A 115343-nucleotide genomic window follows, 5' to 3' on the forward strand; every position below is an offset into this window, starting at 1 on the left:
AGGCCGCCACGGGGTCGAGGCCTTCGGCGCGCGGGCCGGTCACGAGGCCGCCTGGGTCGCGCCGCGGGCGTTGCGCCGGGCCGCGGCCCAGCGGGTCAGCGCGCTGCGCAGGCCGCCGCGCCGGACCGTCGGGCCGTCGTTGGTCTTGTTGAGCACGATGCCCAGAACGGTGCTGCCGCCCGACTCGAGGTCGTGCACGGCGGCGGCGACGTCGTCGATGCTGGTCCGGCCCGCCTCCACCACGATGATCAGGCCGTCGAGTCCGTCGAGCAGCGGCCGGAGGGTGGGGAGCTCGTCCACCGGCGGCAGGTCGACGACGACGCGGTCGAGGGCGGGGCGTCCGTCACCGACCACGGCGGCGACGCCCTCCGGCGTCATCAGGTCGCTGAAATGGGGATCGTTCGGGTGGCGGTTGCCGCAGGCGAGCAGGCGGACCTCGCCGGGCTGGGGCCGGACCGCCTCGGTGGCGCAGCAGCGGCCGGCGAGCACGTCGAGGAGGCCGCGCTGCTCGGTGGCCTGGCTGAGCCGCGAGAGCGTGGCCTGCCGCACGTCGGCGTCGATCATCAGCACCCGCCCGGAACTCGAGCGGGCGCGGGCGAGGAGCTGGCCGAAATTGCTCGCGAACAGGGTCTTGCCCGCGCCGGCCCCCACCGAGGTGACGCCGATCGCGAAGACCGGGCCGCGGCGGTCGCTGCCGAGGACGTGGGCCTTGAGGCTGTGCAGGCGCTCGACGAACACCGATTGCGGCATGAACCGCACGGCGCTCGCCCGGAACGCCTCGACGCTGGCCGGGCGCTGCGCCTCGTTGGCGTGGGCCTGCGCCAGCGCCAGGGCCGCCCGGAAGCCGGGCTCGCGCCGCAGCTCGGGGAGGGCGGCGAGGCAGGTCAGGCCGTGGCCGGTCAGCTGCCGGGGCGTGCGGATCGTCCGGTCGAACCAGTGCCGCGCGAAGGCGCCGCTGACGCCGAACCCGGTGCCGACCAGCAGACCGAGCAGCATGATCAGGCTGCCGCGGGGCGCGCTCGGGGATTCCGGCACGGTCGCGGGCGTGATCACGTGGGCGGAGGGCTGCGGGTAGGATTGCTGGTTGACGGCGTCGATGTAGCGCTGGAGCAGGTTCGTGTAGATCTGGTCGTAGGTCTCGGCGGTGCGGTCGAGTTCCTTCGCCTTGACCCGGGCGTTGCTCATGATCAGCGTCTTCGAGATCAGGGCGTCGAAGGCCGCCGTCATGCTGTCCTCGCGCGCCTTGGCGACCTCGTAATCGTGGTCGAGGGACACGGCGAGGCGCTCGAGCTCGGTGCGCAGCGACTGCTTGGCCGCCTGGATGTCCCGCTGGATCGCCTGGACCGCCTCGTGGTCGGGGCCGAGGCGGCGCTTCAGGTCGTCGGCGCGCTGCACGAGGTCGACGTACTGCCGGCGCAGCTGGATGATCACGCTGTCCTTGAAGGCCTCGGTGATCCCCGGATCGGCGATGTCGGAATCGAGGAGCCCGCGGATCTGGTCGCGCACCGCGCGGGCGTCGACGGTCTTGGACCGGGCGGCGGCCACGGCGGTGTTGAGCTCCTCGACCTGCTGCTCGCCCACGAGGCCGCGCTTGCCGAGGTCGATGATGGTGTGCTCGGCCTTGTAGGTCTGGGCCTCGCGCGAGGCCTGGCTGGCGCGCTGCTGGAGTTCCTTCAGGCGCGGCAGCATCCACTCGCCGGCGACCTTCCAGACCTGGGCCCGGTTCTCCAGCTCGGTGCTGACATAGGCCTCGGCCACCGCGTTCGCGACGGCCGCCGCCGTGGCGGGATTGTCGGCGCTGTAGCCGACCTCGATGACGTAGGCGGCGCCGATGCGGCTGGCCTCCACGTTCTCGCGCAGCGTCCGCGCCTGGCGCAGGTCCGGGCTCACGGGAGCGGGCTCGCGGACCGGCCGCTCGGCGCCGATCAGCCGGAGGGCCTGCGCCTTGGCGGCCTTCACGAACTCCCGGACCTTCGCGACGAGCGGGTGCGTCGGCGTCGCCAGATCCCGCAGGGCCGACCCGTCGAGCCTGTGCACGGCGGCGAGCGCGATCTTCTCCGAGCGGATGTACTCGACCTGGCTCTCGACCTCGGCGATCTCGAGCGGGGTCCCGGCGTTGGGCGTGTCGCGGGCCGTGACCGGGCTGGAGCGGCTCTCGATGTAGACGCGGGCCCGGGCCGTGAAGATGGCCGGCGCGGTCGCGACGTAGATCCCGGCGCAGACCAGCCCGACGGCGGCGAAGGCCAGGATCGACCGCCAGTTCTGCCGCGCGATGGTCAGGATCGAGACCTGGGACTCCGTCTCGGGCGAGAAGGGCTGGCCGCGCCAGGCTCCGGTCCCGCCGGGGCGGGTCGCACCGATCGGCAGGAAGGACGCGCTGGTCGAGTGTCGGTTCATGGATCTCTCCTCGCCGCGGCGGTCACCGCCCCGGAGCGCTCTCCGTCAAGGGGACGCCGGCTCGGCCCGATGGGCGCGTCGAGCCGGGGTGGTGGGTCAGTTCTGGCCGGCCCCGTCGCCGACGCCCCGCATGGCGGGATCCGGCTTGAGCGCGATCTCCACGACGTCGCCCGGCAGGAGCGCCGTGTCCTCGGCGGCGTCGATCTGCGTCTTGGACGGGCCGCTCTGCCGGTAGACGGCGATCGCCGCCTGCGCCCGGCTTCCGGACAGGAGCTGCGCCCGGAGGGCGCCGGTGTAGACCAGCTTGTCGTTGATGCTGTTCAGGCGCGACCGGTACGTCGCGAGGTTGTTCTCCGCGACCTGGAGCTTCTCCAGGGCGTCCATGGCCTGCACGTCGTCGACCCGCTCGAGCTTGCGGCCGACCTCGCTCTTGTCGCGCTCGAGCTGGGTGAGCTGGACCGTCGTCTGCAGGGCGCGGGTCGAGGAGAGCAGGACGGCGCGCCGCGCGTCGGTCAGGCGCGTCGTGACGACCGCGCCGCGCTGGAACAGCGCCCGCACCGTGTCGTAATCCTCGGCGTCGGCGGTGACGCCCTCCTTCTCCTTGGCCTGCTGCTCGCTGAGGCTGGCGAACTGCGTCTGCGTCCGGTTGAGGGACCGCTGCAGGTGGTCCTTCTCCTTGGCGATGTCGGTCATCTGCACCCGGAGCTGCTGCTCGGCGAGCTTCTGCGCGGGGGTCGCGCGGCTGCCCGGGGCGACGTCCGCCGGCGGCGGGGACTTGTCGCCCCGCGACGCGGCGACGATCGCCTTCAGGCGCCAGATCGTGGCGGATTCCCGCTGGATGCTCGCCCAGGTGCTGTCGTACTCGGCGCGCAGGTTCGCCGTCTCGACGACGGGGTTCTCCATCCTGAACCGCAGGAGGTTGTAGCCGCCCGCCAGGGCGATGGCCTGCCGCACGGTCATGCCCGGGTGGAACGGGTGCTCGCCCTGCTTGGTCACGTCGCCGCTCAGGTAGACCGGCTGGTACTTCGAGATCCGCACCCCGATCTCGTCGGGCTCGAGCACGGCGATCGATTCCTTGCCCTCGGAGTTGCGCTGCCGCACCGCCTTGGCGGGCAGCGCCTTCTGCAGGCTCTGGCGCAGCTCCGCGACGGTGAGCCCGGCGGCCGGCACGTCCCCGAGCAGCGGGACCATGACGGTGCCGTCCGTGGAGACCGTCGCCTCCTGCTTGAAGGTCGGGATGCTGAGGGCCGTGACCTCGATCGTGTCGCCGGGACCGATGCGGTACTCCGCGGCCGCCGGCAGCGCCGACAGGGCGAGCAGGCACGCCGCGAGACCGGTGCGGGTGGCGGCGCGGGTGGCCGCGGTCTTCGTCGACGTCTTCGACACGCATCGTCCCCTTGAGGCTCGCCCTCGGAGCCCGGGCGCGGCGGTCGAGCGGCGGGACCGCGCGCCGGCCTCACGGGCTCCTGAGGGCTGAGACGGCATGATGCGTAACGGCCGAGCCGGCCGGGACCCCTCCAAAAGGCGGGCGCGCGCATCCATGCCGGGGCGGGGGCTTCGCCTTTCGGCGTAGCCCCCCTGTCCGGAACGGCGCGCCGGGGCCGGGAGGGGCCGCCCCGGATGGGCGCCGTTCGCCTTTCGACGGACGAACCGCATCGAAAGCCTGGGTTCCCGGCCGTCCGCAGCTCTGTGCAGTTTTGACGCACAGAAGTTGTGCGGAAGGAGCGGCGGTTATGCCGATTACCGATGCGGATATTGGGTCAGATGTGGGTATCTTCTACCCGGATCTAGTCAATATTTATGGATGTCGAATCGAAAGCGGTTCGCGCATCGGCCCCTTCGTCGAGATCCAGCGCGGCAGCCGGATCGGCCCGCGCTGCAAGATCTCCTCGCACAGCTTCATCTGCGCGGGCGTCTCGATCGGGGCCGAGGTGTTCGTCGGCCACGGCGTGGTCTTCACCAACGAGCTGTATCCGGAAGCCACCAACGCGGACGGCAGCCTGAAGCGGGACGGCGAGTGGGAGCTCGTCGAGACCGTGGTCGAGGCCCGCGCCTCCATCGGCTCCAACGCCACCATCGTGGCGGGGATCACCATCGGCGAGGGCGCCCTGGTCGGCGCCGGTGCCGTCGTCACCCGGGACGTCCCGGCCTTCGCCATCGTCGCCGGATGCCCCGCGCGGGTCGTCGGCGACACGCGCACCAAGCGCGCCGAGAGCGCCGCGCGCGCCCGTTCCGTCCAGTCGCCGCGGCCCGAGCCGGCCGAGCCTCTGCAGGTTGCTTGAGGGGAATGCAGTCATGATCTCGATCGGTATCGTCGGCTACGGCTACTGGGGGCCGAACCTCGCCCGGTGCACCTCGGAGAGCGAGCGCTGCCAGCTGGTGGCCATCGCCGACCAGTCGCCCGCCGCACTCGCCCGGGCCGGCAAGCGCTACCCCGCCGTCCAGCTCCATCAGGACTGGCGCGACCTCGTGGCCGATCCCGCGATCGACGCCGTCATGGTGGCGACGCCCGTGAGCTCGCACTTCGAGATCGCCATCAACGCGCTCCGGGCCGGCAAGCACGTCTTCATCGAGAAGCCGATCACGCCCTCGGCCTTCGAGGCCCGGCTGCTGATCGAGGAGGCGGCCAAGCGCAACCTGACCCTGATGGTCGACCACACCTTCGTCTACACGGGCGCGGTCGAGAAGATCCACGAGCTCGTCACGACCGGCGCCATCGGCGACGTGTTCTACTACGACTCGACCCGTGTGAATCTCGGCCTGTTCCAGCGCGACGTGAACGTGATCTGGGACCTGGCGGTCCACGACCTCGCCATCCTCGACCACATCCTGGACCTCGCCCCGGTGGCGATCTCGGCGAGCGGCACCGGCCATTTCAGCGGTCGCCCCGAGAACATGGCCCACCTGACCGTCTTCTACCCGCGCGGCGTCGTCGCGCAGATCAACGTCAACTGGCTCGCGCCCGTGAAGGTGCGGCAGACGCTGATCGGCGGCAGCAAGAAGATGATCGTCTACAACGACCTCGACCCGATCGAGAAGGTCAAGGTCTACGACCGCGGCGTCACCGTCGGCGGCGGCTCGGACGACATCACCGAGCTGATGGTCTCCTACCGGACCGGCGACATGTGGTCGCCGCACCTGTCCTTCCGCGAGGCGCTGATCGTCGAGATCGAGCACTTCGCCGACTCCATCGAGAACGGCACCGCGCCCATGACCGACGGCCACAGCGGCCTGCGCGTCGTCGAGATGCTCGAGGCCGCCATGCGCTCCCTGCGCCAGAACGGCCACCCCATCGACCTCATGCCACTTGCGAGGGCCTCGTGATCCCCTTCCTCGACCTCAAGGCGCAGTACGCGGCGATCGGCGGCGACGTCGAGACCGCGGTTCTCAACGTCCTGCGCAGCGGCGACTTCGTCCTCGGCCCGGCGGTCAGCGCCTTCGAGGCGGCCTTCGCCGAGGCCTGCGGCGCCCGCCACGCGGTCGCCGTCAGCAGCGGCACCGCGGCCCTGCACCTCGCCCTCCTCGCCCTCGACATCGGTCCGGGCGACGAGGTGATCACGGTCTCGTCGACCTTCGTGGCGACGGTGGCGGCGGTGCTGTACGCCGGCGCCACCCCGGTCCTCGTCGACATCGACCCGGTCAACTGGACCATGGACCCGGCCCTGGTCGAGGCGGCGATCACGCCCCGCACCAAGGCGATCCTGCCGGTGCACCTCCACGGCCGGATGGCCGACCTCGACGCCCTGGGCGCCATCGCCCGGCGCCACGGGGTCGCCCTCGTCGAGGACGCCGCCCAGGCGCACCTCGCCGAGCGCGCCGGCCGCAAGGCCGGCACGATCGGGGATATCGGCTGCTTCAGCTTCTATCCCGGCAAGAATCTCGGGGCCTACGGCGAGGGCGGCGCCATCGTCACGGACCGGGACGACCTCGCCGCGGCGGCCCGCTGCCTGCGCGACTGGGGTCAGCAGGGCAAGTACAACCACGTCCGCCACGGCTTCAACCTGCGCATGGACGGCGTCCAGGGCGCGGTGCTGGGGGTCAAGCTCCCGCACCTGGAGGCCTGGACCCGCGCCCGCCAGGCGGTGGCGGCGGAGTACGGCGCCCGTCTCGCGGGCCTCGGCCTGGAGCTGCCGGCCCCCGCCGGGCTCGACCACGTGTTCCACGTCTACGCCGTGTCGACGGCGGACCGCGAGGGGCTGCGCCAGTACCTCAACGCGGCCGGCATCGCCACCGGCATCCACTACCCCGTCCCGGTCCACCGGCAGCCCGCCTACAGCCACCTCGACGACGGCGCCGGCCGGCTGCCGGTCACCGAGCGGCTGGCCGCCCGGACTCTGTCCCTCCCGATGTTCCCCGAGATGACGTCCGCGCAGATCGACACCGTCTGCCGGGCCGTCACCAGCTACTGCGAGGTCGCCGATGCCCAAGCTGCGTGAGGTCACCAAGGGAAGCCGGTTCAGCGGCGACCTGCGCGGGACCCGGATCCTGGTCACCGGCGGATCGGGCTTCATCGGCTCCCACATCATCGACCTGCTGGTCGAGGCCGGCTGCGACGAGATCGTGGCCATCGACAACATGATCCGCGGCCGCCCCGAGAATCTCGGGGACGCCCTCGGCTCCGGCCGCGTCCGCCTCGTCCAGGGCGACATCCGCGACCGCGCCCTGATGGACACGCTGATCAAGGGCACCGACGTGGTGTTCCACCAGGCGGCCCTGCGGATCACGCAGTGCGCCGCGGAGCCGCGCCACGCCTTCGAGGTGATGGCCGCCGCGACCTTCAACCTGCTGGAGAGCTGCGTCGAGGCCGGCGTCGCCAAGGTGGTGATGGCCTCCTCGGCCTCGGTCTACGGGATGGCGGAGGTCTTCCCGACGACCGAGAAGCACCACCCCTACGACAACCGGACCCTGTACGGCGCCGCCAAGTCCTTCGGCGAAGGTCTGCTGCGCTCGTTCAACGACATGCACGGGCTCGACTACGTCGCGCTCCGGTACTTCAACGCCTACGGCCCGCGGATGGACCTGACCGGCCGCTACACCGAGGTCATGGTCCGCTGGATGCAGCGCCTGGCCGAGGGCCAGTCGCCGATCGTCTTCGGCGACGGCCTGCAGACCATGGACCTCGTCCATGTCCGCGACATCGCCCGGGCCAACATCCTGTCGGCGATCTCGCCGGCCACCGACGTGGTGCTCAACGTCGGCACCGGCGTCGAGACCTCGCTGGTCGACCTCGCCGGCCACCTCACCCGGATCATGGGCCGGGACGGCACGCCGCTGATCCACGAGGCCGAGCGGGCCGTGAACCCGGTGCCCCGGCGTCTCTGCGACACGAGCCTCGCCAAGGAGCTGATCGGCTTCGAGGCGAAGATCGGGGCCGCCGAGGGCCTCGCCGACCTCGTCGCCTGGTGGCAGGACGAGTCCCGCTCCGAGCATCTGCGGCGGGCGATGGCATGATCCCGATCGCCAAGCCCGAAGTCGGCGACCCCGAGGCCGAGGCCGCCGCCGCCGTCGTCCGCTCCGGATGGCTGACCCAGGGGCCGCAGGTCGCGGCCTTCGAGACGGAGTTCGCCGCGACCGTCGGCGCGCCCCACGCCTGCGCGGTCTCGAACTGCACGACCGCGCTGCATCTCGCGCTCCTCGCCGTCGGGGTCGGCCCCGGCGACGAGGTGGTGACGGTGAGCCACAGCTTCATCGCCACCGCCAACGCCATCGCCCAGTGCGGTGCGACGCCGATCTTCGTCGACATCGACCCGGCCACCTTCAACATGGCTCCGGACGCCGCCGCGGCGGCGATCACCGCTAAGACGAAGGCGATCGTCTGCGTCCACCAGATGGGCATGCCCTGCGACCTGGAGGCGATCGCCGCGATCGGGCGCCGGTCCGGCATCCCGGTGATCGAGGACGCGGCCTGCGCCATCGGCTCCGAGCGGCTCCAGGGCGACGTCTGGCGGCCGATCGGCAGCCCGGCGGGCGACATCGCCTGCTTCTCGTTCCACCCGCGCAAGGTGCTGACCACCGGCGACGGCGGCATGATCACCACCGCCAGCGCCGCGTGGGACCGGACCTTCCGGCTGCTGCGCCAGCACGGGATGAGCGTCTCCGACATCGCCCGCCACGGCAGCGCCCGGGTGGTGGTCGAGGAGTACGCCATCGCGGGTTTCAACTACCGGATGACGGACGTGCAGGCGGCCATCGGCCGGGAGCAGCTGAAGCGGCTGCCCGACCTGATCGCCCGGCGCCGCGCCCTCGCCGACGGCTACCGCGCGCGGCTGGCCGACCTTCCCGGGGTGACGCCGCCGCCCGAGCCGATGGGGCTGCGCAGCAACTGGCAGAGCTACTGCGTCCGCCTCCCGGACGACGCGGACCAGCAGGCGGTCATGCAGGCGATGCTCGACCGGGGCATCGCCACCCGCCGGGGCATCATGTGCGCGCATCTGGAGCCGCCCTACGCGGAGGCGCCGCGGCGGTTCGCGCTGCCCGAATCCGAGCGGGCGCGCGACCACGCGATCCTGCTGCCGCTCTACGCGGCGATGACGGAGGCGGAGCAGGATCAGGTCGTCGACGCCCTGCGCGACGCCCTGCGATGATCCCCGCACCGGTCAAGAGCCTCGCCCGGACGGTCGGCCTGACGCGCCCGCGCGTCGCCGCCGCCCGGATGGCCTGCGAGCGCACGACGCTCGCCCTCGCCCGGATCCGGCGGCCGGCGCCGGGCGGCCGCATCCTCTGCTACCACTCGGTGGGCCAGTCGGAATGCGGCGTCAACGACGTCTCTCCCGCGCGCTTCCGCCACCAGCTCGAGCGCGCGCTCGGGCTCGGCTACCGCTTCGTGCCGGCGGCCACGATCGCCGACGGGCGCGGCGGCGCGCGGGACCTCGCCATCACCTTCGACGACGGCTGGCGCAGCGTCCTCAGCGGGGCGGCGCCGGTCCTCAGCGATCTCGGGATCCCCTGGACCCTGTTCGTCGTGTCGGGCTGGCTCGACCGGCCCGAGAGCGCGCCGCCCGGAATCCTGGGCTGGCGCGCCATCGAGGCGCTCGCGGCGAACGGGGTCGAGATCGGCAGCCATTCCGTGACCCACCCGGATTTCGGGCGCCTCAGCGCGGAAGAGGCGGCCGAGGAGCTGGAGGAATCCCGGCGCGCCATCGGGGCCCGCCTTGGCGTCCTGCCCGACTCCTTCGCGATCCCCCTGGGGCAGTCGGCGAACTGGACGCGGGCGGCCGCCCACGCGGCCCGGGAGGCGGGCTACCGGATCGTCTACGCGCAGGCGGTGGAGACCCGTCCCGCCGGAACCGTGGCGCGCAGCTTCGTCACGCAGTTCGACAACGATCTCGTCTTCGGTGCCCTGCTCCGGGGCGCCTACGACGCCTGGGAGGAGTGGGTATGAACCGACCCGCGCAGCGCCGCGTCTCCGTCGTGGTGCCCACCTGCAACCGGCCCGCCTTCCTGCGCGAGGCCCTGGCGAGCATCCGCGCCCTGGAAGGCCCCGACCTCGCCTTCGAGATCATCGTCGGCGACAACGGCGAGCCGGGGCCGGCCGCCGAGGTCGCCGCCGCGTTCGGCGCGATCCACGTCCCGGTCGACCGGCCCGGCGCCGGCGCGGCCCGCAACGCCGGCCTGACCCGGGCGAGCGCGCCCTACGTGGCGTTCCTCGACGACGACGACGTCTGGCAGCCGGCGCATATCCGGGAGCATCTGCGCCTGTTCGAGGCCGATCCGGAGCTCGGGGTCGTGTTCGGGCAGATCGTCACCGCCGACCACGACCTCGTGCCGACCTACGGCCCCTGGCCGCCGGAACTTCCGTCCGACAAGGGCGCGCTGCTGCGCCGCATGCTGAGCGGCTACTTCCCGCAGATCGGGGCGACCGTGGTGCGCCGGACCGTCGTGGACGCGATCGGCCTGTTCGACGAGGCCCTGCTCGGCGATCAGGACTGGGACTGGCAGCTGCGCGCGGTCCGCGGCCACGGGGTGGGCTTCGTCGCGGCGCCCTCCGTCCATTTCCGGCAGCGGCCGGCGGGGACCTTCGACCGCCTGATCGCCCGCCGGATCCACTTCACCCGCGTGGTCTTCCGACGCCACGCGCCGGCGCTCGGCGTCTCGCGGATCGCGGCCCTGCGGCTCTATTTCGGGACCGTGCAGGGTTACTACGACGCCCTGCTGGACGCCACCGAGGCCCACATGGCCCGCGGCGACCGCCGCGCGGCCGCGGGGGCCTTCCTCACGGCTTTCCGCCTGATGCCGCACCGGGCGATCCGGCAGGCCTTCCGGCCGACGCGCGTGCGCGCGGCCCTGCTGGCGCTGGCCGCCGGGCCGGCAGCCCGGCCGCTGACCGCCGACCCGAAGACGCGCTGAGCCGGACGGGACTGTCGCTCCGCGGCGCGGGCCTCCCCGGGGCCCGGCCGCCGGAGCGCGCTCGCTGTGTCCCTGTCGTACCTGGCGCGCGCCGCCGCCCGGGAGGCCGCGCCGTCCTGCGAGGCTCGACCGCCGCTCCCGGCGAAGCGCGGGCCGTCGCGGCGGACGCCCGTGAGGGCCCGGAGACGACCGCTCCGGCCTCCGGCGCCGCGCGAGGCCGAGGGGACCGCGTCGCCGGTCGCGACGCGCCCCGTCCCCGCATGACCGACTTGCGGCCGCCCGGGCCCCGGTGGCGGCCTCAGGTGCTGGGGACCTGCGCCCGGACCCGCATCGGGCCGAACCGGTCCTTCACGTTGCGGACCAGCCATTCCGGGAGGAGCAGCCGCACCGGTTCCCAGAGGCCGGAGAAGTCGCCCGCGCGGCGCAGGACGAGCCAGGAGGCGACGCGCTGGCGCAGCGGCAGCATGCCGATGTAGTTCTTGGTCATCTCCGACACGGGGAAGTCCGAGCCGAACATGTCCTGGTGGCGCAGGTCCGGCTCGCCGAGATGGGGCGTCTCGGCCGGGCCGGCCGCGTCGGTCTCCGGGGGCAGCCGGGGCAGGGCCCGCGCCTGCGCGTAGATCGCGTCGAGTCCCGCCAGCCAGGCGGCCGGCGCGTAGAGGCCGGCGACCGCGGCGGCGCTCTCGGCGCCCGCGGCGTCCCGCGCGGCGGCGTCGGTGATCAGCGCCGTGAGGTGGGCCTCGTAGGCGGCCTGGTCGTGGGCGACCCGGGCCGTGACGTCGAGCCCCGGATGGTTGATCGCCACGATCTCCGCCGCCGCGGGGGCCTCGAAGCGCGTGACCAGCGGCAGCCCGTAGGCGGCGGCCTCCAGCATCGAGGTCGACGACACGAACGGGTAGGAATCGACGTAGATGTCGGCCGCCTCGAAGAAGACCCGCGGGTCCGGCAGCTCGGCATGGGCCGTGATGCGCCCGCCGGTGGCGGCCCGGGCCCGTTCCCAGTCGGCCCGCTCGCCGGGGCCGACCACGATGAGCCGGGCCTGCGGATGCGCCGCGAGGAGGTCGACGTGGCGGTCCGCGTAGGTGACCGCCCCGACGTTGCGGTACTTCGCCCCCCGGGCCACCGAGACCAGGAGGACGCTGTCCTCCGGGACACCGAGGGCCCGCTTGGCCGCGCTGCGGGTGCGCTGGCGCTCGGGCAGGGTGATCAGGGTCGGCAGCAGGAGGCTGCGGGCCGGATCGACGCCGCGCCGCGTGACGGCCAGCCGGCGCGCGGCCTCGCGCAGGTTGATCACCGCGTGGCTGATCCGCGTCCCGATCCAGAACAGGTGGTCGGCGTGGTTGAGGAGCAGGACCGGCGGGCTCTTCGCCGGATCCGCGAAGGCGATCAGCGGGACCACGTCCTCGCAGTGGATGTGCAGGACGACGACGTCGTAGCCGCGCGCGATCTGGCGCAGCTCCCGCGCCCAGGCGAGCTTGTCGCCCTTGTGGTGGTTCAGGTGGTGGATCCCGCCGCCGCTCTCGCGCACCGCGGCGGTGATCCGCGCGTCGACCGGGCCGCGGTGCTGGGTCAGGGCGACGCCGTTGACCCGGTCGCGGTCGGCGCCGATCCAGAGCGCGAGCATCTTGGTGAGGCCGCCCACCGGGGCGAGCTGCGTGCAGACGTGGAGGACGCGCCGGTACGGGGCCCCGTCGGCGCCCGCGCCGTGCCGGGCGTCGCCGCCGCCGTCGAGGGTTCGGCCGATCCCGGTCATCAACCGTTCGAGGCGCGGGCTCGCGAACACGCCGCAGTGCCGGTGCGCCGCCAGGGTCGCCGCGATGGCGGTCTCGACGGCCGCGCCGGCCCGGTCGCCGGCTGCCGCGAGGCGCTCCGCGTGCCGCACCCGGGCATCGAAGGCGGCGAAGTTCGACCGGATCCGCCCGGCGCGGGACGCCGTCCCGCCCGCGGTTCCCCCATCGCCGTCACGGCAGAGTTCCGACGCGCCTTTGACCATCACGCCCTCCGGGCCTCAGCGCTGCGACGCGGCGCCGTACGTTGTCCAGGTCCCCGCCTCGTGGAACACGCCGAAGACGTCCGGCGCGAAGACGGGGTGCTCGATGTGGAAGCGGCCGCCGATCTTGGCCGCGAGGAGCCGCTCGAAGCCGCGCTGCCGGACCACCACCGAGACCGTGTAGGTGTCGGCGGTCAGGGTCAGCGGCGGCGTCAGCAGCTCCACCTCGCCCTCGCCCGAGAGGGCGGTCAGGCCGGCGCCGTCCGCCTGCGTGCTGAAATTGCAGCAGAGCAGCTCGTCCGACCGGGTGATCGAGAACAGGACGTGCGGGTCGGCGACCGGCTCCGCGGCGCTGTAGCGGGCCCGGATCCGCATCCGCTCGCCGTGGCGGAACAGCGTCCGCGGCGCGCCGGATTCGTCGGCGATCGTCACGTCGCTGATCCGGACCGGCAGGTCGCCGGCGTCGGGGCGGAACCACGCGGTGTCGGCGAGGTAGCTGTCCCGCTCGTAGTGGGTCAGGCCCTCGTCGGTGGGGCCGTCATAGGCGACGCGGCCGCCCTTGATGTAGATCACCCGCTCGCACATGGTCTTGATGCTGAACATGTTGTGCGAGACCAGCAGGATCGTCGAACCCTTGCCCTGGAGCCGTCGGGCGAAGTCCATGCACTTGCGCTGGAAGGTGTAGTCGCCCACCGCCAGCACCTCGTCGAGGAGCAGGATGTCGGGCTCGAGATGCGCGGCGACCGAGAAGGCCAGCCGGACATACATGCCGCTGGAGTAGCGCTTCACCGGCATGTCGATGAAGTCGCCGATCTCCGAGAACGCGACGATCGCGTCGAACTTCGCGGCGATCTCCCGGCGGTCCATCCCGAGGATCGAGCCGTAGAGGAAGATGTTCTCGCGGCCGGTCAGCTCCCGGTGGAAGCCGGTGCCGACCTCGAGCAGGGCCCCGACCCGGCCCTCGAGGCGGATCCGGCCGGTGGTCGGCGCGGCGATCCGCGACAGGAGCTTGAGGAGCGTGCTCTTGCCGGCGCCGTTGAGGCCGATGATGCCGACATTCTCGCCGTGCCGGATGCCGAAGCTGACGTCCTTCAGCGCCCAGAAGCTCTCCTGCGATGGGCGGGCGGCGGAGCGGCGGGTCACCAGGCCGCGGACGCCCTCGCTCAGCGCGTCGCGCAGCGAGTTCTGGTGCGCGGCGCGCGGGGCGCGCCAGTACTGCTTGCCGATATCCTGTACGCTGATTGCCATCGACATCAGATTACATCCGCGAAGGAGCGCTCCATGCGCTGGAAGAAGATCAGTCCGCTGACGAGCAGGGCGAGCGCGGCCGTGACCGAGACGGCGACCGCGAAAACGTCGGGCGGCGTGCCGCCCAGGATGGCGAAGCGGAACGCCTCGATCAGGCCGACCATCGGGTTGAGCGCGTAGATCCAGCGCACCGAGGCGGGCACGATGCTCGACGCGTAGACGATCGGCGAGGCGTACATCCAGATCTGGATCAGGAACGGCAGCGTGTGCTTGATGTCCCGGAAGCGGACGTTGACGGGCCCGAGCCAGAGGCTCACCCCGAGGGCGAGCATCGCCGTGACGATCAGGGTCGGGACGGCCAGGAGGAGGTGCCAGTCCGGCACCGCCCCGTACCAGGCCATCAGGGCCAGCAGCACGCCGAGGGCGATGGCGAAATCGACCATCGGCGACACCACCGTCGCCAGCGGGATGACCAGCCGCGGGAAGTAGATCTTGCGGATGAGCTCGGCCTCCGCCACGAGGCCGTTGGCGCTGCGCCGCACCGCCTCGGAGAAGTACGTCCACAGGACGACCGCGCTGCCGGCGAAGAGTGCGTAGGGGGCGCCGTCGGTGGGGATCTTGGCGAAGTGCCCGAAGATCACCGTGAAGATCAGCACGGTGAAGAGCGGCTGCGCAATCGCCCAGGAGGCGCCCATGGCGGTCTGCCGGTAGAGCACCTTCAGGTCCCGCAGGATCAGGACGCGCAGCAGGTCGCGATACTGCCAGAGGCCGACCGCGTCGAAGGCGACGATCCGGTCGTCGGGCGCGATCTCGGTCACCCGCAGCGTCGACGGGTCGGTCCGCTGTTCGGCCGGCCCGCGCTCCGACGTGCCGAGGGCAAGCGCATCCAGAGATTTCATCATTCGAGGCGGTCCCGCATGACGCTCTGAGCCCGTGGTCGAGCTCGGGGGACTCGGTGCGAATCGGAAGTTGTGCCGCCCGGTCGTCCCGCCGGAACGGGCTATCATCGCGGTGCGGCGGTCCGAATTACACCTTTCGTCGTATCGGTCCGGCCGACTGAAGTGGTGGTTGTGATCAACGACCGTAATCGTAGCCAATCACGTCAAATGAGACCTCGGGGGGCGCCGCGCGCGGCGCCGGTCCCCGTCCGGGACGACCGGCTCTGATCGGCCGGCGACCGGGGCCAGGTTTCGGGAGAACCGCCATGCAGGACCCCGTGAGCGCCGCCGGCGCTCCGCTCGTGACGATCGCCATGCCGGCCCTGAACGAGGCCGCGCACATCGCCGACGCCATCGCGTCGGTGCTGCCCGACCGGGACGCGATCGCCTGCGAGCTGCTGGTGCTGGACGGCGGCAGTCGCGACGACACCTGCGCGATCGTCGCCGCCCTGAGCGTCCGGGACCCGCGCATCCGGCTCGTCCACAACGAGCGCCGCATCCAGGCGGCGGCGATCAATCTCGCCGCGCGGCTGGCGCATCCCGCCTCCACCTACCTCGTCCGCGCCGATTGCCACGCCGTCTATCCGGAGGGGTTCGTGCAGAATCTCGTCGGCACGATACGCCTGCGCGAGGCCGTCTCGGTGGTCGTGCCGCTCCGGACCGTCGGGGTCACACCGCTGCAGCGGGCGATCGCGGCCGCGCAGAACAGCCGCCTCGGCAACGGCGGCTCGGCCCACCGGCAGGGTGGGATCTCGGGCTACGTCGCCCACGGCCATCACGCGGTCTTCGACCGGCGCGAGTTCCTGCGGGTGGGCGGCTACGACGAGACCTTCACCCACAACGAGGATGCCGAACTCGACCGGCGGCTCTGCGCCGCGGGCGGGCGGATCTACCTCGCCGCCGAGCTCGCCATCACGTACTTCCCGCGCGCCTGCCTGGGCAGCCTCGCCCGGCAGTACCTCCACTACGGGCGCGGCTGCGCGCGGACCCTCGAGAAGCACGCCAGCCTGCCGCGCCCGCGCCAGATCCTGCCGGCCCTGGTCCTGCTCTACGCCGTCGCGGCCCTGCCGCTGGCGGCCCTGATGCCCGCCCTGCTGCTTCCCCTGCTGCTCTATGCCGGAGGCTGCGCCCTGAGCGGCCTCGCCCTGGCGCTGAAGGCGCGGGAGCCCGTCCTGGTGATGAGCGGCCCGGCGGCCGTGACCATGCACCTGTCCTGGGCGGCGGGGTTCCTGTCCTACCCGGGCTACCGGCGGACGCTGTTCCGGGCCGCCCTGCGCCGGAAGCGCCGCCTGCTCGGCCTGCCGCCGGGATCCGACGCGGCGCGCGTCAATTGACCGGCTGAGGCCCCGTCGTCCGCGCGCCCGGCCTGTTCGGGGCGCGGACGAGGCGTGTCAGAAGCCCGACGCTCTCACGCATCCGTCGCCCGTTGGCCCTTCGGGGCGGTGGTCTCGCGCGGCCAAGGCGATTATCGACACGCGCAACGATCCGGCCGCGCAGAGGGCCCGGAGACCGGCCGCGCGCCGCGCGCGGCAGCCCAGGAGAGTTGTGACCGTGCCCGACAGTACCCCGCGTCCCGTGATGCTCGTGATCCTCGACGGCTGGGGTCTGCGGGACGCCGTGGCCGACAACGCCGTCCACCAGGCCAGGACCCCGGTCTTCGACGCGCTGATGCGGGAGCGTCCCCGGGCGCGGCTGAAGACCTTCGGCGCCGATGTCGGCCTGCCCGAGGGTCAGATGGGCAATTCCGAAGTCGGCCACCTCAATATCGGCGCGGGCCGGGTGGTCCTGCAGGACCTGCCGCGGATCGACGCGGCGGTCGCCGACGGCTCCCTCGCCCGGAACCCGGCCCTGATCCGGTTCATCGAGGCGCTGCGCGCGTCGGGGGGAACCTGCCACCTCGTCGGCCTGCTGTCGCCCGGCGGCGTCCACGCGCACCAGGACCACGCCGTGGCGCTGGCGCGCGCGCTGACGACGGCCGGCATCCCGGTCCGGCTCCACGGCTTCACCGACGGGCGCGACATGCCGCCCCGCTCCGCCGCCGCCTGCATCGCCGACGTCGAGGCGGCCCTCCCGAAGGGCGCCCGCATCGCCACCCTGTGCGGCCGCTATTTCGGGATGGACCGCGACCGGCGCTGGGAGCGGGTCCAGAGAGCCTACGACGCCCTCACGGAGGCGCGGGGAACCCGGTTCGAGCGGGCCGGGCAGGCCGTCGCCGCGTCCTACGCGCAGGACGTGTCCGACGAGTTCATGCAGCCCGCGATCATCGGCGACTATGCCGGCATGCGGGACGGCGACGGCATCCTGAGCTTCAACTTCCGCGCCGACCGGACCCGGCAGATCCTGGAGGCGCTCCTCGACCCGGCCTTCGCGGGCTTCGAGCGCGCGCGCGCGGTTCGGTTCGCCGCCGCCCTGGGGATCGTCCAGTACAGCGTCGAGATCGACGCCTTCGCCGAGACCCTGTTCGGGGCCCTCGACCTGCCCAACGGCCTCGGCGAGACCGTGGCCCGGGCCGGGCGCGCGCAGCTGCGCATGGCCGAGACCGAGAAGTACCCGCACGTCACCTACTTCATGAACGGCGGCCGCGAGGAGCCCTTCGCGGGGCAGGACGCGGTCCTCGTGCCCTCGCCGAAGGTCGCGACCTACGACCTGCAGCCGGAGATGTCGGCGCCGGAGCTCACCGACCGCGCCGTGGAGGCGATCGGCTCCGGGCGCTACGACCTCATCATCCTGAACTTCGCCAACCCCGACATGGTCGGCCATACCGGCAGCCTCGCGGCGGCCGTGAAGGCGGTGGAGACCGTCGACACCTGCCTCGGCCGCGTCGTCGAGGCGGTGACGGCCCAGGGCGGGGCGCTGCTGGTGACCGCCGATCACGGCAATTGCGAGATGATGCGCGATCCCGAGACCGGCGAGCCCCACACCGCCCACACCCTCAACCCGGTGCCCGCCGCGCTCGTCGGCGTCGACGGCGTGACCCTGGCCGACGGACGGCTCGCCGACGTGGCGCCGACGCTCCTCGACCTGATGGGACTGGACCAGCCGGCCGAGATGACCGGCACGTCGCTGATCCGCCCGCGGGGCCAGGGCTGAGGGCCGGCGGCACGCCGCCTGCAACGGCCGGGCTGTCATGCGCGCCGTCCCTGCGTTACCTCCCGCCACGGGCCGGTCTGTCCCAGCGTGGTGCGAGGTCGTGGTGCGTCTGACCGGTTCTAGGACATGATCGCCCGGCACAGCCTGATCTACGTCGGCTCCCGGGGCTTCGCGGCCGCCCTGAACATGGCCTCCGTGGCGGTGTTCACGCGGCTCGCGCCGGTGGAGAGCTACGGCACCTACCTGTACGTCCTGTCCTGGGCACTCGTGCTCTACGGGGCGACCTGCCAGTGGCCGAAATTCGCGTTCTTCGCCCTCTACGACGAGGCGCGCGAGCCCGCGCAGGTCGGCACCGTGGTGCGGATCCTGGGCGGCACGCTGCTCCTCGCCGGGCTCGGCAGCGCGCTCGCCGCCGCCCTCGGCCTGATGCCGGCGCGGATGGCGGCCGCGATCCTGGCGCTGGCCTTCGGGACCACCCTGTTCGAGGGCTCCACCGAGATCGCCCGGACCCGCCTGCGGGCCGGGGCGGTGGCGGCCTCGGTGATGAGCCGCGCCGTCCTGATCCTGGCCCTCGGCAGCCTGGCGCTGCACCTCTCGCAGGATCCCCTGCACCTCGCCTGCGCGGTGGCGGCCGCGAACGCCCTGGCGTCGCTCCCGGCCGCCGCCACGATCGCCCCGATGATGCCCGGCCGCGGCAGCCGGGCGGAGGCCCTGCGGTTGTTCGCCTACGGCTGGCCGCTGGTGCTGTCCTTCGGGACGGCGGCGCTCGCCCAGAGCCTCGACCGGCTGATCATCGCCAAGACGGTGGGGCCGGCGGGGCTCGGCGCCTACGGGGCCCTGGCCGACTTCCTGAAGCAGAGCTTCATCGTGTTCGGCGAGGCGATCGCCCTGTCGCTGATCTCGATCGCCAAGCGCGAGGCGCGGGTCGGCGGGATGGCGGCGGCCTCCGGGGTGCTGCGCGACGCCGCCCGGGCCATGACGCTGATCGCGGCCTTCGGGGCGGTGTTCTTCCTGTGCTTCGACGATCTGGTCGTGGCGGTGCTGCTCGGGCCCGACTACCGGGCCGAGGCGCGCGAGCTCGCCCCGGTGCTGATCCTGGCGAGCATCCTGATGATGTTCCGCGCCTACTATTTCGGGCAGGTGATCTACTTCGCCCGCTCCAGCGGCCTGGAGGCGGCCGCCGCCTTCGCGACCCTCGCCACCGTCGCGGCGCTGTCGCTCCTGCTGATCCCGCGCTTCGGCGCCGCCGGGGCGGCGCTCGCCTTCGCGGGCGGCCAGAGCGCGGCCTGCCTCGTGCTGGTGCTCGGCGCCCGCCGGACCGGCACGACGATGCCGCTGCCGCTCGCCGACATGGCCGGCATCGCCGGGATCGCGCTGGCCTGCGGCGCGGTGAATGCCGGCATCGCCCTGGTCCCCGGCGGCCTGCTGCCGCCGGGACAGGCCCTGCGCCTCGTCCTGCTCGCCGCCGTCGCCGGGGTGACGGCGTGGCGCTACGACGTGCTCGGCTTCGCCGGCGCGATCCGTCACCGTCTCGCGGCCTGACGGTCCCGCGATGGCAGGCCCCACGTCAGGCACCCCATCGGACACGGCCGCGCTTCCCGGGGGCCTCGTGGCGGCGGTCCGGCCCCTCGACGGGGCGGCGCCCTGGGTCCCGGCCTGGCGGGCCCTGGGCCCGGCATCCCTGATCCGGAACCCGTTCTACGAGGCGGGCTACGCCCTGGCGGCCCGCGACGCGTTCGGGGCGGGCGTCCGGCTCCTCCTCGTCGCCGACCGGCCCCCCGAGGCCGCCGGGGCCCGGCTCGTCGCCGCTTGGCCGTTCCGGCCGTCGCGCCGCCGCTGGGGCGTGCCGCTGCCGCTGCTCATGGGCTGGACTCACGGCTACGCCCCGTTCGGGGCGCCGCTCCTCGACGGCACCGCCCCGGAGGCCGCCCTGGCGGGGCTGCTCGCTGCGCCGGGCGCCCTCGGCCTGCCGCCGCGCCTCCTCCTGCCGAACGCCCCGGCCGACGGCCCCCTGCCGGAGCTCCTGGCGGCGCGGGGCGGGCGCCGCGCCGCCTTCTGGCCGCACGACCGCGGGCTGCTCGACCTGACCGGACTCGGGCCAGAGGCGCGGGCCGCCTATCTCGGGCACCTCTCCGGGCAGCGCCGCCGCAAGCTCCGCCGCGCCCGCGCGCGGCTGGAGGCTGCGGGGCCCGTGACCTTCGACATCCTCGCCGCGCCCGACGCCCTCGGCCCGGCCCTCGAGGCCCACGTCGCCCTCGAGGCCGCCGGCTGGAAGGGGGAGGCCGGCACGAGCCTGGCGCAGCGGCCGGCGGAGGTCGCGTTCCTGCGCGCCGCGCTGGCCGATCTCAGTGCCGATCTCGGGGCCGATCGCGGGGCCGCGGACGGCGTGCGGATCGCGCGCCTGCGCCGGGGCGACCGGCTCCTGGCCTCCCTGATCCTGCCGGTCACCGGCCGGGAGGCCTGGGTTCTGAAGATCGCCAACGACGAGACGCGGCCGGAGACCGCGCCGGGCGTCCAGCTCGTCCACCGGCTGACCGAGGCGGTGGCCGCGGGCGACTGGCCGATCGACCGGATCGATTCCTGCGCGCCGCCGGGCTTCGCCCTCGGCACCACCTTCTGGTCCGCGCGCCGGCCGATCGCCCATCTCCTGGTGGAGGCGGGCCGCGATCCGCTGTTCCCGGTGGCCCGGATCCTGGAGCGGGCCCGGGAGGGCGTCGCCCGGGCCCGCGTCACCATCCGAAGCGGGCGATCTGCTCCAGCCGCGCCCGCGTCGCCGCCGCGTCGCGGCCCATGACGGCGATCCGCCCGGACAGGTCGTAGCAGGTCGCGCAGAACGGCAGCTGCAGCAGCGCGTACCCGTCGTCGCGCGCCCGGGCGACGGAGGCGACGAGGCAGGGCAGGACCGGCCCGTCGGGCGGTCCGGCGAGGCAGTCGGCCCGGGGGCTGCCGAAGGCCGGGCGGTTCGGCCAGGTCAGGAGGAGCGTGGTGCCGCCCCGGCGGTCCGGGGCCGGCGGCAGGGTGTAGCTGCGCAGGAACAGCGCGCAGGCCGCGAGGACGAGGATCGGCAGGATCAGGGCTGTGCGCATCGGCGGGCTCCGGACGCCTCAATCCCCCACGTCGAAGCGCGTCCGATAGAACACCTCGCGGCCGGCGCCGTCGATCACCCGGACGGCCTCGGCCGGCTCGCCCGAGCGCTGCGGCACCCGCGCGCGGGCGAACAGCCGCAGGGCCCGTTCCTGCGCGCTCTCCAGGCTGCCGACCCGCACGGAGATCCGCGTCTGGATCTCGTCCGGCTCCGGTCCGAGGACTTCGATGTGGAAGGTCTCGCGCACGGGTATCCGCCTGATCGAGGGACGTTCAGCGCCGGATATCGGGATCCGGCCGGCGGCCGCCATAGCATGTTCCGGTCGGATACCGGGTTCGGCGCCCCGCGCGGGCTGACCGCGCCGCGCTGTCGGGGCGCCGCGCGGCGATTCCTGGGCGCCGCGCCGCAGGCTCGATCTCGGCACGAAGGCCAATTGCCCCGCGGCCCGCCGCGGCCCTAAGAGGACCGCTCCGCCCGAGGAGACATCACCGGAGCAACCCCGTGGACCCGCTCAAGGCCGCCGCAGCGACCCTGCTCTGCCTCGCCCTGTTCTGGCTGGCCTTCCGGCTGACCCGGCGCCTGGTCGATCTCGCCATCGCGGGGGGCTACGCCGAGGAGCGCCGGCGACTCGCCGAGGAGGAGGCCGCTCAGGCCGAGGCGGGCACCGTCCCGCAGGCCTCGGCCATCCGGGCCACCGCTTCGAGCTTGGCCTCGAACAGGGACCAGTCGTCGGCCGCGGCGATGGGCGCCCACAACGCCTCCACCTCGTCGATCAGGAGCGTGCAGGGCGCCTCCGCGAAGTAGGGGTGGTCGAGCCGCGCCCCCGGGGCGGGCGCGAGTGGCTCCAGCGCGGCCCGCACCGGCGCGAAGGCCTCGGACCGGTACTGCGCGGCGGCCGGCCCGGCCTCCGCCCGCCCGGCGCTGGCGCGGCCGCCGTACCAGTCGAAGAAGAACCGCTCGAAGGGCGCCCGCGTCTCGGCGAGGAACCGCCAGACCGCCGAGACCAGCCGGTCGGTCTCCGGCCGCGGCGCCGCGGCGAGGCCGAGCCGGCGGAACAGCGCCTCGGCGAACGCCTCCTGCAGGGCCGGGCCGAAGTTCGAGAGGGCGGTTTCGAGGCGCGCCTGGGGGGCCAGCACCAGCAGGCAGTCGGCGAGCCGGGCGAGGTTCCAGAACAGCGCCTCCGGCTGGCGGCCGAAGCTGTAGAGCCCGGTCTCGTCGAAGTAGGCGGCCGTGAAGTCCGGGTCGAAGTGCGGCAGGAAGCGCCACGGCCCGTAATCGAAGCTCTCGCCGGTGACGTTGATGTTGTCGCTGTTGAGCACCCCGTGGACGAAGCCGGCCGCCGCCCACTGCGCCCCCATCCGGGCGACCCGGGCGACCACGTCGTCCAGGAAGGCGACGGCGCGATCCTCCGCGCCGTCGCGCCAGAGTTCCGGCCGGTGGGTCGCGATCGCGTGGTCGAGGAGCCGGGCGATGTTGTCCGGCTCGCCGAGCGCCAGGAAGCGCTGGAAGGTCCCGATGCGGATATGGCCGTGGGACAGGCGCACCAGCACCGAGGAGCGCGCCGGCGAGGGCTCGTCGCCGCGCACGAGGTCCTCGCCGGTCTCGATCAGGCTGAAGCTCTTCGAGGTGTAGACGCCCTGCGCCTCCAGGAGGGCGGTGGCCAGCACCTCGCGCACCCCGCCCTTGAGGGTGAGCCGCCCGTCGGCCCCGCGCGACCAGGGCGTCGTGCCGCTGCCCTTGGTGCCGAGGTCGAGGAGGCGCCCGTCCAGCCGGTCGTGCAGCTGCGCGAACAGGAAGCCGCGCCCGTCGCCGAGGTCCGGATTGTAGGAGCGGAACTGATGGCCGTGGTAGCGCAGGGCCAGCGGCGTCTCGAAGCTGCCCGGTAAGGGCTCGAACCGGCCGAAATGGGCGATCCACGCTTCGTCGGACAGGTTGCCCAGGCCGACCCGCTCCGCCCAGGCCTGATTGCGGTAGCGCAGGATGGTCCGCGGGAACCGGGCCGGGGTGACGGGATCGAAGAAGGCGGGCCCGAGATCGGCGTGGCGCCGGGAAGGCGTGAAGGCGATGTCGTCCATGCGGCGGCGCGTCTCTCCAGTCGGAAGGTAGACCACGTCCTACCAAGCCGGCGGAACGGGATCCGTTGCGGTTTCCGTCCTTGCGAGCGGAGCGGAGCAAGCCAGCCGGCGCCCCGGTCACGGAGGGCGCGCGGCCCTGGATCGCTTCCGTCCGCTCGCGAAAACGGCGGGAAGCCGTCATCGTGCGCGCTGTCTTCGGCGGCGGTCAGCCCACCTGACGCAGGGCCTCGCCGGCGATCATCGCGGCCGCGACCGCGACGTTGAGCGAGCGCAGGCCCGGCCGGATCGGCACCACGATCCGCGCGTCGGCCGCCGCGTGCACCGCCTCCGGCACGCCGGCGGATTCGCGCCCGACCATCAGGCAATCGTCCGGGCGGAAGGCGAAGTCCGTGTAGGGTACGGCGCCCGCCGTGGTGGCGAGGACGAGCCGGATCCCGGCCTCGGCCCGCCACGCCGCGAAGGCCGCGAACGAGCGGTGCCGGGTGATCGCCACGTGGTCGAGGTAGTCGAGGCCCGAGCGCCGCAGGTGGCGGTCCGAGACGTCGAAGCCCGCGGGCTCCACGATCTCCACCGCCAGCCCGAGGCAGGCGGCCATGCGCAGCATCGTGCCGGTGTTCTGGGGAATGTCGGGCTGGTAGAGGGCGAGGCGGAGCATGGCGCCGGCCTTGTGCGGGGCGCGGGCCCGGCCGTCAAAGGCGCGCCGCGCCGACGCGCAGCCGGCAAACCGCCGCGGCAGCCCCGGCCGGCGCCGAGACCGCGCGGAACTTAAGCCCCGCCAGAACCTTGAGGCGGCGCCACCCCGTGTTCGGCCTCTCTGAAAGACCTGCTCCGATGCGCACCCCGCTCCTCGCCTCGGCCCTCCTGCTGGCCGGCCTCGCCACCGCCTCGGCGCAGACCGACGGCGCCAAGCCGGACGGCGGCAGCGCCGCGACCCCGGTTCCCGGTGCGCCCGCCACCATGGCCGACAACCTGCGCCCGACCTTCGTGGCGCAGACCCCCGACGACATGGTCGCCAGCAAGCTGATCGGCTCCAGCGTCGTCAACGGCGCCAACGAGACGATCGGGCAGATCGCGGATTTCGTCCTCGACCAGAAGGGCGCCGTGAAGGCCTGGATCATCGGGGTCGGCGGCTTCCTGGGGATCGGCTCGAAATACGTCGCGGTCGACCCGTCCGTGCTCAAGCTCGACCGCACCGACGGCAAGACCCTCCAGGCGCGGATCGACACGACCAAGGATCAGCTCCGGGCGGCGCCGGAATACGTCTATCTCGGCAAGGAGCCGCCGAAGGGCGCCGCCCCGGCGAGCCCCGCGGGGGAGCCGGCGTCGAAGCCGTAGCGGTCGCGCCGGCGCGGCGCCGGGCGGCCGGCGGCACCGCGCCGGCTTGCCTCCGCGCGCCGTTGTGTGCTGTGCCGGCCTCCCCCGGAGGTCGGAACCCGTCCCATGCGCCGCGCCCTCGTCCCGCTTGTCGCCTTCTGCCTCGGCCTCGTCGGCCTCACCGGGGCGGCGGTGTTCGCGTTCCTGCCCGACAAGGCGCCGGTGGGCGTGCCGAGCGTCGGCGGCCCGTTCACGCTGGTGAACCAGGACGGCCGCACCGTCACCGAGCGCGACTTCGCCGGCGCGACGCACCTCGTGTTCTTCGGCTTCACCCACTGCCCGGACGTGTGCCCGACCACCCTGCAGCAGATCTCCGACGTGCTGGCCGCCCTGGGCCCGAAGGGCAAGACCATGCGGGTCGCCTTCGTCACGGTCGATCCCGAGCGGGACGATCCGGCGAGCCTCAAGACCTACCTGTCGAGCTTCGACCCGCGCATCACCGGCCTCACCGGCACGCCCGAGCAGGTCACCGCCACCGAGAAGGCGTACCGGGCCTACGCCCGCAAGGTTCCGGCCAAGGACGGGGACTACACGATGGAGCACACCGCGCTCGTCTACGTCATGGACGCGCAGAACCGCTTCGTCGGCGCCCTCGACCTGACCCGGCCGGCCGACGAGGTCGCCGCGCAGCTCGCCAAGAAGATCTGACCGCGGGCCGGTCCGGCCGGAGGCGCGTCAGAGCGTCATCCCGGCGTGGAAGCGGTCGGGGGAGAGCGGCAGCAGGAACTGCACGCCGAAGCCGCCCTCGAAGTAGCGCACCAGCCGTCCCGGCGTGCTGCCCACCGTGACGGCGGCGCCGAGGGGCAGCGGCACCGGGCAGGAGATCGCCACGCCCGACATCGAGATGTCGATGAGGCGCGCCCGGATCTCGCGGCCGCCCTCGACGCGCAGGACGACCGCCGTGTTGGTCGGCACGAGGCGCTCGTGCGAGCGTCCCTCCGGCAGGCCCAGCATCTCCCGGTTCGCCAGCCAGGTGAGCTGGGAGGCGAGCTTGTCGCGCTTGCGGGAGGTGGCGTTGAGCTGGACCGCGAACCCGTCCGGGCAGGTGCGGGCGACGACGCCCTCGATCCGGCCGATATGCTCCAGGTAGAGCACCACGCGCTCGCCGACCTCGCCCTTGACCGCGCAGGTCAGCCGCACGCCGCCCGGTGACATGTCCACGGTCTGACAGGGATATTCCCGGCGGTCGGCCAGCATGTAGCGGCCGAGCACGGCGACCCGCACGCGCTGGTGGCGGCGCTGGTCGGCGGCGCCGCGCGCCGGCTCGGCGGCGAGGCCGCGCAGATCAGTTCCAGCGGTGGCCGCGACCGCGATCATTCCGAGTTTGGTCCTGCGCCGGGAGAATGGCCGGTGCAGACTAGGCGCGGACTGTTACGAAACCCTTTTTTCCTGTCTCGCGGTCTATCGGCCTTGTAGAAACATCCACTATCGAGCGCCGTCGCGGCGCGCGCGATCGACTTGTGCGCCGAAGATTTTCGCGGGCGCGCGCGCTGATTCGATCGAACTGGCCGGTGCGGCCCGGGCGTAACCTTGGACGAATACGGTTCTCAGGCGCGCCCGCCGGCATGGACGAGGAGGTGGCCGTGGCGGACCGGGCCGGGATAGCCCGCGCTCGTGCGCACGGCGGTGCGGGCGGGCGGGACCGGCTCGGTCCGGCGGCTCGGCAGGATGCGCAGGGAGGTGGTCTCGGCCTCCACCAGCGGGCGCAGGCCGAGCCAGTGCGGCGCGCCGTCGAGGCTGAGGGTGCCGAGGGCGCGGACCTGCGTCCGGCCGCGGTGGCGCAGGGGCAGGAGCAGGAGTTCGAGATCCGCCGCCTCGCCGGCCGCGTTGGTCCCGCGCAGGCCCGCCACGACGCCGAGGGTGTCGCTGGCCACGATCTCGACGATCCGCCACGGATCCGTCGCCCGGGAGCCCCACAGCCGGGCGAAGGGCTCGCCCTTCAGCTCGCGGCCGTACAGGGCGCAGACCCGCGTCCCCGCGAGCCGGATGCTCGCCGAGCGGCTCGGCATGTCGAGCTCCAGGATCAGGCTGTCGGCGAGAAGGTGCCGGATCTCGCCCGGCTCGATCTCGGCGCGTTCCGGCGCGGCCCGTTCTCCGCGCAGGCGCTCCCAATAGGCATGGAGCATGCGGCTGGTGGGATGCTTCATCGGTGTCCCGATTCTCAACGCCTGTGGTTCATCCCCGGATCATTCTGGCACATCCGCGGGGATGCGACCGGCCGATCCGGGCGTTCACCGCGTCCGGGCGCACGGGCCGTGCCGGCCCCGCACCCGCGCGTCGCCGGGCCACCGGCGACGCACCGGGCGGGGGGTAGCGCGTCGTGGCCGGCGACACAATCGTCGCACCCCGCCGGGCCCGCCGCGGTTGCCCGCGGTGGATCCGGCTCGGAGACGGGCCGGTCCGGTGTGGCGGACCGGTATCCGGCCGGTCTTCGCGAGCTTCAATACGTCGCCGGGGCTTGCCCCATCGCGCCGCACCCCGACATGGTGCCGCGATGGATGCCTCCCCCGATTTCCCGCGGCAGAGCCGCGTGCCCGTGTTCAACATGCCGGGCATCGTCACCGCGTCGATCGGGCTGCTCCTGGCGATCCAGGCGGTCCGCGAGTTCCTGCTGCCGGACACCTGGGACATCCGCCTGGTCCTGGACCTCGCGCTGGTGCCGGCGCGCTGGACCCTCTGGTTCGATCCCGGCCGGGCCTCCGAGGTGATCCGCGCCGCCGCCGATACGGGCGATCCCGGCCTGGAGGCCGCCCGCGAGGCCTTCGCCCGCTACATCGTGGGCGAGCACGCGCTCCAGCCCTGGACGCTCGTCACCTACGGGCTGCTGCACGGCTCGTGGATGCACGTGATCTTCAACAGCGTCTGGCTCGCGGCCTTCGGAGCCCCGGTGGCGCGCCGCTGCGGCGCCCTGCGCTGGTGCGTGCTCGCGCTGGCCGGCACGGCGGCCGGCGGGCTTCTCCACATCCTGATCGACCCGCTGAGCGCGGGACCGCTGGTCGGCGCCTCGGCGGGGATCTCCGCCCTGATGGCGGCCGCCGCCCGGTTCGTGTTCCAGCCGCCGGTCTCCGGCTACGGCGCGCCGGCCTGGCAGGTGCCGCCGCCCCGGCCCGCCGAGACGATCCCGGAGCTGCTGCGCAACCGCACCGCGGTGTCGTTCCTGGTGATCTGGCTCCTGACCAACCTGCTCTTCGGCCTCGTCAGCGTGCCGCTCGTCGGCGAGAACGCCGCCATCGCCTGGGACGCGCATCTCGGCGGCTTCATCGCGGGCTTCTTCCTGTTCCCCCTGGTGGATCCCCGGGAGCCGCGCCGGCACTGAGTCCCGGCCCCGGCGCCCGGCACCTTGCCATCCGGCCGGATCGGTCACACACTCGCCACAATGTGAACGAGCCGGGCCAACCCGGCCGAGAACGCCATCAGGGCGCCGCGGGCTGACGGCGCACCGGACGCGTCACATAGGGAGAGAGCCATGACCGTCGCACGCATCCTCGCCGAGAAGGGCAGCTCCGTCGTCACCGTGGGCCCCGACAAGACCCTCGATGAGGTGATCCAGATCCTCGCCGACAAGCGCATCGGCGCCCTCGTGGTCGCCCAGGCCGACGGGACGGTGGCGGGCATCATCTCCGAGCGGGACATCATGCGGGCGCTCGCCCGGCACGGGGGCTCGGCCTTCGACGCGCCGGTCTCGGCGCACATGACCGCGGAGGTCACGACCTGCGGCCGGAGCGCGACGATCGAGGAGGTCATGACGCTGATGACCGACGGGCGCTTCCGCCACGTGCCGGTCTGCGAGGACGGGCGGCTGATCGGCCTCGTGTCGATCGGCGACGTGGTGGCGCGCAAGATCGCCACCGTCGAGGCCGAGCACCAGGCCCTGCGCGACTACATCACGATGGCGTAGCGGCGCCGGAACCGCGCGTCTCTCTCGCCCTCCGCCCCCGGGCCTCGCCGGTTCTGGGCAGGCCGCCGGGGCCGGGGCGCGACGCGCTCCCTCTCCCGTGCGGGAGAGGGTTGGGGTGAGGGATCAGGTCTTTCCGGAGCGGTCGCACCCCTCACCCTGTCCCTCTCCCGCACGGGAGAGGGGACCCGCGCCCCTTCGCGTCGACGGGCCAGCAGGCCGACATCGCGAGCCCGTATCACCCGCGGTCCGACTCAGGCCTTCACGGGATCGAGCGTGACGTGCCAGAGGTCGGTGTCGGCCGCGTCCTTGAGGGTCACGGTCATCTGCTCGGTCCGACCGTCCACCGCCACGTGGCCGAAGAACTGGTAGCCGGCGGCCGGCGACAGGTTCACCTGCCCCTTGTCGGGCGCCTTCACGTAGCGCAGCTGCGGCCCGAACGTGTTGTCCAGCGCGTTCGGCCCGAAGGTGCCCGCGTGCAGCGGCCCGGAGACGAACTCCCAGAACGGCTCGAAATCCTGGAACTGCGCCTTGTCGGGGTCGTAGTAGTGGGCGGCCGTGTAGTGCACGTCGGCCGTGAGCCAGACCGTGTTGCGGATGCCCGCGCTCTTGATGAAGCGCAGGAGGTCGGCGATCTCCAGTTCGCGCCCGAGGGGCGGGCCGTCGCCCTGCGCCACCGCCTCGGAGCCGAAGTTGCGGTCCGTGTCGTAGGTGACCACGAGGCCGAGCGGCATGTCGGCGGCGATCACCTTCCAGGTGGCCCGGGATTCGAGCAGCGCCCGCTTCAGCCACGCGATCTGCTGCGGCCCGAGGAAGTGGGACTCGGGCCCGTACGCCGTCTGCCGGTTCTCGCCGTTCGGCCCCCGGTAGGAGCGCATGTCGAGCATGAACACGTCGACCAGCGGGCCGTAGCCGATCTTGCGGTAGACCCGGCCGGGCTCCGACGGCTCGAAGCGCATCGGCATGTACTCGTGGAAGGCCTTCGCCGCCCGCAGCTGCAGGGCCAGCACGTTCGGGTCGGCGTACTTCTTCTTCAGGTGCTCGGCCCGGGTGAGGGGCTCGCCCGGCCACCAGTTGTTGGTGACCTCGTGGTCGTCCCACTGCGCCAGGATCGGCACGGCGGCGTTCATCGCCAGCACGTTCCGGTCGGTGAGGTTGTACTTGTGCCGGCCCCGGAACTCCGCGAGCGTCTCGGCGGGCTTGGCGACCTCCTCGGTCACCCGGTTGCGCCACAGGCTGCCGTCGGGGAGCTTCACCTCGGACTGGATCGGCCCGTCGGCGTAGATCGTGTCGCCGGAATGGATGAAGAAGTCCGGCCGGTTCTTCAGGATGGCGGAGTAGATCGTCATGCCGCCACGGGCCTCGTCGATGCCCCAGCCCTGGCCCGCCGTGTCGCCCGACCAGCAGAACGACACCGAGCGCCGGTCCGCCGGCGCGGTCCGGAACCGCCCGACCTGGGCCGGTCCGACGATGGTCGGCGCGGCGACGTCTTCCAGGCGGACCCGGTAGAACACGTCCTGGCCGGCCGGCAGCCCGGTCAGCGCCACCTTCACGGTGCCGTCGGTCTCCGGCAGGGCGTCGGCGAAGACGCCGCCGCGGATGTCGGCGAAGCTCTCGGTGGTCGCCCACTCGACGATCGCCCGGGCGGGCCGGTCGGACCGGGCCCAGACCACCGCCGAGTCGGTGCCGACATCGCCCGACTGGAGACCGTGGGTCAGGACCGGCCGGTCGGCGGCGCGGCTCAGGCCGGGCCGTCCGAGGCCCGAGGCCAGCCCGACGAGGCCCGCGCCTCCGGACAGCAGGATCTGACGGCGACTCGTATACATTGGAGGTCCTCCAGCATGCACGGCGCCCATCGCAGGCGGCCACGACAGCCGGATGACGGCCTCCTCCGAAGGGGCGCGCCCGGACCTTTCAGGCCCGCGCGGCCGCACCCTCCAGCACGGCCCGGATCCGGGGCAGGGCGGCGCGGGCGGCGCGGTGCCCGAGGGCGATGCCCTCCGCGGCCCGGTGGAAGTCGAACAGCCCGAAGGCGGCGAGATCCGGGCCGATGGCCACGTCCGGCGGGTCGCGCTCCAGCCGCGCCCGCGAGATCCGGTCCTGCGTGGTGTTGAAGGCGTCGAGCACCACCCGGGCGATGCCCGGCACGGCGATCTCGGGCTCCGGCCGGTCGAAGCCCGGCAGGCGCCCGCGCACCCCCTGCAGGAAGCCCCGGCGCGGGGGCGGGTGCGGTGCCTCGCGCACCACCGGTCCGCCGGTGTCGCCGTTGAGGTTCACGCAGATGACCAAGTCGGCTCCGAGCGCGCGGGCGAGCGCCACCGGCACCGGGTTGACCAGTGTCCCGTCCATCAGCACGCGGCCGTCATGGGCCACCGGCGGGAACAGGCCGGGGATCGCGTAGGAGGCGCGCACCGCGTCCACCGCCGGGCCCGCGGTCAGGCTGACCTCGTGGCCGGTGCCGTACTCGGTGGCGACGCAGCCGAAGCGGACCGGCAGCGTCTCGATCCGGCGCTCGCCGAGATCGGCGGCGAGGCGCTGGCGGAGGCGGTTGCCGGCGATCAGCCCGGAGCCCGGCAGGCGGGGATCGATGAGCCCGACGACCCGGCGCCGGGTCAGCGCCCGGGCGAAGGCCTCGAGCCGGTCGAGGCGCCCGGCCGCGTAGCAGGCGCCGACCACGGCGCCGATGGAGCAGCCCGCCACCACGGACGGGTGGATGCCGGCCTCCTCCAGGGCGCGGATCACCCCGATATGCGCCCAGCCCCGGGCCGAGCCGCCCCCGAGGGCGAGCCCGACGAGCGGACCGGGGCTCGGCGGCGGCCGGAGCGGCTCGACGGTTCCGGGCGGGAAATGCGGGTCGGCGGACTCGTCTTGCCACCGGGTGGCAAGAGGGCGGCTCATCGCCCGGCGGCTTTCAGGACCACCCGGCCGTCCGCCTCCCGGACGACGCTGCGGTAGAAGCAGTCGCGCCGGCCGGTGTGGCAGCAGCCGCCGTCGCCGCCGACCTCGACGCGGATCAGCAGGGCGTCCTGGTCGCAGTCGACCCGCATCTCGACGATGCGCTGGATCTGGCCGCTGGTCGCCCCCTTGTGCCAGAGTTCCCGGCGCGAGCGCGACCAGTACCACGCCTCGCCGGTCTCGAGGGTGCGCGCCAGCGATTCGGCGTTCATGTGGGCGAGCATCAGCACCTGCCCGTCCCGCGCGTCCACCGCGATGCAGGCGACGAGGCCGTCGCGGTCGAAGCGCGGCGTGAGGGCCGCGCCCTCCTCGACCTCGGCGCGGGTGCCGGGGGGATCGAAGGCGATGTCGCGCGCGGTCATGGCAGGGTGATCCGGCTCGCTCGTCGGAGCTACTTGGCGCCGCCGCGCACCAGGGTCAGGAAGCGGACCTGCTCGTTGGCGTTGTCCTTGAAGACGCCGCGGAACTGGCTCGTGATGGTCGAGACGCCGGCCTTCTGGACGCCGCGCATCGCCATGCAGAGATGCTCGGCCTCCACCATCACGGCGACGCCGCGGGGCTTGAGGATGCTCTCGATCACGTCGGCGATCTGGGCGGTCATGGTCTCCTGCGTCTGCAGGCGGCGGGCGAAGGTGTCGACCACGCGGGCGAGCTTCGACAGGCCGACCACGCCCCGGGTCGGATAGTAGGCGATGTGGGCGAGCCCCATGAACGGCACCATGTGGTGCTCGCAGTGGGAGTGGAACGGGATGTCGCGCACCAGCACGATGTCCGAGTAGCCCTCGACCTCCTCGAAGACGCGCTCCAGCAACTTCTCGGCGTCGACCGCGTAGCCGCCGAACAGCTGCTCGTAGGCCTTGGTGACCCGGGCCGGGGTGTCGAGCAGACCCTCGCGGGTCGGGTCGTCGCCGGCCCAGCGCAGGAGGGTGCGGACGGCGGCCTCGGCCTCGGCGCGGCTCGGGCGGCCGGTCTCGATCCCGTCCGGGACGCGGGTCGCGGAGGCCGGCTCGGGCGCCACCTCGACGGGCCGCCCGTCATCGGCGGGCCGATTGTCATTGCGCATGCCGTTCAGACCTTGCCCCTCGATCCCGTTCCGGTCGAAACCCTGGCCGTCACCCTGGTAGGACAAGGATTTGAGCGCGGCATCCATGGCATCTCCGGCCCGCGCGATGCGGGATTTCATCGGGGTGCTGTCGGGCTTGGCGTACATCGTCGGATCGCGTCGGGCGTTCGAGGGAAGATCCCGGGCTCGAAAAGGTTTCAAGCCGGCGCCCCGGGATGGACGAAAGGCCGTGGGAACCACCGTGGCCGTGGGCGCGACCCTGGTCGACGGCCCGCCTCCTCGCGAAGCGGCCGCATCGCGCCTATATCATCGTTCGCGGGGCAACGCGCAATGCGCGTCGCACGCGGCAGAGTCCCGATGGACATTGTGCCTCCGGCCGAGGACCCGATGCTCGACGACATCTACAACCGCCGTATCCTGGAACTCGCCGCCGACATCCCCCGGCTCGGCCGGCTCGAGAATCCGGACGCGACCGCCACGGCCCATTCCCGCCTGTGCGGCTCGACCGTGACGGTCGACCTCGTCCTGGGCGAGGACGGCCGGGTCGCGGATTTCGCCCAGGAGGTCCGGGCCTGCGCCCTCGGGCAGGCCTCCTCGTCGCTGATGGGCCGGCACGTGGTCGGCGCCAGCGCGGAGGAGCTGCGCGGCGTCCGCGAGACCATGCGGTCCATGCTCAAGGAGAACGGTCCGGCGCCCGACGGCGCGTGGTCCGACCTCGCGGTGCTCGAGCCGGTGCGGGACTTCAAGGCGCGCCACGCCTCGACGCTCCTGACCTTCGACGCGGTGGTGGACGCCCTCGACCAGATCGCCGCCAAGCGGCAGGCCGCCTGACGGGATGGTCCGGCGCGCCGCCCACTGGGCGATCCGCGGCTACCAGCTGACGCTGTCGGGCCTGGTCGGCCGCCAGTGCCGCCACTGGCCGAGCTGCTCCGAGTACACCGACACGGCCATCACCCGGCACGGGCTCTGGCCCGGCGGCTGGATGGGCTTCGCCCGGATCTGCCGCTGCGGGCCGTTCGGCACGCACGGCATCGACCTCGTGCCGGAGCGCCTGCCCGCGGGAGCGGCGTGGTATCGCCCCTGGACCTACGGCCGCTGGCGCGGCGTCGAGGCGCCGCCGTCGCCCTTCGCCTGCGAGGCGGTGGGGCAGGAGGCCGACATCCGCTAGGCCGATGTTCCTGGTTTGTTTCACGTGAAACACGCCCGCCAAGCCCGTGGCCCGGGACGACCGGCTCGCGTTCCACGGAGGCCGGCTCCGGCGATGATCGCGACCGCCGCGGCACCTCGGGACGGGGGCGCGGATCGCCGCCCCCGTCATCCGCCGAGTCTCACGCCGCCGAGTCTCACGCCGCTCGGCTGGCTGCGAGCTTCTCGGCGAACTCGATCGCCTCGATGAGGCTGCGCTCGTTGGCGACGCCGGTGCCGGCGATGTCGAAGGCGGTGCCGTGATCGACCGAGGTGCGGATGATCGGCAGGCCCAGGGTGATGTTCACGCCCGACAGGTCCATCCACTTCCCCGTGGCCGGGTCGATCTCGAAGCCGAGCAGCTTCACCGGGATGTGCCCCTGGTCGTGGTACATGGCCACCACCGCGTCGTACTGGCCCGCGCGCAGCTTCACGAACACCGTGTCGCCCGGCACCGGCCCGTGCACGTCGAGACCCTCGGCATTGGCCTTCTCAATCACCGGCGTGCTGACGTCGATGTCCTGGCGCCCGAACAGGCCGCCCTCGCCGGCGTGAGGGTTCATCGCGGCGACCGCGATCTTAGGCTTGGCGAGGCCGAGCCCCTTCAGGGCCTTGTCGGTGAGGTCGATGACGAGGCGCAGCCGCTCCGGGGTCAGGCGCTTCGGCACGTCCTCCAGGGCGACGTGGGTGGTGACGTGGGAGACCCGCATGTTGCCGTGGGCCAGCATCATCACCGACCCGCGCACCCCGGTCAGCTCCGCCAGCATCTCGGTATGGCCGGCATAGTGGTAGCCGGCCTTGTTGAGCGCCTCCTTGTTGAGCGGCGCCGTGACGATGCCGCCGATCCGCCCCGCCATGGCCAGGCGGACGCCGGCCTCGATCGCCTTGTAGGCGAAGCGCCCGCCGTCGGCGGAGAGCCGGCCGGGCTCGATGGGCGCGCCCTCGGCGTCGGCCTGGAGGCAGCACAGCGCCGGCCAGTCGCCGGCCTCGGCGACCTCCGGGATGGCCTCCGGCAGGAGGCCGAGCGCCTGCTCGGCCCGGCGCAGGGCCGGGGCGCTGCCGATGACCACGAGCTTCAGGTCGCCCGCCGCGATCCGGTCCTTCAGCCGGGCCGCGGCCTTGACGATGATCTCGGGGCCGATGCCGGCGGGATCGCCCATGGTGATGGCGAGATGTTGGGTCACGGGGCGCTCCTGTCGTGCGGGAAGCCGTTCTGGTGGAGGAGGTCGCGCCAGACGCCCTCTGTTCCGAAGGCGCCGGACTTCGACACGACCGGCAGCCCGTCCCAGCGGCCGCCCCGCAGGGTCGAGCGGGGCAGGCCGGGCGCGATCTGCCCGGTGACGTCGAGGTGCGCGACGGCGAGGGCGAGGCAGAGCGCCTTCAGGGTCTCGCCGCCGGCGACCAGCAGCGTGCCGGGCCGCGGGATGCGGTCGATCACGCCCGCGAAGGTCGCGGCGATATGCGCCGCGGCGTCCTCCCGGGCGGTGCCGGCGGGCAGCGCGAGGCTCGCCAGGACAGCGCCGTCCCGGTCGAGGCGCGCGGCCACCGCGCCGGCATGGTCGGGATCGTCCGCCGACAGGACGAGGTGGTGGGTGCCGCAGGCCGCGAGCTGCGTCGCGGTCTCGGGCCGGTCGGAGCCGAACAGCCCGAGCACGGGACCGGTCAGCCGGGCGTCGCCCGGCGGCGCCGCGCCCCGCGCCAGGGCGGCGGCGAGTCCGCCGCTGCCGCACCAGAGCACCGGGCCGCCGCCACCGAGATCCGCCACCCGGGCGAGATCGGCATCGCTCGCCGCGTCGTAGACGGCGACGCCCGCCACGGGGCCGTCGGCCGGGTCGACCCGGCGCGCCGGCAGCCCGACCGCCCGCAGGGCCTCGGCGATGTCGCCCGAGACCGGCTCGAAGCCCGCGCCGCGCCGGGCGAGCTGCCGCCCGCCCGCCGTGCGGCGTCCCTGGTACGGGAAGGCCGGCGCCACGACGCAGCGCTCCCAGGTCCCGGTCCGCAGCACCGCCGCGAGTTCCGCCGCCCAGGGGCCGCGCAGGAGGCTGTCGACCTTCTTGAAGGCGATGCCGGCTCCGTCCAGCCGGGGCGCGAGGGCGCCGACGATCCGCCCGGCGGCCTCCGCCGACAGTTCCCGCGTGCCGGAATCGATCGCCAGGCACCCGCGCGAGCCCCCGGCGGCCTCCGCGGCCAGGATCTCGGGCCACGCCACAGGGATCGACCCGCACAGGCCGGTGAAGCCCGCGGCCGTGTCGAGGGTGCCGGTGAGATCGTCGGCGATGAGGCGCAGGCGGGTCATGTCGGGCGGATCATGGCGGGAGCCTCGCCGGCCGCGCCGCCCGGCCGAGCGCGGCTCGCGTCCTTGTTGTCAGGTTGTCGCGAGGCATACAGACCGGCCGGCGCGGCGGTCAAGCGGGCGGCGCGGCGGCGCCGGCCTCCGCGGGCCGTCCGAGCGAGAGATCGAGGAGCCGCCCCTCGAACAGCCGGTCGCGGGACCCGGCGATATGGGCGGCCATGCGGCTGCGGGCGCCCGCGCCGTCGCGGCCCTCGATCGCCGCGAAGATCCCGCGATGCTCCTCCAGCACGCCGCGCAGGCCGGAGCGCGGGCCCCGCAGGGCGAGGCCGTGGATCGTCATGCCCACGGCGATGTGGGATTGCAGCGCCTCCAGGCAGGCCGCGTAGTAGTGGTTGTTCGACGCCGCCGCGATCGCGTGGTGGAAGGCGAAATCGGCGTCCGCCCGGTGCTGCTCCTGCCGGGTCGCGACCGCCAGCCGGTCGAGGGCCGCCGCGATCCGGTCGAGGGCCGCCGCGTCGTGGCGCAGCGCCGCGTGGTAGGCCGCCTCCGGCTCGAGGGTGAGGCGGAACTCGTAGCAGCGCTGGATGTCGGCGACGCTCTCCACGGGGGCGAAGCCCAGGGCCGGGCGCACCGGCCGCGCCCGCACGAAGCTGCCGGCCCCCTGCCGCGAGACGATCGCGCCCTCCCGGCGCAGCCGGTCGAGGGCGGCCCGCACCACCGGCCGCGAGACCTGGAAGCGTCCCGCGAGGTCGTGCTCGCTCGGGAGCCGCGCGTCGGGCCCGTAGGTGCCGTTCGCGATGCCGGTGCGGATCGCCTGATAGAGGCCGTCGGCCAGGGAGGCGGGCCGTGCCGGCTCCGCGCCGCGGAGCGCCCGCTGCCCGGGCGCCTCCGCCGGATCAGGGGAGCCGGATAGGGAAGGGGACATCGCTGACGACATCCGGGGACGCCTCCGTGGATCGAGCCGATCCGCGCCGAGTCAGCGTTGCGCCGGCGGACTTGTCAACATTTGTGCTGATCCGGGCGCCAGTTGCGCCGACTTGTCGAAAGGTTGTAGCAGCCCGCCCGGGGGGAAGAGTGGGTGCCAGGGCCCGGGCAGGGCGGCACCGGAAGGGCGACCTATGCAGATACCCATCAAGCGCTCCCTGGAGCGCGTGCCCGGCGGCCTGATGGTCGTGCCGCTGTTCCTCGGCGCGATCCTCCACACGCTCTTCCCGAACACCGCGACCTTCTTCGGCTCGTTCACCGGCGCGCTGTTCAACGGCGCGCTGCCGATCCTGGCGGTGTTCTTCGTCTGCATGGGCGCGGGCATCGATTTCCGCGCCACCCCGGCGATCGCCCGCAAGGGCGGCGTCCTGCTGGCCGCCAAGGTCGGCATCGCGGCGATCATGGGCGTGGTGTTCGGCCAGCTCCTCGGCGAGGCGCCGGTGGTGGGCGGGGCTTTCGCGGGGATCTCGACGCTGGCGATCGTCGCCGCCATGAACGACACCAACGGCGGTCTCTACCTCGCGCTGATGGGGCAGTTCGGCCGCCCGAAGGATGCCGGCGCCTACGCGATCATGAGCCTCGAATCCGGGCCGTTCCTCACCATGGTGACCCTCGGGCTGGCGGGTCTGTCGGCCTTCCCGTGGCCGACGCTGGTGGGCAGCATCCTGCCGCTGCTGATCGGGATGATCCTCGGCAACCTCGACCGCGACATGCGCGCTTTCCTGTCGGGGGCGGCGCCGGTGATGATCCCGTTCTTCGCCTTCGCCCTCGGCTTCGGACTCGACCTCGCCAAGATCTGGCAGGCGGGCCTCCTCGGCATCGGTCTCGGCGTGGCGGTGGTGGCGATCACCGGGGCGGCCCTGTTCGTCGCCGACCGGCTCACCGGGGGCAACGGCGTGGCGGGCGTCGCGGCCGCCTCGACGGCGGGCAACGCCGCCGCCGTGCCGGCGATCATCGCCGCCGCCAACCCGGCCTACAGGGAGGCCGCCGGTCCCGCCACCGTGCTGGTGGCGGCGAGCGTGGTGGTCACGGCGCTGCTGGTGCCGCTGCTGACCGCCTTCGTGGCGGCGCGGGTCCGCCCGGACGCGGCCGAAGCGGATCCGGCGCCGGTCCCGAGCCCCGCGCCGACCGCACCCTGATCCGCCGCGCGCCCCGGCCGCCCGTCCCGCGCGACCGGCGGCAACCGAAGTCTCCGAGCCCGGTTGTCCCTCCAGGGCGCGCGGCACGGCCGCGCCTGACGGCGAACCGGAGCGGGCACAGCATGTCGACCGAGGCCAGAGGCAAGACGCATATCGACATCTACGACCGCGCCACCCGCGAGGAGTGGGCGCAGCGTTTCGGCGTCAGCGAGGAGCGGCTGCGCAAGGCGGTGACGATGGTCGGGAGCCGGATCACCAGCGTCGCCGCCTATCTCGACAAGCCGGCCTCCTGAGGCCGGCGCCATGGAAGTGCCCCCCGATTTCCGTCCGCCTCCGGATCACCCGATGGCGGGGACACAGGCGCCCGCGTCCGAGACCGGCACCGCGCCGGAACCCGCATCCGGGGTCGAGGCGGCGGCACCGCGGCCCCCGCCGCGGTCGCCCGACACGATCACCTTCGAGCAGATCCGCGAGCGGGCCTACGAACTCTGGGAGCGCAACCACCGGCCCGAGGGCTTCGAGATCGAGTTCTGGCTGCTGGCCGAGCGGGAATTGCGCAAGGAGCGGGATCGCCAGAGGGCCGACGCGGCGCCGGCAGCTCCGGGATCCGAGCCGCCGGGCTGACGGCGTCCGATCGTCTCCTGAGACGGCCCCGGGTCGCGGCGGACCCGGGGCCGGCCGGCCTTCAGGCCTCGATCGCCGCCCGGGCTTCCTTCACCGCCGCCTCGAACGCCACGAACGCCGTGGTCGCCGAGTCCCAGGCCTGGCTGCGCACGTGGCGGACCAGGGCGGCCGCCTGCTCGCGGGCCTGCGCCAGGGGCGTCTCGATGGCGGCCGGCCGCGTCGCGTCGGCGGGGATCCCCTCCGGCGGCGTGTCGGTCGAGCGCATGCCGACCAGCGTCGCCGCGACGGCGCGCCGCCACGCGGCGCAATCCGCCGACAGGCGGATCACCCGCTGATCCGCGGTGGTTCCGGTCTGCCGGTCGAGCAGGGTGCGGCCGAGATCCTCGATCCGTCCGAGCTGCGCGAGTGCGTCGCCGATCTCCCGGCGCGCCTTGTCGGTCCCTTCCGCGATGCGGCCGACGTTCTGGGCGATGTCGCCGGTGGCCTGCATCTGCTGGCCGAGGATCTCCGAGGCCTCGCGCATCTGCGCGGCGACGTTCGCGACGGCGCCGCTCTCGGCCTCGACGCGGGCATTGGCCCGCACCATCGCGGCCGCGCCGGCCTCGACGGCGTTGCGGCTGCGCGACACGGCCGCCTGCATCGCGGCCATCTCCTCGCGCAGGCCGCTGACCCGCGCCCGGATCTCGTCCGTCGCCTTCGCGGTCTGCGCCGACAGCGTCTTCACCTCGGCGGCGACCACCGCGAAGCCGCGCCCGGCCTCGCCGGCCCGGGCCGCCTCGATCGTGGCGTTGAGCGCGAGCAGGTTGGTCTGGGCCGAGATCGCCGCGATCGTGCCGGCCATCTCCTCGATCCGCAGCGCGGCGGTCGAGAAGCTGTCGAGACGGCTGCCGATCTCCTCGGTGCCCTCCTCGATCCCGCGCATGCCGTCGGTGGCCCGGTGCAGGTCGCCCACGCAGGTGGCGATGCCCGCCCGGGCGGTCTCGGCCATCTCGGCCGCCGACGAGGAGCGGGCCGCGATCTCACCGGTGGTCGCGGCGAGTTCCTCGCTGGCGGCCGCGATGAGACGGGCCTGCTCGGCGGTGCCGGAGGCGTCGTGGGTCATCCAGCCGATCGAGGTGCCGGCATCGGACGCGGAGGCGGACAGGCGCGCCAGGAGGGTCAGCCATTCCCGGTCGACGGCCAGTTCCGCGACGGGATTCGGTGCCGTCTCGACCGGCGCGGCAACGGCCGTCTCGACCGGTGCGATCGCCGTCACCGGGGTTGCTAGCGCGTCAGGGGTCTGACGCTGCCGGCGCAAACTGAACATGCGGGCCTCTCCGACATTCTAATCGGAGCGCATGGTCACACAGAACCTTCAACCAATGGTGAAGGATAGACTAGTCTCCGAACAAGCGTTGCGGGGCATCCCTGCGGCGCAACAGCTTTTCTTCGAGAAGTTGCGCCCCCGGATAGCGCTCTATCGAGGGGCGCAATGCTTCATTCGCCGGTCAGGGCCGCCTTGGTGCGGGACCACCAGCCGGCGCGCTTCGGCCGATCCGGGTCGGACGGGGGCGTCAGCACGATCGCCACGGGCTCGGGCGCCGGCTCGGCGGGGGCGGCCTCGGGCGACGCGGGCTCCGGCGACGGGGCTTCGGCCTGCTGGCCGACGCTCGCCCGGTCGGTCGCCGGCGCCGCGGACTCGGCCGGCGCCACCGGCAGGTCCACCGCGGTCTCGGCGTCGGCGGCCGGTGCCGGCGCCGATCCGACCGCCTCGGCCACCGCCTCAGCGCTCACCGGCTCCTCCGCCGACAGGGCGACGACGTCGCCCGCGGCCTCCGAAGCGTCGTCCGTCGCGGACGCGTCGCGGGAGCGGCCCTCGCTGCGCCCGCGCCCGCCGCGGCGTCCGCGGCGACGGCGACGGCCGCCCTCGTCCTCGGACCGGGCCGCCTCGTCCGAACCGGCCACCGTCTCGTCGGCCTCGCCGGCCTCGCCGGCCTCCGCGGCGACGGCCGCGGCGGGGGCCTCGGTCCCGGCCGGCTGCTCGCCGTCCCAGTCCCCGTCGCCTCTCTCCGCGTCCGAACGGGCGCCGTCCTGCGGGTCGTCCTGCGAGTCGTCCTGATCGTCGTCGCCGCGATCGTCCTCGGCGCGGCCCTCCTCGCCGCGGCCCTCCTGGCGACCGCCGCGCCGCCGCCGCCGGCGGCGGCGGCGACGGCCCTCGCCGTCCTCGCGCGACCCGTCCTCGCGGGCCTCGGCCCGGCCCTCGTCGGCCTCGCCCTCGGATTCCGTCTCGGCCTCGGCCTCGTCGGCCTCCTCGTCCTCGTCGTCGAACTCCATCGCGGGCGAGATCGCCTGGGCGCGCACGCCCGTCACCGGGCCCTCCGCCCGCTGGGCCGGCTCGCCGCGGTCGAGCTGGAACGGGGTGGTGGCCGCCAGCCGCTCGTCGGCCGCGATCGTGATCGTCACGCCGAAGCGCACCTCGAGCTCGCGCAGGTGCCCGCGCTTCTGGTTGAGGATGTAGAGCGCGATCTCGGTGCGGGTGCGCAGGACGAGGTTGTGCGAGGCCGACTTGAGCAGCACCTCCTCGATCGAGCGCAGGATGTGCAGGGCCACCGACGCGGTGGCGCGCACGAAGCCCGAGCCGCCGCAATGGGCGCAGGGGATCGAGGAGGATTCGAGCACGCCCGTGCGGATCCGCTGGCGGCTCATCTCCAGCAGGCCGAACGGCGAGATCCGGCCGACCTGGATGCGCGCCCGGTCGTTCTTCAGGCACTCGTTGAGCTTCTTCTCGACGGCGCGGTTGTTCCGCTTCTCCTCCATGTCGATGAAGTCGATGACGATCAGGCCCGCGAGGTCGCGCAGCCGCAGCTGGCGGGCGACCTCCTCGGCGGCCTCCAGGTTCGTCTTGAGGGCGGTGTCCTCGATGTCGTGCTCGCGGGTGGCGCGGCCGGAGTTGACGTCGATCGAGACCAGCGCCTCGGTCGGGTTGATCACGAGGTAGCCGCCGGATTTCAGCGAGACGTGCGTGGAGAACATCGCGTCGAGCTGCTGCTCGACGCCGAAGCGGGCGAAGATCGGCGTCGAGTCGCGGTAGGGCTTCACGACCTTGGACTGGCCGGGCATCAGCATCCGCATGAAGTCCTTGGCCTCGCGGTAGGCGTCCTCGCCGGCGACCAGAACCTCGTCCAGATCCTTGTTGTAGAGGTCGCGGATGGCGCGCTTGATCAGCGAGCCCTCCTCGTAGACCAGCGCCGGGGCCATGGAGGTCAGGGTCAGCTCACGGACCGACTCCCACAGCCGCATCAGGTACTCGAAATCGCGGGCGATCTCGGGCTTGGAGCGCGAGGCGCCGGCGGTGCGCAGGATGACGCCCATCCCCTCGGGCACCTCCAGGTCCTGCACGACCTCCTTGAGGCGCTTGCGGTCGGCCGCCGAGGTGATCTTGCGGGAGATGCCGCCGCCGCGGCCCGTGTTGGGCATCAGCACCGAGTAGCGGCCGGCGAGCGACAGGTAGGTGGTGAGCGCCGCGCCCTTCGTGCCGCGCTCCTCCTTGACGACCTGCACCAGGATGATCTGGCGGCGCTTGATCACCTCCTGGATCTTGTACTGGCGGCGGTAGTGGCGCGGACGCTCGGGGATCTCGGCCAGCGCGTCGCCGTTGCCGCCGACCTGGGCGATCTTGGGCTCGGCGTCGGGATCGTCCGACTCCTCGTCCGACTCCTCGTCGTCGTCGGACTCGTCCTCGTCGTCCTCCGACTCGTCCTCATCCTCGTCGTCGTCGGACTCCTCGTCGTCCTCCTCGGAGGCCTCGTCCGCCGCGTCGGCGGCGGTCGGCGCGGCGGACTCCTCCGCCTCGCTCGCCTCCGTCGCGAGCGCGTCCGCGACGGTCTCGCCCGGCGCGTCGGACACGGTCAGCGCCTCCGCGACGGCGATGCGGGCCTCCGGCTCGGATGGGGCGTCCTCGGACGGGGCGGAGTCGGCGGCGACCGGATCCGACGCGGCGGGGGCCTCCTGCGCCTCGACCGGCGCGGACTCGATCGCGGGCTCGGCGGCCTGCGCCGGCTCGCCTTCCGGAAGGTCGCCGGCGGCGGCCTCGGAGGCGAGGGCCTCCTGCACGGCCTCGGGGTTCTCGGCGAGCGTGTCGGGCTGGACGGCCGGGTCGATCCCCGACTCGTTCCGGACCTCGGCCTGATCCTCGCCCTCGGCGGCCGCGTGCGTGTCCTCGGCGCTCACGGTCTCGTCGGCGCCGCGGGCACGGGCCTCGGCGCGGCGGCCGCGGGACCGGCGCGACGACGACCGGCGGCGACGCTCCTCGCGCTCGCGGTGCTCCTCGGCGTCGCGGGCCTCCTCCTCGAGGAGCGCCTGCCGGTCGGCCAGCGGGATCTGGTAGTAGTCGGGATGGATCTCGTTGAAGGCCAGGAAGCCGTGGCGGTTGCCGCCATACTCGACGAACGCCGCCTGGAGCGACGGCTCCACCCGGGTGACCTTGGCGAGGTAGATGTTGCCGCGCAGCTGGCGCCGGTTGGCGGCTTCGAAGTCGAACTCCTCGACCCTAGACCCGTGGACCGTGACGACCCGGGTCTCCTCCGGGTGCATCGCGTCGATCAGCATTTTGTTGGCCATGTCGGACTCTCGGCATGGCGGCCGACGTCGTTCTCCGTGCCCGTGGTCCCGGCGGCGCCTCGCCCGACGTCAAACCTGTCGGGCGGGATGCCGGCCTCGTCGCCGAGGCGGATGGGTTCGAGGGGAAATTGCCGTCAACCGCCGTTCGGCGCCCTGGGCGCCTGGGGTTGAAACAGGCCGGGCGGACGGACGGACCGGTGCGACGCGCCTCGTGCGCCTCCGGGGCACGCGCAGCTCTATGCTGGGCCGTGCGTCCGTCCATCGTGGTCCCGACCTCGCGAAACAATCTCGGCCGGCGGGGGACCGGCCGTGAATTCCTGGGTGCGACGGAGGAACTCCGCCGCGTCGTGCGACACCTGCCCGATCGCGGGCGGCACGGGCCGCCGCCAGGCGGACCGACAGGGCCCGCCGCGACACCACGACCGATTTCGCGAGGAATTCGGTCACGTCCGCGGGCCGTTGCGGCGACCGGCGGGACCGGAGAGGGGTCGACATCATTACAGACCGCTGCGCGGATTTGGCAAGGGTCAACGTGAATAGATGTCACGGGCCTGTCACGGCGCGGAGGCGGCCGGTCCGCGGTCGCGAGCGCGGCCAAGCGATCCAGGGCGGCGCTGACGATCGCGGATGGGCCGCATCCCTGGGCCGCATCCCTGGGCCGCATCGCCGGATCGCCTCGCTGCGCGCGCGATGACGGCCTGCCGCGTCGCGACAGGCGTGTGCCTACTCCGCCGCTTCGAGCCGCGGCGCCACCCCGGCCAGCGCCGCGGGCTTCGGGCCGCCGGTGGCCCAGTCGAGCAGCTCGACCGTGTGGACGATCGGGATGCCGGTGCCCTTCCCGATCTGCGTGGCGCAGCCGATGTTGCCGGTGGCGATCACGTCGGGGCGCACGCGCTCGATATTGGCGACCTTCCGGGCGCGCAGCTTCGCGGCCAGCTCCGGCTGCAGGATGTTGTAGGTCCCCGCCGAGCCGCAGCAGATGTGGCCCTCGGGCACGTCCTTCACGGTGAAGCCCGCGCGCTTCAGCAGCGTCTTGGGCTCCAGCCGGATGCCCTGGCCGTGCTGCATCGAGCAGGCCGAGTGGTAGGCCACCACCAGGTCGGTCTCGGCGACGGGGGCCAGGTCGAGCAGCGCGAGGTACTCGGTCACGTCCTTGGCCAGGCTCGAGACCCGCAGCGCCTTCTCGGCGTAGGCCGGGTCGTCGCGGAACATGAAGCCGTAATCCTTGATGGTCGTGCCGCAGCCCGAGGCCGTGACCAGGATCGCGTCGAGGCCCTTGGCGATCTCGGCGTCCCAGGCGTCGATCGCCTGCTTGGCGTGGGCGTGGGCCGAGTCCTCCTTGCCCATGTGGTGGGTCAGTGCCCCGCAGCAGCCCTCGTTCGCGTGGACGACCTCGATCCCGTGCCGGTTGAGCAGCCGGATCGCGGCGGCGTTGAAGTCCGGCCGCAGCACGCTCTGGGCGCAGCCGCGCAGCAGGGCGACGCGCTTGGGGGCCGTCCCGGCCGCCCCCGCGCCCGCCGGCGGGAACCGGCCGGGCCGGTTCGTCGGCTCGCGGGGCGGCGTCCCGGCCGGCGCGAGGTCGAGCATGGCCGCGAGGCGGTTGCCGACCCGCGGCAGCCGGGCCACCAGGCCCCGGAACGGCGCGCCGAGCCTGGCGGCGGTGAGCGCGAGGCGGAAGCGGCCCGGATAGGGCAGGACCTGGGCGAGCAGCGCCCGCAGGAACCGGTCGCCGGCGGGGCGGGTGTAGGTCTCCTCGATATGCGCCCGGGCGTGGTCGACGAGGTGCATGTAGTGCACCCCCGACGGGCAGGTGGTCATGCAGGACAGGCACGAGAGGCAGCGGTCGACGTGCTTGACCACCTCCTGCGAGGCCGGCTTGCCGCCCTCCAGCATGTCCTTGATCAGGTAGATCCGCCCGCGCGGGGAATCGAGCTCGTCCCCGAGAAGCAGGTAGGTCGGGCAGGTCGCCGTGCAGAAGCCGCAATGCACGCAGGTCCGCAGGATCTTCTCCGACGCCGCCATGGCGGGATCGGCGAGCTGGGCGGGGGCGAAGTTGGTCTGCACGGGTCGCGTCCTCGGCGCCACGCCTCCCCACGGTCGGGGAGGGGCGAAATCTGATGCTTACAGTCCGGCGTACATCCGGCCGGGGTTGAGCACCCCGGCGGGATCGTGCGCCGCCTTGATGCCGGCGGTGAGCCGCATCAGCGGCTCGGCCAGCGGCTCGAACACCGGCACGGCGGCGCGCACGGCGTCGGGTGCGCGCACCAGCGTGGCGTGGCCGCCCTGGGCCTTCACCGCCCGGCGCACCGTCGCGGCGCCGGCATCGCCCGCCGAGCCGGTGGCGAGCCAGATCAGGCCGCCGCCCCAGTCGAAGAACCAGCGCGCCTCGCGCTCGGCCGCGACCGCCGCCGCCAGGGCCGGCCCGCGGGTCGGCGCGGTGGAGATCCGCCAGAGGGCGGCCTCCCGGGGCTCGGCGAGCGGCGCCGCGTCGCGCACCGACCGCCAGAGGGCGGCGCCGGCCTCACCGTCCACGGTCTCGGGCTGACCGTAGCGCTTCAGCAGGCGGCGCAGCGCGCCCGCGCGGTAGTCGATGGAGTCGGAGAAGCCCTCGAGGCGCATCAGCGTCCGCGCCTCCGGGGCGCCGATCCCCGCCGGCAGGTGCGCGGCCCCCGTGAGCTCGAAGGGCGAGCCCAGCGCCTCCGCCAGGGCGGTCACCGCCCGGGCGTCCTCCAGGCCGGAGAAGACCAGGGTCGCCACCCGCTCGCAGGCGGGCAGCACCTTGAAGGTGATCTCGGTGAGCAGGCCCAGCGTGCCGTGGGCGCCGGCCATCAGCTTCACGAGGTCGAGGCCGGTGACGTTCTTCATCACCCGGCCGCCCGACTTGATCGCCTCGCCGCGCCCGTTGACGAAGCGGACGCCGATCAGGCTGTCCCGGGCCGCGCCGGCGTTGATCCGCCGGGGACCGGCATTGTTGATCGCCGCGACCGCCCCGAGGGTCGGCTCCCCGGCGCTGCCGTAGAGGCCGCGCAGGTCCATCGGCTCGAAGGGCAGCATCTGGCCGCGGGAGGCGAGCAGCGCCTCGACCTCGGCGAGCGGCGTCCCGGCCCGGGCCGCCACCACCATCTCGGCGGGCTCGTAGAGCGTGACGCCGGTGAGGGCCTTCGCCGAGAGGGTCGCGCTGTCCTGCGCGGGCCGGCCGAGCCCCGCGGCGGTGCCGCCGCCGGCGAGGCGCAGGCGCTCGCCGCGCCCCGCGGCCGCCCGCACGATCTCCCCGGCCTCCGCCTCGGTGCCGGGCTCGTACACGCCCATCGTTCCCGCCCCGGTCCTGTTTGTATCCATTCCAGGACGGGTGTCGCCGGATCCGGCGGCGGATTCAAGCGGAGGTGGAGTCGCGGGGTTTCAGCGGCGGGATTTCCACTGCGGCGGCGGCGCGCGAGCCTACTCCGCCGCCACGGTCCCTGCCGGGCGCAGGCGCGCCAGGACCTGGCGGCGCAGGCCGGCGATGTCGAGGATCCAGACCAGGGTCCCGTAGAGAACCATCCCGGCCGGAACCAGGACCGCCAGCGCGGTGGCGGGCGGCAGCTGCCGGAAGGGGGCGAGGGCGAGCCCCATCGCCGCGCAGGCGAGCGCCGCGACGCCGATCTCCCCCCAGGGCAGCGCGATCCGCTCCGCGCCGGTCAGGGCGCGCCAGCCGAGCCACGTTCCGGCGGCGGCGAGCCCGGCGCTCTGCGCCAGCGCGACGCCGAGACCGCCCATCCGGTCCGGCAGGACGAGGAGGCCGGCGCCGTTCACCGCGAGGCCGACCAGGGCGGCGGCGACCACCGGCAGGGTCCGGCGGCGGATCTGGAAGACCGGGTTGAGGGCGTAGAACATCATCGCGAGGCAGAACAGGCCCGGCATCAGCACGGTGCTGTAGGTCTCGAACGGCCCGCGATAGGCGTCCGGCACCACCAGCCCCTGGAGGGCCGGCAGCACCGCCCAGAAGCCGACCGCGCAGGGCGCCAGCAGGGCGAACACGGTGCCGGCATTGGCGGCGACCTGCGCCTCGGCGGCGGCGCGGCCGCTCTGCTCCTCGGCCTGCACGGCGAGCTGGAACAGCAGCAGGTCGAGGGCGGTGCCCAGCGTCATCAGCGCGCGCGAGGTGACGTCGGCCGCCAGGGCGAAGTAGCCGGCCTCGGCGAAGCCGGCCTGGCCCGCGATGGCGCCACGATTGACGAAGGTGAGGCACTGGTAGGCGGTGTTGGCGGCGATGAGCGGCAGGCCGTAGCGCGCGAAGACCCGCCAGGTCGCCGACAGGCGCGGCCGCTCGAGGGGCGTGCGCGGGTCCCGCAGGGGGTGGCGCAGCACCACCACCGCGAGGAGCTGGCTCAGTCCCGCCGCCGCCAGCACCCAGGCCGGCTGGGGCAGCCACCACGCCGCCGCCGCCATCAGGGCGAAGGACAGGACGTTCTTCACCGCGACGAGGCCGAGATAGAGCTTGCCGTCGAAGCGCGCCCGGGCGAGGGCCGCGTGATAGTCGAACACGCCGATGCCCAGGGCCGCGAGGCCGGTGCCGCACAGGACCGCCTCGCGCCCGTCGGCGCCGCCGGCGAAGCCGAAGGCCCCGCACAGGGCCGCGGCGGCCAGGAGCAGGGCGCCGATGCGCAGGTAGGCCCGGTCGAGCCCGTGGCGGATCCACGGCTCGTCGACGCGCACGCGCCCCGAGTAGAACCGCGTCGCCGACAGGCGCAGCCACTCGAACAGCACCGTGTTCAGCACGATGGCGCCGGTGGTCGCGAGGGCGAACCGGCCGAAATCCGCCGGGCCCAGCAGCTTGGCGATCAGCAGGCCGAGGACGAAGTTGAGCCCCGCATTGATGACGAAGGCGACGATCACGGCCATGGACGGCGACTCATGCGCGGCGGGATTGCGCCCGCCCGTTGCGTACGCTGTAGCGCGCGAGCCGTAAGACTCCCCTAAACGGGCGAGATCGGGGCGGAGGCCCGCGCCCCCCCCGGCACCGTTCGGTCAGGCGGCCCGGACGGTGTCGAGGAAGCGCGCGACCTCGGCGGTGAGCGTCTCGGATTGCCGCGACAGCGCGGACGCCGCCGCGAGTACCGCGGCGGCCGCCCGGCCGGTCTCCTCGGCGGCCCCGGCGACCCCCAGAATGGTGCTGGTCACCGCGCCGGTGCCGACGGCCGCCTGCCCGACGTTGCGGACGATCTCCCGGGTGGCCGATCCCTGCTCCTCCACCGCCGCCGCGATCGCGCTCGCCACGCCGCTGATCTCCTGGATCCGCCCCGTGATCGCGCCGATCGCCGCGACGGCCCCGCCGGTCGCGCCCTGGATGCCGGCGATCTGGCCGGCGATCTCCTCGGTCGCCCGGGCGGTCTGCGCCGCCAGCGCCTTCACCTCGCCGGCGACGACCGCGAAGCCCCGGCCCGCCTCGCCGGCGCGGGCGGCCTCGATGGTGGCGTTGAGCGCCAGCAGATTGGTCTGCCCGGCGATCGCCGCGATCAGCCCGACCACGTCGCCGATCCGCGCGACCGCGCCGCTCAGGTCGCGGACCAGCGCGCCCGTCTGCCCGGCCTCCGAGACTGCCCCCTGGGCGAGCCTGGTCGATCCCTCGACCTGCCGGCCGATCTCCTCCACGGAGGCGCCGAGTTCCTCGGCCGCCGCCGCCACGGTGCTGACGTTGGCGGCGGCCTCCTCGGCGGCGGCCGCCACCGTGCTGGACTGGCTGGCGGTCCGGGTCGCGGTGGCCGTCATGGTCTGGGCCGTACCCTGCAGCGCGGTGGCCGAGTCCGAGACCTGGGCGATGATGCCGCCGACCGTCCGCTCGAACCGCTCGGCCATCGCCCGCAGGTCGGACCGGCGCCGCGCCTCCGCCGCCAGCCGCGCCTCCGCGGCCTCGGACTCGAGCTGCCGGCTGCGGATGAGGTTGTCCTTGAACACCTGGACGGCCCGCGCCATCGCGCCGATCTCGTTGCGGTAGGTGCGCGCCGAAACTGTGACGGAGGCGTCCCCGTCGGCCAGCGCCCGCATCGTCGCGGTCAGCGCCCGGAGCGGGCGCAGCACGCCGCCGAACAGGGTCCACAGGCCGAGGGCCACCAGCAGGATCACCGCCAGCAGCGCCGCCCCGCTGCGCGCGACGTCGCTCCGGGCCGCGTCGGCGAGGGCCTCGGCGCGCGCCACCATCGCGTCCAGGGCCGCGTCGCAGAGGGCCACGAGGGAGCGCTGGTTCTCGGTGTTGCGGTCGCGCAGCTCCGCGAACGAGTGGCGCGGGGGCGTGTGCGTGCTGAGCGCGTCGAAGACCGCCTGCGCGATGGCCCTGGTCTCGCCCTCGAAATTGCTGGCCTTCGCCCGCTCGAACGCGGCCCGCACCGCCTCCGAGACGCCGGTCGCGGCCTCGGTCGTGCGCCGCCACGCCGCCAGAAGTTCGGTCCGCTCCTCGGCCGCCGCGATCGTCTCGGGCAGGGACCACGACGCGCCGGCGACCAGCGAGCTCTGCACCCGCACCGCGACGTTGCCGCTGGCCACGCGCGTGTCCCAGGCCGCCTGCTTGAGGGCGAGATAGCGCTGCAGGGCGGGATCGGAGCGGGGAATGGACGCGTCGACCGCCTTCAGCGTGGCCGTCAGCGCCTCGAGCAGGTCCTGGAAGGCGGCCATCGCGGCCTCCCGCAGCGCCGGGTCGCGCTGCGCCTTCGGCAGCCGGAGGGCCTCGTCGATGCGGGGGCGCAGGGCCGCCATCGCCTCCTGCGCCGTGGTCAGGCGGTCGAGCGTCGCGCTGACCGCCGGCTCGGCCAGATCGCTCAGGCTGCGCTGAGCCCGGCGGTAATTCTCGGTCAGCGCCTGCCGGCTGCCCGCGACGGTCGACAGGGTCTTCGCGTCCGCGGGCGCCTCACCCCCGAGGGCGAGGGACGATCCGCGCTCGAGCCGCAGCGGCAGGATCGCCCTGAGGAGGCCCTGACTCGCCTCCGTCAGGGTCACGGCGCGGGCCGCGCGCGCCGCCTGCGCCCGCGCGTCGACGAGCGACCTGACCGCGTTGCCCAGCGCCATGCAGGCCATGATGACGATCACCAGGCACAGCAAGGTCCGGATCGAGAAGCGTCCCAGCCAGCGACTCATGGGAGAAAATCTCAGGATCTGCGATGCTCGGTCCTATAACGTCAGGTTTCGTCGGGCAATCGAGCGATCGCGCTGTCCGTAATAAAGATTAGGATATTTTATGATCCGCCGTTTATATGGATAAATACAGAGATTATCAGCGCGAAGACTTGTCTGACGAAATCGCGCCGAATTTCGACGGGCCGAAATCGGCCCGCTCTTCGGCGGCGCGGCGGTGCGGCTCCCGCCCCTGGAGCGGCGGGGAGCGGATCTGGCGCCCCGCGCCGCATCCGCGAGGAGCCCCGGGCCGGGCCCGGGGCCGCGCGGGGCCGGCCTGCCGGCGTCCTGCCAGCGTCCTGACCGTCCGGCCGTCGCGCGCCCTCGTCATGGCGGATCGGGTCGCGAGAACGGACCGTTCGATCGGGGCCGGATTTCGGCGGGGTCCTGCCGGCTTGCGGGCCGCCCGCGGACCGGCGGCACCCCGCGCGTCGCCTACAGCGCGCGCTCGTAGCGCCAGGCCTCCATCCCGTCCTCGTAATAGTCCGGCCGCACGGCGAAGCGGGTGTAGCCCCGGCGCTCGTAGAGCCGGATGCCGGCGCCGTTGTCCGCGCGCACCTCCAGCCGCAGCCGGTCGCAGCCCTGGGCGCGGGCGCGGGCCTCCGCGGCGTCGAGGAGCCGGCCGCCGAGGCCGAGGCCGCCGCGATTCGGTGCCACCGCGATCGAGGCCAGCCGGGCGATCCGGCTGCCGCGCCGCCGCTCCAGCACCGCGGCGCCCACGAGCACCGGAATCGGATCCCGGTCCGGCGGGTCGATCAGGGCCGCCAGCACGTCCATGGTGGGCGAGCGGATCGCGTGGCGGATCGCCCGGCGCTCGGCCCGGTCCGTGGCGAAGGCGGCGTGCTCCAGGGCGACCAGGGCGTCGAGATCGGCGAGGGTGGCGGTGCGGATCGTCGGCTCGGGGAGCCCGTCGCCGACCGGGCTGCGCAAGGGAGCGCTCACAGGGGGGCGCTCACGCCCGCGCCGTCGCGGTGGATCTGATCGGCCCGGCCATCGCTCGCTCGCCTGAGTCCTCTGCCCCCTCCGGTCAGATGCCCGCTTCCGCCGCGCTTGGGAAGCCCGCGCGGCCCGCCGCGCGCCGGCGGGATGCGTCGTTTTTGCAACGGAGCGCGCGGGGTGTGGATTGCGGGCGGAAAAGCGGGCGTTTCGGGGCGGTTTCCCCTTGTCGCGCGGGACCCGTCTCCGTATATGCGCCGTGCCCAATTTCGCACGTGCCTGTGGCCGCGTGTCGGTTGGTGGGCATCCGGTCAACTGCCGGACAGCCGCCAGGGGTCTTAAAGGATCGATGGTCGCAAGGGTGGATCCCTACGGCCGGCATCCAGGTGGCAACACCGGACCCCGACAACAACCGGCAGCCGGAGGCGAAACCGGCGAACCCCGCTCTCCACGGGGGACGCAGCTTAAAGCAACGACGAACGGGCTTTTTTGGTCTCGTCGGCCCTCCAAAGGCCGGCACCGAAGAGGCTTGTTTCTCTTTGCCCGGCGTGCGGTGGGGGTCCTCCCTTCCAATCCACGGCAGCTTCCGGGTGCTCTGCGCCCGCACTGACGCACGCGTCTCCAAAGCGCGTGGGTCCGCGCGACGCATCGCCCCCTGACGCCGGCGGCCTGTCAGGCCGTCATCTTCGACAGCGCGCCCCGCGTAGGGCGCCCGCGAACCCGTGCCGGGAGACGACCATGACCGACCGCATCCGTGACTACCTGCGCGTGCGCCGCGACCTCGGTCAGGACGAGGGCCCCGTGATGGTCCTCGACCTCGACGTCGTGCGCGACAACTACACCGCCTTCGCGCGCTCCCTGCCGGACACCCGGGTGTTCTACGCCGTGAAGGCGAACCCGGCTCCCGAGGTGCTGCGCCTTCTCGCCGAGATGGGCTCGTGCTTCGACACGGCCTCCGTCGCCGAGATGGAGATGGTGCTGGCCGCCGGCGCCACCGCCGACCGGATCTCCTTCGGCAACACCATCAAGAAGGAGCGCTGCATCGGCCGCGCCCTGAAGCTCGGCATCCGCCTGTTCGCGGTCGACTGCCAGGCCGAGGTCGAGAAGATCGCCCGGGCCGCCGAGGCCGTGGACGTGCCGGCCGGCGAGATCCGGGTGTTCTGCCGCATCCTCTGCGACGGCGCGGGCGCCGATTGGCCGCTCTCCCGCAAGTTCGGCTGCGTGCCCGAGATGGCCGCGGACGTGCTGGAGCACGCCCACCGCCAGGGGCTGGAGGCCTACGGGATCTCGTTCCATGTCGGCTCGCAGCAGGGCAACACCGAGGCCTGGGACGGGGCCCTCGGCTCCGCGGCGGCGGTCTTCCGCGAGTGCGCGGAGCGCGGCATCGGCCTGTCGATGGTCAATCTCGGCGGCGGCTTCCCGACCAAGTACCTCAAGGCGGTGCCGGGCGTGGAGAGCTACGGCGAGGCGATCTTCCGGGGCCTGACCAAGCATTTCGGCAACCAGATCCCCGAGACGATCATCGAGCCGGGCCGCGGCATGGTCGGCAATGCCGGCCTGATCGAGGCGGAAGTTGTTCTCGTGTCGCGCAAGTCCGCGGATGCCGACGAGGTCCGATGGGTCTACCTCGACATCGGCAAGTTCGGCGGGCTGGCCGAGACCATGGACGAGGCGATCCGCTACCCGATCCGCACCGCGCGGGACGGGGACGCGACCGAGCCCTGCGTCATCGCCGGCCCGACCTGCGACTCGGTGGACGTGCTCTACGAGCGGCAGCTCTACCCGCTGCCGGTCTCGCTCTCGATCGGCGACAAGGTGCTGATCGAGGGCGCGGGCGCCTACACCACGACCTACGCGGCGGTGGCCTTCAACGGCTTCCCGCCCCTTCAGCAGATCGTGATCTGATCGCGCGCGCCGCCCGGGACACTCCGGGCGGCATCCTTCCGAGACTTCTCCCGGCGGGTGACAGGCGGCAGGAGGCGGACGCACGGATCCCGTGCGTCTGGAACCACCCTGCGGTCACGCTGCGTTAAGGGCCGCTGCCGTTTCTCCGGAAGCGGCGGCCAGCCCTGATCGCTCGCCGAGACGATCCATCGCTTCTCCCGCTTGCCGGCCCGGGGAGGGCATAGCCATGATCGAGATCCGCGCGGAGCACCTTCACGACGTCCCGGCGCGCGAGCGCCTGCTCGACGCGTGCTTTCCCGGCAATCGACGCGCCAAGACCTCGGAGCGCCTGCGCGAGGGCCGGCTGCCGGCCCGCGGCCTCGCCTTCGCGGCGACCCGGGCGGGGCGCCTCGTCGGCACCCTGCGGCTGTGGCACGTCGAGGCCGGGCTCGCCCGCCCGGCGCTGCTGCTCGGCCCGCTCGCCGTCGATCCGGCGATCCAGGGGCAGGGGCTCGGCTCGGTGATGATGCAGGCGGCGCTCGGCCGTGCCGAATCCCTCGGCCACGGCGCCGTGCTGCTGGTCGGCGACGCGCCCTACTACGCCCGCTTCGGCTTCGACCGGGCGCTCGCGGACGGCCTGACCCTGCCGGGACCGTTCGAGCGCGCGCGCTTCCTCGGTCTGGAGCTGCGCGCGGGGGCGCTGGCGGGCGCCGCGGGGATGGTCCGGGCGACCGGCGTGCTGTCGCCGGCGGGCGCGGTGGCCAACGAGGCGGGGGTGGCGCGACGACGCGCCGCCTGAGCGGGATCGACAGGCGCCGAAAGCCTGAGGCGACGACCGCGCCGTCCCTGCGAGCGCCGCGAAGCTATCCGGGGCAGCGCGGTCCCCGAGCGCCGCGAATGCCCGGGTCGCCTCGCTGCGCCCGCGACGACGGTGTGCAGGCCAGGCATGTTGGGGATGCGGCCGCATCTGCGCGCCTGGCCGGCCTCGTGCATTGCGCCGGGCGCCCGCGATCCCGCATAGACGGTCCGCCGGCCTCCCGGAGAAGGTTGCTCGACCGATGCAGATCGCCACGCCCTACCTGATGTTCCTGGGCGACGTGCCCGACACGCTGGCGGCGAAGACCGCCTACGGGATCAAGGACTGGCGCCCCGAGTGGTGCGTCGGCCAGATGCGCCTGCCCGGCTGCGCCGCCGATCTCGGCATCCCCGACATGACCCTGGCCGAGGCCCTGGCGAAGGGCTGCCGGACCCTGGTGATCGGCGTCGTCAACGCCGGCGGCGTGCTGCCGGACCACTGGGTGAAGGAGATCGTCGCGGCGATCGAGGCCGGGCTCGACGTGGCGAGCGGCCTGCACGTCAAGCTCGGCACGGTCCCGGCCATCGCCGAGGCCGCGGCACGGCGCGGCCGCCAGCTCCACGACGTCCGCCACACCGACGAGCGCTTCCCCACCGGCAAGGGCACCAAGCGGGCCGGGCGGCGCCTGCTCACCGTCGGCACCGACTGCTCCGTCGGCAAGAAGTACACCGTGCTGGCCCTGGAGCGCGGCATGCGCGCGCGCGGCCTGGACGCCGATTTCCGCGCCACCGGCCAGACCGGCGTGTTCATCTCCGGCCGGGGCGTCGCCATCGACGCCGTCGTGGCCGACTTCATCTCCGGCGCCGTCGAGACGATCGCGCCCGAAGCCGCCCCGAACCACTGGGACCTGATCGAGGGCCAGGGCTCGCTCTACCACCCGTCCTTCGCGGGCGTGAGCCTCGGCCTGCTCCACGGCGCGCAGGCTGACGCCTTCGTGGTCTGCCACGAGCCGACCCGCACCAACATGCGCGGCGTGAAGCACCCGCTGCCGACCATCCGGCAGGTGATCGACCTCACCGTGCAGCTCGGCAGCCTGACCAACCCGGCGATCCGGCCGGTCGGCATCGCGGTGAACACGCAGGCGCTCGCCGAGGGCGAGGCGCGGGCCCTCCTCGACAAGCTCGCGTCCGAGCACGGCCTGCCCGCCACCGACCCGGTGCGCTTCGGCGTCGACGGGCTGGTCGACCGGATCGTCGCCGACTTCCCGGAGGCCTGACATGGCGCGCCGCCTGACCCTCGCCGTCGAGCGCTTTCCCATCGCCGGCGCCTTCACGATCTCGCGCGGCAGCCGCACCGAGATCGCCGTCGTGGTGGCGACGATCGCGGACGGCGACGCGGTCGGGCGCGGCGAGTGCGTGCCCTATCCGCGCTACGGCGAGAGCGTCGAGAGCGTCAGCGCCCTGATCGAGGGCCAGGCAGAGGCGATCGCCGCCGGGATCGAGCGGGACGCGCTCATGGCCCGCATGAAGGCGGGCGCCGCGCGCAACGCCCTGGACTGCGCGCTGTTCGACCTCGAGGCGAAGCGCCAGGGCCGCCCCGCCTGGGAGATCGCGGGTCTCGCCGAGCCCCGGCCGGCGATCACCGCCTACACGCTGAGCCTCGGCACGCCGGAGAGCATGGCGGAGGCCGCCCGCAAGGCCGCCCACCGGCCGCTGCTCAAGGTCAAGCTCGGCGGGGACGGCGATCCGGAGCGCATCGCCGCGGTGCGGGCCGGCGCGCCGGAATCCCGGCTGATCGTCGACGCCAACGAGGCGTGGCGGCCCGCGAACGTCGAGGCCAACCTCGCGGCCTGCCTGAAGGCGGGCGTCGCGCTGATCGAGCAGCCGCTGCCGGCCGACGCCGATGCCCTGCTGGCCGAGATCCCCCACCCGGTGCCGGTCTGCGCCGACGAGAGCCTGCACGACCGTGCCGGACTCGACGCGCTGGCCGGGCGCTACGACGCGATCAACATCAAGCTCGACAAGACCGGCGGCCTGACCGAGGCGGTGCTCCTCGCCCGCGAGGCGCGGGCCCGGGGGCTCTCGATCATGGTCGGCTGCATGCTCGGCACCTCGCTGGGCATGGCGCCGGCGGCCCTGCTCGCCAACGACGCGGAGTTCGTCGACCTCGACGGGCCGCTGCTGCTGGCCCGCGACCGCGACCCGCCGCTGCGCTACGAGGGCAGCCTGATGCACCCGCCGACGTCGGAGCTCTGGGGCTAGGGCACGCGGGCGGAGCGGTCGCCGTCCGCGGTCCGAGACCGCCCAGCGCGAGATCCCGGAGGCTCCGCCCTGTGGAGATCCCAGGTGCGGACGATAGGGATCGCCCCGCCTGTCACCGGCGGGGCCTCACAAAGGGTTTGGGATTAGGTATACCAGAAGGCTTGCCTTCCTCTCGCCCGGCTGCCATCCATCGCGTGTGCGCTCGGGGCGTGGCGTGGACGCGCTGTTCCCAGCAGCCAGACAACACACAGCAAGTCTTCAATGCTGGGGAGGAAAGACGTGGCCAGAAACATCCTGATCCTGGGGGCCTCCTACGGCTCGCTCCTGGGGACCAAGCTCCTGATGGCCGGTCACAACGTGACCCTGGTGTGCCGGCGGAAGACCGCGGACCTGATCAACCGCGAGGGGACCGAGGTCCGCATCAAGCTGCGCGACGAGAAGGAGCACCGCGCGATCCACTCGCGCGATCTGCCCGGCAAGGTCGACGCGATGCCGCCGGAAGAGGTTGACGTGTCGCGCTACGACCTCGTCGGCCTCGCCATGCAGGAGCCGCAGTACAACAACCACACGATCCGCGTCCTGATGATCAAGATCGCGGCGGCGAGGCTGCCGTGCCTGTCGATCATGAACATGCCGCCGCTGCCCTACCTCAAGCGGATCCCGGCGCTCGCCGCCATGGACCTCGAGGATGCCTACACCAATGCCGGCGTGTGGGACCGGTTCGAGCCGGGGCTGGTGTCGCTCTGCTCCCCCGATCCGCAGGCCTTCCGGCCGCCGGAGGAGGAGGCGAACGTCCTCCACGTCGGCCTGCCGACGAATTTCAAGGCCGCGACCTTCGCGGACGAGGCCCACAACCGGCTGCTCCGGGAGCTGGAGGCGGATATCGACGCCGTGCGCCTCGACGGGCACGACGTGCCGGTGAAGCTCAAGGTGTTCGACTCGCTGTTCGTGCCGCTCGCCAAGTGGTCGATGCTGCTCACCGGCAATTACCGCTGCATCACCCCGGGCGAGCCGCAATCGATCCACGACGCCGTCCACGGCGACCTGGCGCGCTCGCGGGCGATCTACGACCACGTCGACGGCATCGCCCGGAAGCTCGGCGCCGACCCGGCCGACCAAGTGCCGTTCGAGAAGTACGCCAAGGCCGCCGAGAGCCTGCTGAAGCCGTCCTCGGCGGCGCGGGCGGTGGCGAACGGCGCGCCCTACATCGAGCGGGTCGACCTGCTGGTAAAGCTGATCTCGCACCAGCTCGGCGAGCCGAACGCCGAGATCGACCGCACCGTCGAGACCGTCGATCGCAAGCTCGACGAGCGCATCATCGAGGGCTGATCGGCCCCGTCACTGTCACGCGGTGCGGAGCGCCGCGCGGCGTTTGCTGTGCTCTCGTCTTCACGAGCGGAGCGAAGTGACCCCAGGGCGGCGCGCCGTCGGTCGGCGTGGCGCCTCCGGGTCGCTTCGCTCTCGCTCGCAGAGACGGTCGCCGCGCCTTCGCCTTACTCCGCCAGATCCAGGAAATGCCGCCCCTGGCGGTCGTCGATCTCGATGATCCAGAGGTCGGAATCGAACCGGATCTCCTTGGTCAGGCGCTCCTCCACGTCGAGCGGGCTGCCGCCGGTGACGATCGCGGTGAAACGGCGGTCACCGCTCTCCTCGGCCTCGAACAGGGCCTGCGGCGCCGGCCCGTAGAGATCGGCGCTGCCGTCGAGGCGGTCGACCTTCACGAAGATCGCGCCCGCCTCCGCGGACCCGCGCCGGCGCAGCACGGCCGGGATGCCCGCGACGTCCAGGCGCCGCAGATGGGCCGAGACCCAGAAATCGGAGCGCAGGCGCATGCGTCTGTAGCCCTGTGAACCTCGGCTCGCCGCGGGAGGCGGTCCGACGCGGCGGTCGTCCCTCGAACCCCGCGGGCTCGGAGCGGTGCGGCCTCCGCCATGCGCGAAAGCGCCGGCGCGGGCAAGCGCGGGCCAGCGCGGACGCGCCGCGTCGGCCATCTGGCATGAACGCTTCAGCGCGCAAAATATTCCGTCAGAAAAAACAGTATTCTTCGGGATTAAAAAAGGATTGATCCGTGTGCGTCAGCGCACATCTACAGTATTTTTTGCTGATTAACTGAGCAAAGGGCGCCCGAATTCGCAGCTCACGATGATTCAAGGAGCACTCCGATGCGGAGAATGACCTCGCGCGCGACGCTGATCGTCGCCTGCCTGTGCGGTGTTGTGCCGTCGGCCCACGCCCGTCCGGAGACGCTCATGGATTTACTGGGCAACCGCGACTCCACGTCCTGCCCGCGCTACCAGCGGACCCCGAGCGATGCCTGCAACATCGTCGTGCATCGGCCCGGCGGTAATCCCACGCAGGACATGACCGGATCGATCGGCCACGCGAAGTCCTGGCAGGCCAATGGCGGCCCGCGCTGCAAGACGATCTGCCGGTTCACCGGCACGCAGTACTGAGGGGCGGCGCACCGACTTGTCGCGACGATCGGCACCCGCGCCGCCCCTCCGGCGCGGGTGCCGCCGGGTCTCGCTAGCCGTGGCCCGCCCGCGCCACCAGTTCGCGCAGGGTCCGGCCGGTCGCCTCTCCGGTCACCGGCAGCTTGGCGCCGCGCTCGAACTTCTCGATCGCCGCGCGGGTGCCGGGGCCCATCGCGCCGTCGGGCTTCACCGCGTAGCCGAGCTTCGACAGCGCCTTCTGGGCGCGCAGCACCGGATCGCCGTCCTTCTCGGGCTTGGCCGCCTTCGCGTCCTTCGTGTCCTTCGGGGTCGGCTTGGCGGCCGGCCGGACCGGCGACCCCTTCGGGGTGACCGAGGCGGTGGTCTCCTCGGACCGGATCAGCTCGCCGATCGCGTCCCGGGCCGCCGGCTTGGCTTGGAGCGGTGCGGCGGCACGGTCGGCCTCGACGACGCGCACCGGCTCCCGGGCCGGTTCCCGGGCGGGTTCCCGGGTGGCCTCCTTGGCGGCCGGCGCCGCCTCGCGGGGGGCGGGCGCTTTCTGGGCGAGCTTCGGCAGGATCGGCGCCGGGTGGCGCCCGGTCTGGTAGCCGAGGGCGTTGACGCAGACGAAACCCGCCGCGCCGAGGGCGACGAGGCTGCCGAGAACGGTGCCCGGACTGGTGCGGCAGGTGGCGCCCGTCGCCTTCAGCGCGCCGACGAGCACGGCGCGCCAGTCGCCCTGGACCGCGGCGCGGCGCGGCGCGGACCGGCGGGCGCGGCCGGGTTCGCCCGGTACGGTGATCTCGCGGTAGCCTGACATCATGTCTCCTTCCGGGGATCTTCGGGTCAGCCGGTGCGGCGCAGGACCGGCTCGGCCGGGGCCGCGGCGGGGCCCGGCTCCGCGTCGAACAGGCCGAGCGGCAGGCGCACCACGCGGCGCGGCGCCGGGGCGCCCCGCACGGCCGTGCGGATCGGGGCCGGGCCGTGCGCGGTCGCGGGGGCCTGGCAGACGAGGGGCAGGGTGACGGTCACCACGGTCCCGGCCTGCGGGGCGCTCTCGATCAGCAGGGAGCCGCCGTGGAGGCCGACGAGGCCCTGGACCACCGACAGGCCGAGGCCGGTGCCCTCGTGCTGCCGCTTGTAGCCGCCGCTCCCGGCCTGGAAGAACGGGGTGCCGAGCTTGGGCAGGTCGTCCGCGCCGATGCCGACGCCGGTATCGGCCACGACGATGTCCAGGCTGCCCGCGCCGCGCCGCAGGGAGAGGTCGATGCGGCCGCCCGACGGGGTGAACTTCACGGCGTTCGAGATGAGGTTGATCAGGACCTGCCGGCAGGCGGCGGGATCGGCCGTGATCTCCACCGGTCCCGACGGGGCGGCGGTGAGGGCGACGCCGGCGGCGTCGGCCTTCAGCCGCATCAGGTCGCAGCAGCCCCGGAGCAGGTCCGCGACGTCGAAGGTCTCGGGCGCGCAGTCGAAGTTGCCGCTCTGGATCCGGCTCATGTCGAGCAGCGTGTTGACAACGCCGAGCAGGTGGTGGCCGGAGGCGCCGATGATGCCGGCATATTCCCGCGCCTGGACCGGCCCGAGGCTGACGGCGCCTTCGCCCGCCAGGACCTCGGAGAAGCCGATGATCGCGTTGAGCGGCGTGCGCAACTCGTGGGTGACGTTGGCCAGGAACCGGCCCTTGATCGCGTCGGCCCGCTCGGCCTCGGCGCGGGCGCGCTCCAGTTCCGCGGCGTGCCGGTGGTGCTCGGTCATGTCGCGGGTGACCGCCACGACCGCCATGGCGGCGTCGTGCGGGCCGTGCTCGATCCGGTGGGCGCGCATCTCGGCGTAGATCAGGCTCGCGCCGTCGGCGCGGCCGGTCTCGGGCTCGACGTGCAGGCGCAGGGGCAGCGTCGCGGGGCGCCCGGTCGCGGCGACGTCGCTCACCGCCTTGAGGAAGGCCGGACGGTCGGCGACGTGGACGCGCTCCAGCAGGCCGTGGCCGCGCAGCCGGGCCGGGTCGCTGCCGAGGAGCCGCACGGCCGAGACCGAGGCCTCCAGGACGCGGCCGTTGCGGTCGTGCCAGGTCACGAGGTCGTCGATCGCCGAGAGCAGCAGCCGGTCGCGGGCCTCGTTGTCGCGCAGCCGCTCGCGCCAGACGCCCTCGTTGCGCATGTGCTCCAGGGCCTGGGCGGCGACGTGGCCGATCGCCGTGATCGCGAAGGCCGGCAGGGCGATCGCGGCCGAGATGTCCATGACCGGCAGGGAGCCGGCCCAGGCCCCGAGGGCCACCACGGCCAGCACGCCGAGGACCGCCATCGCGGCGGCCGCGATCGTCGCGCGGAGCGAGCCGGAGACCAGCGCCTCCAGGGGGATCGCCACGAGCCAGACCGCGGCGGGCGAGGTGACGCCGCCGGTGACGCCCGCCAGGGCGACGACGAGGCCGGTCAGGCCCGCCGACGAGACCGCGTGGGCGACCCAGAGGGAGCCGGTGCGGGTGAGGAGGACGGCGGCGAGGACCGGCAGCAGCAGGCTCGCGATCGCCAGGACCTCGAAGCCCGACGGCACCCCCCGCCAGAGCAGGTAGGGCGGCAGCCCGGCCATCATCACGGCGCCGGTCGCCAGCCGCGACACCAGGAAGCGCTGGTGGCGCGCGCGGGCGGCCGGATTGTCGGCCACGGATTCGTGGACGAGACCCGCGAGCCGGTCGTCGATCAGAGACGTCAGGACAGTCTTGATGGTCAAGGTTGGCACGCGTCGCGCTGGCTGCGTTCCCGCATCCGTCGCGCCTCCGGTTCGACTTCGAACGACTACCGGACGGTCGCAGAGCCGGCTTAAACGAGTGTTGCGGGACTTGTCCGAATGGTCGGGATGCTTTCCGCGAGGTAACCAGCCGATCGCGAACAAGCTTCGTTCACCATCGTGCGGGAAAGCTCGGGTTGGTAGAGGCCCGGTTCACGAAATCCGTCGAATGCTTCGCGCGATCTCGAGCGGAGGAACCGTCTCATGACCGTCCTGCTGCGCGCCGCGCTGGTGATCGGCGTGCTCTCCTACTTCGCCATGCTTCGCACCGGCGCGGATCCGGCCGCGGAGGCCCGTAAGCTCGCCGGGGCGGTCCCGAGCGCCCAGGCGGTCGTGCCGGCCGCCCTGGAGGCGGTCCCGCCCGAGACCCGGGACCGGGCGGTGCGCGCCGTGCTGGCCCGCGGCCTGATGGCGGAGCTGAGCCGCCGCGCCGCGGAGGCGCCGCCCTCGAACGACACCCTGCAGGAGACCGACCGGCAGCCCGCTTGGCGGGGCGCCGAGCCGCAGAGCGATCCGAAGAGTGGTCCGAAGGGCGATCTCCGGACCGAGCCGCGCTGACGGCCGGCCGGTCAGGCCGGCTCCCCGCCGCTCGCCGTCCGGGCCCGCGCCGGCACGGGTGGCCGCTGCGCGGCGACGCGCTCGGCGCCCTGGCGCAGCTTGGCCTCCGGGCCGTGCGCCGGCTGGTGGGCCTCGCTCCGCCCGCGCTCGGCCAGCGGCCGGTCGAGGATCGCGGCGATCAGGTCCCGGGAGGCGGGGCGGCTCACGGTGCGGAACAGCCGGACGAGGTCGGCCACGCGCTCGGCCGAGCGAGCCACCCCCTGGTTGAGGGTCAGGAAGATGTAGACCGCTTCCTCCTCGTGCAGGCCGGCGGCCCGCAGGCCGAGGGTCAGCAGATCGTAGCGGGCGCTCGCGTCGGCGACCACCGTCAGGAAATCGCGGGGCAGGCCGAGTCCGTCGGCCAGCGCCGCCATGAAGGCCGGCACGTCGCGGGCCGCGGACAGGCCGGTCAGGGTCTCGCCGAGGCCGCGGGGAGGCGGCGGGCAGGGGCGCAGGGCGGCGGTCGCCTCCACGGCCCGGCCGATCACCGTGCGGCGCATCGGGTCGGCGTGCAGGTACAGGGGCACGAGGTCGGCGGCCGACACGTCGGGCCGGACCAGCAGCAGCCGGGCGAGGTCGGGGGCGCCGCGGCCGCGGTCCACGAGCCGCGACAGGGCCGCGCCCCGCAGGGTGTGGCCGAGATTGGCCGCCAGCGCGCGGTCGATCTCGGGGCGGCCCTCGCGGGACAGTTCGTCCACCGCCTCCCGGCTCAGCCCGGCCCGGGCGGCGATGCGGGCGGCGATGTCCGACCCCTCGGCCAGGGCCGCCTCGATCAGGCGGTGGCTCAGGGTCGGGGCCAGCTCCACCACCGCGTCGCGGGCGCCGCCGCCGCGCAGGGCGAGCGCCTCCAGCACCGCGGGTGGCGTCTCGGGGCAGGGGGCCAGCTTGCGGGCCACGACCCGGGCGGTCTCCTCGTCCACCGTCGGGATCAGGCCGCAGGCCAGGGACTCGAAGATCTCGATCTCGGTCCGGTCCCGGGCCGCGGCCCGGACGAACAGGTCCGTCTGAACCCGGAGGATCACCGGCTTGAGATCGAGATTCTCGATGCGCGACAGTTCGAGGAGCCCGGACAGGTCCGGCGGAGCATCGACGGATGGGGGCATGGAGGATCGGTTACGCAAGACTGCAGTAAGGTCACGCTAACCGCATCGACGTGAATCGACCTTTAAGCCGCCTCCGCCGCGACCGTGCCGTCCTGCGCCAGGATGGCACCGGCCCGGTTCCGCCCCGGCCCCGCCGTCAGCGCGTCAGCCAGAGCACGAGGCCGAGCCCCACGGCGGCCGCGACGATGAGGCCGGCGTAGAGCGGCAGGACCCAGGGCTGCCGCTGGTGCGGGTAGCCCTGGGCCACCCGCTCCGAGGGCGCCCGCTCGTTCTGTCTGGCGATCCGGACCTCCCGGGGCGTCGGCGGCGTCCCGCCGGCCTCCTCGCAGGTCCCGAGCGGGGCCGCGCCGATATCCATGTGCGGGGTCTTGTCGGCGGTGCGGCCGCTGTCGATGTCGCCCTTGAGCTGCGCGGCGGTCGGCGCCTCGGAATCCGGCGGCGGATCGACGGGCAGGTTCGCGGGGGGCGGCGGGGTCTCGGATCGCAGCGTCATCGGGGGGCTCCACTCTCCGAGATCAACGCCCAGTGAGCCGTGTCGGCTTCGGCCAGGATGTCGCGGATCTCACCCGTCCCCGGCGCCCCGCTTCAGCAGCGGCCGCGCGAGCATCGTCCCTTCTGCGGCGAAGCCGGCGGCGGCGCAGAAGGCGCGCAGGGCCTCCTGGTCCGGCCCCGCGGCCAGGAGCAGCCGGTCGCAGCCCGCCTGCCGCGCCGCCCGGCCGGCCGCCTTCAGCAGGACCCGTCCGATGCCGCGGCGGCGGGACTCGGCGGCGACCGCAAGGCCGGTGATCAGGCCGAAGGGCCGCGGCGCGTCGAGGGTCCGCACGGGGGCGACGGCGATGACGCCGCTCGGCGGTCCCCATTCCACGGCGACGAGGGCGCTGCCGCCGTCCCGCTGCAGGGCTTCGAGCCGGGCCGCGAGGTCGGCGGCACCGACCGAGACCCCCGCCTCGCCCAGCAGGGCCGCGAGGCCCGCGGCATCGGCCCCCGCGGCGGCGCGGATCTCCAGCCCGTAGCGATTGCCCAAATCCCGCTCCCGATCGGCCTGTCCGGCCGTTCAACGCATCGCGACGCCTCTCGGCGCCTCGCGGTGCCTCTCAGCATGGCGCGGCGTGTCTCCGCCCGGGTGTGTCGATCATCGGGCATTCCGTCGCCGATGCCGGAGGCCCGTCGGGCGCGTCCGCTCCGACAGCGCCGACCTCCCGGATCTCCCCTCCGGCCAGCCCGATCAAGCCGGCGCGATCGCCCTGGGCGGAACGCGGAGGGCCGTCCGCGCTTTGCCCTCCGGTCGTCGGGTCGGGGAGCGCGCAGCATGGCGGGGCGGGTGACGGATCGATTCCCCGAGGCGGAGGCCGATCAGGCGCGGCCGGAGCCCGCGCCGGTGCCCGAGCGGCCGGTGCCGCGGCCCGGGAGGACCGAGGCGGAGGCCGAGCCGGACGAGCGGCACAGGGCCGAGACGGAGATCGCCGCGGGCGACGTGGCCGACGACCTCGCCGACTTCGCGTAACGGACCGACGCGCGGGGCGCGCGCCGGCCGGTATCCACGAGCCCCGGGCGGGTGCCGGGCTCGGGCCTGCGTCGGGCGGTCTCAGGCCGTCTCTTTGGCCTTGCGGGAGCGGCTGGCGCGCTTCGGCTTCTCGGTCGCCTCCGCGACGGGCTCGGGAGCCGGCGCCGGAGCGGCGGACTTGCGGCGCTGCTGGCCGAGGCCGAGGCTGCGGGCGAGTTCCGAGCGCTGGGCCGAGTAGCTCGCGGCCGTCGACGGATAGTCGCGCGGCAGCCCGAAGCGCTCGCGATACTGCTCGATCGTCAGGCCGTTGCGCGACAGGTGCCGCTTCAGTGTCTTGTACGGCTTGCCGTCGATGAACGAGATCAGGGCGTCCGGTGTCACAGACTTGCGGATCTGGGCCGGCGTCGGCTTGTCGGCCGTCTCGGTGACGGCCGCCGCGGGGGCGGACAGCTTCGTCAGCGCGGCGTGAACGCCGGCGAGCAGACCGGGCAATTCGCTGATCGGCACGGAGTTGTTCGAGACGTACGCCGAGACGATGTCGGACGCCTGCTCGATAAAGGTCTGCTGCTGCTCAGTGGCGTTGTCGTCCATCGATGATTCCCTCTATCCGACCGTGGTGAGACGGTTCTAACGTCTGTGCAGCAAAATCAAGTCGTCGTCGAGCATTTCCCTACACAATGCCCCCGCCATGAACACGCATATTATTCAAACCGAGGGTCGAGCTGAAATCGACGGTGGAGCAAACCGACACCCCGGAGCCGAGGTTGGATGAGACCGGGCTACGCGGACGGGCATCGATTATGCCTTCTGCCGCGATCTCGCCGCCGGCTTCCTCTGCGAAGATCCGTCTCCGGTCAGATGAGAGGCGCAGAACTTCACGCGGGGGCCCGCCGGGACGGCCCGTGAGCCGGTCGGGGCGGGACGAACGTTTCGGCCCGACTGTCACGTGATCTGCGGCGGTCCGGTCATGGCCTCGGGGGCGGCCGGGCGATAAGGATCCGGGCGGGGCAGGAGCCGGGGCGATCGACGTGGACCAGCAATCGGAACCGGGCACCGTCTTCGGCGCCACCATCCCGTTCGTGGATTACTGCGGGATCGAGGCGCTCGACGTCCGCGCGGGCCGGACGCGGCTGCGCCTCCCCCTGCGACCGGAGCACGCCAACAACCTCGGCATCGCCCATGGCGGCGCGCTCTGCACCCTGCTCGACGTCGCCCTCGGGACGGCGGCGCGGCTGCGGGCGGGGCGCCCCGTGGTGACCCTCGACATGCAGACCCGCTTCCTCGCGCCCGGCCGCGGCGTCCTGACGGCCGAGGGACGGGTCACCCGGGCCGGGCGGTCGGTGATCTTCTGCGAGGCCGAGATCCGCGACGAGGCCGGGGAACTGGTGGCGACCGCGACGGGGCTGCTCAAGCCCGTCGGCGAGCGGTCGGCGCCCGCGTAGGGCGGCGCTCCGCGGCCGGGAGGCCGGCGCGGGAGCCCCGCGCGGTCACGCGGGGTCGCGACCGCATTGACGTGCGCCCGGCAGGGTGGAAAAGCCTGTGCCATGACGATGCCGGACGACGCGCGCGCAGCCCTGGCTGCGCCTCCCTCCGAGGCCGACGTGACGGCCATGAAGTCCGAGGCCGCGGCGTGGTTCGAGACGCTGCGCGACCGGATCGTCGCCGCCTTGGAGACCCTCGAGGCGGAGGCGGCGGGTCCGTTCCACCCCGACGCGCCCGAGGCCCCGGGGACGTTCGAGAAGACGCCGTGGAACCGGACCGACCATACCGGGCGGCCGGGCGGCGGCGGCGTCATGGCGATGCTGCGGGGCCGCGTCTTCGAGAAGGCCGGCGTGCACATCTCGACGGTGCACGGCGAGTTCGCGCCGGAATTCCGCGCCCAGATGCCCGGCGCCGCCGAGGATCCGCGCTTCTTCGCCACCGGCATCTCGCTGATCGCCCATCCGTGGAACCCGCACGTGCCGACGGTGCACATGAACACCCGGTTCGTCGCCACGACGCGGGCGTGGTTCGGGGGCGGGGCCGATCTGACGCCGGTGCTCGACCGGCGCCGCACGCAGGAGGATCCCGACAGCCGCCACTTCCACGCCTGCCTGGAGCGGGCCTGCGCGGCGCACGGCATCGATCACGCCCGCTACAAGGCGTGGTGCGACGAGTACTTCCACCTCAAGCACCGGAACGAGCCGCGCGGCATCGGCGGGATCTTCTACGATTACCTCTGGAGCGGGACGCCGCAGGCCGACCTCGCCTACACCCGCGACGTGGGCCGGGCCTTCCTGGAGGCCTACCCGAAGATCGTGCGCGACAATCTCGGCACGCCCTGGACCGAGGCGGACCGCCACGAGCAGCAGGTGCGGCGGGGCCGCTACGTGGAGTTCAACCTGCTCTACGACCGGGGCACGATCTTCGGCCTGAAGACGGGCGGCAACGTCGCCTCCATCCTCTCCTCGATGCCGCCGACTGTGCGCTGGCCGTGAGTGCGGGTCTGCCGGCCGCCTACGCGCCGCAGCAGGACGCGGCGCTGAAGGCGATCGCCGCGTGGCGGCGGGACGGGGGATCGCAGGTGTTCCGGCTGTTCGGCTATGCCGGCACCGGCAAGACGACGCTCGCCCGCCGCATCGCCGAGGACGTCGACGGCACGGTGGTCTACGGGGCCTTCACCGGCAAGGCGGCCTCGGTGATGCGCCAGAAGGGCTGCTACGACGCCGCCACGATCCACTCGCTGATCTACCGCACCAAGGAGGCGGAGGAGGGCGGGCCCACCTTCACGCTGAACCGGTCGGGCCCGGCCGCCAAGGCGGACCTGATCATCATCGACGAGTGCTCGATGGTCGATTCCGACCTCGGCAACGATCTCCTGTCCTTCGAGCGGCCGGTCCTCGTTCTGGGCGACCCGGCGCAGCTGCCGCCGGTGCGCGGCGGCGGCTTCTTCACCGAGGCGGAGCCCGACGTGATGCTCACCGAGGTCCACCGGCAGGCCAAGGACGACCCGATCGTCCGCATGGCGATGACGGTGCGCGAGGGCGGCCGGCTGGAGCTCGGCAGCTACGGGCAGAGCCGGATCGTGTCACGCCGCGCCCTGGATCCGGCCGAGGTGCTCGAGTGCGACCAGGTTCTGGTCGGTCTGAACAAGACCCGCCGCCTCTACAATGCCCGGCTCCGGGAACTCGCGGGCCACACGGACCCGATGCCGGCGATCGGCGAGAAGCTGGTCTGCCTGCGCAACGACCGGGTGAAGGGCTTGCTCAACGGCTCGACCTGGACCGTGCAGGCCCTGCGCGCGCCGCCGCGTCCGGACCTGATCCGCCTCGACGTGGTGCCGGAGGACGACCCGGCGCTCCGCCGGAAGCCCACCGACATCAAGGTGCTGCGCGCGATGATCTCCGGCACGGACGAGGAGATCCCGCTGTTCCTGCGACGCGAGACGGACGAGTTCACCTACGGCTACGCGCTGACGGTGCACAAGGCACAGGGGTCGCAGTGGGATCGGGTGACGCTGTTCGACGAATCCTACGCGTTCCGCGAGCACCGGGCGCGCTGGCTGTACACCGGCCTGACCCGCGCCGCGCAGGCGATCACCGTGGTGGTCTGAGCTGGCGCCGGCGCGCGACGTCTCGCTTGTGAAGCCGGACCGCGCGTGCTACGCACCGCCCGTCTCATCGAGGCACCTTGCGGAGAGGTGGCAGAGCGGTTGAATGCACCGCACTCGAAATGCGGCATGCCTGCAAGGGCATCGGGGGTTCGAATCCCCCCCTCTCCGCCACACCAGTTTGAAACGCGCACCATAGATTGGCACTTCTGGGCGCTTTTCGTACACCGATCTCAGCATAATTTGGTACGGCCGCACGAGCGCCGTTGATAGATCAGCGCTTTTTCAGCAGCTGACGAAGTGCGAGCACAAGCTCGCTGCAGCACTTCCTGTTACGCGATTCGTTCCTTCGTACCGCCGGTTTGGCTTGCCAGAAACGGAAGCTCTGGTTGCCCTGTGGGCCACACTTGCCCACCAACCACCGTGTAATCCGTCGTTCACGGCCGTCAGCCGAGCTTTCCGCTACCTGAATGCAAGCACCTGGGGTAGCGTCGCAGGCAGGGGTGGAATGGTCGGACTTATCGGCCGTCATGCAGGGGACATGACACTGTGGATGCGTTCGGTCTCGACCAGACCCTGATCCGGGACTACGACGCGTTCGCGCGGTCCTTCAACAAGATCGCTGCCGACGACATCCGGACCGAGGTCGATCGCCTCTACGACGACAAGGCGTTCTGGCCGGATCCGCTGATCACCATCAACCCGCATTTCGCGCGCGGGGAGACACTGCAGGATCTCGTCAAGGACGGTGTCCTTCACCCGCTCACGACGCAGATCTTCCGTGAACGCGGCCGGATCCTTGAGCCGCATCTCCATCAGGTCGAAGCGCTGACGAAGGCGAAAGCCAACAAGAGCTTCGTCGTCACGACCGGCACCGGATCGGGAAAGTCACTCTGCTACTTCCTGCCGATCATCGACGAGGCGATCCGGGAGCGCCAAAAGCCCGACTTCAAGCCGCGTACTCGCGCCATCGTCGTCTATCCCATGAACGCGCTGGCGAACTCGCAGTACGAGGGTCTGACCGAGTTCCTGAACCAGTGCGGCATCCCGGAGGCGCAACGCCCGCGCGTGCGCATTTACACGGGCCAGGAGAGCCGCGAGAAGCGCGAGGAGGTCCGGGACAATCCGCCCGATATCCTGCTCACGAACTTCATGATGCTCGAATTGCTGCTGACGCGGCAGAGCGAGCTCGACGCGCAGGTGATCGGGAACGCCCGTGGCCTGCGCTGGATCGTGCTCGACGAATTGCACACCTACCGCGGGCGTCAGGGTGCCGATGTCGCCGTCCTGGTGCGCCGCCTGCGCGATCAGCTGTGCCGCGGTACCGGTGAGCCCGTCTGCATCGGCACGTCGGCGACCATGGCGACGCCGGACCAGGGCGATCCGGTCAAGGCGGTGGCGAAGGTCGCCAGCGACCTGTTCGGCGTGGCGGTCACGGACGACTGTGTGATCGAGGAGACCCTCCAGCGCGCCACCGATGAGGATCTGACGGTCGCCAGCGTGCAGGGGCAGCTCGCCGCCTGCATCCAGAACCCGGTGCCGACGAAAGCCACCGACGCCGAGCTAAAGACCCATCCGCTCGCCGTCTGGATCGAACTTCGGATCGGGCTGGAATACACCAGCCGCCTGAAGCGGCGTCCGCCGATGACCCTGGTTCAGGCAGCGCGGGATCTCGCGGGCGAGACTGGGTGCGACGTGGCGCTGTGCGAGCTGCGTCTGCGCGAGATGCTCAGCCTGCTGGCCCGTCCCGGAGCCGAGCGCGGCGGCACAGGATCCCGCGCGTTCCTGGCGTTCAAACTGCACCGGTTCATCTCCGGTGCCGGCCTCGTCTACACGACCCTTCGTACGGCCGGACCCTCCGGCATCCGCCGCGTTACGCTGAAGGGTCAGACCCACCATCCGGAGGACAAGACCGCGCTGCTGTTCTCGACCCACTTCTGTCGGGATTGCGGGCACGAGTACCACCCCGTCATGCGCCTCGACGACGAGGACGGCGACCACTTCGTGGCGCGCTCGATCGACGATCCGATCAACGAGAAGGAGACGGATAGCGGCATCGCCGGCTATCTCGTGCCCGAGCCCAAGACGATCAACGAGTTCTTCCACGGCGCGTTGGACGACTATCCAGACGAGTGGGTCGAGCAGACGCCGCGGGGATCGCGCCTCAAATCCACGCGCCGGAAACAGCAGGTCACGGCGGCCTTCGTGCTCCCGAACGGGCGCGTCGATGCCGCCGGCCGCCAAGCCTGGTTCATCCCCGGCCGTTGGCGGTTCTGCCTGAACTGCAAGCTGGAGGCGCAGCCCGGAACCCGCGAGCAGAACAAGCTCGCCGGCCTGACCGCCGAGGGCCGTTCCTCGGCCACGACGCTCATCGTCAGTAGCCTCCTGCGCTTCATGCATCGGCCCGACGCGAACATCGCCGTCGACAAGCGCAAGGTGCTGGGCTTCTCCGACAACCGCCAGGACGCGGCGCTCCAAGCCGGCCACTTCAACGACTTCATCTTCACGACGCTGTTGCGCGCGGCCGTCCTGTCAGCCGTGCAGGCCGCAGGTCCCGACGGCCTCGCGGAGGCCGAGTACGGCACGGCGGTCCAGAAGGCGCTCGGTTTCGAGGACAACAACGACGATCGCCGTCGCCATTGGATGCGCTCGCCCGATGCCGTCGGCCCGTCCCGGGCGCGCGCCATCACCGATCTCACGCGCGTGCTCAGCCACCGCGTGTGGAGCGATCAGCGTCGCGGTTGGCGGTACACCAACCTCAACCTCGAGAACCTTCAACTCATCCGCGCGCACTACCCGGGCCTCGAGAGCTGCGCCGACGAGGACCTGTTCAAGGATGCCCCTCTGCTACGCGGCATCAAGCCGGATGCGCGCCGACGGGTCTTTCACGCCCTGTTCGAAGTCATGCGCGGGGAACTCGCCGTCGAGAGCGATTTCCTGAAGAAGGCGACGACCGAGAGCCTGGGGCGCTCCTCGCGCGACAACCTGCGCACGCCCTGGGCGATTTCGGAACAGGAGGCGGTCTCGAATGCCGGGCTGCTGATCGTCCCGGAGGGAGCCGGCGGCAAGGCTCAGCCGAGCGGTCGCGGGCCAGACAGCCGCCTGATCACGGCCGGGCCCAACAGCCGCGTCGGCAAAAAGCTACGGCACGGCCACCTCTGGGGCGGTCGACGCCTCACGGTCCACGAGTACAACGAACTTTTGGAGAGCGTCGTCCGGATCGCCAAGGCCCAGAACTGGGTCCGGGAGGTTTCAGAATACGGGATCACCGGACTGCGGCTGCTGCCCTCCGCCATTCGGCTCGTCGCCGACGCTCCCAAGGCGGACGTGAACACCTACTTCACGCGCCTCTACCGCGAGACCGCGAACATCCTCGCAAGCGACGACGACAGCTTGCTCGGCTTCGAAAGCCGTGAGCATACGGCGCAGGTCGACAAGGATCTGCGGCTCTGGCGCGAGGCGCGATTTCGCTGGGGCGATGCCGGCAAGCGCAACCTCGACGTGATGCGCGCGGATCAGACCAATCCGCTGGAGGCTGACACCTTCCTGCCGGTGCTGTTCTGCTCGCCGACGATGGAGCTCGGCGTCGACATCTCGGTGCTGAACGCCGTCTACCTGCGCAACGCACCGCCGACGCCGGCGAACTACGCGCAGCGCTCGGGCCGGGCTGGGCGCTCGGGTCAAGCCGCGCTCATCGTCACCTACTGCGCGGCCCAGAGCCCGCACGATCAGTACTACTTCGCCCGGCGCGAGCAGTTGGTCGCCGGTTCCGTGCGACCGCCCGGCATCGATCTCGCCAACCGCGACCTCATTGAGGCGCATCTCAACGCCATTTGGCTCGCGAAGGCCGGCGTGGACGGGCGGCTACGGCAGGAACTGCCCGACGCCATCCCGGACATCTTGGACCTCGATGCGCCCAAGCGCACGGTGCGGGCCGAGATCACCGACCGGCTGACCAATCCGGACCGCGTCGTCGGCGTCGAGGACGACTTCGAGCGGATCCTGGGCAACGTCCGCACGTCCATTCCGCCGGCGGTCCTCAACGACCCGGGCAGCGACTGGCTGAAGAACTCCAAGCCGTTCGTGGCGGATGTCGCCAGGACGGCGGCGCAGCGCTTCAACGACGCCTTCGGGCGTTGGCGCGATCTCTACAACGCCGCCTTCGCGCAGATGGAGGAGGCGAGCCGACAGATCATGAAGCATGGCCTGACGAAGCAGGCCCGCGACGCTGCCGAGCGCGCCTTGCGCATCGCCAACAGCCAGATCCGATTGCTGGAGCACGGCGGCAAATCGGACAATTCCGACTTCGCCTCACACCGCTATCTCGCGACCGAAGGGTATCTGCCCGGGTACAACTTCCCGCGGCTGCCGCTCTACGCGTACGTGCCCGAGCAGGGCTCCACCGGACCGCGAGCGGCCTACCTGCAGCGGGCCCGCTTCCTGGCGATCGCCGAGTTCGGACCGGGCTCGCTGATCTACCACGAGGGCCGCGCCTTCAAGGTCGTTCGGGCCAAGATCCCACCAGACGTGCGCGACCCGCAGGGGATGCTGGCCGAGGGTAACCTCGCGATCTGGCGGGTGTGCCGCTCTTGCGGTGCGGGTCACGAGGGTGAGGGACAGAATCTGTGCCACGCCTGCGGCACACAGCTCGGCGGCGCGAAGCGTATCCAGAAGGTTCTGCGCATCGAGAACGTTGAGACAGTCCCGTCCGAGCGCATTACCGCGAATGAGGAGGCGCGCCGGGGTCGCGGGTTCGAGATCCAGACCACTTTCACCTGGGCCAAGCGCAACGGGCAAAGCGACGTCCTGACCGCCATCGCGGAGGATGACGACGGCACAGTCCTAGATCTGACCTATGCCCCTCGCGCCCAGATCAGCCGGCTCAACCTCGGTCTGCGCAAGCGCAAGGACAAGGACCTCTACGGCTACCCAATCGATCCGCAGAATGGTCAATGGGTCGGGGCCGACCGCGAGCAAGACGATGATGATGCCGATCCGACCGAGCCCGATCGTCCCGGAGCCGTGCGCGTCGTACCCATCGTCCAGGACCACAAGAATGCGGCCCTGCTGAAGCTCTTCGGCCCGGAAGCCGAGGAGACCACGCTCGCCACGCTCCAGTACGCGATCGCCCGGGGTCTGAGCCTCGTGTTCCAGGTCGAGGAAGGCGAAATTGCCACCGAGGCCGTTCCAGATCGCCGGAAGCGCAAGGCGATCCTCGCATACGAGTCCAGCGAGGGCGGTGCCGGCGTGCTTCGCCGCCTCGTCAGCGAACCGGAGCGCTTGGCAGAGGTCGCCCATCGTGCCCTGGAGGTTATGCACTTTACGCCGGAGAGCATCGAGGACGCGCTGATCACCCGCGACGCCTCAAAGCTGCAGGATCTCGACGACGCCTTCTGCGTGCGCGGCTGCTATCGCTGCCTGCTGTCGTACTACAACCAGATGGACCACGCCCTCATCGACCGCACGGACGACGGCGCTCGCACGACCCTCGTCCGCCTCGCGGCCGGCGCGATCCGGTCGACCTCCGTAGTGTGCACGGCATCGCCGGCGGCGGCGAGCACGGAGACCTGGCCGCAGGCTCTCGGTCGTTGGGGGTTGCCACCGTTCGATGCCAAGCGGTTGAAGTTCGACGCCGACGGCATCCTGGACGTTTGGCGCAGCCACCACGTCGCGATCGCCTACGCGCCGCCGCCGCAAGACATCGTCGATGAACTCGAAGACGGCGGTTGGACGCTCGTGGTGCTCACAGGAGCCCCCGAGCAAGACCCGCCTTCTACCCTCTCGTCGCTGTTCAAGGTCGCGGCATGACCGTCCAGTTCTCCCCCGGCGACCTCGTGCGTGCGCGCGGCCGGGAATGGGTCACGCTGCCCCACGACGATCCGGCTGCGCTCCGCTTGCGCCCGCTCTCCGGCACTGAGGCCGACGCGCTGACGATCCTGCCGGCTCTGGAACGGATGCCGGTCGAGGCCGCGCACTTCGCGCCGCCGGAGGTCGACGTGCGCGGCACGCAGGAGAGCGCCCGCCTTTTGGCAGAGGCGCTCCGCCTGTCCCTGCGCCGTGGCGCTGGCCCGTTCCGCTCATCGGCGCGCGTCAGCTTCGAGCCGCGCGCGTATCAGCTTGTGCCGCTGCTGATGGCGATGCGCTTAGACGTTGTACGTCTGCTCATCGCCGACGACGTCGGCATCGGCAAGACCGTCGAGGCCGGCCTCATCCTCCGCGAACTCCTCGACCGCGGCGAGATCGAACGCTTCTGTGTCCTGTGCCCGCCGCATCTCGTCGATCAATGGGTTGGCGAGCTGCGCGCCAAGTTCGACATCGAGGCCGTTGCCGTCACCTCCGCGTCCGCGCCGCGCCTGGAGCGGAAGGTCGTCGGGACCCAGAGCCTGTTCGAGGTCCATCCCTTCACGGTCGTCAGCCTGGACTACATCAAGGCCGAGAAGCGCCGGGAGAGCTTCGCGGCCTCGTGTCCGCCCTGCGTCGTCATCGATGAAGCTCACGCCTGCGTCGGTACCCACGGCAGTCGGCAGCGTCGCTATCGCCTGTTGCAACGTCTCGCCAAGGATGCGGCGCGGCATATGCTGCTTCTCACCGCGACCCCACACAGCGGCGACGAGGAAGCCTTCGATCGGTTGCTGAAGCTGCTTGATGAGAGCTTCGCGATGTCCGGCCTCGAAATCAATGCCGGCCGAATTGCGCTAGCGCGCCACTTCGTGCAGCGCCGCCGGAAGGACATCCTCGAGCAGAAGTGGGAAGCCGATCAGATCTTCCCCCGGCACGAGAAGCTCGATCGCCCGTACTCCCTCGGCACGGAGCACGGCGCGTTCCACGACGCCGTCCTCGACTACTGCCTCGACCGCATCGAGGACGCGGGCGACGGTACGCACCGGCAGCGGCTTACGCTCTGGTCGACGTTGGCGCTGCTTCGCTGCGTTGGGTCATCGCCGGCGGCCGCCCTCAACGCGCTTCGCAACCGCCAAGACGGTGATCCCGAGCGCCTGTCGATGCAGGTCCTCGACGAGGAGGATGAGGATACTGAAGCCGTCGACGCCGAGCCGAGCGCCTACCTCGGAACCGATCCGGCGCTCGCCAAGCTGGTCCGGCAGTCGGAGGCTCTGGTCGGAAAGCCAGATCCCAAGCTCGCGATGATGATCAAGGAGCTCAAGCCCCTGATCGCCGCCGGCGCAAACCCGGTCGTGTTCTGCCGGTACATCGCCACGGCCGAGTATGTCGCCGCTGCGCTCCGCAAGGCCTTCCCGGGCCTCGCCGTGGAGAGCGTCACGGGTCTGCTCGTACCGGACGATCGCCGCGACCGGGTCGAAGGCATGGCCGAGGAGCCCCAACGCCTCTTGGTCGCGACGGACTGTCTGTCCGAAGGCATCAACCTGCAGATGCTGTTCGACGCCGTCGTTCACTACGACCTTTCGTGGAACCCGACACGGCATCAGCAGCGCGAAGGGCGTGTCGATCGCTTCGGTCAGCCAGCCCCCCTGGTGAAGTCGATGCTGCTGTTCGGATCGGACAGCCTCATCGACAGCGCGGTCCTCAGCGTGATCCTGAGGAAGGCCGAGCGGATCCGCAAAGATCTCGGCGTCATCATCGCCCTGCCCGAGGATCGTCAGGTGATCTCCGGGGCGCTTCTGAACGCGATGTTGGAACACCGCGGGCGACCTGGTGCGCAGAGACAGTTCGATCTGTTCGCCAAGGAAGCCGATGCCCTCTCGGCATCCTGGCGCGACGCAGAAGAGGGCGAAAAGCGCTCCCGCGCGCGCTACGCGCAGAACGCCCTCAAGCCTGCCGAAGTGATGCCTGAATGGGAAAGCTGGCGCGCGATCATCGGCGGACCCGATCGGGTCGAACGGTTCGTCGCCCATGCCATGAACCACTTCAACACAGCGCTGGAGCCCGCGCGCGGTGCGACGTTCCGCGCCGATCTCGCCAAGCTGCCACCGGCGATCACCGAGCGTCTGGACGCCAGTGGCGTCAGGGGCGAGGTGCGGATCGGATTTGAGGCCAAAGCGCCAGCTGGTGCCGTCACAGTCGGCCGGGCTCATCCGATCACCGCGACCCTGGCCGAGAGCTTGTTAGAGACAGCGCTCGATCCGAAGAGCGAGACCGGCTTTGAACTTGCCCGGACAGGGGTTTGGAGCACCACCGGGGTCAACGCGATGACCACGGTCGTGCTGATTCGCTTGCGCCACAAGCTTACCGTGCACGGGCGTTCCGAGCGCATGCTGCTCGCGGAGGAGGCCGTTACCCTGGCCTTTGTGGGAGCGAGCACGACGCCCATCGCCGACGGCGAGGGCGCGCAGCAGTTGATCGAGGCACCCGCCAGTGGCGATCTCGCCGAGACCGCACGCCACCGCCTGATCGAGCGGGCCCGCGAGCGCGTCTTAAGCGTGTACATGCCGGCGATCGACGCCTACGGCACGCAGCGCGGCGAAGCGCTCGAGGCCGACCACCGCCGCGTTCGTGCGGCAGCCCAGGGTACGCCTAGGGTCACAGTCGAGCCGATCCTGCCCGCCGACATCGTCGGCCTCTACGTCCTCACGCCGGGAGATCTGTGATGGCCCGCCAGCCGAGGACTGCTACGCGGGCTCGCCGCGCAAAGCGCACGCCCGCCATCGCATTCGATGCGATCACCCTAGAAGGTGGCCTGATCGCGCCGGCGATGCTGACGCAGATCGCCCGCATCGAAGCCGATGAGCAGACCGCGAACGACTATGGCATCGCGCGCGGCCTCATTCTGCGCGACGAGATCGCGCGCGCCTACCGGATCGCCCAAGCGCACTACGCCGATCTCACGGCCCATCCGGAGCCGTCGCTCGCCGCCACGCAGCGCTTCACCGAAGCCCTGCTGCGCGACGTCCTGGAATTTCGAGACCTCGTCCCGGTCGGGCGGCATGACCGCGATGGCGACATCTACCCCGTGACCTTCGAGGGTCTCGGTGGTCGCGTGCCGGTGGTCGTGGTCCCGCCGGCCGACGGCATTGATCGCGTGAGCGCGAGCATGACGGCAGCTGGACGGCGCGGGTCCGCGGCCAGCGTCGTCCAGGATTGGCTCAACGCCGACGACGCCGCCCTTTGGGGCCTCGCCTGCTGCGGCACGCGGCTGCGCCTGCTGCGAGACAACCCAAGCCTGACCCGACCCGCCTACATCGAGGCCGACCTTGACGCGATCTTCACAAACGAGGGCCGGGTCGACTTCGCCGTGCTCTGGCTGCTCCTGCACGCGACGCGCTTCGGCAAGCCCACTGACGCGGTCACGGATTGCACGCTGGAACGGTGGCGGCTCGCCGGACTGAAAGAGGGCGAAGTTGCACGCGATCGGCTCCGCGACGGCGTCGAGGAAGCCCTCCTCGCCCTCGGTACCGGCTTCCTGAGCCATCCCGCCAATGGAGCGTTGCGCAAGTTCGTCGGCAGCGGCGTCATCCCCGCTCAGGCCTACTTCGAGCAATGCCTGCACCTCGTCTACCGCCTGATCTTCCTGTTCGTAGCAGAGGATCGCGACCTCCTGCATCCGAGGCAGACGGCAGCGATCAAGCGCCAGCGCTACGCACAAGGCTACAGCGTCGGTGCTCTGCGCCAAGCGTCGATCCGGCGCAGTGGGTACGACGCCTACAGCGATCGTTGGGAGGCGCTGAAGATCGTTTTCGAGGCGCTCGCTGACGGGCAGGACGAACTCGGTCTCCCACCGCTCGCCGGTCTGTTCGTGTCGCAGCACATGGACGATCTCGAAGGGAACGCCTTGAGCAACCGCGACCTGCTCAAAGCAATCTACCGCCTCGCTTGGCTGAAGACCGACGACGGCGTCATGCCGGTCAACTGGCGCGACATGCAGACCGAGGAACTCGGCTCGGTCTACGAGAGCCTGCTGGAGCTGACCCCGCGCATCACGGCCGACGGACGGGAGATGCTTTTCGCCGAGGGCTTGGAGACACGTGGAAACGCGCGAAAGACCACGGGTAGCTACTACACGCCCGACAGCTTGGTTCAGGTTCTGCTGGACACCACAATCGACCCGGTCATGGATCAGGTTGTTGCCGGTGCCGCCGATCCGGTTCGCGCTCTGCTCGGACTGCGCGTGATCGATCCGGCTTGCGGGTCTGGGCACTTCCTGCTCGCCGCAGCGCGCCGCTTGGCCGCCCGGGTTGCTCGCGCGCGCAATGATGGCATCGCCTCAGCGGAGCAGTACCGGGACGCCGTGCGCGATGTCGTGCGCCAGTGCATCCATGGGGTCGACCGCAACCCGATGGCGGTCGACCTCACGAAGGTCGCGCTCTGGATTGAGTCCATCGAGCCCGGCAAGCCGTTGGGCTTTCTTGACGGCAACATCGTTTGCGGTGACGCCTTGCTCGGCACCTTTGGCTATGGCGAGAAACTCGACGCCGTACTCGATGCTGGCATTCCGGAGGAGGCCTATAAGCCCCTGACCGGCGATGACCGGGATGCCTGCCGCAGGTTCGTGCTCGCCGAACGCGACAATCGCGCCGGCGCGCTGAACCTGTTCGATCAGAAGGGCTGGAAGCCGCTCGAAGAGCACACGGCCGAGCTAATCAGCGCCTTCAAGGCGATGTCCGAGGACACGCCGGGGCAGATCAAGGAGCGCCAGGACCTCTGGATCAGGGCAATGAGCGATCCCGGCCTTGTCGCGAAGAAGCAAGCCGCAGATCTTTACCTTGGTGCCTTCCTGATGCGGAAGGGCGTAGACGATGATCCCTACGGAAAAACGCTGGTGCCGCGCACGGTCGACACTATTCATGCCCTCCACCAGGGCCGTGTCGATACTGACATGCTTCTTGCCTGCCAAGAATGCACTGCGAAGGCTCGGGTGCTTCATTGGGGACTTACTTTTGGTGACGTTTTCAATCGTGGCGGCTTTGACGCCGTAATTGGAAATCCGCCTTGGGAGCGCATCAAGCTTCAGGAGCGCGAATACTTCGCAAAGTATGACACAGACATCGCGGAAGCTCCGACAGCTGCTGCACGTGAAGCTTTGATCGAAAAACTGAAGGGTTCGGACGTAGATATTTCTAAACGCGCTATATATAATTCTTATATAGATGCAAAAAGAACGTCAGAGGCATCTTCAACGTTCATGCGCTTGGATGGTAGCAAGGGAGGCCGCTTTCCTCGCGCAGGAAGGGGTGATGTCAATACGTATGCTTTATTTTCAGAGCTATTTACGCAGCTTCTTTCTAAGCGTGGGCGAGCAGGTATCATAGTACCAACAGGCATAGCAACAGAAGCAACGACTGCACCGTTCTTTGCAGCTCTTGTGACTGAAAAGAAATTAGCAAGACTTTTGGATTTCGAGAACAAAGAAGGTATATTTCCGGCAGTTCATCGAAGCTACCGGTTTAGTGTCTTATCTATCGCACACAGAGTAGACCTACCTCGATACGCATTCTCTTTAACAAGCGTAACGCAGATCAACGATTCTGAGCGGCTGTTTATGCTGACAGCCGAGGATATCGAACGCATTAATCCAAACACTAAGACGGCACCGGTTTTTCGCACCAAGGCGGATGCGGATATAGTTGCCGGTATCTACAAAAGAAACGCCGTTTTGATAGACGAAACTGGTGCATCCAGCGATGCGGCGTGGCGGGTTAGGTCGCATACTCGCCTATGGCACATCGCTGAGGATTCCAATTGGTTTCGTACGGCTGAGCAGCTAGCTAAAACCGAATACGAACCTGCAGGAAATAAATGGATTGCAAAACAGGAAAACGGTTCAGGAAATACAATATATGTTCCCGTCTACGAAGCGAAAATGATGCACCAGTTCGATCATCGTTGGTTCTCGTATGGAAAGGAAATCGCATCAAGCGACCCAGTGAGTGCCAAGCAGAACGTCAAAGCGGAACCGATGCCGCGTTTCTGGGTGCCTCAGCTCGAGGTTGATGCTCGACTTAATGCGCAAAAGTGGAGACGCGGGTGGCTAATGGGTTGGCGCAATATCACTCGTTCCACCGACGAAAGGACGGCGATATTTAGCATTCTACCGAGAGTAGCCGTGGTTGACACCTGTCCTCTACTTTTTGTTGAAGACGATGCACGAATGTGCGCTGCTTTGTACGCGAACATGAATTCGCTGGTTTTTGATTTCGTAACGAGGACAAAGGTCGGAGGTACGCATCTCACATTTAGTCACCTAAAGCAGCTTCCAGTTCTTGGTCGCAATTCATATAATAATAGGGAAATTGATTTCATTGCGCAAAGGGTTCTTGAACTGACTTATACAAGCAGTTCAATGGAGCCGTTTGCGTCTGAGATCGGTTACTCTGGAAATCCGTTCTCTTGGGACGAACTTCGGCGCGCAGAACTGCGCGCCGAACTCGATGCATGGTATGCACGAGCGTATGGATTAAGCAGAGATGAACTTGTCTATGTTCTCGATCCCGCTGAGGCGAAAGGATCCGGGTATCCGTCTGAGACATTTCGTGTGCTAAAAAACAACGATATTTCGCGTTACAAGTCTTATCGGACTAGGGATTTAGCACTCCAGGCGTTTGACAAACTTGCCAGTGGAGCAGTTAATCTGGTCGCTGCTGAATGATGTTAATCAATTATCAACATCACACCTCGGCTGCTATATGGATTGATATCCGTCAGGCTGCTTACAGAAACGGATTTCATAAAGGTCTCGATCAGCCTGTCATCCAAGACGGCTGGTACCTGCTGCGCTCTGCTACGACGCCGTTCCAGGTCTACGCCGCTGCTTGCGGTGAAGGCGGACCATGGATCCTATCGTTCAGCGAACCGCGGATCGACACAGCGATCCTCCCGGGCACCCATTACATCGGTCCGATGCCTGGTCAGAGTGCCCGCGTAGTCAGCAGCCTTTCTGAACTCGGCGACGCGCTTTCTCGGATCTACCACCTGGTCACCGAGGAGCTACAGCCTTCAGCATATCAGGAGTTTCTCGAAGTCACCCAGTCAATGCCCGCAGCAACGGAGGCCGAGAAGATGGTCATCGTGCGCATCGCGCAGGGCATCTTCCGACGTCACCTAGACAGATACTGGAAGCAGGCTTGTGCGGTCACGGGGTTGCGGGACCGGGAGCTACTCCGGGCCTCGCATATCAAGCCTTGGGCGGCGTCCAGCGACTACGAGCGGGTCGACGTCCACAACGGTATCCTGCTCTCGGCGTTGTGGGATGCCGCCTTCGACCAGGGCCTCATCAGCTTCAGCGACGAGGGCAAGCTCCTCGTGAGTTCGAGGCTCTCAGAGAGAGCGATCGCCGTCCTGACCGATGGGCGGCCGGTCACGGTGCCTGTCAGGGCGGGGCATGCCCCATATCTGAAGGACCACAGGCTACGGCACGGTTTCAGCGCGCGGGATTCCTAGACCCACTTGCTTGAGTGCGGATGACGCGTACCCAACATGTACACGCCGCTGTGAACATCGATGAGGCTCCAGGCAGAGAGGCCGGCGCAGAGATCCGCCAGATGCTTGTTGTTCTCATATAGGGACCCGGGCTCAAATGCCTGGTCATCCAATTCGCTGCCGGACGGGGGTTCCTTGAGAAGCCCGGCTTTGTGCAGCATCTGCAAGCCTTTGAAGATCGGGCCACCAGGCGGCAGCATCGGCCTCGGTTCGGTCTGTATGGCAGCCAGCGACGGTTGAGCGAACAGCGCGGCCATGAACATCGCTGTCGCGTTCCAGCTGCCGATGTAGCGCGGCCGATCTGACCCGGTGAGGATCGGGGAGATCCAGCGCTGCTGCGCAGTGTCCAGGCGATCCAGGGTGCTCGGTAATGTCTTCGGAAGGATAACGCGGCCAAAGAGATTGTGAGCCCCACGTAGCGATTGTTCGATGGGCTCGGGACCACGCTCCATGTGGAACGACTTCGCGGCGGCGAGATCACCGCTGTTCCAGTTCGCGAGCACGCCGGCCACTGCACCTGTGAAGTCCACATCCAAGCGCGCCAAGTGTCCCCACGAGAGACCGATCGCGAAGCAGAGGTGCCAAGGGTTCGCATCCGGGTAGGCTGCAAGGTGAGCCTGCGCTTCCGCATGCGCGAGCATATTGAGACTCTTGCCGCTTGCCCGCAGCACCTCGAGGACCTTGCCACGCGGGGGACCACCACGAGCGCCCCCGCCTAGCTCACACAGACGCAGGAACTCGCGTTGCGTGTCGTTGATCGGCTTCGGGAACCCTTTCGTATCCATCACGTCTGCCCGGCACCTGAGGTTGTCCTTTCCAGGACTCCTACCGCTAAGCTAGGGCAAGCGGTAGGTCCGCAACTCGCGTGGTATAACAGGGCGTGCGCATCTCGAACTTCGTATTCCACTCGCGCTTCGTCGCGAGGCCAGCGCGCGCGGGCACCACGGACCCTCGGCCCCAGCGGGCGTTGCACGCATCGAGCGCGGCCATCAGCGGTCCCGACCGCTCCCGGTTGAGCCGGCCGATCAGCGCGCGGGGGCTGTCGGCCAGCGCGACGAGATCGGTGGTGATCACCCCGGCCTTGGAATAGCGCCACGGAATCTGACCTCGCTCGCGCCAGGTCTTGGCGACACCGTGGGTCGCGGCCTTGATGAGAGCAAGGCTGTCGTTCGTCGCCTCGGGCAGGGTCACTACTGTTGAGACGGACCGCATCGGATCCCCGCGGTCGTGCTCGCTGGTGTGATAGAACACCGTCACCTGATCGGTGCCGAGCCCGTCGCGGCGGAGTTTCTCGCCGAGCCGCGACGCGTGCGCGGCCACCGCCTCGTCGAGCGTCGCACGGTCCGTCACACGGCCCGAGAACGACCGGGTGACCGCGCAGCCCTTCCGGCGCGCCGGCACCAGTTCCAGCGGCAGGCAGGCGGTCCCACGCAGCTCGTGGATGATGCGCTCGCCGACGACCGTCAGCGCCTTGCGTGCGGGCCGGGGATCGAGGTCGCGGAGATCCGCGACGCTGTCGACGCCCATCGCCTCGAGCTTGGCGAGCGAGGCCCGCCCGACACCCCAGAGCTCGCCGACGTGGATGCGGCAGAGCCAGTGGTCGTACTGAACCGGATCGGTGAGATCGCAGACGCCGTTCAACGCCGGCACCGTCTTGGCGATGTGGTTGGCGAGCTTCGCCAGCGTCTTCGTCGTACCCAAGCCGACACAGGTCGGGATCCCGGTCCAGGCGCGCACGGTCGCCCGGAGATCCTGCGCCAGCGTCAAGCGATCGCGCTCACGCACGTCCGAGAGGTCCAAGAAGCTCTCATCGATGGAATAGATCTCCACGTCGCGCGCGAAGTCGCGGTAGACCGCGTTCGTCCGGGCCGACATGTCGCCGTAGAGCGTGTAGTTCGACGAGAACACGCGCACGCCCTGGGCGCGACACATCTCCCGGATCTTGAAGTACGGATCGCCCATCTTGATGCCGAGCGCCTTGGCCTCGGCGGTGCGGGCGATGGCGCAGCCGTCGTTGTTCGACAGCACGATCACCGGCACCCGCGCGAGCTTGGGGTCGAAGACGCGCTCGCACGAGCAGTAGAAGCTATTGCCGTCGATGAGCGCGATCGCGCGAGGCATTGAGGAATATCCTCGCATCATGCGCCGCTATCGAAAGTTGAAGTTTACAACGGACCGACTGTGGTTCGGGCTATCTATACTCTCGTTGGCTTTGGCTTCCGATTGAAGTGCATCGTATGCATCCGAAAAATTGCATCGAAACAGCTCATAGCACTGCTGCAATTTGCCTTCTTTGGTGTAGCTCCCAACGACGGAAAACTCGACAAGCTGGCTCTGGACATCAGCCTCAAGGCGACCAGATCTGTCGCTCAGAACTTTGACAAGCATTTCCCAGTCAGAGCATGAACCGTACCGCTGATCGTTCAACGATTTGGCGCGGTAATCGACGTTCTCGGTCGATCCAATCTTGATCAGCCGTCCTTTCTGAGAAGCGGCAATGTACACATAGGCTCGCTTCTGTGCTCGGATCATAAATCCGATGCGGGAATGATCGCACTGGATGCAATGCCCTGGACGGGTCCGAAGCGTGTGATTGCCCGCTTTGCACGGCGTAACGCCATAGGCGAAGAGCTTTTCCTCGCTTTTCATTTGCGCTTGGTAGGCTTCCTTGCGCAGCCCAGACGCATCGAAAAGACTTCCCATCGGAATTTTCTGCTGCCGCAAGAAAGTGAGTTGCTCGTCCGTGAGAATCGCCATCTATTTTGCCTTCATCACCGCTGATGAACTTGATCGCACGCGTTGATCGAGATCAAGAGCATCAGCTATCGGGACGTAGCAACAGCCCTATGGAACGTCCCCATCATCGCTTCAGGGCCGCCTTCGCCGTGTGCCAGCGGATCGTGAACCGGACGACGCCCCAGATGACCCCGTCGGCGAGGTCCTCGACCGCGAAGACCGGCAGGTCGCGGTTCTCGAAAGCGAGCCAGGCGCGGTTGCCCTCCCTGCGGTAGCGCTTGATCGACATCTCCCCGTCGATCGCCGCGACGACGACGCTGCCGTCGCTCGGCTCGAGGCTGCGATCGACGCAGGCGAGGTCGCCGTCAAAGATGCCGGCTCCGCGCATGCTGTCGCCCGAGATGCGCCAGAGGAAGGTCGCCGGCGGGTTCGGGGCGAGCCACCGCGGCAGTTCGAGTGCGCCTTCCAGGAAATCGTCGGCCGGCGACGGGAAGCCTGCACACAGGCTCTGGCCCATGATCGGAATCCGAGCAACCGGGCCGCCCGGGGGCAGCTCCTCGATCCGCGCAATGGCCACGCTGCACCCCGTTCGCCACAAGAACAAAGAAGGAACAGAAAGGCCGTCGGTTCCGACGCGGCAAGCGGAAAGCGATGCGACCGCGCCAGCCTTTGGAAACCTGTGGAAAGCGGGGACAAGCGCAATCGAAGGTTGCGACCGACCTCTTGTGTCTCGCGCCGTCTTCGACCGCGAATCTGCGAGTCGGTGACTCGGGATAGCGGAAATCGACAGCAAAATATGGTTAACGCGGCACACCCCGGCTGCGTGGTTTCTACCGATTTGTTCCGCTTTCGTTCTCGTTCCAGTTCTAGGACATCAGCCCGACGCGCTTGGCATTTGTTCCTAGGCGCACTCGGACCGTTCGGATTCGAGGAGCGGGCTCATGGATCGGTTTCAGGCCGAGCTGCACGCGATCGCCCTGCAGAGCTCGTCGCACTACCGCGTCCTGCGCAAGCTCGAGCGGCGCGGTCTCTATGAGTGGCCGCTGCCGGATCGCGTGAAGATCGCGATCCTCCTCGATTGCGAGACCACTGGCCTCAACCCGCACACCGACGAGATCATCGAACTCGGGATGCTGCGGGTCGCCTACAACCCGACCGGCACCATCCTCGGGCCGATCGCCGAGTTCCAGAGTTTCCGGGAGCCGTCGCGGCCGATCCCGTCCCAGATCACCCCTCTGACGGGGATCACCGACGCCATGGTCGCCGGCCATCGCATCGACGAGACCGCGCTCCGCGCGTTCGTCGCGGACGCCGACCTCATCATCGCCCACAACGCGAACTTCGATCGGCGGTTCTGCGAGCGCCTCTGCCCCGTCTTCATCGACAAGGCTTGGGCGTGTTCACAGACCCAAATCCCATGGTTGGCCGAGGGCGTCGAGGGCACGAAGCTCTTCTACATCGGCTTCCAGCAGGGCTTCTGGTTCGAAGGTCATCGCGCCAGCGACGACTGCTACGCACTCTTGGAGATCCTCGAGATGCCGCTGCCGCGATCCCACGCGATCGCCATGGGCAAGCTCCTGGAGAACGCCCGCCGGCCGACCGTCCGGGTCTGGGCGCTCGGCGCGCCGTTCGAGGTCAAGGACCTCCTGCGCGAGCGCGGATACCGCTGGAACGTCGGCGAGGACGGACGGCCGCGCGCCTGGCACCGGGAGGTCGAGCGCGATCAGGTCGAGGCCGAGCTCCGCTACCTCGACGATCTCGGCTTCCCGGACGCCCTGGAGCCAATGGTCACCGAGGTGGACGCGTATATCCGCTTCTCGGACCGGCTGTTCTGAGATCCGGCCATGCGAACGATTCAGCCTCATCTCGACCACTACTTGCGAGCCATCGCCCGCGACTCATTGCCGCGAATCGTGCGCAGATCAGGGCGAGATCAGCCGAATCCGACCCGAATCCGGGCGATGCCCGTCTTCTTAGATCATCTTGGTTCGATCTCGCGGCAGATCAGCAAAGTCGAGATGCGCCGAGATGCGGTCGAGATCGCGCGGAATGGCGATGACAGTCATTCCGTTGCTTGGAAATCCAAGCACAGCGCCCGGCGCGAGCAGTCGTTCGAGGGTTATTCGCAGAATCGACGCGTTGACTCTAACCGTTCTGCGAGCCGATCCTCGTGCGTGCAACCGAGGGGAGGCCCGCCGATGCCGTGAACCGAATGCCGAGCCCGAAAATGACGAAAGCGCCCAATCGCGAGACTGGACGCTCTCGAAGCTAAGCCGCGTCGACCCCCCGATTTCTTGGAGGAACTCAGGGTCGGCGTGACAGGAGCGCACCTGCGAACTGGCGACCAGCGCCAGGGCGTCGGGAGCCCTTTGCAGAGGTTAGATTCTCACAGGCGGACTCCGCCTGCAAGCCCCTCTGCCCACGGCCCACGCGCACCCGCTCTCCGCTGCCGGAGCCCGACGCCTGCCCCTCGCAGGCGAACGCCCCCGGCTGCCTCCGTCCGACCGCTCGCCTCGAGCGAAGCCCGACGCACCAGGAGATGACGATGCCCCGTACAATCGATCCGTCCGCCCCCGACTGGGAGCACCCCCGCGACAGCGTGGCCGACCGCCCGCTGACGAAGTTCCGCTCCCGCGCCTCGACCCAAGGGGTGCTCGTCACGAACGAGGATGCGCCGCGCCAGGTCTTCTTCGAGAGCCTCGGTGAGTTCGGCCTGCTCACCACCCTGCTCGCCCGCCAGGACGTCGTCGACATCCGGGAGCAGCAGGAGGCGGTCTACCGCGACCACGCCGGCGTGACGCGGCGGCACTACTTCGACTTCATCGTGCGGATGCGCGACGGCCTGCGCAAGGCTCTGGCCTACAAGCCGAGCGAGCGGGTCGAGGCGCGCGACTTCGAGGCGTTCCTGCACGACCTCGCCAGCCGGATCTCGCCCGAGGTCGCCGACGAGATCGTGCTCATCACCGAGGCCGACATCCCGCGCGCGACCATCCGCAACGCGGCGCTCCTCCATGACTGCCGCCGGGATCCGCCCGGCGAGGCCGACGCCGCGGTCCTGGCCGCGCTCTCGACCGTGGTCGGCCAGATCAGCATCGGCGATCTGCGCGACGCGACCGGCTACGGCGGCGAGGCGTTCCGCGCCATCGTTCGCCTCATCGGCTCTCGAAGGATCGCCACGAAGGGTTTTGCCGCGATCACGGCCGACACCCTCGTCTGGGCGGCGGGTGAGGAGGGCGCGCGATGACCGCCGGCACCCCGATCACACCGCGCTACCGGGTCGACCCGACCGATCGCCTCGTCTTCGGCGGCGGCCAGATCCTTACCTGCAAAGGACTGACGGCGGCCGGCTACCTGCTGCAGCCCTTCGGCTCGGATAGCACCGACCACGTCTCGTTCGAGCAGTTCGAGCGGGAACGGCAGCACCCCGACTTCCGCCAGGACACGATGTTCTACACCGAGCCGCGGGCGCGGGCCCGGGGGCGCACACTCATCGAGAGCGACGACGAGATCCCGGCCGAGGAGCTCCCGGAGGTGCGCTGGCGGGAAGCCTGCGTGCGCGCCTACTACGACGAAAAGACCAAGGATCAGCGCAACCCGCCGCCGGCCGGTGAGCAACGGATCAATCGGACCCTGCCCGGTCTTGCCGAGGCGATGCGGCGCGCCGGGTCGCATCTGATGCAGCTCGACTACGCCAAGAAGGCGAAGGCTCAAGGGGCGGTGCAGGAGCGTCCGAGCCTGAACAAGTCCGGCCAGCCTCGGAAGCTTCGCGTGGGCCGAACGGTCGTCCTCCGTTCACCGCCCGGCCCAAGGACGTTGCAGCGCTGGATCCTGGCGTACGAGGAAGCGGGCTGCCAAGCGTGGGGTCTGCGGCAGTGTCACTGCAACAGCGGCAACCACAGATCGCGCTTCGAGCCCAACGAATACGCGGTGATGATGGAGGCCGTGTACGCCTTCATGAGTCGAAAGCGCCCGTCTCGCCGGCAGTGCTACAGCGATTACAAGGACGCGCTCGATCAAGAGAATAGGAAGCGCGCCGAGACAGGTTTGCCGCCGCTGCGCCAAATCGGTGCCTCGACCTTCCAAGCCCAGATCGCCCGGTTCTCACGCTTCCAACAGGACAGCGCCCGTCACGGCATCGAATACGCCATCCGCCGGAACTGCGGTGTCCGGCGAAAATTCGAGGTCACCCGCATCGGCGAGCTCGTCCAGGTGGACGGCTGCAAGGTGTCGCTCATCAACATGGCCGTCGAGAGCGGCCTCTGGGCGACGCTGACCCCCGAACAGCAGAAGGCCGTGCCAAAGGAGCGATGGATCCTGCTCCGGGCGATCGATGTCGCCTCTCGCTGCATCCTCGCGGAGGTCCTCGCGCCGACCGAGACCACTGCGGCGGCCGCGGTCCTCTTGCGGATGATGATCAACGACAAGACTCCGCTCGCTGTCGCGATGGGGGCGAGGACGCCGTGGGACTATGCCTGCGTCCCCCACGCAATCGCGACCGATGCCGGGGCCGCGTTCCGGTCAGACCGGTTTCGGCAGATACTCGCGGACCTCGGGATTACGTTCGTCGCACCCCAGGTCGGACAGCCGAATAAGCGGGCGCATGTCGAACGCAGCTTCGGCACGACCCGGACGCAGTTCCTGACGCACTTCGCCGGTCAGACCTTTGCGAATATCGGCGACAAAGGGGACTACGACCCTGGCAAGAATGCCAACCTCTTCGTCGACGAGCTCGCCCGCGCCCTCGTCCTGTACGATGTCGACATCTACCACCACACGCCCCACGAGGGCTTGTACGGCGAGACCCCGCGAAACTGCTGGCAGCGCCTCATGGTCGAGAGCGGGTGCTCCCGGGTCACGCCCGGCGCGCACCAGCTGAGGGCGATCTTCGGGATCCCTCTCACCCGGACCGTCGGCAAGCGAGGGATCCGGTTCCTCGGTCTGCACTACCAATCCAGCGACCTCGCGGCGCTGCTCGCCGACAAGGGCGAGATCGAGATCCCCGTCCGCGTCGACCCGGACAATCTCGGCTGGATCTCCGTCCAGATCGGCAGGACCTGGAAATCCGTCGCCTGTGCGACCAGCGGCCTTGAGGGAGCTTCGATCCAGGAATGGCTCGCTGTCGTCCAGGACCAGCGACGACGCCACGCCATCGCCGCAGCCGCCAGCCGACCGATCGTCACCGAGGCGCTCCGGCAGATCCGCGCGATCGCGGCCAAGGCCGAGCGCCGCTTCAAGATCGCGCCGCATACCTACGACGCCGACGCGATCGGCCGCGCCGAGCACGAGATTCTGAAGGGGTTCGACATCCCCGAAGACACGAGCCGTCAGGTTCGTGCGCCCGGCGCTGATCCCCTCGCCGCCGGCATCCCGGTCACAGGCCAGACCCATCCAGACGCCGAGACGAAGCGGTCCACACAGCGGCCGCGGGGTGAGGCAACGCCGCCACCCGTCGCGCCACCACCGCCCGACGACGAAGACGACAACGACTGGACGATGGAGACGCCCGATGCCTGAGAATCATTTCGATCCGCTGGATCAGTTCCGCAGCGTCGCCTCCGCGCAGCAGCTACAGCGCGTCGGGGTCATGCAAGGTGTGCGGGGAGCCTACTTCCGGCACCCGCGGCACGACGAGGTCACCGATCACATCGACGACCTGCTCGCGCTCCTCCTCGAGCATCGCGATCCCCGCCTGCCGGCGGGCCAGCACGAAGGCCGGGGCATCGCGGTCATCGGCGAGCCGCGCGCCGGCAAGACCACGATGCTGCGCCGGATCTTCCAGGAGCATCCGGCCTTCCCGGGTTACGGCCAGGAGGGATCACGCTGCCCGCTTGTGTCGGTGATCCCGCAGGGGGCCTGCACTCTCAGCCGCTTCACCATCGACACCCTGCGCAAGCTCGGGATGCCGGTGTCGGACGTGCCCCGGCAGGAGCAACGGATCGCTCACATGGTGCGCGATCACATGCGGCTGATGGGCGTGAAGGTGCTGCACGTCGACGAAGCCCACCACATCACCCAGCCGGCGAACGCCATTCAGATCAAGAAGATCATCAACGTCTTCAAATGCCTGATGATCGATGACGAGTGGCCCATCGGCCTGGTCTTTTCCGGCATCCCCGAGATCATCGGCGCGATCCGGCAGGACCGCCAGCTCCAGGCGCGCTTCAAGTTCATCTTCATGGCCGGGCTGACCGTGGCAGGCGACGCCCGCAAGATCGGAGGCATCGTTCGGCAACTCGCCGGCCTCGCGAAGCTGGAGATCGCCGCCGAGCACGTCGATGCCCTCGCACCACGCCTGATCCACGCCGGCGGGTATCAACTCGGCCGGACGATCGAGTACGTGCAGGACGCCATCGAGGTCCGGCTCAAGCGGAATGGCCGCCTCGCCGCAGAGGGCCGGGCGTCCGATCAGCCGCTCTGCCCGGAGGATTTCGCTCAGGCCTACGCACGCAGCACCGGCGTCCAGGCCGACGACAATCCGTTCGTGGCGGACGACTGGGAAGCGACCGATCCCTTCCAGACGCTCGACAGCCTGGCCGATCGCGACGGGCCTCCGGCTCCGGCGAAGCGCGCCGCCAGACGGAAGGGTGGTTGAGCCATGAGCAAGCTTCGCCCGTTCGTCCCACTGATGCCGGGGGAGAGCGTGACGAGCTTCTGCGCTCGCCTCGCCGCCCTTCACGGCCTCTCCTCGGTGCGAACCTTCTGCCGCTATCTCGGACTGCGGTTCTCCAGGATCGTCGCCGGCGATCCGTCCGCCCTCGACCAGCTCGCGGATCTGACGGCGGTACCGGTCGACGAGTTCGCGCGGCGGAGCCTCCGGCGCGAGGGCGGGATCTACTCGTATCAGGGTGAGATCGCGCCCCAGCCGATGATGCGGCGCAGCCGCATGTACGTCTGCCCGCGGTGCCTCCTCGAGGACATCGCCGGGTCACGCTTCCCGCCGATCGCCGCCTGCTATGGGCGCGCGGCTTGGCAGTTCGGGCCGATCCGCGCATGCGACCGGCACGGGGTTCTCCTGCAGCAATTCGGCCGGCCTCTCCACCGCTCGATCGCCCACGACTTCGCGCGGACGATCTGGCCCTTGCTGCACACCCTGCAGAGGTGCGCTGACGAGGCCGTCGCCGTCCCGCCTTCAGCCGCCGAGGCGTACCTGAGGGCCCGGCTCGACGGATCCCCCAGGTCGTCGCCCCTGCTCGATCAGATGCCGTGGTACGCCGCGGCGCGGACGTGCGAGGCGGTCGGAGCCGTTGCCCTGTTCAGGGCGTCGGTCACGCTCGCCGGCCTCGACGAGACCGACCGGCGGCGCGCTGCCGACGCCGGCTTCGAGATCATCGATGCCGGCCGGCGCTCGGTCGAGAATCTCCTCGACGATCTGCGCGATGGCCTCAGGTCGACGGGGACCGGCCGGGAAGGCGCGCCGACCGTGTACGGTCTCCTGAACGAGCTTCTCACGCGCCCCACACCCGATCCCGCTTACGCGCCCCTGCGGGAGATCGTGTTCCGGCATGCCCTGCGCACGATCCCGTACGGACCTGGGGCAGTCGTCGTCGGGCTGCCGGTCAAGCGACGTCAGACGCACTCCCTCGTCACGGCCGCTGCCGCGGCTCAACAGCATCAGAGGCGGCTGCGGAAGCTCCTCGTCGCCGAGGGGATCATCGCGGCGGACGCGCCACGGAGGGATGCCGACGTCTTGTTCGACGCCAGGCTCGCGACCCCGATCCTGCGCCGCATCGCCAAGGGCATGAACCTTCATAGCGTAAGGGAGCATCTCAAGACCCGATACGCCCATACGCTGACGCTCGCGCGGAACGGCTTCATCAAGCCCATCGTCGCGAGCGTCGGCGAGACGGACATCCGGCCCAGGTACGCGGCCTTCGACCTCGACGATTTCATCGCCAGCCTGATCGAAGAGGCCGTCGTCCACCCCCAGCCCGAGCGGCCGATCATGGACATCCCACGAGCCGCCAAGCGAGCCTACTGTACGACCCCCGACATCCTGCGGATGATCCTGGCGCGGCAGCTCCGCTGGGTCGGGCTCGACCCGGACGTCTCCGGATTTCATGCCATCCTCGTCAACGCCGACGAGGTGCTCGATCGCGTCCGCGGGCCAGCCCACGACGGCTTCACCATGCAGAAGCTCCGAGTACGGCTCGGCGTCCACCAACGCGTCGTCGAGGCGCTCATCGCGCAGAGCCACCTGCCTCAGGTCGAGCGCATCAACCCGGTCAACCACTGCCCCAACCGCATCGTGTTGCCCGAGACGGTGGAGGCCTTCGAGCGCAGCTACGTGTCGCTGTCCGAACTCGCCCAGCACTGGAGGACGAACGCCTTCCGGTTGAAGAAGGATCTCGATCGGCGAGGAATCGAACCGGCGCTGCGGAATGACCAAGTCGGCGCGACGTTCTATTCAAGACGTCAGCTTCTGTAGCCCAACGAAAAGACGATCCCCTCGAAAGCCTTGGCGAAAGCTGGGGCTTTTTCTTTGCGCGAACCACATTATGGGTTGCGCAGGTGCCAGATTACGCCGTATTCGGACGCAAATTATGCTCTCGCAATCGAATGCGAAGGACCAAACCCCAAAAAGGAAACGTGTGAAAACAATGGGTTAGATGGAGAAATCGGACAAACTTTGGTGTTCGCTACACCAGTCCCTAGAGGGATCACCCTCGGGCGCGTGCCGAATTCGCGGACCGTCGCAGCAGCTCACCCGACTGGAGACGGAGTTGCTGGCCTGGCATCGTCTCGGCGACCGCGCTGGCCGCCTCGGTGAGCGAGCCCGAGCGCTGCCGCTCCGGTCGGCAGTTCGCGGCCTCGTGCGGCACCTGCCGCGGACCTGCGGCCGCGGCCGCCTGGCAGCAGGACGAGGAGGTTCTTCCCGGTCGCGAGGACGATGAGCGTCGATGGCGCATCGGTCAGACCGGGAGCCGGGATACTCCGCGTAAGGTCTCGGACGTCGTAGCCCGCGAAGCAGAGCGGGGCCCAGCTCGCGAAGACCGTGAGGGCCAGCGGTCAACACGAGCGACTGCATGGACAGGCCGGACACAGGACTGCACCCGACCCACGCGCCAGAAGCTCTGTTCGCCAGCGGCGATGCGGGAGCCATCCACACAGGGCTCCGCGAGGAGAGGAGCCGATCCTGAAGCGCTGGCGCCATCCTTGCCTTGGGTGACCCGTCCCCGAGCAGGAGCCGGATGTCATGGCTATCACAGATCATGCCCTCGCTTGGACGCAGCTGTTTGGCGAGCTTGACCGGAGCGGCTTGGCGCTACACCTGCAGATCCGCCGGGCGATCGTGACGGCCATCGAACGGGGGCTGTTCACCGCGGAGGCCCGGCTGCCTTCGACGCGCCAGCTGGCGTCCCTGCTCGGTGTCGCCCGCAACACAGTGGTGAACGCGTATCAGCAGCTCATCGACGAGGGTTTCCTGGTCGCTCACGAGCGCAGCGGGATCTTCCTGGCGCCGGATCTGACCGTCTCCGAAACACGCGGCCCGTCCCACGGACGGACGATCGCGTGGTCGCGGCGCTTCGCGGTCCGGCCCGCGCAGCTGCGGCAGATCACCAAGCCCCGGGACTGGCTCGACTATCCCTATCCCTTCCTGTTCGGCCAGTTCGATCCGTCCCTGTTCCCGGCCAACGACTGGCGCGAGAGTGTGCGGGCAGCCTCCGGGGTGTCCGAGATCAACGCCTGGGCGGGCGACCTGATCGACGAGGACGATGCCGATCTCGTGGAGCAGCTTCGCCTGCAGGTGCTGCCGCGGCGGGGCATCTTCGCGAGCGCCGACGAGGTGATGGTCACCATCGGCTCGCAGCAGGCGCTCTCGCTGCTGATCCAGCTGCTGGTCGGCCGCGACACGCCGGTGGGCGTCGAGGACCCGAGCTATCCCGATACCCGCAACATGCTGACCCTCGCCACCGACGACCTCGCGGCGCTCGCCATCGACCGGCACGGGGTCGTGCCCGATGCCGCCTTCGCCAGCCGGAACGTGGCGTTCGTCACCGTGGGGCATCAGTGCCCGACCACCGCGGTGATGCCGCTGGAGCGGCGCCGTGCCCTCCTCGAGGCCGCGCGGCGCCACGACGTCGTCCTGGTCGAGGACGATTACGAGGCCGACCTCGCCCTGGCGGACGAGATCCCGTCCCTCAAGAGCCTCGATGCGGACGGCCGCGTGATCTATGTCGGCAGCTTCTCGAAGGTGCTCGCCCCGGGCCTGCGGGTCGGCTACGTGGTGGCGCCCCGGGCCGTGATCGCGGAGCTGCGCGTGCTGCGGCGGCTGATGCTGCGCCACCCGCCGTCGAACAATCAGCGCGCCACCGCGATGTTCGTGGCGCTCGGGCATTACCGCACGCATCTGCGCCGGACCGCCGGCGTGCTGGAGGAGCGCGCCGTCCGGATCGCCGGTCTGCTGCCCCGCCTCCTGCCCGCGTTCCGCTGGCGGCGCGACCCGGGGGCCACGAGCTTCTGGGTGGAGGGGCCTGCCGACCTCGATGCCCGGGATCTCAGCGTGCGCGCCCGCGCCCGCGGCGTCCTGATCGAGCCGGGCGATATCTTCTACGCCGATCCGGAGGCCGGCCGGGCCTGCTTCCGCCTGGGCTTCGCCTCGATCCGCACCGACCGGATCGAGGCGGGCCTCACCCGCCTCGCGGAGCTGGTCACGCCGGCCGGAATCCCCGCGTCACAGGGGATGGCCGAGCAGGTCTGAGACCGCCTGCACCGCGCTCGTGACGGCGACGGTGCAGAGCAGCAGGATCGACAGGGCTCGATGACCCCGTCCGGCACCGAGCCTGAGAACCGCTTCGCCGAGCCGGCTGCCGGCGACGATGAGCGGGATGCCGACCATCACCGGGAGCACCAGGGAGGCCCCGAAGAGCCCGGCGGTCGCGAGGCTGACGGCGCTGGCGATCGACGTCGCCAGGAAGAACACCAGCAGCGAGGCGCGCCCCTGCTGCGGCGAGAGCGGCGTCGCGAGATAGTAGGCGACCACGGGCGGACCCGGCATCGCCGCGAGCCCGTTGCACAGGCCGGCGGCCAGCCCGACCGCCAGGGTCGCGCCGCCGCGCGGGAGCCCGGCGAAGCGAAAGCCGCGCAGGAGAGCGACGGTCCCGCAGCCGCAGACCAGCGCGATGCCGAGCCGGGCGACGTCCGGGCTCGCCGCAGCCAGCGCGGCGACGCCGAGCGGCGATCCGACCACCGTGCCGGCGACGAGCCAGCCGAGCGACGGCCAATGGCAGGTTCGGCGCGCCCGCGGCAGGTCGGACAGGCTCGCGCAGAACTGGAGGGCGACGGCGAGCGGGACGCACTGGCTCGGCGGGAGCGTGAAGCCGAGCAGCGGCACGGCAGCCAGGGCGAACCCGAAGCCCGTGAAGCCGCGGATGAGCGCCGCGGCGAAGATTGCGGCGGCGATCGCGATCAGGGTTGCCGGTTCAGCCATCGGTAGAGCGGGCGCCACCGCCCTAGCGCATGTCGACCACGATGGTCTTCTTGCGGGTGAAGTGCTCCAGCATCGACTCCAGGGAGGCCTCCTTGCCGAGGCCGGACTTCTTGAATCCGCCGTAGCTGAGGTTCGGCTGGATCGTCAGGTTCTGGTTGACTTGCACATAGCCGGCATCCAGCGCGTGCGACACCCGCAGCGCCCGGCGCAGGTCCCGGGTCCACACCGTCGCGGCGAGGCCGAATTCCCCCGCATTCGCGGCCTCCAGGACGTCGTCCTCGTCGGAGAACGGGACGATGCAGGCGACCGGTCCGAAGATCTCGTCGCGCATGAGCGGGCTGTCCTCGGTCAGACCGGTGAACAGGACCGGCTCGACGAACAGGCCCGCGGCGAGATCCGGCGCGGCCGGCAGGTGCCCGCAGCGCACGGCCCGCGCGCCCGGCGTCGCCTCGCCCCGGGCGATGTAGTCCATGATCTTGGCGCGCTGCCGGGCGTTGATCACGGTGCCGATGTCGGTGGCCTCGTCCAGGGGATCGCCCATCCGGAGATTCGAGACGGCGGCGGCCAGCCGCTCGACGAACCGGTCGTGCAGCTCAGCGTCGACATAGATCCGGCTCGAGGCGGTGCAGCTCTGGCCCTGTCGGGTGAAGCGCATCCCGGCCACCGCGCCCGCGACGGCCCGGTCGAGCTCCGCATCCGCGAAGACCAGCATCGGGCTCTTGCCGCCGAGTTCCAGGCTCACCGGGATCAGCTTGTCGGCGGCCTCGCGGTAGATCGCCTCGCCCACCGCCTGCGAGCCCGTGAAGGTGACCTTGGCGACGTCGGGGTGCCGGACCAGCGGCGCCCCGCAGGCGGGACCGGTGCCGCAGATCACGTTGAGGACTCCGGGCGGCAGGAGATCGGCCAGGAGGCGCGCCGCCTCGATCGTCGCGAAGGGAGCCTCCTCGGAGGCCTTCACCACCACGGTATTCCCGGCGACCAGGGCCGGACCGATCTTGAGCGCCATCAGCACGAGGGGCACGTTCCAAGGCAGGATCGCCGCCACCACGCCCAGGGGCTCGCGCGTGGTCAGCGCGAGCATGTCAGGGCTGAAGGGCAGCGTCTCGCCCTTCAGCTCCGTGGCGAGACCGCCGAACATCGCGAGGATATCGGCCGCGGTGGCGATCTCGGGGCGACACTCGGTGCGGATCGCCTTGCCGGTCTCGGCGGCGAGCAGGGGGGCGAGATCCGGAGACGCCGCCGCGATCCGGCGCCCGCCCTCGGCCACCAACCGCCCGCGCTCGCGGGCCGGAACCCGCGCCCAGGCCTGTCCAGCAGCACGGGCGGCCGCGACCGCCGTCTGGACGTCCGCCGGGCCGGCCGCGGGCGCCTGGGCCAGGGCGCGCCCGGTGGCCGGATCGAGGACGGTGAGGCAGGCTCCGTCCACCGGGCCGACCAGCGCGTTCCCGACGAGGTGGCGCCCGGCGAGGGCGGCCAGGAGGTCACGCACGCCCTGGGGGAGGCGCGCGCGGCCACCCGCCAGGCTCTCGGATTCATTCGACATGGGCGGCTCGCTCGCGGTCGGACTGGGGCGTCCGGGCGTCGATACGAGCGCCCCGGGCGTCGCGACAGGTCCAGGCGGTGGCGAGTGAGCGGGCCAGGCGCAGCCCGGTGTCCTCGGGCTCCGGCCGACCGGACCCGCTCCGCCGCTCCTGTCGGGCGCCTCGGCTGACCCGCCAACTGGATGCGTCGTTGGCCTCCGTCTGGACCTCGTCGGGCGGACGGCGGCGGCGCTAGGTCGTGGCGGACGATGGCCGCCTGCGGGCGCGCAAGGGGAGCGCAGTGCGATGACTGAAGCGACGACCGAGGCGGAGCGCCACGCCCTCCTGGAGCGCCTGTTCGCGGCCTTCAACCGCCACGACGCCGACGGCGTCATGGCCTGCTTCACGCCGGGGGTCGTGTTCGACACGGCAGCCGGACCGGAGGCGCACGGCCGCCGGCTGACCGGCCAGGACGCGGTTCGGGCGGCCTTCGTGGCGGTGTGGACCGACATGCCGGACGTGGCCTGGACGGTGTCGCGCCACACGCTGGCCGGGGAGCGGGCCACGTCGGAATGGCTGTTCACCGGCACCCGGGCCGACGGTGGCCGGGTGGCCGTGGAGGGCGTCGACCTGTTCGTGTTCGAGGGCCGGCTGATCGCCCGCAAGAGCGCCTTCCGCAAGGACCGCCCGGTCCAGGCGGTCTGAGGGAGGCGGATCGTGAGCCTGACCCCCGATCCCGTTCCGAGCCCGACCGGCGCGCCCTACGATCCGACCTACGACCCGCTGACCAGCGTCACCCCGGGGACGGACCGCGCCTACGCGCCGACCTACTGGGTGGCCACCGCCGGCCCGCCGCCGGCGGATGACGGCCCGATCACGGGGGACGTCGACGCGGACGTGGTGATCGTCGGCTCGGGCTTCACCGGCTTGTCCTGCGCCCTCAGCCTCGCCCGGGACCACGGCATCAAGGCCACCGTGCTGGAGGCCAACCGGGTCGCCTGGGGCTGCAGCACCCGCAATGGCGGCCAGGGCCAGAACGCCTCGGGCCGGCTCAGCCGCTCGCAGTGGATCGCCCGCTACGGCCGCGAGACCGCGCTCCGGCTCCACGCCGAGATCCTGGAGGGCTTCGCGTATTTCACCGGCCTCGTGCGCGAATTCGACCCCGATCCCCAGCCCGGCGGCCACATCTACGTCGCCCATCGGCCCCGCACCTTCGCCAAGCTCTCGGCCGAGTCCGAGGTGGCCAACACGGTCTTCGGCTACCGCACCCGGATGCTCGGCGCGGACGAGCTGCGCCGCGACTGGATGGACGAGGCCGGGGCCGTCGGCGCGCTCCACGAGCCGCTGGGGATCGGCATCCATCCGGCCAAGTTCGCCTTCGGTTACCTCCGGGCCGCGCGGGCGGCCGGGGCCAAGGTCCATCCGGCCAGTCCGGTGCTCGGGATCGACCGCGACGGCGGCGGTTTCCGGGTGCGGACGCCCCACGGGACCGTGCGGGCCCGCGCGGTGGCGATCGCCACCGGCGGCTATACCAGCCAGGGGCTGCACCCGCGCCTGCGCAGCCGGATCATGCCGATCCTGTCGAATTCCCTGGTCACGCGGCCCCTGACCGCCGACGAGATCGCGGCGACGCTGCGCACCACCACCTTCGTCACCGACACGCGCACCCTGCGGTTCTACTATCGCCGGCTCCCCGACGGCCGGGTGCAGATCGGCAGCCGCAGCGCGATCACGGGGGCGGACGCGACCCATCCGCGCCATCTGCGCCTGCTGGTCGATGGCCTGCACCAGAAGTTCCCGGCCCTCGCGGGGATCGAGATCGACTATTCGTGGTGGGGCTGGGTCGATGTCAGCCACGACATGATGCCCCGCATCGTCCAGCCCGAACCGGGCGAGCCCCTGTTCTACGCCCTGGGCTACGGCGGCAACGGCGTCTCGTTCTCGGCCCAGGCCGGCCGCCGGCTCGCCGGGCTGGTGGCCGGGCGCAGGCCCGCGGGCCTGCCGATCTTCGAGGGCGCGCTGCCGGGCCACCCGTTCGCCCCGTTCCGGCGGATCGGGCAGCGGATGCTGTATCGCTGGTACCACCACCGCGACGAGGCGGCCTGAGCCGGCTACAGAACGGATTGAACGGGCCGCCCCGCGCATTCGGGGCGGCCTTTCTCGTACGGGGAACCCGGCGGGATCAGGCGGCCTGGGCCCGGTCGAAGTCCGGCGCCTCGATCTCGCCGACCCGGTGACAGGCGACGTAGTGGCCCGGGCCGGTCGCCAGCAGGGCGGGATCCTCGGCGCGGCAGCGCTCGACCGCGAACGGGCAGCGCGCAGCGAACCGGCAGCCGGCGGGCGGATCGATCGGGCTCGGCGGCTCGCCGCGCACGAGGTAGCGCGCCTTCAGGGCATCCCGCGCCGGACCGGCCGGCACCGCCGCCGAGATCAGCGACCAGCTGTAGGGATGGCGCGGGGCGGAGAAGAACGTCCGGGTCGGCGCCTGCTCGACGATGCGGCCGAGATACATCACCGCGACCTCGTCGCAGAGATGCTGCACGACGCCGAGGTCGTGCGAGATGAAGATGTAGGCGAGGCCGCGCTCCGCCTGGAGCTTGGCCAGGAGGTTGAGGATCTGCGCCTGGATCGCGACGTCGAGGGCCGAGACCGCCTCGTCGCAGACGATGATGTCGGGCTCGGTCGCCAGCGCCCGGGCGATGCACAGGCGCTGGCGCTGCCCGCCCGAGAACTGGTGCGGGAACAGGCTCCGGGCCTCGGCCGGCAGGCCCACCGCGGCGAACAGCGCGTCGAGCCGCGCCGCCGCCTGCCTGCGCGACAGGCCCTCCAGCAGCCGCAGCGGCTCGGCCACGAGGTCGCCGGCGCAGCGGCGGGGATCGAGCGACGCGAACGGGTCCTGGAAGACCATCTGGATGTGGCGCCGCGCCTGCCGGAGCCGGGCGCCCCGGAGGCCGATTATGTCCTCGCCGCGCAGGACCACCTGACCCGCGGCCGCCGGGACGAGGCGCATGATCCCCTGCGCCGTGGTGGACTTGCCCGAGCCGGATTCGCCGACGATGCCGAAGCTCGCGCCCCGCCGCACGACGAAGCTCACGCCGTCGACGGCGTGGACCCGCCCTCCGCCCGGGACCGGGAAATGGACCTTCAGGTCGTTGACCTGCAGGAGGTCGGCCCCGATCGGGGCCGATGCGGCGTCCGTCGTCATGCGGCGCGGTCCTCCGGGTGCCAGCAGGCCACCGCCCGGGCCGGGCCGGCCTCGGCCAGGGGCGGCTGGGGATTGTCCAGGCAGGTGGCGTCGGCCCGGCCGCACCGGTCCGCGAAGGCGCAGATCGCCGGCCGCCGGCCCAGCGGCGGGACGAGACCCGGGATCTCCCGCAGCATCCCCGCACCCGCATCGGCCGCCGCGCCGAGGCGCAGGTGCGGCGTGCAGCCCATCAGCCCCCGCGTGTAGGGATGCTGCGGCGCGCGCATGACCGACCGGGTGTCGCCCTGCTCGATGCAGCGCCCGGCGTAGAGCACCGCCACGGTGTCGGCGATGTCGGCCACCGCCCCGAGGTCGTGGGTGATCAGCACGATGGCGGTGCCCATCTCGTCCTGCAGGGCCTTCAGCAGGTCGAAGACCTGCGCCTGGACGGTGACGTCGAGGGCCGTGGTCGGCTCGTCGGCGATCAGGAGCTTGGGCCGGCAGGCCAGTGCCATGGCGATCATCACCCGCTGGCGCATGCCGCCGGAGAGTTCGTGCGGGTAGGCGTGCAGGCGCCGCTCGGCCGCCGGGATCTGCACGGCCCTGAGCATCGCCAGCGCCCGCTCCAGGGCGGCGCGGTGCCCGAGCCGCTGGTGCAGCCGCAGCGCCTCGGCGATCTGGTCGCCGACCGTGTAGACCGGGTTCAGGGCCGTCATCGGCTCCTGGAAGATCATCGACAGGGCGCTGCCGCGCAGGGCCCGCAGCCGGGCCGGCTTGGCGGCCGCGATGTCCTCCCCGGCGAGCCGGATGCGGCCGCCGGTGCGGGCGAAGCCCTCCGGCAGCAGGCCCATGATCGCCAGCGCGGTCATGCTCTTGCCGCAGCCGGATTCGCCGACCAGCGCGACGGTGCGGCCGGCCTCGACGGAGAAGCTGAGCCGCTCCAGGACCGGCACGCGGCCGCCCGGCCGCGTCAGGGTCACGGTCAGATCCTCGACGGCGAGTACGGGGGCCATCGCTCAGCTCCGCTTGCGCAGGCGCGGATTGACCGCGTCGTTGACCGCGTCGCCCACGAGGCTGACCCCGAGGACCGCGAGGAAGATCGCCGCGCCGGGCAGCAGCACGGTCCACCACGCCTCCAGGGCGTAGGCGCGGTTCTGCCCGATCATCAGCCCCCAGCTCATCACGTTGGGGTCGCCCAGGCCGAGGAAACTCAAGGCCCCCTCGAACAGCACGGCGGTGCCGATCGCCAGCGTCGCGGAGACCACGATCGGCGGCGCGGCGTTCGGCAGGATCACCCGTCCGATCAGGTAGAGCGGTCCGGCACCGGCCGCCCGGGCTGCCTTGACGAAGTCGAGGCCGCGCAGGCGCAGGAACTCGGCCCGGGTCAACCGGGCGGTCGGCGGCCACGACACGATGCCGATCGCGATCGTGGTGATGGCGATCTTCTGGCCGAACAGGGTGACCAGAACCATCGCGAACAGCAGGGTCGGCAGCACCTGGAAGAACTCGGTGACCTTCATCAGCGCCGCGTCGACCCGGCCGCCGAAGAAGCCCGCGAGCGCCCCGAAGGTCACGCCGATCACCACGGTGATGAGCGCCGCCGAGAACCCGACCAGCAGGGTCGCGCGGCCGCCCTGGAGCAGGGCCGCCAGGATATCCTGACCCAGGTAATCGGTGCCCAGCACCGGGTCGCCGCCGGGCGGCTGGAACGGGGCGCCGACGATCTCGAACGGGTCGACCCCGTAGAGGTGCGGGCCCGCCAGCGCGGCGAACAGCAGGCCGATCAGGATGGCCAGGCCCAGGAGCCCGCTCGGGTTGCGCAGGAACAGGCGCAAGGCGGCGAGGCCGGGATCCGCCGCCGGGCGCGGCATCGGTGGCGCGGTCTCGGATCGCACCGGCTGGGGCCGCACCGCCGGTTCGGCCGCGGCGAGGGCGCTCATGCCGGCCTCCCGGCGCGGATCCGCGGGTCGATCAGGCGGTAGAGGAGGTCGGTGACGAGGTTCGCGGCGATGACCAGCAGCGCCGAGCAGAACAGGATGCCGAGCAGCGTCGGGTAGTCGCGCCGCAGGATCGAGTCGAAAGTCAGCCGGCCGAGACCCGGCCACGCGAACACGGTCTCGACCAGGATCGCCCCCGCGAAGAGCTGCCCGAACTGGAGCCCGACCATGGTGACGAGGGGGATCAGCGCGTTGCGCAGCGCGTGCTTGCCGATCACGGTCCGCTCCGGCAGGCCCTTGGCCCGGGCGGTGCGGACGTAGTCGGCGTTGAGCGCGTCGATCATGCTGGCGCGCATCAGGCGGCTGTACTGCGCGACGTAGACGATGCCGAGGGTCAGCGCCGGCAGGACCAGGTGGCGGGCGACGTCCAGGGCGTAGGCGAGGCCGTGGCGTGGGGTGGCCACGTCCTCCATCCCGGCGACCGGGAGCACCGGCCACAGGGATGCGAACACGACCAGCAGCATCAGGCCGGTCCAGAACACCGGAGCGGCGTTGCCGGCGATCGCCACCAGGGAGACGGCGTGACTGACGAGGCCGTTCGGCCTGCGGGCACCCAGGATCCCGAGGCCGGCCCCGGCCAGCACCGCGAGGGCGAGGGAACTCAGAACCAGCAGCGCGGTGGCCGGCAGACGACCCAGGATCAGGCGCGAGACCGGCTCGTTGAAGTAGAACGAGTAGCCGAGATCCCCCCGCACCACCTTGCCGACATAGGTCGCGAGCTGCTCGGGGAGGCCGCGGTCGAGGCCGTAGCGGGTGCGGATCTCGGCCATGATCTCCGGCGAGGCGCCGCCCATCTCCCCGGCGATGACCTGCGCCGGATCGCCCGGCGCCGCCTGGATCAGCAGGAAGTTCAGCACCACCACGGCGAGCAGCAGGCCGGCGGCGTTCGCCGCCGTCGCGCCGAGCCTGCGCAGGCCCGTCATCGCTCGGCTCCGGCGGCGCCCTGCGCCCAGGCGACCTCGTCGAGGGGCGAGAGCGGCCCCCAGATCGACAGGGGCAGGTTCGTCAGGCGCTTGTCGTAGACCGCCTTGTAGGGGGTGAGGTTGATATAGGCGATCGGCGCCTCGGACACGACGATCTTCTGGAATTCGCTGTAGAGCGCCTTGCGCTTCTCCAGGTCGGTCTCGACCGCGGCGGCGTTCAGCAGCTCGTCGACCTTCGGATTCTTGTACTGCTGCGTGTTCGACCAGATGACGCCCTTGCGGATGTTGGTCGACAGGTAGGTCCGCGCCACGCCGATCACCGGGTCGCCCCAGTTGAAGACGTTGTCCATGGTCAGGTCGAAGTCGAAGTTGGAGACGCGCTGCGCCCAGGTCGGGAAGTCCGGCGCGGCCCGGACCTGAAGGGCGATGCCGATCCGCTTGAGGCCGGCCCGCAGGTACTCGGCGACGTTGCGCTGCTGGTCGTTGTCGTTGGGGATGTAGTCGATGGTGAGCGGGAACCGCGTGCCGTCCGGCCCCTTCTTCAGCCCGGCCTCGTCGAGCAGGGCGTCCGCCTTGGCGATGTCGAGCGTGTAGAGGTCGACGGCCGGCTCGTAGAACGGCGAGCCCGGCACGATCGGGCCGGTGGCGGGTTTCGCCACGCCGCCGAGCAGCTTGCCGGTGATGAAAGCGCGGTTGGCCGCCAGCGCGATGGCCCGACGGACGCGCACGTCGTCGAGGGGCTTCTTCCCGCAGTTGAAGGCCAGCCAGTTGATCGGGCCGATCCCCTCGAAGCCGCGATCCGTCACCGTCAGGGTCGGCGCCTTGGCGAGGCGCTCGATGTCCCGCACCGAGGAGAGGAACGGCAGCATGCCGATCTCGCGCCGCTCGGTGGCGATGACGAGGCTGTTCTGGTCCGGCAGGATCCGGTAGACGAGCCGCGCCAGCTTGGGCCGCCCGGGGATGAAGAACCGGTCGAACCGCTCGAGCTGGATCGACTCGCCCTGCTTGTACTCGACGAACTTGAACGGGCCCGATCCGACGGGCTTCAGGTTGGCCGGATGGGTCTTGATGTCCTGGCCGTCGCCGTAGACGTGCTTGGGCAGGATCGGCATCAGGCCGGGCGACATGGCCAGCAGCAGCGCCGGGTGCGGGCGCGCGAGCCGGATGATGACCGTGTGGGCGTCGGGGGTCTCGACCGTCGAGACCGGCTCCAGCATGGTCTGGAACGGATGGTTGGCTTTGATCACCCCGATCGAGAAGGCGACATCCTCTGCGGTGAGCGGGTGCCCGTCGTGGAAGACGGCGTCCTCTACGAGGTGGAGCGTCACGCTCAAGTTGTCGGGGGCGATAGTCCAGGATTTCGCCAGATAGGGTTGCGGGTTCCACTGATCGTCGTAGCGCAGCGGGCTCGCGAAGATCTGCGTCGAGACCATCCCGGTGGCGATGCCGGACTGCACGGCGCCGTTGAAGTGGCGCGGCACTTGGTTGGTGCCGATCACCAGCGGCGCGATCGCGTCGTCGGCCAGCGCCTTCGGCAGGTCGAGGATCGGGGCCGTCAGGGGCGCGGCGAGGACCGAGAGGCCGGCGCCGAGGAGCGTGCGTTTGGTCAGGCGCATCGGGTTCGGTCTCCGTGTGGGGTTTGCGGGGGTCGCAGCGCGGCGTCGAGGAGGCCGGCCAGCGCCGGGCCGGCTTCGGGATCGGTCGCCGCGATGCCGACGAGCTCGGCCCCGTCCGGCGCGGGCTCCGGCAGCGGCGACAGGCTCCAGCGGCGCCCGACCATCTGAAGCAGATGCGTCTCGGATCGGCCGGCCAGACCGAGGCGCCCCTTCAGCCGCAGGAGCGAGGCCGGCATGCCGGCGAGCGCGCGCTCGAGCCCGACGCGGTCGAACGCGCCCGCGCGCCGGTAGAGCAGGCGCTGGAAGGTCTCCTCGTGCGGGACCGCCTCGGCCCGCAGCCCGCTCGATCCCGGCCGGACCCGCTCCGGACCCGCGCCGCTGAGATCGAAGACCGCCGCGGGCAGCGCGGCCGCCACGGTCTCGACCACCGGGACGCCCGGCGCGAGGGCGGCGAGCGTGTCCCGGGCGGCCGCGCGGCCAGACGCGTCCACGAGGTCGCGCTTGTTGAGCACGAGGAGGTCGGCGGCGCGGATCTGGCGGGCGAGCGTGTCGCCCAGGCGCGGGTCGGCGGCGAGGCCGGGCAGGCGCTCGGCATCCGCCAGCACGACGACGCCGCGCAGGACGAGGCCTGGCTCCACCAGGGCGATCTCCGCGATGGCGCCCGGATCGCCGACGCCGCTCGCCTCGATGACGATGTGGTCGAAGGGCTCGGGCTCCGCGAGGACGCGCATCAGCGTGTCGAGGAAGCCGTCGGCGAGGCTGCAGCAGACGCAGCCATTGGTCAGCCGCAGGGTCTGGCCGTCATGGTCCCGGATCAGGCCCGCATCGACGTTGATCGCCCCGAAATCGTTGACCAGCACCGCGTAGCGGCCCTGCGAGCCGGCGAGCAGCCGGTTCAGCAGCGTCGTCTTGCCGGCTCCGAGGAAGCCGCCGACGACCGTGAGCGGGCAGCGCGTCGCGGGCGCGGGAAGCCCGCGCCTCATGCCGGCGGCACCGCGAAGACGCGGCCGCCGAGCACCGTGGCGTGGACCGGGACGTCCTTGAGCGCCTCCGGGGGCACTTCGTACGGGTCCGCGTCGAGCACGGCGAAGTCGGCGAACTTCCCGGCCTCGATGGAGCCGACGCAATGGTCCATCCGCAGGGTGTAGGCGGCCCCCAGCGTCACGGCGTGCAGGGCCTCGGCGACGCTCAGCCGCTCCTCGGGGCCGAGCAGGCGCCCCGACGACGTGGTCCGGTTGACGGCGCACCAGGCGGTGAACAGCGGCCCGAGCGGCGTCACCGGGGCGTCCGAATGGATCGCCAGCGGGATGCCGAGCCGCGCCGCGCTCCCGGCGGCGTCGATCCGGGCCGCCCGTTCCGGTCCCATCGTCAGGTCGTGATGGGCGTCGCCCCAGTAATAGAGGTGGTTCGAGAACAGGTTGAGGCACAGGCCCAGGGCCTTGACCCGCCGCAGCTGCGCCTCGGTCGCCATCTGGCAGTGCTGAAGGGTGTGCCGATGGTCGGGACGGGGATGGGCGATCTGCGCCTTCTCGACCGCGTCGAGGGCCGCCTCGGTGGCCTCGTTGCCGTTGGTGTGGATGTGAAGCTGGATGCCGGCGGCGTGGTAGACGCCGACGATCCGGTCGAGATCCTCGGGGGCGACGTACCAGAGGCCGTTCGGAGCGCCGTTGTGATAGCCCGGCGGCAGGAGCCGGGCGGTGAAGCCCTGGATCGACCCGTCGACGACGATCTTGACGATGCCGAAGCGGAGGCGATCGGTGTTGGCGGCGACGAGGCGGCCGATCTTGGCGACGCCGTCTTCCGGGGGACACGAGACCGAGGCCAGAGCCGGCACGATCCGCACCGGCAGGCCCTCGACGCAGGCGGCGCCGTAGACCGCCACGGTCGCGTCGGTGAGGTCGTTGTGCAGGTCGGCGATGGTGGTGATGCCCTGCAGCTGCGCGGCCGCACCGAACCGGGCCACGTCGGCGGCGTCGAGGGTCCCGCTCATCGGGTTGTAGCCGAGCCCCCGGAACAGGCGCAGCCGGGCGGCGATCCCCTGCAGTTCGCCGGACGGGGTGCCGTCCGGCAGCTTCGGCACGCCGTCGATGGCGGTGGTTTCATCGAAGCCCGCCATCTCCAGGAGCAGGCTGTTGACGTTGGTGATGTGCAGGCTGGCGTGGTGGACCATCACCGGCCGGGTGGTCGAGACCCGGTCGAGGTCGTGCCGGGTCAGGCGCGCGCCGCCGAGATGCAGCGGATCGAAGCCCCAGCCGTAGAGCAGCTGGTCCGGATCGGCGATGGACCGGTCCGCCTCCGAGAGCCGGTCCACGACGGAGCCGATGTCGTGCAGGCCCGGCACGCGGCGCCCGTCCGGGCTGCGGCGGTCGCCGGCGCCGACATAGGTCTGGCGCCAGAGGGTGCCCTCCATCACGTGGGCGTGCCCCTCGACGAAGCCGGGGAGGATGACCTTGTCGGCGAAGCGGCGGTCCGGAACCGCGTCGAGCCCGTCGAACTCGGCCTGCGTCCCGACCATCAGCACGCGCCCGTCTTGCACGGCGATATGCGTCGCGTCCGGCCGCGACGGGTTCATCGTGATGACCCGCCGGGCCTCGAAGAGGGTGATCTCGCTCGGCATGGCTGTCCTCGGCACGGCGCCCAGGATGTCGGCCGTTCGCCCGGGCCGCTAGCGCCAGACGTCGGGGATGAAGGGAGCCAGGGCGCGGCGGTGCCACTTCAGAGCTTCGGCCTGAGCGGCGATGCGGGGCTGCCGGAGACGACGTGGCCGGTGCGGGCGTCTTCGGCAACAGGTGGCAGTAGGCGTCAGCGTGGCTTAGCTGTCCTCTGCTCGCGTCAGGACCCGCTCCGGCGTTCCACCGGCGACACCGCGCGCGTCGCGATCAGACGCCTCGGCTCAAGCCCTCCGGCAGCCTTGATCGCTCTCCCGGCGACCCATCATACGGTCGCGTTCCCGAGATGGTCCGATACGGTCGAGACGAACGCACGAAGACGCCGAAGACGCCGTAGATCCCGGTGGTATCCCACCCAGATATCTCGCGCTGGCGGTTGCGTCGGCAGGTCCAGCCTGCGGATACCCGGGATCTGCGTGCCGACGACGCGGGGCAGGACCGCGATGCCGACGCCTTGCCTGCACATGCGCCCTTGGACGTTGCGGTTGTTCGAGCGCAGGACCGGTCTTGCGTTGGGGAAAGTCTCGATGAGCCACGCGATGTCCGGGAAGTGACCCGTCGATGTCTCGTGGGTGATCAGCCGGAAACCCGTGCCATCGCCGTATCTGGGGTCATGTGATTCCTCGGCGATGTAGACGCCGTACTCGAGCCTGAAGAGTCGCCGCTGGACCACATCGGCGGTGTTGAACGGCACGATACGGAAAGCGAGGTCGGCCTCCCGCTGGGCGAGGTTGAACAGGCGCGTGCCGGTCAGGATCTCGACGTCGACATGGGGGTAGGCCCTCGAGAAGTCCGCCAGGATGGGAGGCAGAACATAGGCCCCGAACCAGTCCGCCGATGAGATGCGGAGACTGCCCTTGAGGTTCTGCTCCTGCCCTGCGAGCCGGCGCTCCATGGCCAGCGCGCCTTCTTCCATCTGCTCCGCCAGCGCGATGATCCCGTGACCCTCTTCGGTCAGAACGAGACCGTCCGCAGTCCGCTGGAAGAGCGTGTGACCGATCGCCTGCTCAAGCGCGCGCAGACGCCGGCCGACGGTGGGATGGCTTGTCTGAAGAGACCGCGCGGCGCCGCCGAGCGTGCCGGATCGCGCGATAGCGAGAAAGATTCTGACGTCACTCCATTCCATCGCGGCACCCACACAAAACTGAACGCTAGGAATACAGTTCTGTCACTTCAAGAACGATTCTGACCATCTAGGTTGCTGCCGATATCTGAGGGCGCGGGTCTCAGCCCGATGATCGCTCAACAGCCTGCGTCCGATCCCGCGCACGGCCCTCGTCCGAACGGCAGGAGATAGATCATGCAGATCGGGTTCATCGGTCTCGGCAGTATGGGTTCAGCCATGGCCCTGAACTTGGTGAAGGCAGGCCATGAGGTGCGGGCCTGGAACCGTAGCAGGATCGTCCAGGATCGCGTTCCCGGAATAACGCTGGTCCCGGTCGCGGCTGATGCATTCCAGGCTGACGCAGTCTTCACGATGCTGTCCGACGATCCTGCCATTCGAGAAGTCATCCTCGATGCCGGTCTGCTCGCAAAGGCGCGTCCAGGGCTGACCCATGTCATCACATCGACGATCTCGGTCGCTCTCGCGCGAGAGCTGGAGGTGCTGCACGAGAAGGTTGCCCTCGGCTATGTGTCCGCGCCCGTGCTCGGGCGGCCGAACGTAGCGGCGAGCGGCCAGCTCAACATCCTGGCAGCCGGGAAGGCCGATGCGGTTGCCGCGATCGAGCCGTTGCTCGCTTCGATCGGCAAGAGAGTCTGGAAGTTGGGGGAGGATCCGGCGCGCGCGAACGCCGCCAAGATCGCCTGCAACATGATGATCGCCATGGCGATCGAGGCGATGGCTGAGGGTGTCGTGCTGACCGAGAGCGTGGGCTTGGACCGCGCGGACTTCTTCGAGCTCATCCTGGGCACCCTTTTCTCGGGCCGTGCCTACGAGAGCTACAGCGCGCAGATCACGGACCGATCGTTCGAGCCCGGCTTCAAAGCCAAGCTCGCGCTCAAGGACATGCGCCTGGCGGTCGAGGCCGGCAACCAGATCGGACGCACGCTCCCGATGCTTGAGGCTGTCCGAGAAGGACTCGCCAACGCTGTCTCAGCGGGCCTCGGCGAGAAGGACTGGTCGATCATGGCCGACATGACGGTTCGTAACATCGCGACCGCCACCGATTCCGGCGAGCGCTGAGCGCCGGCCGCGAGCTCTGTCCGAACTTCAACATCGTGTGGAATGCGATCATGATCGCGACTTTGAAGGGATTTACCCAGCAGTCGATGCCGGTGAATGGCATCAAGATCAACGCCGTCACAGGGGGCTCAGGCCCGCCGATCCTTCTGCTTCACGGCTGGCCGGAAACATGGTGGGAATGGCACCATGTGATGCCGCTGCTGGCCGAGCGTTTCAGCGTGGTGGCCATGGACCTGCGCGGCGCGGGCTTTTCCGACTGCCCGCTCGGCGGCTACGACAAGGCGACGATGGCGCGCGACGCGCACGAAGTCATGGTCGCCCTCGGACACGAACGCTATGCCGTGTGCGGACACGACATCGGCGGCATGGTGGCGTTGCCGCAGGCGGCCCTTCATCGAAGGGCTGTCACGCATCTCGCCGTCCTCGACGTGCCGCTTCCCGGCTGGACCGAGTGGGAGGCGACGACCGCGAGGCTCTGGCATTTCAGCTTCCATGTGAACCGGGATCTGCCCGAGCGTCTGATCCATGGCCGCGAATATGACTATGTATCGGCCTTCATGGCTGAGCGGTTCTACGACCACAGCACCTTCAATCCGGCGGACATCGAGATCTACGCGAAAGCGATGGCGCTTCCTGGCCGCACCCGCGGCGGCATGGAATGGTATCGCACCCTCGCCGCCGACCATGCGGCCGCGCTCGAGTACAAGAAGCAGCCGCTCGAAATACCGGTGCTGGGTCTCGGCGGCGATCAGCGTTTCGGTGCGGAGATGGTGCCGATGCTCAAGGAATTCGCGATCAACGTGACCGGCGGCTCGATTGCGCGGTGCAGCCATTATGTCGCGGATGAGCGGCCGAACGAAGTCGCGGCCGCTCTGATCGATTTCCTCGAGGCCGATTGAGGTTCTGCTCCCGCGCCCGTGTCGCCAGGGCGAATCGCGGTTGATCAATCAAGAAGGGAACACTGTCATGACGGCACCTGTCACGCGCGGGGTCAATCATATCGGCATCACGGTGCCCGACATCGAAGCGGCAAAGTCGTTTCTGGTGGAAGCTCTCGGCGCCCGAGTGATCTACCAGTCCTTCGGACCGCAGGATCCACCGCGGCAGGGGCCCGAGTTCGAGCGGGCCGTCGGCGCATACCCAGGAACGGTCGTGCGCGGGCAGGCGATGGTCAAGATCGGAACCGGACCCGATATCGAGCTCTTCGAAATGCACGGCCCCGAGCAAGCCCAGCCGGTCCGAGCGAGCGACTTCGGCATCACGCACTTCGGTCTCTACACCGACGACATCGACGCCTCGGTCGAGCGCTTCGAGAGAGCCGGTGGGACCCCTCTCACCGCGCCACGCGTCATTCCCTATGCAACCGAGAAAGGTCCGGGAAACAAGGTCTGCTACTGCCGTATGCCCTGGGGCACGACGGTAGAATTCATCACCACGCCGGACCGCATGGCCTATCATGACCAAACTGATCTGCGCCGATGGCAAGACGAGGAGTGAGTAGGAGAGAAGGCGGCTCGCATCAGCAGCGGCTTCCACGATCGTCGGTGTCGTTGAAGCGACGCGCGCATCGATCCTGGGGGGCGCCCGGGCGCGACGGCCTGTGCGTAGAGCCACGGCCTGCGGATCTGCGCTGTGAACGCCGTGGGCGCCGGCCGGCCATTCTCACCCTGCGGCAGCCCGCTACCGGTGAGCACCGCCGCTGTGATCTGGTGGGCGGCTCGTGTGACGGTCACGGCAGACAACGGCTCAGCGCGAGAGCCGTTAGCCCGGCTCCAAGCTCGAAGCCTCCATCCTGCTCGCCCCCTCCCGGCCCTCTGCGCTCAGTCGGCACGGCGAGGCTGAGACTGCATCAGGCCTCAATGTCGGCCATCGAGGCCGCGATGATCCGCCTGTTGCCGAGCCTGCCCGCCGCTTGCTCGAAAGGACCGGTTCATGTGCAAGTGGTGCAGGCGGATACGGGCCGAACTGCAATTTATGCGGATCATGTAAGTTGATGCTCTCACTCCGTTGCGAAGATATGGTCGCGTGATAGATCGACGCTCGCATCATTCGAAGAAACGATCTCAGAAAATTGGCCTATAGCTTCGTGATCGCTGCGACTCCGGCGCCAAGGTGCCGGCTGTCGAAGAAGCATGACGCGATGACAGGAGACGACTGCGAAGCCATGATGCCTGATCTCTGCAATGGTCCGCGCTCGGCCCGTGCCCGAGCGCTGCGCGGCGCTTCCGTGCTGTCGCTCACGCTGCTGGCGGCGGGCTGCATGGCGACCGATCGTGATGTTGGGGCGATCGCGCGCGTCGCGCCGGTGCACCCGAGCTTCCTCGCCATGTACGCGGCGAAGCCCGCCGAACGCTTCCCGCTGCCGGCGACCGACATCAGCGCGGTCGATCCGCGCTACTTCCGCCAGGAGGTCGCATACCCGCGCAGCGAGCCGCCGGGTACCGTGGTCGTCGATCCGGGCAACAAGTTTCTCTACCTCGTACGCGAGAACGGCAGGGCCCTGCGTTACGGGGTGGGTGTCGGCAAGGCCGGTCTCGCGTGGAACGGGACCGCCGAGATCAAGCGCAAAGCGGAATGGCCGCGCTGGACGCCGACCGCCGACATGATCCGGCGCGAGCCCGAGCGGAACGGCCCTTGGCGCAACGGCATGGCGCCGGGCCTGACGAACCCGCTCGGCCCGCGCGCGCTCTACCTGTTCGACGGCGATCGGGACACCCTCTACCGCATTCACGGCACGACCGAGCCGCAAACCATCGGCACGAACGTCTCGTCCGGTTGCATCCGGATGTTTAACCAGGACATCATCAACCTCTACGAGCGCGTGCCCGTGAATACGAAGGTCGTGGTGCTGCGGCCCGACGCGCACGTCGAGCCGCTAGAGGCCTTCGCGACAGCGCGCGAAGAAGAGGGGCCTGGACATCTCAGTGCCGTTCCGAAGCCTTGATGATGCAGGGATACATTACGTATCCGAAAGCCGTCATTCTTGAGGAGGAAGGTTCGCTCTTGCACCGATCCTCCTTCGTGAGCGCCCGCCACACCGATCGTCCCGTCGACTGCTCGCTTCCCCGATACACCTCGGCATCTCCGCTCCTGAGCGAAGCGCGTCGGACCACAGCTGGCCGGGTGGGTCGTTCTCTGCCCGTCCGCTCCGGCTCGGCGGTGAGCCGTGAGCGGACACACGATGGTTCCGTCAACCGCTCGTGCCCTCGCGAGGGATCCGGCGATGCTGTTGAGACCATCGCCGGCCTCGGTGACGGCTCGGCGGCGCGATCAGAGGATTTGCATGCTGCTGCGCTCCCGGGTCACGGGATCGTCCGGCTCACAGCGGCCGCCAAGATGCGCAGCCAGGAACGCCTCGGCCTGGGCATAGAAGCTGAGAGTGTTCTCCGGCCGCTCGAACCCGTGTCCCTCGTCGGGGAACAGCAGATAGCTGACAGGGATGCCCTTGCTGCGCAGGGCCGCGACCATCTGGTCGCTCTCTGCCCGCTTCACCCGCGGATCGTTGGCGCCCTGCGCGATCATGAGCGGCCGGCGAATGCGGTCCGCCTGATGAAGCGGCGAGCGATCTCGCAGGCGTGCCAGGCCCTCGGCGGTGTCCGGGTCACCGATCATCCGCTTCAACTGATGGCGGCCCGCCTCCCAGTAAGGAGGAATCGTCTCTAGTAAGGTCTCCAAGTTCGACGGTCCGACGATGTCGACACCGCAGGCGTAGAGATCCGGGTTTCGGGTGAGCCCGACGAGGGTAGCGTAGCCGCCGTAGGACGCGCCGTAGATGGCGATCCGGCTCGGATCGATGGGCAGGTTATCCTTGGCCCAAGTCACGGCCTCGATGAGGTCGTCGTCCATCCGCCGCCCCCACTCACCCTCGGCGGCGTTGACGAACGCCTTCCCGAATCCGGCAGAGCCGCGGAAGTTGACGCTGAGCGCAGCGTAACCGCGATTGGCAAGCCATTGATGCTCCCGGTTGCAACCGAACTCGTCACGGGCCGTGGGGCCGCCGTGGACGACGAGCACGAGCGGAACGCGCTCACTCGGGCCCGCGCGTTCCGGCAGGGTCGCGTACGAGATCAAGTTCAGCCCGTCCCGGGTCGGGATCGTGTGCGGCTCCATCGGACGGAGACCTGCCGCTGCCAGCTCCGGCGAGCTTGGCGGCAGCCGCGTGAGCGTGCGGTTCGGCCGGTCGAACACGAAGACCTCGCCCGGGGAGACGTCGGAATAGGTCCCGACGAGCCAGATGTCGTCGGCCTCGGTGCGACCGACCACGACGGGGTTCTCGAGGCCTTGATCTGCCAGCCACGCGAAATCGCCGGCGCGCGGATCGACCGTATGGAACTCGCGAACGAGGTAGGAGACGCCGTAGCCCAGGATCTCCTGCGTCTCGGCGTCGGTGAAGGTCTCGGTGATGTCGGCCCGCGGGTCGCTCGCAATCAGGGTCCGCTCACCCGTGGCGAGGGTGATCGCGCTGAGCGCGGCGGTGTCGCGACCGCGGCTGTCGGCCATGTAGAGGATCGACCCATCGGCGCTCAGGTGGAGCGGGAACGTGGTGCGTGCATCCTCGCGGGGGATGGTCTGCCACGGCTGCCAGTCCTCGGGCGCGGGTGGCCCCTCGGCGCGTGCATTGCGCAGCAGGTGCATCTCGCCGTTCGGGTGCAGGGCGACCGCGAGGGTCGGCCGGAACGCCGCGTCGACCATGATGTCGGCAAAGCCGGGATTGTCAGCGAGCTTGCGCCGCTCGCCTGTTGCCGGGTTGATCGCGTATAGATCGTGAAACCGCGGATCCCGGTCGTTGAGATAGACCATGATCATGTCGCGGATCTTGCGACTCACACCGCCGAGGTTCGCCTTCACATCGGGTTCGGGCGTCAGGTTGCGCACGCTCCCGTCGGCGATGTTCAGCGCGTAGAGGCGGGTGTTTTCGTCGCCGTCAGTGTCCTGGCCGTAGACAAGATGCGTCGCACCCATCGTCCAGCAGTAGGCGGTGACGCCGCGGCCCTGATCGAAGGTCAGCTGCCGAGCGCGGTCGGGAGTCGCGCGCGGCGCGATGAAAATGTTCATCACCCCATTGGCGGGTGCGACCCAGGTCAACCACTCGCCGTCCGGGCTGATTTGCCGAAAGGCACGCTCGGGATTTCCGAACAGGATGCGCCGTGGGATCAGATCGCCTTGCATTTGAGAGCCTTCGATGGAGGAAGAGGGATTTGTTCTCGACCGGTAAATAGAGATCTACTGTACGCTGAGGTGAGGATAATCGTGTGGCGATTGTGGCGCGGCCTGTCGGTGCGATTTGTTTCATTGGGTGATGGTTTAAATTCTCGCACCGAATTCGGTCGACGCGAGTAGTCAGATAAACTGGGCGCCGTTGCGAGGCCGTAAAATCGTTGATT

General features: G+C 70.8%; 95 protein-coding genes, 1 tRNA gene and 1 pseudogene. 49 read left to right on the forward strand and 48 right to left on the reverse strand.

What is annotated here, in order from left to right:
- Nucleotides 1-39: 39 nt before the first annotated feature.
- Together ME121_RS07460 and ME121_RS07465 are read right to left on the reverse strand one after the other, a co-directional pair.
- On the reverse strand, nt 40-2397 hold the full coding sequence (locus tag ME121_RS07460) for a GumC family protein (RefSeq protein WP_059408603.1): 2358 nt from the start codon (nt 2395-2397) through the stop codon (nt 40-42).
- Nucleotides 2398-2493: 96 nt separating this feature from the next.
- The gene (locus ME121_RS07465; RefSeq protein WP_059408604.1) at nt 2494-3783 is read right to left on the reverse strand and encodes a polysaccharide biosynthesis/export family protein; all 1290 of its coding nucleotides are present in this window, start codon (nt 3781-3783) and stop codon (nt 2494-2496) included.
- A 347-nt stretch (nt 3784-4130) separates the two neighbouring features.
- On the opposite strand from ME121_RS07465, the gene ME121_RS07470 reads away from it, so the two are divergent.
- Genes ME121_RS07470 through ME121_RS07500 form a run of 7 tightly spaced genes read left to right on the forward strand, consistent with a single transcriptional unit; the run spans nt 4131 to nt 10743 of the window.
- Nucleotides 4131-4679: an acyltransferase gene (locus ME121_RS07470; protein ID WP_012321531.1), complete on the forward strand. Its 549-nt coding sequence runs from the start codon at nt 4131-4133 to the stop codon at nt 4677-4679.
- 13 nt (nt 4680-4692) lie between these two features.
- Complete coding sequence (locus tag ME121_RS07475; RefSeq protein ID WP_012321532.1) at nt 4693-5721, forward strand: Gfo/Idh/MocA family protein; 1029 nt, start codon at nt 4693-4695, stop codon at nt 5719-5721.
- The gene (locus ME121_RS07480) at nt 5718-6833 is read left to right on the forward strand and encodes a DegT/DnrJ/EryC1/StrS family aminotransferase (protein ID WP_029361105.1); all 1116 of its coding nucleotides are present in this window, start codon (nt 5718-5720) and stop codon (nt 6831-6833) included. The genes ME121_RS07475 and ME121_RS07480 overlap by 4 nt, the downstream gene beginning before the upstream one ends.
- The gene (locus ME121_RS07485) at nt 6817-7848 is read left to right on the forward strand and encodes an NAD-dependent epimerase/dehydratase family protein (protein WP_024828698.1); all 1032 of its coding nucleotides are present in this window, start codon (nt 6817-6819) and stop codon (nt 7846-7848) included. The genes ME121_RS07480 and ME121_RS07485 overlap by 17 nt, the downstream gene beginning before the upstream one ends.
- A complete protein-coding gene (locus ME121_RS07490; protein ID WP_012321535.1) occupies nt 7845-8981 on the forward strand; it encodes a DegT/DnrJ/EryC1/StrS family aminotransferase in 1137 nt (378 codons plus the stop codon). The genes ME121_RS07485 and ME121_RS07490 overlap by 4 nt, the downstream gene beginning before the upstream one ends.
- A complete protein-coding gene (locus ME121_RS07495) occupies nt 8978-9778 on the forward strand; it encodes a polysaccharide deacetylase family protein (RefSeq protein ID WP_012321536.1) in 801 nt (266 codons plus the stop codon). Before ME121_RS07490 ends, ME121_RS07495 begins: the two co-directional genes overlap by 4 nt.
- Nucleotides 9775-10743 (forward strand): glycosyltransferase family 2 protein, encoded by a 969-nt coding sequence (locus tag ME121_RS07500; RefSeq protein WP_029361106.1) that lies wholly within the window; start codon nt 9775-9777, stop codon nt 10741-10743. Before ME121_RS07495 ends, ME121_RS07500 begins: the two co-directional genes overlap by 4 nt.
- A gap of 298 nt (nt 10744-11041) precedes the next feature.
- On the opposite strand, the gene ME121_RS07505 is transcribed toward ME121_RS07500, so the two are convergent.
- Genes ME121_RS07505 through ME121_RS07515 form a run of 3 tightly spaced genes read right to left on the reverse strand, consistent with a single transcriptional unit; the run spans nt 11042 to nt 14883 of the window.
- Nucleotides 11042-12736, reverse strand: a complete 1695-nt coding sequence (locus tag ME121_RS07505; RefSeq protein WP_012321538.1) for a glycosyltransferase — start codon at nt 12734-12736, stop codon at nt 11042-11044.
- A 15-nt stretch (nt 12737-12751) separates the two neighbouring features.
- Nucleotides 12752-13987 (reverse strand): ABC transporter ATP-binding protein, encoded by a 1236-nt coding sequence (locus ME121_RS07510; RefSeq protein ID WP_029361107.1) that lies wholly within the window; start codon nt 13985-13987, stop codon nt 12752-12754.
- Nucleotides 13987-14883: an ABC transporter permease gene (locus ME121_RS07515; RefSeq protein WP_024828696.1), complete on the reverse strand. Its 897-nt coding sequence runs from the start codon at nt 14881-14883 to the stop codon at nt 13987-13989. The genes ME121_RS07510 and ME121_RS07515 overlap by 1 nt, the downstream gene beginning before the upstream one ends.
- 302 nt (nt 14884-15185) lie before the next feature.
- Between ME121_RS07515 and ME121_RS07520 the strand changes: the two genes are divergently transcribed.
- From ME121_RS07520 to ME121_RS07535, 4 genes are all read left to right on the forward strand, one after another.
- Nucleotides 15186-16253: a glycosyltransferase family 2 protein gene (locus ME121_RS07520; RefSeq protein WP_024828695.1), complete on the forward strand. Its 1068-nt coding sequence runs from the start codon at nt 15186-15188 to the stop codon at nt 16251-16253.
- Nucleotides 16254-16497: 244 nt separating this feature from the next.
- On the forward strand, nt 16498-18009 hold the full coding sequence (gene gpmI, locus ME121_RS07525; protein WP_041372804.1) for a 2,3-bisphosphoglycerate-independent phosphoglycerate mutase: 1512 nt from the start codon (nt 16498-16500) through the stop codon (nt 18007-18009).
- A 126-nt stretch (nt 18010-18135) separates the two neighbouring features.
- A complete protein-coding gene (locus tag ME121_RS07530) occupies nt 18136-19551 on the forward strand; it encodes a lipopolysaccharide biosynthesis protein (RefSeq protein ID WP_024828693.1) in 1416 nt (471 codons plus the stop codon).
- A 10-nt stretch (nt 19552-19561) separates the two neighbouring features.
- The gene (locus ME121_RS07535; protein ID WP_059408605.1) at nt 19562-20803 is read left to right on the forward strand and encodes a GNAT family N-acetyltransferase; all 1242 of its coding nucleotides are present in this window, start codon (nt 19562-19564) and stop codon (nt 20801-20803) included.
- On the opposite strand, the gene ME121_RS07540 is transcribed toward ME121_RS07535, so the two are convergent.
- The 4 genes from ME121_RS07540 to ME121_RS07555 form a co-directional block, all read right to left on the reverse strand.
- Nucleotides 20739-21095 (reverse strand): hypothetical protein, encoded by a 357-nt coding sequence (locus ME121_RS07540; protein ID WP_012321545.1) that lies wholly within the window; start codon nt 21093-21095, stop codon nt 20739-20741. The genes ME121_RS07535 and ME121_RS07540 overlap by 65 nt on opposite strands.
- 18 nt (nt 21096-21113) lie before the next feature.
- On the reverse strand, nt 21114-21341 hold the full coding sequence (locus tag ME121_RS07545) for a hypothetical protein (RefSeq protein ID WP_012321546.1): 228 nt from the start codon (nt 21339-21341) through the stop codon (nt 21114-21116).
- Nucleotides 21342-21741: 400 nt separating this feature from the next.
- On the reverse strand, nt 21742-23169 hold the full coding sequence (locus ME121_RS07550) for a protein adenylyltransferase SelO (RefSeq protein WP_059408606.1): 1428 nt from the start codon (nt 23167-23169) through the stop codon (nt 21742-21744).
- A 205-nt stretch (nt 23170-23374) separates the two neighbouring features.
- On the reverse strand, nt 23375-23824 hold the full coding sequence (locus ME121_RS07555; protein WP_024828690.1) for a tRNA (cytidine(34)-2'-O)-methyltransferase: 450 nt from the start codon (nt 23822-23824) through the stop codon (nt 23375-23377).
- Nucleotides 23825-24000: 176 nt separating this feature from the next.
- Between ME121_RS07555 and ME121_RS07560 the strand changes: the two genes are divergently transcribed.
- Nucleotides 24001-24504: a PRC-barrel domain-containing protein gene (locus tag ME121_RS07560; RefSeq protein ID WP_012321549.1), complete on the forward strand. Its 504-nt coding sequence runs from the start codon at nt 24001-24003 to the stop codon at nt 24502-24504.
- Between the two features lie 105 nt (nt 24505-24609).
- Complete coding sequence (locus tag ME121_RS07565; RefSeq protein WP_012321550.1) at nt 24610-25191, forward strand: SCO family protein; 582 nt, start codon at nt 24610-24612, stop codon at nt 25189-25191.
- Nucleotides 25192-25218: 27 nt separating this feature from the next.
- Here ME121_RS07565 and ME121_RS07570 read toward each other — a convergent pair whose 3' ends face one another.
- Together ME121_RS07570 and ME121_RS07575 are read right to left on the reverse strand one after the other, a co-directional pair.
- Nucleotides 25219-25860 (reverse strand): PilZ domain-containing protein, encoded by a 642-nt coding sequence (locus ME121_RS07570; RefSeq protein ID WP_024828689.1) that lies wholly within the window; start codon nt 25858-25860, stop codon nt 25219-25221.
- Nucleotides 25861-26090: 230 nt separating this feature from the next.
- Nucleotides 26091-26690 carry a PAS domain-containing protein gene (locus tag ME121_RS07575; RefSeq protein WP_012321552.1) on the reverse strand — a complete coding sequence of 200 codons (600 nt, stop codon included), beginning with the start codon at nt 26688-26690 and terminating at the stop codon, nt 26091-26093.
- 347 nt (nt 26691-27037) lie between these two features.
- Here ME121_RS07575 and ME121_RS07580 point away from each other — a divergent pair, with 347 nt between their 5' ends.
- On the forward strand, nt 27038-27859 hold the full coding sequence (locus ME121_RS07580; RefSeq protein ID WP_058606240.1) for a rhomboid family intramembrane serine protease: 822 nt from the start codon (nt 27038-27040) through the stop codon (nt 27857-27859).
- Nucleotides 27860-28009: 150 nt separating this feature from the next.
- Entirely contained in the window at nt 28010-28441 is a 432-nt protein-coding gene (locus ME121_RS07585) for a CBS domain-containing protein (RefSeq protein ID WP_012321554.1), read from the forward strand.
- 251 nt (nt 28442-28692) lie between these two features.
- Here the strand turns inward: ME121_RS07585 and ME121_RS07590 are convergent, their stop codons facing one another.
- From ME121_RS07590 to folE, 4 genes are all read right to left on the reverse strand, one after another.
- Nucleotides 28693-30264 (reverse strand): alkaline phosphatase D family protein, encoded by a 1572-nt coding sequence (locus ME121_RS07590; protein WP_012321555.1) that lies wholly within the window; start codon nt 30262-30264, stop codon nt 28693-28695.
- 88 nt (nt 30265-30352) lie between these two features.
- Entirely contained in the window at nt 30353-31336 is a 984-nt protein-coding gene (locus ME121_RS07595; RefSeq protein ID WP_012321556.1) for a patatin-like phospholipase family protein, read from the reverse strand.
- A complete protein-coding gene (gene hisI / locus ME121_RS07600; protein ID WP_012321557.1) occupies nt 31333-31755 on the reverse strand; it encodes a phosphoribosyl-AMP cyclohydrolase in 423 nt (140 codons plus the stop codon). The genes ME121_RS07595 and hisI overlap by 4 nt, the downstream gene beginning before the upstream one ends.
- A gap of 29 nt (nt 31756-31784) precedes the next feature.
- Nucleotides 31785-32456 (reverse strand): GTP cyclohydrolase I FolE, encoded by a 672-nt coding sequence (folE, locus tag ME121_RS07605; RefSeq protein ID WP_483308907.1) that lies wholly within the window; start codon nt 32454-32456, stop codon nt 31785-31787.
- 387 nt (nt 32457-32843) lie between these two features.
- On the opposite strand from folE, the gene ME121_RS07610 reads away from it, so the two are divergent.
- The gene (locus ME121_RS07610; protein ID WP_024828685.1) at nt 32844-33287 is read left to right on the forward strand and encodes an iron-sulfur cluster assembly scaffold protein; all 444 of its coding nucleotides are present in this window, start codon (nt 32844-32846) and stop codon (nt 33285-33287) included.
- 4 nt (nt 33288-33291) lie between these two features.
- Nucleotides 33292-33624: a membrane protein insertion efficiency factor YidD gene (gene yidD, locus ME121_RS07615; RefSeq protein WP_024828684.1), complete on the forward strand. Its 333-nt coding sequence runs from the start codon at nt 33292-33294 to the stop codon at nt 33622-33624.
- A gap of 175 nt (nt 33625-33799) precedes the next feature.
- Here the strand turns inward: yidD and pdxA are convergent, their stop codons facing one another.
- The 3 genes from pdxA to ME121_RS07630 form a co-directional block, all read right to left on the reverse strand.
- A complete protein-coding gene (pdxA, locus tag ME121_RS07620) occupies nt 33800-34825 on the reverse strand; it encodes a 4-hydroxythreonine-4-phosphate dehydrogenase PdxA (protein WP_179239994.1) in 1026 nt (341 codons plus the stop codon).
- Complete coding sequence (locus tag ME121_RS07625) at nt 34822-35937, reverse strand: four-carbon acid sugar kinase family protein (protein ID WP_059408607.1); 1116 nt, start codon at nt 35935-35937, stop codon at nt 34822-34824. Before ME121_RS07625 ends, pdxA begins: the two co-directional genes overlap by 4 nt.
- Nucleotides 35938-36046: 109 nt before the next feature.
- The gene (locus ME121_RS07630) at nt 36047-36871 is read right to left on the reverse strand and encodes a FadR/GntR family transcriptional regulator (protein WP_059408608.1); all 825 of its coding nucleotides are present in this window, start codon (nt 36869-36871) and stop codon (nt 36047-36049) included.
- Nucleotides 36872-37052: 181 nt separating this feature from the next.
- Here ME121_RS07630 and ME121_RS07635 point away from each other — a divergent pair, with 181 nt between their 5' ends.
- The 3 genes from ME121_RS07635 to ME121_RS07640 all read left to right on the forward strand — a co-directional run bounded on the left by ME121_RS07635 (nt 37053) and on the right by ME121_RS07640 (nt 38681).
- Nucleotides 37053-38057, forward strand: a complete 1005-nt coding sequence (locus ME121_RS07635) for a 2-keto-3-deoxygluconate permease (protein ID WP_024828681.1) — start codon at nt 37053-37055, stop codon at nt 38055-38057.
- 122 nt (nt 38058-38179) lie between these two features.
- Nucleotides 38180-38350, forward strand: a complete 171-nt coding sequence (locus ME121_RS33415) for a DUF3606 domain-containing protein (protein ID WP_012321565.1) — start codon at nt 38180-38182, stop codon at nt 38348-38350.
- A gap of 52 nt (nt 38351-38402) precedes the next feature.
- The gene (locus tag ME121_RS07640) at nt 38403-38681 is read left to right on the forward strand and encodes a DUF2934 domain-containing protein (protein ID WP_059408609.1); all 279 of its coding nucleotides are present in this window, start codon (nt 38403-38405) and stop codon (nt 38679-38681) included.
- Between the two features lie 61 nt (nt 38682-38742).
- On the opposite strand, the gene ME121_RS07645 is transcribed toward ME121_RS07640, so the two are convergent.
- The 7 genes from ME121_RS07645 to ME121_RS07675 all read right to left on the reverse strand — a co-directional run bounded on the left by ME121_RS07645 (nt 38743) and on the right by ME121_RS07675 (nt 51365).
- Nucleotides 38743-39987 (reverse strand): methyl-accepting chemotaxis protein, encoded by a 1245-nt coding sequence (locus tag ME121_RS07645; protein ID WP_012321567.1) that lies wholly within the window; start codon nt 39985-39987, stop codon nt 38743-38745.
- 170 nt (nt 39988-40157) lie between these two features.
- Entirely contained in the window at nt 40158-43280 is a 3123-nt protein-coding gene (locus ME121_RS07650; RefSeq protein ID WP_059408610.1) for an Rne/Rng family ribonuclease, read from the reverse strand.
- Nucleotides 43281-44003: 723 nt separating this feature from the next.
- A complete protein-coding gene (glcF, locus tag ME121_RS07655) occupies nt 44004-45344 on the reverse strand; it encodes a glycolate oxidase subunit GlcF (protein WP_012321569.1) in 1341 nt (446 codons plus the stop codon).
- Between the two features lie 57 nt (nt 45345-45401).
- Nucleotides 45402-46589 carry an FAD-binding protein gene (locus ME121_RS07660; RefSeq protein WP_058606229.1) on the reverse strand — a complete coding sequence of 396 codons (1188 nt, stop codon included), beginning with the start codon at nt 46587-46589 and terminating at the stop codon, nt 45402-45404.
- Between the two features lie 129 nt (nt 46590-46718).
- The gene (locus tag ME121_RS07665) at nt 46719-48161 is read right to left on the reverse strand and encodes a polysaccharide biosynthesis C-terminal domain-containing protein (RefSeq protein ID WP_012321571.1); all 1443 of its coding nucleotides are present in this window, start codon (nt 48159-48161) and stop codon (nt 46719-46721) included.
- A 126-nt stretch (nt 48162-48287) separates the two neighbouring features.
- Nucleotides 48288-50387, reverse strand: a complete 2100-nt coding sequence (locus ME121_RS07670) for a methyl-accepting chemotaxis protein (protein ID WP_059408611.1) — start codon at nt 50385-50387, stop codon at nt 48288-48290.
- Nucleotides 50388-50858: 471 nt separating this feature from the next.
- A complete protein-coding gene (locus tag ME121_RS07675; protein ID WP_012321573.1) occupies nt 50859-51365 on the reverse strand; it encodes a GNAT family N-acetyltransferase in 507 nt (168 codons plus the stop codon).
- A gap of 732 nt (nt 51366-52097) precedes the next feature.
- Between ME121_RS07675 and ME121_RS07680 the strand changes: the two genes are divergently transcribed.
- From ME121_RS07680 to ME121_RS07700, 5 genes are all read left to right on the forward strand, one after another.
- A complete protein-coding gene (locus ME121_RS07680) occupies nt 52098-53264 on the forward strand; it encodes a type III PLP-dependent enzyme (RefSeq protein WP_024828676.1) in 1167 nt (388 codons plus the stop codon).
- Between the two features lie 226 nt (nt 53265-53490).
- On the forward strand, nt 53491-54042 hold the full coding sequence (locus ME121_RS07685; RefSeq protein ID WP_024828675.1) for a GNAT family N-acetyltransferase: 552 nt from the start codon (nt 53491-53493) through the stop codon (nt 54040-54042).
- A gap of 259 nt (nt 54043-54301) precedes the next feature.
- Nucleotides 54302-55315 (forward strand): N-acetyltransferase DgcN, encoded by a 1014-nt coding sequence (dgcN, locus tag ME121_RS07690; RefSeq protein ID WP_012321576.1) that lies wholly within the window; start codon nt 54302-54304, stop codon nt 55313-55315.
- A 1-nt stretch (nt 55316) separates the two neighbouring features.
- Nucleotides 55317-56300, forward strand: a complete 984-nt coding sequence (dgcA, locus tag ME121_RS07695; RefSeq protein ID WP_059408612.1) for an N-acetyl-D-Glu racemase DgcA — start codon at nt 55317-55319, stop codon at nt 56298-56300.
- Between the two features lie 279 nt (nt 56301-56579).
- Nucleotides 56580-57629 carry a ketopantoate reductase family protein gene (locus tag ME121_RS07700; protein ID WP_012321578.1) on the forward strand — a complete coding sequence of 350 codons (1050 nt, stop codon included), beginning with the start codon at nt 56580-56582 and terminating at the stop codon, nt 57627-57629.
- A gap of 164 nt (nt 57630-57793) precedes the next feature.
- Here ME121_RS07700 and ME121_RS07705 read toward each other — a convergent pair whose 3' ends face one another.
- Nucleotides 57794-58132 (reverse strand): DUF1491 family protein, encoded by a 339-nt coding sequence (locus ME121_RS07705; protein ID WP_012321579.1) that lies wholly within the window; start codon nt 58130-58132, stop codon nt 57794-57796.
- Between the two features lie 330 nt (nt 58133-58462).
- On the opposite strand from ME121_RS07705, the gene ME121_RS07710 reads away from it, so the two are divergent.
- A complete protein-coding gene (locus ME121_RS07710; protein ID WP_012321580.1) occupies nt 58463-58753 on the forward strand; it encodes a hypothetical protein in 291 nt (96 codons plus the stop codon).
- 73 nt (nt 58754-58826) lie between these two features.
- Here ME121_RS07710 and ME121_RS07715 read toward each other — a convergent pair whose 3' ends face one another.
- Nucleotides 58827-59552 (reverse strand): peptidoglycan-binding domain-containing protein, encoded by a 726-nt coding sequence (locus tag ME121_RS07715; protein ID WP_012321581.1) that lies wholly within the window; start codon nt 59550-59552, stop codon nt 58827-58829.
- 26 nt (nt 59553-59578) lie between these two features.
- Nucleotides 59579-61471 (reverse strand): sensor histidine kinase, encoded by a 1893-nt coding sequence (locus ME121_RS07720; RefSeq protein WP_012321582.1) that lies wholly within the window; start codon nt 61469-61471, stop codon nt 59579-59581.
- Between the two features lie 252 nt (nt 61472-61723).
- On the opposite strand from ME121_RS07720, the gene ME121_RS07725 reads away from it, so the two are divergent.
- Nucleotides 61724-62077, forward strand: coding sequence for a hypothetical protein (locus tag ME121_RS07725; protein WP_012321583.1), 354 nt, complete (start codon nt 61724-61726; stop codon nt 62075-62077).
- An 11-nt stretch (nt 62078-62088) separates the two neighbouring features.
- On the opposite strand, the gene ME121_RS07730 is transcribed toward ME121_RS07725, so the two are convergent.
- The 3 genes from ME121_RS07730 to ME121_RS07740 all read right to left on the reverse strand — a co-directional run bounded on the left by ME121_RS07730 (nt 62089) and on the right by ME121_RS07740 (nt 64243).
- Nucleotides 62089-63219, reverse strand: a complete 1131-nt coding sequence (locus ME121_RS07730) for a DUF2336 domain-containing protein (RefSeq protein WP_012321584.1) — start codon at nt 63217-63219, stop codon at nt 62089-62091.
- 136 nt (nt 63220-63355) lie between these two features.
- Complete coding sequence (locus tag ME121_RS07735) at nt 63356-63712, reverse strand: hypothetical protein (protein WP_012321585.1); 357 nt, start codon at nt 63710-63712, stop codon at nt 63356-63358.
- A 69-nt stretch (nt 63713-63781) separates the two neighbouring features.
- On the reverse strand, nt 63782-64243 hold the full coding sequence (locus ME121_RS07740; protein WP_012321586.1) for a GNAT family N-acetyltransferase: 462 nt from the start codon (nt 64241-64243) through the stop codon (nt 63782-63784).
- Between the two features lie 285 nt (nt 64244-64528).
- Between ME121_RS07740 and ME121_RS07745 the strand changes: the two genes are divergently transcribed.
- A complete protein-coding gene (locus tag ME121_RS07745) occupies nt 64529-64723 on the forward strand; it encodes a hypothetical protein (protein ID WP_012321587.1) in 195 nt (64 codons plus the stop codon).
- An 81-nt stretch (nt 64724-64804) separates the two neighbouring features.
- Here the strand turns inward: ME121_RS07745 and ME121_RS07750 are convergent, their stop codons facing one another.
- Nucleotides 64805-65314 (reverse strand): Ros/MucR family transcriptional regulator, encoded by a 510-nt coding sequence (locus ME121_RS07750; RefSeq protein ID WP_012321588.1) that lies wholly within the window; start codon nt 65312-65314, stop codon nt 64805-64807.
- 437 nt (nt 65315-65751) lie between these two features.
- Here ME121_RS07750 and ME121_RS07755 point away from each other — a divergent pair, with 437 nt between their 5' ends.
- The 8 genes from ME121_RS07755 to ME121_RS07795 all read left to right on the forward strand — a co-directional run bounded on the left by ME121_RS07755 (nt 65752) and on the right by ME121_RS07795 (nt 81662).
- Nucleotides 65752-66165, forward strand: coding sequence for a PaaI family thioesterase (locus ME121_RS07755; RefSeq protein ID WP_012321589.1), 414 nt, complete (start codon nt 65752-65754; stop codon nt 66163-66165).
- 102 nt (nt 66166-66267) lie between these two features.
- Complete coding sequence (hemF, locus tag ME121_RS07760) at nt 66268-67200, forward strand: oxygen-dependent coproporphyrinogen oxidase (protein ID WP_012321590.1); 933 nt, start codon at nt 66268-66270, stop codon at nt 67198-67200.
- Entirely contained in the window at nt 67197-68315 is a 1119-nt protein-coding gene (locus ME121_RS07765; protein WP_012321591.1) for an ATP-dependent DNA helicase, read from the forward strand. The genes hemF and ME121_RS07765 overlap by 4 nt, the downstream gene beginning before the upstream one ends.
- An 81-nt stretch (nt 68316-68396) precedes the next feature.
- A tRNA-Ser gene (locus tag ME121_RS07770) sits at nt 68397-68486 on the forward strand.
- Nucleotides 68487-68861: 375 nt separating this feature from the next.
- Nucleotides 68862-74120 carry a DEAD/DEAH box helicase gene (locus ME121_RS07775; protein ID WP_059408613.1) on the forward strand — a complete coding sequence of 1753 codons (5259 nt, stop codon included), beginning with the start codon at nt 68862-68864 and terminating at the stop codon, nt 74118-74120.
- Entirely contained in the window at nt 74117-76876 is a 2760-nt protein-coding gene (locus ME121_RS07780) for a DEAD/DEAH box helicase (RefSeq protein WP_059408614.1), read from the forward strand. The genes ME121_RS07775 and ME121_RS07780 overlap by 4 nt, the downstream gene beginning before the upstream one ends.
- Nucleotides 76876-80871 (forward strand): Eco57I restriction-modification methylase domain-containing protein, encoded by a 3996-nt coding sequence (locus tag ME121_RS33420; RefSeq protein ID WP_089231372.1) that lies wholly within the window; start codon nt 76876-76878, stop codon nt 80869-80871. Before ME121_RS07780 ends, ME121_RS33420 begins: the two co-directional genes overlap by 1 nt.
- Nucleotides 80868-81662: an HNH endonuclease gene (locus ME121_RS07795; protein WP_059408617.1), complete on the forward strand. Its 795-nt coding sequence runs from the start codon at nt 80868-80870 to the stop codon at nt 81660-81662. The genes ME121_RS33420 and ME121_RS07795 overlap by 4 nt, the downstream gene beginning before the upstream one ends.
- Here ME121_RS07795 and ME121_RS07800 read toward each other — a convergent pair.
- The 4 genes from ME121_RS07800 to ME121_RS07810 form a co-directional block, all read right to left on the reverse strand.
- A complete protein-coding gene (locus tag ME121_RS07800; RefSeq protein ID WP_059408618.1) occupies nt 81659-82486 on the reverse strand; it encodes a hypothetical protein in 828 nt (275 codons plus the stop codon). The two genes, ME121_RS07795 and ME121_RS07800, sit on opposite strands and share 4 nt — an antisense overlap.
- A 46-nt stretch (nt 82487-82532) precedes the next feature.
- Nucleotides 82533-83822, reverse strand: coding sequence for a Y-family DNA polymerase (locus tag ME121_RS07805; RefSeq protein WP_059408619.1), 1290 nt, complete (start codon nt 83820-83822; stop codon nt 82533-82535).
- 27 nt (nt 83823-83849) lie between these two features.
- On the reverse strand, nt 83850-84458 hold the full coding sequence (locus ME121_RS33425; RefSeq protein WP_089231370.1) for a GIY-YIG nuclease family protein: 609 nt from the start codon (nt 84456-84458) through the stop codon (nt 83850-83852).
- Nucleotides 84459-84561: 103 nt separating this feature from the next.
- Complete coding sequence (locus tag ME121_RS07810; protein ID WP_089231368.1) at nt 84562-84954, reverse strand: LexA family protein; 393 nt, start codon at nt 84952-84954, stop codon at nt 84562-84564.
- A 424-nt stretch (nt 84955-85378) separates the two neighbouring features.
- On the opposite strand from ME121_RS07810, the gene ME121_RS07815 reads away from it, so the two are divergent.
- The 3 genes from ME121_RS07815 (at nt 85379) to ME121_RS07825 (ending at nt 89951) form a co-directional block, all read left to right on the forward strand.
- Nucleotides 85379-86272 (forward strand): 3'-5' exonuclease, encoded by an 894-nt coding sequence (locus tag ME121_RS07815; RefSeq protein ID WP_059408621.1) that lies wholly within the window; start codon nt 85379-85381, stop codon nt 86270-86272.
- Between the two features lie 710 nt (nt 86273-86982).
- On the forward strand, nt 86983-87681 hold the full coding sequence (locus ME121_RS07820) for a PDDEXK family nuclease (protein WP_059408636.1): 699 nt from the start codon (nt 86983-86985) through the stop codon (nt 87679-87681).
- A complete protein-coding gene (locus ME121_RS07825; protein ID WP_059408622.1) occupies nt 87678-89951 on the forward strand; it encodes a TnsB C-terminal domain-containing protein in 2274 nt (757 codons plus the stop codon). Before ME121_RS07820 ends, ME121_RS07825 begins: the two co-directional genes overlap by 4 nt.
- A 52-nt stretch (nt 89952-90003) precedes the next feature.
- Here ME121_RS07825 and ME121_RS33430 read toward each other — a convergent pair whose 3' ends face one another.
- Complete coding sequence (locus ME121_RS33430; protein ID WP_491892826.1) at nt 90004-90222, reverse strand: hypothetical protein; 219 nt, start codon at nt 90220-90222, stop codon at nt 90004-90006.
- Here ME121_RS33430 and ME121_RS07830 point away from each other — a divergent pair.
- From ME121_RS07830 to ME121_RS07840, 4 genes and pseudogenes are all read left to right on the forward strand, one after another.
- The gene (locus ME121_RS07830; protein ID WP_491892827.1) at nt 90196-91029 is read left to right on the forward strand and encodes a TniB family NTP-binding protein; all 834 of its coding nucleotides are present in this window, start codon (nt 90196-90198) and stop codon (nt 91027-91029) included. The genes ME121_RS33430 and ME121_RS07830 overlap by 27 nt on opposite strands.
- 3 nt (nt 91030-91032) lie before the next feature.
- Complete coding sequence (locus ME121_RS07835) at nt 91033-92862, forward strand: TniQ family protein (RefSeq protein ID WP_059408623.1); 1830 nt, start codon at nt 91033-91035, stop codon at nt 92860-92862.
- A 271-nt stretch (nt 92863-93133) separates the two neighbouring features.
- Nucleotides 93134-93254: pseudogene (locus ME121_RS33435) on the forward strand (IS110 family transposase); the annotation flags it as partial.
- 376 nt (nt 93255-93630) lie between these two features.
- A complete protein-coding gene (locus ME121_RS07840; RefSeq protein WP_024828598.1) occupies nt 93631-95136 on the forward strand; it encodes an aminotransferase-like domain-containing protein in 1506 nt (501 codons plus the stop codon).
- On the opposite strand, the gene ME121_RS07845 is transcribed toward ME121_RS07840, so the two are convergent.
- On the reverse strand, nt 95110-95865 hold the full coding sequence (locus ME121_RS07845) for a sulfite exporter TauE/SafE family protein (RefSeq protein ID WP_012321668.1): 756 nt from the start codon (nt 95863-95865) through the stop codon (nt 95110-95112). The two genes, ME121_RS07840 and ME121_RS07845, sit on opposite strands and share 27 nt — an antisense overlap.
- Before the next feature lie 22 nt (nt 95866-95887).
- Complete coding sequence (locus tag ME121_RS07850) at nt 95888-97408, reverse strand: aldehyde dehydrogenase family protein (protein WP_059408624.1); 1521 nt, start codon at nt 97406-97408, stop codon at nt 95888-95890.
- A gap of 283 nt (nt 97409-97691) precedes the next feature.
- On the opposite strand from ME121_RS07850, the gene ME121_RS07855 reads away from it, so the two are divergent.
- Entirely contained in the window at nt 97692-98090 is a 399-nt protein-coding gene (locus ME121_RS07855; RefSeq protein ID WP_012321670.1) for a nuclear transport factor 2 family protein, read from the forward strand.
- Between the two features lie 12 nt (nt 98091-98102).
- Nucleotides 98103-99491: an NAD(P)/FAD-dependent oxidoreductase gene (locus ME121_RS07860; protein ID WP_012321671.1), complete on the forward strand. Its 1389-nt coding sequence runs from the start codon at nt 98103-98105 to the stop codon at nt 99489-99491.
- Nucleotides 99492-99567: 76 nt separating this feature from the next.
- Here the strand turns inward: ME121_RS07860 and ME121_RS07865 are convergent, their stop codons facing one another.
- From ME121_RS07865 to ME121_RS07900, 8 genes are all read right to left on the reverse strand, one after another.
- Complete coding sequence (locus tag ME121_RS07865) at nt 99568-100590, reverse strand: ABC transporter ATP-binding protein (RefSeq protein ID WP_012321672.1); 1023 nt, start codon at nt 100588-100590, stop codon at nt 99568-99570.
- Nucleotides 100587-101582 carry an ABC transporter ATP-binding protein gene (locus tag ME121_RS07870; RefSeq protein ID WP_059408625.1) on the reverse strand — a complete coding sequence of 332 codons (996 nt, stop codon included), beginning with the start codon at nt 101580-101582 and terminating at the stop codon, nt 100587-100589. Before ME121_RS07870 ends, ME121_RS07865 begins: the two co-directional genes overlap by 4 nt.
- Nucleotides 101583-101585: 3 nt before the next feature.
- Nucleotides 101586-102509 (reverse strand): ABC transporter permease, encoded by a 924-nt coding sequence (locus tag ME121_RS07875; RefSeq protein WP_012321674.1) that lies wholly within the window; start codon nt 102507-102509, stop codon nt 101586-101588.
- Entirely contained in the window at nt 102506-103489 is a 984-nt protein-coding gene (locus ME121_RS07880; protein WP_012321675.1) for an ABC transporter permease, read from the reverse strand. Before ME121_RS07880 ends, ME121_RS07875 begins: the two co-directional genes overlap by 4 nt.
- Nucleotides 103486-105105, reverse strand: coding sequence for an ABC transporter substrate-binding protein (locus ME121_RS07885; RefSeq protein WP_012321676.1), 1620 nt, complete (start codon nt 105103-105105; stop codon nt 103486-103488). Before ME121_RS07885 ends, ME121_RS07880 begins: the two co-directional genes overlap by 4 nt.
- Complete coding sequence (locus ME121_RS07890) at nt 105096-106088, reverse strand: CobW family GTP-binding protein (RefSeq protein WP_059408626.1); 993 nt, start codon at nt 106086-106088, stop codon at nt 105096-105098. The genes ME121_RS07885 and ME121_RS07890 overlap by 10 nt, the downstream gene beginning before the upstream one ends.
- Nucleotides 106085-107722, reverse strand: coding sequence for an amidohydrolase (locus ME121_RS07895; protein ID WP_012321678.1), 1638 nt, complete (start codon nt 107720-107722; stop codon nt 106085-106087). Before ME121_RS07895 ends, ME121_RS07890 begins: the two co-directional genes overlap by 4 nt.
- Nucleotides 107723-108039: 317 nt before the next feature.
- Nucleotides 108040-108900 carry a LysR family transcriptional regulator gene (locus ME121_RS07900; RefSeq protein WP_024828591.1) on the reverse strand — a complete coding sequence of 287 codons (861 nt, stop codon included), beginning with the start codon at nt 108898-108900 and terminating at the stop codon, nt 108040-108042.
- 174 nt (nt 108901-109074) lie between these two features.
- On the opposite strand from ME121_RS07900, the gene ME121_RS07905 reads away from it, so the two are divergent.
- The 4 genes from ME121_RS07905 to ME121_RS07920 all read left to right on the forward strand — a co-directional run bounded on the left by ME121_RS07905 (nt 109075) and on the right by ME121_RS07920 (nt 112903).
- Nucleotides 109075-109959 (forward strand): NAD(P)-dependent oxidoreductase, encoded by an 885-nt coding sequence (locus tag ME121_RS07905; RefSeq protein WP_012321680.1) that lies wholly within the window; start codon nt 109075-109077, stop codon nt 109957-109959.
- A gap of 50 nt (nt 109960-110009) precedes the next feature.
- On the forward strand, nt 110010-110858 hold the full coding sequence (locus ME121_RS07910) for an alpha/beta fold hydrolase (protein ID WP_012321681.1): 849 nt from the start codon (nt 110010-110012) through the stop codon (nt 110856-110858).
- A gap of 67 nt (nt 110859-110925) precedes the next feature.
- Nucleotides 110926-111456 carry a VOC family protein gene (locus ME121_RS07915; protein ID WP_012321682.1) on the forward strand — a complete coding sequence of 177 codons (531 nt, stop codon included), beginning with the start codon at nt 110926-110928 and terminating at the stop codon, nt 111454-111456.
- A gap of 763 nt (nt 111457-112219) precedes the next feature.
- The gene (locus tag ME121_RS07920; protein WP_408902624.1) at nt 112220-112903 is read left to right on the forward strand and encodes a L,D-transpeptidase; all 684 of its coding nucleotides are present in this window, start codon (nt 112220-112222) and stop codon (nt 112901-112903) included.
- 326 nt (nt 112904-113229) lie between these two features.
- Here the strand turns inward: ME121_RS07920 and ME121_RS07925 are convergent, their stop codons facing one another.
- The gene (locus ME121_RS07925) at nt 113230-115128 is read right to left on the reverse strand and encodes a S9 family peptidase (RefSeq protein ID WP_029359901.1); all 1899 of its coding nucleotides are present in this window, start codon (nt 115126-115128) and stop codon (nt 113230-113232) included.
- Between the last annotated feature and the right edge of the window lie 215 nt (nt 115129-115343).

This window comes from Methylobacterium sp. ME121 (assembly GCF_000974725.1).
GTDB lineage: Bacteria > Pseudomonadota > Alphaproteobacteria > Rhizobiales > Beijerinckiaceae > Methylobacterium > Methylobacterium radiotolerans.

Coding starts and splice junctions, on each gene's coding strand:
- ME121_RS07895 (WP_012321678.1), bottom strand. CDS start 107,722: ATGCCGAGCGAGATCACCCTCTTCGAGGCCCGGCGGGTCATCACGATG.
- ME121_RS07670 (WP_059408611.1), bottom strand. CDS start 50,387: ATGAGTCGCTGGCTGGGACGCTTCTCGATCCGGACCTTGCTGTGCCTG.
- ME121_RS07865 (WP_012321672.1), bottom strand. CDS start 100,590: ATGACGACGGACGCCGCATCGGCCCCGATCGGGGCCGACCTCCTGCAG.
- ME121_RS07575 (WP_012321552.1), bottom strand. CDS start 26,690: ATGAAGCATCCCACCAGCCGCATGCTCCATGCCTATTGGGAGCGCCTG.
- ME121_RS07565 (WP_012321550.1), top strand. CDS start 24,610: ATGCGCCGCGCCCTCGTCCCGCTTGTCGCCTTCTGCCTCGGCCTCGTC.
- ME121_RS07550 (WP_059408606.1), bottom strand. CDS start 23,169: ATGGACGACATCGCCTTCACGCCTTCCCGGCGCCACGCCGATCTCGGG.
- ME121_RS07845 (WP_012321668.1), bottom strand. CDS start 95,865: ATGGCTGAACCGGCAACCCTGATCGCGATCGCCGCCGCAATCTTCGCC.
- ME121_RS33420 (WP_089231372.1), top strand. CDS start 76,876: ATGGCCCGCCAGCCGAGGACTGCTACGCGGGCTCGCCGCGCAAAGCGC.
- ME121_RS07915 (WP_012321682.1), top strand. CDS start 110,926: ATGACGGCACCTGTCACGCGCGGGGTCAATCATATCGGCATCACGGTG.
- ME121_RS07485 (WP_024828698.1), top strand. CDS start 6,817: ATGCCCAAGCTGCGTGAGGTCACCAAGGGAAGCCGGTTCAGCGGCGAC.
- ME121_RS07730 (WP_012321584.1), bottom strand. CDS start 63,219: ATGCCCCCATCCGTCGATGCTCCGCCGGACCTGTCCGGGCTCCTCGAA.
- ME121_RS07710 (WP_012321580.1), top strand. CDS start 58,463: ATGCGGAGAATGACCTCGCGCGCGACGCTGATCGTCGCCTGCCTGTGC.
- ME121_RS07610 (WP_024828685.1), top strand. CDS start 32,844: ATGCTCGACGACATCTACAACCGCCGTATCCTGGAACTCGCCGCCGAC.
- hemF (WP_012321590.1), top strand. CDS start 66,268: ATGACGATGCCGGACGACGCGCGCGCAGCCCTGGCTGCGCCTCCCTCC.
- ME121_RS07890 (WP_059408626.1), bottom strand. CDS start 106,088: ATGAGGCGCGGGCTTCCCGCGCCCGCGACGCGCTGCCCGCTCACGGTC.
- ME121_RS07530 (WP_024828693.1), top strand. CDS start 18,136: ATGATCGCCCGGCACAGCCTGATCTACGTCGGCTCCCGGGGCTTCGCG.
- ME121_RS07515 (WP_024828696.1), bottom strand. CDS start 14,883: ATGATGAAATCTCTGGATGCGCTTGCCCTCGGCACGTCGGAGCGCGGG.
- ME121_RS07885 (WP_012321676.1), bottom strand. CDS start 105,105: ATGCGCCTGACCAAACGCACGCTCCTCGGCGCCGGCCTCTCGGTCCTC.
- ME121_RS07780 (WP_059408614.1), top strand. CDS start 74,117: ATGACCGTCCAGTTCTCCCCCGGCGACCTCGTGCGTGCGCGCGGCCGG.
- ME121_RS07825 (WP_059408622.1), top strand. CDS start 87,678: ATGACCGCCGGCACCCCGATCACACCGCGCTACCGGGTCGACCCGACC.
- ME121_RS07540 (WP_012321545.1), bottom strand. CDS start 21,095: ATGCGCACAGCCCTGATCCTGCCGATCCTCGTCCTCGCGGCCTGCGCG.
- ME121_RS07750 (WP_012321588.1), bottom strand. CDS start 65,314: ATGGACGACAACGCCACTGAGCAGCAGCAGACCTTTATCGAGCAGGCG.
- ME121_RS07470 (WP_012321531.1), top strand. CDS start 4,131: ATGCCGATTACCGATGCGGATATTGGGTCAGATGTGGGTATCTTCTAC.
- ME121_RS07650 (WP_059408610.1), bottom strand. CDS start 43,280: ATGGCCAACAAAATGCTGATCGACGCGATGCACCCGGAGGAGACCCGG.
- ME121_RS07555 (WP_024828690.1), bottom strand. CDS start 23,824: ATGCTCCGCCTCGCCCTCTACCAGCCCGACATTCCCCAGAACACCGGC.
- ME121_RS07910 (WP_012321681.1), top strand. CDS start 110,010: ATGATCGCGACTTTGAAGGGATTTACCCAGCAGTCGATGCCGGTGAAT.
- ME121_RS07830 (WP_491892827.1), top strand. CDS start 90,196: ATGCTGCGCCGGATCTTCCAGGAGCATCCGGCCTTCCCGGGTTACGGC.
- ME121_RS07475 (WP_012321532.1), top strand. CDS start 4,693: ATGATCTCGATCGGTATCGTCGGCTACGGCTACTGGGGGCCGAACCTC.
- ME121_RS07495 (WP_012321536.1), top strand. CDS start 8,978: ATGATCCCCGCACCGGTCAAGAGCCTCGCCCGGACGGTCGGCCTGACG.
- folE (WP_483308907.1), bottom strand. CDS start 32,456: ATGCGCAATGACAATCGGCCCGCCGATGACGGGCGGCCCGTCGAGGTG.
- ME121_RS07820 (WP_059408636.1), top strand. CDS start 86,983: ATGCCCCGTACAATCGATCCGTCCGCCCCCGACTGGGAGCACCCCCGC.
- ME121_RS07570 (WP_024828689.1), bottom strand. CDS start 25,860: ATGATCGCGGTCGCGGCCACCGCTGGAACTGATCTGCGCGGCCTCGCC.
- ME121_RS07520 (WP_024828695.1), top strand. CDS start 15,186: ATGCAGGACCCCGTGAGCGCCGCCGGCGCTCCGCTCGTGACGATCGCC.
- ME121_RS07900 (WP_024828591.1), bottom strand. CDS start 108,900: ATGGAATGGAGTGACGTCAGAATCTTTCTCGCTATCGCGCGATCCGGC.
- ME121_RS07645 (WP_012321567.1), bottom strand. CDS start 39,987: ATGTTCAGTTTGCGCCGGCAGCGTCAGACCCCTGACGCGCTAGCAACC.
- ME121_RS07800 (WP_059408618.1), bottom strand. CDS start 82,486: ATGGATACGAAAGGGTTCCCGAAGCCGATCAACGACACGCAACGCGAG.
- ME121_RS07560 (WP_012321549.1), top strand. CDS start 24,001: ATGCGCACCCCGCTCCTCGCCTCGGCCCTCCTGCTGGCCGGCCTCGCC.
- ME121_RS07925 (WP_029359901.1), bottom strand. CDS start 115,128: ATGCAAGGCGATCTGATCCCACGGCGCATCCTGTTCGGAAATCCCGAG.
- ME121_RS07745 (WP_012321587.1), top strand. CDS start 64,529: ATGGCGGGGCGGGTGACGGATCGATTCCCCGAGGCGGAGGCCGATCAG.
- ME121_RS07630 (WP_059408608.1), bottom strand. CDS start 36,871: ATGTCGTCAGCGATGTCCCCTTCCCTATCCGGCTCCCCTGATCCGGCG.
- ME121_RS07835 (WP_059408623.1), top strand. CDS start 91,033: ATGAGCAAGCTTCGCCCGTTCGTCCCACTGATGCCGGGGGAGAGCGTG.
- ME121_RS33415 (WP_012321565.1), top strand. CDS start 38,180: ATGTCGACCGAGGCCAGAGGCAAGACGCATATCGACATCTACGACCGC.
- ME121_RS07460 (WP_059408603.1), bottom strand. CDS start 2,397: ATGAACCGACACTCGACCAGCGCGTCCTTCCTGCCGATCGGTGCGACC.
- ME121_RS07810 (WP_089231368.1), bottom strand. CDS start 84,954: ATGGGCCAGAGCCTGTGTGCAGGCTTCCCGTCGCCGGCCGACGATTTC.
- gpmI (WP_041372804.1), top strand. CDS start 16,498: ATGCTCGTGATCCTCGACGGCTGGGGTCTGCGGGACGCCGTGGCCGAC.
- ME121_RS07680 (WP_024828676.1), top strand. CDS start 52,098: ATGACCGACCGCATCCGTGACTACCTGCGCGTGCGCCGCGACCTCGGT.
- ME121_RS07795 (WP_059408617.1), top strand. CDS start 80,868: ATGATGTTAATCAATTATCAACATCACACCTCGGCTGCTATATGGATT.
- ME121_RS07875 (WP_012321674.1), bottom strand. CDS start 102,509: ATGAGCGCCCTCGCCGCGGCCGAACCGGCGGTGCGGCCCCAGCCGGTG.
- ME121_RS07535 (WP_059408605.1), top strand. CDS start 19,562: ATGGCAGGCCCCACGTCAGGCACCCCATCGGACACGGCCGCGCTTCCC.
- ME121_RS07735 (WP_012321585.1), bottom strand. CDS start 63,712: ATGACGCTGCGATCCGAGACCCCGCCGCCCCCCGCGAACCTGCCCGTC.
- ME121_RS07805 (WP_059408619.1), bottom strand. CDS start 83,822: ATGCCTCGCGCGATCGCGCTCATCGACGGCAATAGCTTCTACTGCTCG.
- dgcN (WP_012321576.1), top strand. CDS start 54,302: ATGCAGATCGCCACGCCCTACCTGATGTTCCTGGGCGACGTGCCCGAC.
- ME121_RS07640 (WP_059408609.1), top strand. CDS start 38,403: ATGGCGGGGACACAGGCGCCCGCGTCCGAGACCGGCACCGCGCCGGAA.
- ME121_RS07625 (WP_059408607.1), bottom strand. CDS start 35,937: ATGACCCGCCTGCGCCTCATCGCCGACGATCTCACCGGCACCCTCGAC.
- ME121_RS07660 (WP_058606229.1), bottom strand. CDS start 46,589: ATGGGCGTGTACGAGCCCGGCACCGAGGCGGAGGCCGGGGAGATCGTG.
- ME121_RS33430 (WP_491892826.1), bottom strand. CDS start 90,222: ATGCTCCTGGAAGATCCGGCGCAGCATCGTGGTCTTGCCGGCGCGCGG.
- ME121_RS07580 (WP_058606240.1), top strand. CDS start 27,038: ATGGATGCCTCCCCCGATTTCCCGCGGCAGAGCCGCGTGCCCGTGTTC.
- ME121_RS07880 (WP_012321675.1), bottom strand. CDS start 103,489: ATGACGGGCCTGCGCAGGCTCGGCGCGACGGCGGCGAACGCCGCCGGC.
- ME121_RS07500 (WP_029361106.1), top strand. CDS start 9,775: ATGAACCGACCCGCGCAGCGCCGCGTCTCCGTCGTGGTGCCCACCTGC.
- ME121_RS07510 (WP_029361107.1), bottom strand. CDS start 13,987: ATGTCGATGGCAATCAGCGTACAGGATATCGGCAAGCAGTACTGGCGC.
- ME121_RS07855 (WP_012321670.1), top strand. CDS start 97,692: ATGACTGAAGCGACGACCGAGGCGGAGCGCCACGCCCTCCTGGAGCGC.
- ME121_RS07505 (WP_012321538.1), bottom strand. CDS start 12,736: ATGGTCAAAGGCGCGTCGGAACTCTGCCGTGACGGCGATGGGGGAACC.
- ME121_RS07870 (WP_059408625.1), bottom strand. CDS start 101,582: ATGGCCCCCGTACTCGCCGTCGAGGATCTGACCGTGACCCTGACGCGG.
- ME121_RS07590 (WP_012321555.1), bottom strand. CDS start 30,264: ATGTATACGAGTCGCCGTCAGATCCTGCTGTCCGGAGGCGCGGGCCTC.
- ME121_RS07665 (WP_012321571.1), bottom strand. CDS start 48,161: ATGGCCGTGATCGTCGCCTTCGTCATCAATGCGGGGCTCAACTTCGTC.
- ME121_RS07840 (WP_024828598.1), top strand. CDS start 93,631: ATGGCTATCACAGATCATGCCCTCGCTTGGACGCAGCTGTTTGGCGAG.
- hisI (WP_012321557.1), bottom strand. CDS start 31,755: ATGACCGCGCGCGACATCGCCTTCGATCCCCCCGGCACCCGCGCCGAG.
- ME121_RS07905 (WP_012321680.1), top strand. CDS start 109,075: ATGCAGATCGGGTTCATCGGTCTCGGCAGTATGGGTTCAGCCATGGCC.
- ME121_RS33425 (WP_089231370.1), bottom strand. CDS start 84,458: ATGGCGATTCTCACGGACGAGCAACTCACTTTCTTGCGGCAGCAGAAA.
- ME121_RS07705 (WP_012321579.1), bottom strand. CDS start 58,132: ATGCGCCTGCGCTCCGATTTCTGGGTCTCGGCCCATCTGCGGCGCCTG.
- ME121_RS07635 (WP_024828681.1), top strand. CDS start 37,053: ATGCAGATACCCATCAAGCGCTCCCTGGAGCGCGTGCCCGGCGGCCTG.
- ME121_RS07490 (WP_012321535.1), top strand. CDS start 7,845: ATGATCCCGATCGCCAAGCCCGAAGTCGGCGACCCCGAGGCCGAGGCC.
- dgcA (WP_059408612.1), top strand. CDS start 55,317: ATGGCGCGCCGCCTGACCCTCGCCGTCGAGCGCTTTCCCATCGCCGGC.
- ME121_RS07585 (WP_012321554.1), top strand. CDS start 28,010: ATGACCGTCGCACGCATCCTCGCCGAGAAGGGCAGCTCCGTCGTCACC.
- ME121_RS07815 (WP_059408621.1), top strand. CDS start 85,379: ATGGATCGGTTTCAGGCCGAGCTGCACGCGATCGCCCTGCAGAGCTCG.
- ME121_RS07920 (WP_408902624.1), top strand. CDS start 112,220: ATGGCGACCGATCGTGATGTTGGGGCGATCGCGCGCGTCGCGCCGGTG.
- ME121_RS07595 (WP_012321556.1), bottom strand. CDS start 31,336: ATGAGCCGCCCTCTTGCCACCCGGTGGCAAGACGAGTCCGCCGACCCG.
- ME121_RS07715 (WP_012321581.1), bottom strand. CDS start 59,552: ATGTCAGGCTACCGCGAGATCACCGTACCGGGCGAACCCGGCCGCGCC.
- ME121_RS07685 (WP_024828675.1), top strand. CDS start 53,491: ATGATCGAGATCCGCGCGGAGCACCTTCACGACGTCCCGGCGCGCGAG.
- yidD (WP_024828684.1), top strand. CDS start 33,292: ATGGTCCGGCGCGCCGCCCACTGGGCGATCCGCGGCTACCAGCTGACG.
- ME121_RS07850 (WP_059408624.1), bottom strand. CDS start 97,408: ATGTCGAATGAATCCGAGAGCCTGGCGGGTGGCCGCGCGCGCCTCCCC.
- ME121_RS07725 (WP_012321583.1), top strand. CDS start 61,724: ATGACCGTCCTGCTGCGCGCCGCGCTGGTGATCGGCGTGCTCTCCTAC.